We start from the raw sequence: 94,871 nt of genomic DNA on the forward strand, positions 1-94,871 counted from the left end.
AGCGCTTAAGGGCCCAGTGCGAAAAGCAAAAAAATTTTACGGTCGAGAACTCAAAATTTATTATTTGTCCTGTGCTCAATGAGTTTGAGATGGATGGGTCTTATGGATTTACGATGCCATTTTGTCGTGGCGAAGTAGCCCCCGAGTTTGTTGATAGAGCCAGCCCAAATAAAATACGTACTTTTATCCAGCAGTTAATTGCATTAGTGGAAAATTTTGTCGTCAACTCGGAGGTTCGGTCGGTTGATGCAAGTCAGATATTAAATAAAAGCCTCTCCGTGAAAGAGGCTGTGCAGCAAAATCCTCTTTCTCCTCAAGTATTAACCGATTTGATTGATGGCCATATCGAATCAATAAAAACTCAAAAAACTTTTGAGTTACCAATTGGTAAATGCCACGGCGATTTAACCCTGTCTAACATTATTTTTGATGATGCTAATGATCGTTACTTCTTAATTGACTTTTTGGATTCTTATTTGGAAAGTCCCATTCTAGATTTGGCGAAGATATCTCAAGAAACTCAATTGCTTTGGACTTCAAAATTAATGAGTCAGACGCATGATTCTACAAAATATAAGATTGCAATGGCCGCAATTGATGAAGAGGTTCAAAAGCACTTTTCAAAATACGAATGGTATAAAAATTATCAATCAATTTTTGAGTTTCAAAACTTGATTCGCGTTCTTCCATACGCTAGGGATCAGGACATTATTCAGGCGATAATAGATCGCCTTCGTGCTTTAATTAAGTCGTAATTATTCGGAGTATTTTGATGAAGCTAATTCTTCCTGTTGCCGGTTCTTCCACTCGATACCCTGGATTGCGCCCAAAGTGGTTATTAACCCACCCCAATGGAAACCTGATGTTTCATGAGGCAATATTGGGCTTGGACTTAGGCCAAACTAATGAAATTATTCTTGTGTGTCGCGAGGATCACTATGAGAAGTTTGAAGTTGAAGGGGTTGTTCGCCGTCAATTTGCAATATCTCCCATAAAAGTGCCTTATAGGATCATTCAGGTACCACCAACTCAGTCACAGCCTGAGACTGTATATGCAGGGATAAAAAAAGGACAGATAGCTGGACCAATTTACATTAAAGACTCAGATAACTACTTTACAGATGTAGTTAGACCTGGGAATAGAGTCGCATCAATTAATTTGAGCCAGCTTAGTTATGTAGACGCTGCCAATAAAAGTTATGTTGAATTGGATCCACAAGATCAAATTATCAATATCGTAGAAAAGCACGTAATCAGCAATACTTTTTGCGTTGGGGGCTACTCCTTTTTAGATTCCAAGCAATTTGCCCAGACATTTGAGGGTCTGGAAAATAACTCTAATCTTTATATTTCTCATATTATCTTCAAGCTATTGATGGACGGCGTCCCATTTGAAAATAGTAATGTTTCGGAATTTATAGATTGGGGTACCTTGAAAGAGTGGAATCGCTTTCGCAAGGAATATGCAACTCTGTTTATTGATATTGACGGCTGCATTGTAAAAAACTCCGGTCAATTTTTCAGTCCAACCTGGGGTGAAACTCAATCTATTCCCGAAAATGTCGAATATATCAATCGTTTATACGATAGTGGAAAAACACATATTGTGTTATCTACATCGCGATCACAGCTCTTTGCAGATGTAACACGTAAACAGCTTAATGGTATTGGCCTTCGATTTCATGACATTATTTTTAATTTGCCACATGCAAAACGAATCTTAATTAATGACTATAGCGGCTCTAATCCATATCCTTCGGCTATCGCAATCAATTTAGATCGAGATAGCCAAAAATTACCCCATCTTTTAGCATCGATATTTGAGTGAGCTAACCCATGAAGAAAATCGTAATTACGGGAGGCGCTGGATTTGTCGGCTCTCAATTGGGTCATGCGCTAGATAGGCTCGGTTATGAAGTGTTGTTAATCGATAATATGAGCCATGGTCACTTAGATAATTTAATTATTGATGGAAAGTCATTTGGTACATTTCTGTGTAAAGATATTCGTGACCAAGATTTAAATCAAACCCTCAAGGGTTGTGACGTTGTTGTTCATCTTGCTGGAATTTCTGCGTTACCAGTTTGCCAATCAAGACCCCAATATGCCATGGATGTAAACACATCTGGTACTGCAAACGTCCTTGAAGCCGCACGACTTGCTAATGTGAAAAAAGTTCTTTTTTCATCAACTTCTGCGGTATATGAAAATAACTTAACAAGCCCGTTCACGGAGACGGATATTGTTTGTCCTGATTTAATCTATTCCATGTCTAAATGGCAGGCTGAACAGATTTGTTCTGCCTATGAAAAAAATTATGACCTGAATATTGGAATCTGTCGCTTTTTTAATGTTTATGGACCGCATCAGGATTTTAAGCGTGCCTCGCCGCCATTTACGAGTTACTTGGCCAGAGAGTTGGCTGCTGATCGAGTCCCTACGTTATTTAATAAAACTAGTGTGAAGCGAGACTACATCCATGTTGATGATGTAATTTCTTTGCTCATTAAGATGATTGAATATAAGGATTCTATGCGCGCAAATATTTACAATATTTGTACTGGAAACGGATATTCTGTGCCTGAAATTTATGAAAAGTTCCTTCAGATTAGTGGAAAAAAGATTCAACCAAAATATGCAGACCCAGCAAAATTTTGGGAGAGCTATAAGACATTGACTGAATCACAATTCCCGCTGAATAAATCTCGAGTTGAGAAAGAAGTTTATAAAGAAAGTATCGGCTCGAATGCTAAAGCTAGCGCAGATTTTAGTTGGGCTCCGCAGATAGCTTTAACCGAAGGTCTGCGATCTGTCTATGAATATGCTTTATCAAATTTGGGTGCTCAATAAATGAAAATTGGGATAATTATTCAAGGGCCAATGACTACGTATGGTAATGGGCCTAATAATGCCCCAATGGGATTTGATGCAAGAAATTGCATTAATTCCAATATCAATAAATTTGCACCCCTAGTAGATAAAATTGTGATCAGTACATGGACGGGTAGCGGCTTATCTGCAAGCGAATTTGGCCATAGCGTGCGTATTCTTGAAAATACGCCAATCACAGATTGGGATTATGACAATCAAAGAAAGCAGTTTTATTCGACCAGTCAAGCAGTAGATTGGCTTTCCAAAAATACGAGCTGTACCCATGTAATCAAAATAAGGACTGATCAAGATTTTCCAGTAGAGCTCATTGATTGGGTTTATGAACTATATCAATCACAATCTGGAGTGATACCAGGTCAATCTGGACCAATTGTATTTTCAGAAGGCATTAAGCAAGAAAATTTTTATATCGGTGACTTCATTTTTATAGCTGCAATTGATGATATGAAAAATCTCTGCGATGCCGTATTGAATGCGGGTAAGCAGTTGCATCCAATTAATGCAAATGACTATGTTTTAAAGTTCATCAGTCGCGTTATTCCAACTTCAGGGATAGGTGGCGCCATAACCAATTCGATTGCTTTGGCAAAAAACCATCGCAATTTTCAAAATCTTTGGATTGATATCTTAAAAAATCATATTACTGTTTTACCAAAAGAAATTTATAAAAAAATTATATGGCGAGGTAGACCTATGCCGGAGGTATTACCATCTCTGGAGACCGCATTTTATTTTCATGGCGATATTCAAGCGGCCATTTGCAATGATCAGGTGTGGTCAGCAATAGTTAATTGTAGCGATCGTAGTTTAAAAAAAATGTTTCGCCTTTTTCGAAAGCAGTGGTCTCGCTATATTAAAACTTACTATCAATATTGCATTTTGCAGGCAAAAAAAGGATTGGTTAATAATTCGTGAAAATTATTGCTCATCGCGGTTTTTGGCGTAAGCCAGAAGAAAAAAATACGCTACTTGCTTTTGAGAAAGCTCTCCAAAATGGCTTTGGCATAGAGACAGATTTTAGGGATTGCAATGGTAGGTTAGTCATTAGTCACGACCCTGCATTATATGAAGCTGTGGATGCTAATGCTTTTTTTGATTTGTGTAACCAGTATCCAAAAACAGATCCGCACGCGATTAACGTTAAATCTGATGGCTTGCAAAATTTACTTGCCCCACACCTTACTTCATGGGATTCAGACCGCTATTTTATTTTTGATATGTCGGTGCCTGACTCGTTGGGGTATATGAGGAAAAATATGAATACGTTTACACGAGTCAGTGAATATGAGGCCTATCAAGATTTTGATGGAAAGGCGACTGGAGTTTGGCTAGATGGCTTCAATTCTGAGTGGTATGGGGTTGAAGAGATTCAGCGTTTCCTTGCACTAGGAAAATCAGTAGCAATTGTATCGCCAGAGCTGCACGGCAGGGATCATCAGTCGTGTTGGACAATGCTTAAATCCTTGTACACTAAAGACATGTCCTTAATGCTTTGTACAGACCTGCCATTAGAGGCGAAGAGATATTTTTCATGACCAAAATTAAGTGTATAGTTTTTGATATGGATGGCGTCTTAATCGACGCAAAAGATTGGCACTATGAGGCTTTAAATAAAGCCTTGGCTATCTTTGGGCTTGAGATTTCAAGATATGACCATTTGGTTACTTATGACGGATTGCCAACTAAGAAAAAATTAGAGATTCTTAGTTCACATTCACCATTGCCTAAACAATTACATAGCTTTATTAATGACTTGAAGCAAATTTTTACTATGGATATCACCATGTCAAAATGTGCGCCAACATTCTGTCATGAGTACGCAATTTCAAAGTTAAAGAGTGATGGATACCGTATGGCGGTTTGTTCAAATTCAATCCGCGACACCATTACCTCGATGTTGTCTAAGGCTGCTTTGATTAATTACTTTGATTTTTATTTATCAAATCAGGATGTCAGCAAATCCAAGCCTGATCCTGAAATCTATTTAAAGGCAATTGAACGCTTTGGGGTTCTTCCAAGCGAATGCCTAGTCTTAGAAGATAACGCAAATGGTATTCGTGCTGCCACTGATGCAGGAGCTCATGTAATGCAGATAGATCAAGTAACGGATGTGAATTACGCCAACATTATGAAATATATTCAAAAGATTGAGTCAGCATCATGATCAATGTACTCATTCCATTAAGTGGTGGCTCTAAGTTCTTCGATTCTGAAGAGTATTTTTATCCAAAGATGCTCATTGAGATCTTAGGTAGGCCTATGATTCAGCATGCCATTGAAAATCTTCAAGGCTTGGAAAAAGATTTGCAGTTTATTTTTGTCGTCAAAAAGAATGATTGCATGAAATTTCACCTTGATGATACCTTACGTCTTTTGACTGATGGAAAGTGCAAGATCATCGTTCTTGATCAGGAAACCAAAGGCGCTGCCTGTAGCGCGTTGATGGCTGTCGATGCTATTAATGATAGTAACCCGCTCGTAATAGCCAATTTTGATCAGGTGATTGATGGCAATCTTGCTGGGGTATTTGATGAACTCTCTGATTCAGATGGTGATGCAGGATGCCTGATTTTCAACACTACGCACCCAAGATGGTCATTTGTTCTGTTGGATGAAAATGACTATGTGCTTGAGACTGCTGAAAAGCGACCGCTCAGTAGAAATGCCATTGCAGGCTTTTATTACTTTAAACAAGGCAAGGACTTCGTTCAGGCTGCCCAGTCTATGATTTTGAAGTCTTGTTCTAATGCTGATGTGTTTTATGTTTCCCCAACCTTTAATGAATTGATTCTGAAGGGCAAGAAAATTAAAGCACTACGCATTTCAAATGATCAATATCATAGTTTTTACACTCCCCAGAAGATTGAAGAGTATGAGAAGGGTTTATGAAAAAGTACCAATTAAATCAGATGACTAAGGGGTGGTTTGTGGGGGATTTTTCCCCCACTATTTTTAAGACCCAGGCACTTGAGGTGGGTGTTAAGCAATACCAAAAGAATGACTATGAACAAACTCATCACCATAAGGTGGCTACTGAAATTACGGTTATTGTGACTGGGAAAGTACGTATGAATGGTGAGATTTATAGCGCTGGCGATATTATTGTTATTGAGCCTGGTGAGGCAACAGATTTTGAAGTTTTGGAGGATGTCACTACAGTCGTAGTGAAATATCCAGGCGCTCAAAATGATAAATATATGGGCGAGCCAAATTGAATATTGTGATTCCGATGGCGGGCTTGGGTTCCCGTTTTGCTAGCGCAGGATATAAGGCGCCAAAACCGTTAATCGATGTAGCTGGTAAGCCGATGATTGTGAGGGTGATGGAGAATCTCAAGCAGCCTGGTGCCAAATTTACCCTATTGGCCAAAAAAGAGCATATTGTAGGCAATCAAAATCTAGTTACGCAGATACAGTCGGACTTTAATGCGGTATTTGTGCCGATTGATAAGCTGACTGAAGGCACAGCGTGTACCGTTCTGTTCGCTAGATCATATCTTGCGCCCAATGAAGAGGTTGTGATCGCAAACTCGGATCAAATTATTGATGACTGCTTTACTCAGTTTTTGCTTGATGCTAAGACAAGAAACCTTGATGGCTCCATTTTGACATTTATTGATGCGGAATTAAATCCAAAATGGTCGTTTGCAAAAATAGATACCGCAGGGCTTGTTACTGAAGTTCAAGAAAAAAAAGCGATTTCAGAATTTGCAACTGTGGGTGTTTATTACTTCAAGCGTGCCGATGAGCTTCTTGATAGCATCATTCAAATGATTATTGAAAACGATCGGGTTAATAATGAGTTTTACACTTGCCCCGTCTATAACTATCTTATTCGCCAAGGAAAAAAAGTGGGTATCTTCAATATTGAGCACTCACAGATGCATGGCATTGGTACGCCTGAAGATCTCAATATCTATCTCAAGCTAATACAAAGCTAACATTATCTTATGGGCGCTGTTTCTTCGTTTCTAAAGCCTCTTAAGGAAAATATCAAATATCGATTAAGGTGGCGATATCTATGGAAAGATTGGTTCCTAGGAAGACATGCCTGCTTGGGATACGACGTTCTTAAGCATTTTGAAAACTTACCGACTGAGGTGAATTTTCAAAAGGGTCGTGCCGACCTATTAGTTAGGTATTTGGAAGAAAAAAAGCTTCTTCCGAAGGCTGGTGAGTTAGCTAAATTTATGGCCAGAAAAGATGTGCTCCCATTGATTAAGCAACTCGAATATTTTGATTGTCTTCCAAAGCACCCACCAAAATTTATTTTGATGGATTCATTTTCAGAGCTAACAGATCAATTATTTGAGCATAAATTTGAAGGCTGGCAGTTTGCATGCGGATTTAGCGATATTAATCATAGCGAAGATTTCGGATTTATATATAACGCTTGGGGATTGTTGTCCATAATAGATATACAAAAATCATATGAAGATTTATTTAAGCTCATCGAAATTAGATGGGGAAAAGTGCCTATATATTTTCTGCACTTTCCAATTGCATTAGAAAAGCGTGATATTTTTAGAGAGAGGTATTTTGCGATCATGTCTACTATTGACTCTTTATCGGCAAATTATTCACATATTCATTCAATAAAAATAGATGAATCTAGGGTTATATCACCCTCAAATGTATCGGATGCACTAAAAGATTTTCCTTATCATTATGACTATCAAACATATGCTGAATTTGCCAGATTAATGGACTTAAATCAATTTGCACTCAACCGAATCTAGAGCGACTGTTCAAAGGAAGAAATAATATGGGTTTGTACCAATTCATTCGAAAAAATACCCCAAAGGAATTAAGAAAAAAATTAGATGCTTTTACTTATAACTGGTCCCAAGAAAAGTGGACAGGAAAGAAGCTAATTTGTCCTTGCTGTAATAGTAGATTGAAAGGTTTTTTGAGGCTACAAGATGTTTGCGATGGAATTTTTTATACTCCAGTCACTCTTGATGGTGTGGAGTATCCGGTAACCTCTTACGAAACTTTTAATTGCGATCAATTTCTTTGTCCAGTATGCAGTTCAACAGATAGAGGGCGTCTATATACCCTTTTCATTAAGAAGAAGATTCCTAAGAACCTAACATCTAAGTTCAAAATAATCCATTTTGCACCTGATAATGGATTACGTGAGTTTCTGCAAAAACAGCCTAACATTGAATACGTATCGTCAGACTTTAATTTTGGAGGTGTAGACCTCCATCTTGATTTGCGTGATATGAATTCAATTTCAAGTGATAGTTTGGATTCTTTTATTTGCTCTCACATCCTTGAGCACATTGTTGAAGATGATCTAGCTATTAGTGAGCTATTTAGGGTTTTAAAACCAGGCTCTTGGGGCATTTTGATGGCCCCGATTATGCTTGGCTTATCTAAAACCCATGAGGACCCACAAATAAAATCTCAAGAAGATCGAATTAAGGCTTATGGCATGGAAGATCATGTACGCATGTATTCAAAGCCGGACTACATAGAAAAAATTTCTAAGCCTGGATTCATTGTTAGGCAGATTGGGAATGATTATTTTGATTTTCCATTAGGAGACTACGGTATTTCAGAAAAAAGTATCCTATATGTTGTGGAAAAACCAGCCTCTCTCTAGGAGATCATCTTGAAATATTGCTTGGAACTTAAATAAGATGAGTTTATTTTCAGCCGGAATGAATGAGACTCCCAGCATTAGTGTTTGTATCACGACTTACAATCATTCGCAATTTATTGAGCAAACCTTGGAAAGTGTTTTAAATCAGCAAGTCAATTTTCCGGTAGAAATTATCATCTCTGATGATTGCTCTAAGGATAGCACCAAGGAAATTCTTTCTCGGTATCAACTAAAGTATCCAGGATTGGTTAAAACTATTTTTAATGAAAAAAATATTGGAGCCACTAAAAATACAGTAAAAATTTTAAGTCAAGCTAGTGGCAAATACGTGGCATTGTTGGATGGGGACGATTATTGGAAAAAAAATCATAAACTTCAAAAGCAGTATGATTTTTTAGAGTCAAATGACGATTGTGTGATGTGTTTTCATGCCGTAGATATTCAAACTAAAGAAATGAAAATTATTGAACATTTTTTGCCTGTGCCAAAGTTTAGAAGAAACCGATCGGAGATGATGGATTTAATCAACTTTGATAGTTTCATGGCTACAAGTTCAATTGTATTTAGAAATCACATACTCACTTCTTTTCCCTCTGAATACTACGCCACAAGAGGTATTAATGATTGGCCATTAAACGTTTTGCTGACAGAGCATGGTGCAATTGGATATATTGATGAGTCTATGGGCGTATACAGACAAGCCTCAAGCATAAATGCTTTTACATTTAAACCTATTGAAAAGATCCTGAAGAATGCTATTGTTCTAAATAAGCAATTTAATCGTTATTTTTCTTTTCGATATCAGGAAATTTTTCGTAAAAAAATTTCTGGCTATTACATGGAGTTATCAAAAAGTTACCTACGTGTTGGCGATGTAAAAAAGTCGAGAAAATATTTGGAGTGCGCCAATCGCTACAGACTGCATCTAAAAAGAAGCATTAAGCTATACGGATATTACTTTCCACTAATTAGCATGAAAAATAGTATTAAAAATATTTTTAAACTTTAGTCGTAATATTGTGATTCTTACTTCCGAAAATGAAAGCAACCACAACCATAGACCTGGCCAACCGTGTCTTGCTGACTTGCCTGCGCAATGAATTGGCCGGCATCATTAATGTAGGCAAAATTGATTAGTTTGAGTTCTGAAAAATAAGATAATATTTGCTGGTAGATGTAGATTCGATGGGCGTTATATTGAATGATCGATTTATCCCCTAATGGCACAACAAATAATAAGTCCCCATTTTTGCTGAGCACTCGTTTTAATTCGGCGATTGCCTTAAGGTCGCCTTCGGGTTCGAGTGGATCGCCATAACGCTCTAAGCCTATATGCTCAATGACATGCATACATGACAGAGAATTTACTGTGCCATCTGGGAAGGGTAAATTCATTAGATCTGCCTTATCAGACTCTAAGCCAGAAAGATTGAGTTTGGCTGGCCTATAGTCGTAGAAGCGAATCGGAATAAAGGCAGAAACCAAAGAGATAAATCTTAAGCACGAAGAAATATCAATATGTAAATCAGGCCTGGTTTGTGCAAGTACTCTTGCTGCCCAAGCGGTATGAAATAAATAATGGGCATCAAATCCCGTGGTTGATGTTGCGTCATTTAAACAGGGATAGCGATCTTCCCAGTTCATAGAAAAACGACCATTTTCTAGCGCAACTTTCTTCGCATTAAAGTTTTTAGCAAACTTCACTTTTCTAAAGTATTTTTTTAGAAGACCCATTTTGTTCTATTTCTCATTGAAAGGTTAAAGGGTTGCATCAGGGTAATTAGTGCTCCAGATTCGTTCTTGCATTTTGAGTTCCGAAGCGATTTTGTATCTAGATAGCTTTCTTTTGAATTTGCCAACTAATCCGGTGGATTGGTAGCCGCATGGATAGACTTTGGCATTGCGTCTTTCCCAAATTTTTACTGTCCACCAGGGGTGCTCCCAGGCTTGGCCAATACTTCTAAATCCATTAAGCTTATCAAACCACAATATTCCTAGGTCACGATGATCAATTAAATAGAGATGGTTCTCCACCACAAATTTATGAGTTAAGACTGTATTGGCATAGCGCTCAAGTTCAGAGCGATATAGGGCATAGAGCTCTGCTTCGGCGCAATATAAATCCGGCAGTAGTGGTGAATCTTGAAAGTTTCTGGTGAGCTCTTGATCGGCTAATGACATATTCATCATCTGAGAGAAATTAAACCCTTCGTCCCCCCACAGCTTAATCATTTCATCGATATGCCCAAATGCAAATAAATCAGGAATCGTTGAAAAAGTATCTGGATCAATTGAGATGTTTCTAAATGCCGGCAGAACGATGCGAGACCTAGTATTGGGCGGAGGTTGAAAATTAGCCCACATCAATAATTGCTTGATTGAGATTGTGGTGGGGAGCATATCACTGCGCCACTTAAGCACATAGTCACACCCCGCTGCTTTTGCGGCTTGCAATCCTTTTGCGGTTGAAAGTCGCTGGTAGTTTCTGTGCGTAAAGCCGGGGACAGGAGGGAGAGAGTTTCTTATGACTTCAAAGTTGCCTAAGGGGCTAATTTTGTCATCATTCCAGGTTGAGAGCACGGTGTAGTCAAAGAGCTTCGGAAGCTCTTCAAGAACAAGATTGGTGCCTCTGCGAATATCGCCTTGAATGATGCAGCCAATTTTCATGCTTTTGCCATGTTTGTTAAAAGGAAATTACTCAAACTGAATATCAAAAATCTAGCATGTATTGCGGTTGATTAATGGGGTTAGTATGGCTAATAATGGAATAAGATTTGATTATTCCTAGACTATTTGATTATTCCTAGACTGTAAAATACTATCATGAATATTTTACTTACCGGCGGTACCGGTTATATTGCTAGCCACACTGCGGTTGTTCTAGCACAGGCTGGACATGAATTAACCCTATTCGATAATTTATCTAATAGCAGCCAATCAGTGATTGAAAATATTGAGACCATTATTGGTAAGTCATTATTGTTTGTGAAAGGTGATATCAGAGATACTAAGTTATTGATACGCATAATGTCTGAGAATCAAATTGATGTTGTAATCCATTTTGCTGGTTTGAAGTCAGTAGCTGATTCTATATCTAGGCCATTGTCTTATTACGCAAATAATGTACAAGGATCCATTAGTTTGCTTGAAGCTATGCAAACATGTGGTTTAAAAAAACTGATATTTAGTTCTAGCGCTACTGTATACGGTATGCCAAAATATTTGCCGTATGATGAACTTCATCCGCTTGAGCCAATCAATCCTTACGGAAAAACTAAATTGCAGATCGAAGATCTAATGCATGATCTTTCGAAATCTGATGAAGAGTGGACTATTATTTGCTTACGTTACTTCAATCCTGTAGGCGCGCATAAATCTGCTTTGATTGGCGAATGTCCTAATGGGGTGCCAAATAATTTAATGCCATATGTCTCAAGAGTGGCTAGCGGTGAGTTGCAAGAGTTGAGTATCTTCGGGGATGATTATGACACACTGGATGGTACTGGAGAGCGTGACTTTATCCATGTGATGGATTTGGCCGAGGGTCATATGGCGGCTGTAGACTTTCTAAGGAAGGAGATTGGTTGGCACGCCATAAATCTTGGTACTGGAAAAGCGCATAGTGTCATGGAGGTGGTAAAAGCATTAGAAAAAATAATCGGTAAGAAAATATCAGCAAAGATTGTTAAACGCCGACTAGGCGATATGCCGGTATATTATGCGAAGATTGAAAAGTCAAAATCTCTTCTTGGCTGGCAGGCGAAAAGAACGCTTGATGAGATGTGTGAGAGTGCATGGAATTATCAAATCGAGTCGAAAAGATAAGAAAAATGTTGTTTAAAGACTCAAATTTTAAGTTAGCACTTAAAAATCTTTTTTGCCCTAAAAGAAATAATCACATTATTTTGGAGCCACATATGGGTCTTGGTGATGCGCTGATTAATTTAGGCTTAATCAAAACTCTTGCGAGGAGGTATTCCCATTGCTCTTTTTATTATGCATGTCTGCCAATTTACTATCATTCAGTGGCATGGATGCTGCAAGACATCGATAATGTTTTTCCGCTGGTTGTATCCAGTGGGCGAGAAGCGCGCCAATATACGCAGTTTAAAAATGCACAGTATTTGTCTATTGGTGTGACTAATGTGGACATTAAAAAGTTTGACTTATCATTTTATGATCAACACCAAGTGCCATTTCACTATCGCTGGGAATTATCGGATACCCCCGCAGGGTCGCGCTCTGAAGACTTGTTAAGACAGCTAAACCCAAAAAACCAAAAATTTATATTGATATGCAGAAAAGATTCGAGTGGCCAGCTCCATAATTTAAATTTAGCTAGTACCTCTAATTTATTGACTATTGAGGTGACCCCAATCACAAATAATATTTTTGATTGGGTGCACTTGGTTTTGGGCGCCCTGGAAATCCATACCATTGACACCGCATTTATTCATTTTGTCGAAAATACCCTTCACGCGGATACAAGGCAAAAATTATTTTTTCATCGGATCCGTCAAAGCCCGACTGAATTTACTAGGCGATTACCTTGGCAAGAGATTAAATACTGAGCACAGTCGCTCTTGTTGATTCTTATTTCGGAAAGAAAAAACGTTTCATTTTGTAGCTGAGTTTTGCTTGTTTGGGTGATTTTTGCCTAGTGTGCTCTAAAATTTGTGGGTAATCAGAGTTGGAATACTCTGCTATACGACCGTTACCCCATTGCGATGGATCACGAAACCCCTGCAAGCCATATTTTTTGCAAAGCAGGCTAAATACCGATTGGTCGTGGCGGTGACAGGTAAAATCGGGGTAATTGGGTAGTCCACAAATATTATCCAAGTCAGTCAAAATATTGGGGTTAGTGCAGTAATGAAGATATTGTTCTATGAACTGAACACTAAATGCACTTTTTTGGATGACGATAAAAGAGGCTAGAAACTGCCGGGTATTTTCAAATCCTCTTTGATCAGCATTCATATAGACAAAGGCATCTCGCTTAGTCCATTGACTCTCAGCTAACTCTAGCTCAAATGGAATAATGTCTTGCCCAAAGATTCTTGGCAATGCTAGAAGGGGGGCGGCAGAATGAATAAAGTGTGAGGCAGAATCTGTGTACATCAATAGATCGCCATCAGCTATCTGTTTTAAGGCCTTCAAAATGAAGTAAGGCTTCCAAAGCCAACAGCCTGCGCCCCTTGCTTGCTCAAGAATCGTTTGATGATTTGATTTAAATTGAACATCAATCAGATTTAGATTGGAGCAAAATACTTCATCAAAGTTGCCAACTTGAATTGCAGTTTGGCGATTGAATTGCTGAGCCTTGAGAAAAGGAGGGGTCGCAAAATTGACTAATAGTTTCATGAAGTCAAGTGAGCGTTTGATAAGCAGTTAAATAGTTACTTTGGAAACCAAGGGTTGCTATTGAAAAGTCGGTCGAGTACTCGATTAAGGCTTCTCCACTTTTTTGCAAAACCACTAATGGGGTACCTATCGGGTCGATCATGCATAGTGGAGACCGTGCCGTTTGCTTTTATGGGGTAGGGCTTTAAGGCAATAATTTTTTGATGATGCTTCTTACTGTGCTCTAAAAAATGATCCAAGGGTTCGTAAATTTCATTAGACTGTTGAACTAGTTTTTTTGCAGCATGCGGTTTGATAATGTAGCCCGTTGCTCCTAGGGGATCTTCTTGATTGACTGCGATCTGGAAGTCTGGTTCAGAGATAATGGCAGTGTGGCGGGTATCTACAAGACCTTGTAATCTAGCGATATCCCAATCTAGATTTTGATGATTTAATGCTGATATTACTTGTTCAAAGTTGGGCGCAAGGCAAAAGTCATCTTCTAAAATTAAGGTTAGCCGGTCTTTTTCAATACATTGCACCCAAGCTTGGCGATGCGATAAGAAGCAGCCAATCTCCGAGGGGGTTAAAGGAAAGCCCAATAAGCGAGTGACCTTAGCTTCGCGGTATTCCGGAGGAGTGTTTTGAAGCTGAAGCCCATCAATACCCTCAAGGATATGCCAGTCTAGGTACGATAATTGACTGAGGGTTTCTACTGCGACAGAGCGTCTCGACTCAGAGCGCTTAAGTGAAATGAGAATTGTAAATAATGGAACCATATAGGCTATGCATAAGTTAACAACTACAATAATACACTGCCGTCGCAGTGAAATTATAACATCGTCGGTGTAATCAGATTTTTGCGTAGGCATATATTTACTGAGAACAACATTAGCTAGATAGGCGTTAATGAGATCAAAAACGATTCGAATTGCCGGTTTAGGGGTGCCTCATGACTATAGAACTAGCTTAGTGCCCTTGATAATTGAGCATTTAGGGTATCGGATTCAATGGGCTAGCGCATTGAGTGCAGATCTAGTGATCTATGGTTCTTTTTATGATGTTAATGCCCCGCGCTTGCGTTGGTTGCCAAGAGCTTGGAGGCAAAAGGCGGCTCGATGGGTTGATATGGTGGATCAGCAATTATCAAAGCGAAAAATTCCTCCAGTCACCTTGTTTCATACGGCAGAGAATTTAAGGCAAGATCAAATCAAGGCTGACTTTGCAATTTCACATGATTTAGATATTGATTCAGATAGACACTTTCGACTGCCGTATTGGATGGAGATGATCGATTGGTCTCATGAAGGTTTGGTAGGCAATCGCAATCCACGCTATGGAGAGTTGTTAAAGCTAGAGCGCTTGCAAGCTCCACTGGGAGGTCAATTTTTAAAGCGAGCACAAAAAGCCGTACTAATAACTTCTCACTTACAAGAGCCTAGGGCTACCTGTTTGTTGGCATTGCAAGAGTTAATGCCTGTTGATGGCATGGGACCATACTTTAATAAAGATATTAAGCATCATCACACTAGTAATTTTCTTAAGAAAGAGATCTTAAAAGAGTACGCATTTAATTTATGCCCGGAAAATGGAATGTATCCAGGATATGTCACGGAAAAAATTCCGGAGGCTTTTGCAGCAGGATGTCTACCTATTACTTTTGTGGATGAGTCGGTGAATAGAGACTTCAATCCCAAGGCTTTTATGAATTTAGCGCCAATGCTGGGGAATAATTTTGAGCAATTAGAAGGGCTCTTAAAATTAAAAGATCGTTTAGAGGATTATGCAAATCAGCCGCTGGTCATTGGTAGCCCAAATACTGTCGGACTTCAAAATTTTCTAGGCTTTATTGCTGCGAGTGCAACATGTTAAGAGTCTCAAGATGAATGACAGAATAATGAGCCCTCCCAACATTCCAGGGTGGATGGTTTGGGTGCAGTGCATTTGTTTTTCGGTGCTCTACGCGATTTGGGCGCTACCTGAAACTATTCTGATCCGCCATATCTGTTTAATTATAGGCGCCTTACTCAGTCTGTGGACTATTTATCAATATCGTCACAGTTTTTTTCAATGGCGAGCAATTCCAGTTTGGTTGATCGTTGCGCTTTTTGCTTGGGCCACATTCCATTTATTTTTTCTCGCAAACGATTTTGCTGCGCAGTATGCGGAGTATTCCAGTATTTGGAAGAGGTCTTTTTTATGCGGTGTTTTTGGTTTAGGCTTTGGATTATCTGCATTTGGGATCAGATTGAATTCCCATCAATCAAGAGCACTCTGGCCTTTAATTTACTGTGGATTAGTTTCACCGATTATTGTTTACTTACTGAAGTATTTTTTGACTAGATATGGCGCATCACTAGGGTGGAACATACCTGATTATTTGAAACTTTACTATAGCTCGGCTCCGTATTACATTCCAAAAACAGCTTATGTCTGTTTTTGTTTGCCGGCCTTGGCGATATCACTTGGAAATTTACTGCGTAATATCAAAAGTGAAGCGATTATCAATTTTGCTAACCTAATTTATTTGATAACAGTGATAGCAGTTCTTTATATTTTTTACAAAGAAAATATAAAGAACGGAATTGTGTATGGAGTATTGACGTTTGTTTTTTTCATATTTTTTTTGATTAGTAACGACTTTAAAAAGAGTTGGAAGAGAAGGCTGCCTGCTATTGGCGTTGCAATTTTGGTCGGTGGTATTTTTTTAAATCAGCATATTAAATTACGAACAAATGATTCGTGGCGGACCCTCTTAGCTGATGCGAGGGTTGCTCTCGATGTGCAAACCTATTCACATTGGAAGCATATCGGTACTGAGGGATACCCCAATAATGAGGGTGGTAGTACGGTTTCGTTTACCAACTATGATCGCATTGCTTGGGGCAAAGTAGGGCTAGGATTGATATATCAAAATCCTATGGGCTATGGATTGATTGAGGGATCTTTTGGCAAGCTTGCTAAAAAAAATTGGTCTGATTCTAAGCTTACGCAGAGTCATAGCGGTTGGATCGATTTCGCTCTTGGCATGGGCATAATTGGGGTTTTATTGCTATCCTTTGAATGGATTTTTTTAATTCTTAGTTTACGTAAGGGCGCCGTAAGCGATAATATCTACAATCCCTTTATGCTAATGGTTTGGTGGGCTCTGATTAGTTTATTTTTTGCCTGGATTACGACTGAACTATCTCAAAAAATTTATTTTGATAGCTTAATTCTTTGGTTGTCGATGGGTGCTGGGTGTCATATAAGGGTTAAAAGTCCTTGGGACTAAGGTAAAATTGATTATAATTTTTTGATTAACATTAATCAATACTATTATCATTTCATCATGTACCTCACAAATAAAAAATGTCTAAATTAAATCCAAGTTCTCACGTCGATACAGATGCTGTAAATCAGGGAGTTGTTAATGATGTTGGAGTGTTGTTAACAGCTTTTTTTGTTGGTGAGTGGAAGAAATTTGTAATCGCCCTAATATTGGGTATAGCACTGGGATTTGGGTATTGGTTGGTTCTTGGTTCCTATTCTGCAGTTTATGTACTAAATAATAATGGGGAAAGTAGAATCATAGATCCTGGATCTAGCAATAGCAATAGCATTAATATAGGGCTTGATTTAACTTCTTGGAAGACACTGCAAAAAGGACTACCTCTTTTGGCAAGTCAATTGGTGCAATTAGAAAAAGTGCCTACACCCATGATTGGGTTATACCAAAGCTTTTCTAGCAACCTTTGGTGGCAAAAGAATGTGACGCCAGTCTACGGAATTTCTAAGTCTGACACTAAAGAATTGACAAGCATTAGCAAGGAAATCGATTCTGCGATTGGAACCATAATAGGCTTTGAGATCACTATTGAATCATCTAGTAGAGAAAAGGCTGCTACTGATGTAGTGATTGCAGCCAACTTCTTTCGCACAGCCGGGGCATATTTGCAGATTAGAAGGCTGTTAAATGGTTATGCAGGAATTGTGATTGCTGAGTCTGAGGATATTAATAGAAAAATTACTGCCACAAAAATCGAAGTCAATTATAAAAAGCGGCGCCTAAAATTTCTTCAGGACTTATACAAGCTTTATCCCGTAAATTACAACTCAAATATTTCTGTTTTGGGAGCCGTGGGATCTGACGCTAAATATTTTGCGCTTCCATCGCAAATTACTGCAGTTAGTGCAGAGATTAATCGAGATGAAGAATTGCTTGATAGAATGAATGTGAGATTGGATCAATTAGCTCTAATCAGAAATTTCATTGATCAATCTCGCCCCCTTTTAGACGTTCAATTCGATGGGATTTTATTAGCCAGTGAACTGCTTTCTATCGAGTCAAAGTTACGTGACCAAGTAGAGGTAGGTAATCTTAATAAAAATTTGCAGTTAGATGAAATTCGATCGCAAATATTCCTGATTCAAGCTCGATTTACAAAAGGTATAGAAGGGGGTGCCAACCCAACAATTATGAAGGTGGGAAGGCTCAAGGCAATCATTACAGGCGTTGTTACCGTAACTTTCTTGCTCCTGTTATTTTTAATTTGCCAAAAGTTTTGGGTTAGCATTAAGAAAAGAGCGCTATAAGATCTTGAAATTAATCTTAAAGACCCATAATTTAGAGGATGTCATTTGTAAGGCGATATCCTGCCAGTTACATGAAAAATAATTCAATTTTTATGACACACACAGATCACTATTTTGCAGAAGTAGGCCAGATTGCATCTTCAATAGATTTTCGTGAAATTGAGCGCCTAGCGGTTGATTTGGCCGAGTTACGAGAACGTGAAGGTAGGTTATTTATATTGGGAGTCGGTGGAAGCGCGGCAAATTGCAGTCATGCAGTCAATGATTTTCGAAAACTTTGTGGTATCGAAGCCTATGCGCCTACAGATAATGTATCTGAATTAACTGCTCGCACTAATGATGAAGGTTGGGAGACTGTATTTGCTGCATGGTTACGCACTAGTAGGGCCAATGAAAAGGATGCGATTTTTGTGCTTTCGGTTGGCGGTGGGAGCCTTGAAAGAAATGTTAGCCCCAATCTTGTGCATGCAATTGATGAGGCTAGAAATCGTGGATTGAAAATTTTTGGGATTACGGGCCGTGATGGAGGTTACGCAAAGCAGGTGGGAAATACTGTAATTTTGATACCCACTGTAAATGCATCTCGAGTAACTCCCCATGCAGAGGCATTTCAGGCGGTTGTGTGGCATTGCTTGGTATCGCATCCAATGCTTCAGCAGGTCGCTACTAAATGGTGACTGAGATTATCTAGTATGAATGCCCGAGCTGTCTTTTTAGATCGTGATGGCGTTATTAATGCATCAATAGTTCGAGAGGGTAAGCCATACCCTCCCAATAGCCTGAATGATTTCACCTATCTTCCAGGCGCAGTTGAGGGGATCAAAAGATTACGTCAGGCAGGTTATTTGATCATTGTTGTTACCAACCAGCCGGACGTCGCAACGGGACTTCAGAAAAAGGCAACTGTAGAGCTGATGCATGCACAACTATATAAAGATAAGCTTTGTGACGATATTAAAGTTTGCTATCACATTGACAAAGATCTCTGTGATTGTAGAAAGCCTAAGCCTGGGATGTTGTTGCAGGCCGCTTTTGAATGGGGAATAGAGCTTACAACTAGTTTTATGGTGGGAGATCGCTGGCGCGATGTTGAGGCAGGTAACGCAGCAGGATGTTCATCATATTTCATAGATTATCAATACCAAGAGAGAGAGCCAACTGGGCCATTTAAGCGCGTACGGTCTTTGGAAGAGGCATCACAATGTATTCTTAATGAAAATTAATTAGTAGAGGAAATAATGAATCCACACATTTCTAACTTAAAAATTAAGCTTTTTGCTGATGGCGCTGATTTAAGTGGCATGAGGGAAATGTATGCGAATCCATTAATTAAAGGATTTACAACAAACCCAACTCTTATGCGCAAGGCTGGTATTCAAGATTATTATAAATTTGCGCGTGATGTTATTGAGATGATTCCGGACCGTCCAATTTCATTTGAAGTATTTGCGGATGATTTCAAAACGATGGAGAGTCAAGCTTTTGAAATTGCATCATGGGGTAAAAATGTAAATGTCAAAATTCCGGTGATGAATACAAAAAGAGAATTTACAGGACCGCTTATTGAGCGATTGTCTCAAGCGGGAGTGGCATTAAATATTACTGCTGTGATGACTTTAGATCAGGTAGAAAAGATTGTTGATTGTTTAGCATTAGATGCAAGAGCAATTATTTCGGTGTTTGCTGGACGAATTGCCGATACTGGCGTAGATCCATTGCCTATTATGGCAAAGTCAGTTGAGATTATGCATTCAAAACCTAATTCTGAATTAATTTGGGCAAGCCCGCGCGAGCTATTAAATATTTTTCAGGCCGATTCAATCGGGTGTCACATAATCACGGCAACCAATGACATTCTAAAAAAGCTAGCTCTTATTGATAAAGATTTGGAAGACTATTCTTTAGAAACAGTAGAAATGTTTCACAGGGATGCCTTAGCCGCAGGATATGCAATTGGTATAAATTAATTGTGATTTTTTAATACAGGGAGTTTTTTTGTGAAAAAAGTTTTAGTTTTCGGCGGAGCAGGATATTGCGGAAGTTTATTGGTGCCCCAGCTTTTAGCTGAAGGATGGGAGGTGAGTGTCTACGATAAAATGTGGTACGGTACCGACCAGTTCCCAAAAAATTCTAAGCTTCATTTAATACATGGAGACGTACGTGATCTTGAGAAGGTAAATCAAGCTTGTTTAGGTCACGATAGCGTTCTTCATCTTGCATGTATTTCTAATGATGCTAGTTTTGAGCTTGATGAGCAGCTTTCAACGTCAGTAAATTTGAACTCTTTTGAGCCTTTGGTGCTGGCAGCAAAAAAAGCAGGGGTAAAGCGTTTCGTATTTGCTTCATCGAGTTCCGTTTATGGTGTTTCGGATTCGCCGAATGTTACCGAGGATCATCCCTTAGTGCCATTAACCCTTTATAACAAATATAAGGGTCTGTGTGAGCCATTATTGTTGAAAAATACGGATAAAGATTTTGTTGGGGTGATATTTAGACCTGCTACCGTTTGTGGATATAGTCCTCGTCAGCGCCTGGATTTATCGGTTAATATCCTGACAAACCATGCGGTAAATAAAAATAAGATATTGGTTTTTGGTGGAGAGCAGTTGCGGCCTAATCTTCATATTCAAGACTATGCTGATTTATGCAAACTCTTATTGTCTGCTCCGGATGATAAGATCGCCAATCAAATTTTTAATGTTGGGTTTGACAACATGAGTATCATGGCCATTGCCAAGGCAGTAAAAAAGATTGTTGAGGAGGTCTTTCCAGAAAAAAAATCAATTCCTATAGAGGTGACCGAATCAAACGATCCTCGCTCTTACCATATTAATTCTGAAAAAATCAAATCTGTCCTAGGGTTTAAGCCAAAATATTCTGTTGAAGATGCGGTTCGCGATCTCTGTAATGCATTTCAAGAAGGTAAATTACCAAATAGTTTTGATGATGATTGTTACTATAACGTCCGCACTATGAAATCCATAGGTGCAAAATGAGCAATAAGCCTGTTGCATTGGTAACTGGCGGAGCTGGATTCATAGGTAGCCATATGGTTGATTTGCTAATCGAAAAAGGCTATTCGGTTCGGGTAATTGATAACTTAATTGGCGGACGTATGGATAATCTTGCCCACCATATGGATAATCCTGATTTCGCTGTTGAGGAGCGTGATATTCGTGAGTATGAATCAAATGATTCATTTTTCAATAACGTAAAGTATGTTTTTCACTTTGCCGGTATTGGTGATATTGTGCCTTCAATTGAAAATCCAATTGAATACATGTCAACAAACGTTCAGGGCACCGTTAGGATGCTTGAATGTGCTCGCTTCGCTGGGGTGGCTAAGTTTGTTTATGCATCCTCTTCATCTTGCTATGGTTTAGCTACGACCCCAACGTCCGAGGATCACAAAATAGACACACGATACCCATATGCACTTTCTAAGTACCAAGGAGAGCAAGCTGCATTTCATTGGCACCAGGTGTATCAGGTTCCAGTCAACGCCATTCGAATTTTTAATGCGTATGGTACGCGCTCTAGAACATCGGGGGCTTATGGGGCTGTTTTCGGTGTATTTTTAAAGCAAAAAATTGCAGGCAAACCCTATACAGTTGTTGGTGACGGATCCCAGATGCGAGATTTTCTTTACGTAACTGATGTTGCGAAGGCTTTTCTGGCGGCTGCTGAAACTAAATATGTCGGACGTTTTTATAATCTTGGTGCAGGTAAGCCACAGTCTGTAAATAGCTTAGTAGAACTACTTGGTGGCGAGGTTATTTTCATACCTAAAAGGCCTGGAGAGCCTGACTGTACATGGGCGAATATTGGACGGATCACTTCTGATCTTAAGTGGAAACCTGAGATTAGTTTTGAGGAAGGGGTTAAAACTATTTTGAGCAATATTGATTATTGGAAAAATGCGCCTCTGTGGGAGCCCAGCTCAATTGAGAAGGCAACTAAAACCTGGTTTAAATACTTAAATTAATAAAGAATCTCTAATGGATTTATCTAGCAAAAAACTTTTCTCTCACAAGATTAAAACTGCTCAAGAAATCTTAGACGTTATTGGGGCGAGGCCACGTAATCATAAGGTGATTATGTGCCATGGAACATTTGATGTCGTTCACCCAGGCCACATACGTCATATGCTTTACGCTAAAACAAAAGCAGACATATTGATTGCTAGCCTAACTGCAGATCAGCACATTACAAAAGGCGATATGCGTCCCTACGTGCCAGAAGATTTACGAGCTATAAATTTGGCAGCGCTGGAAATGGTGGACTATGTATTAATAGATCATGATCCAACACCGCTAAAGAATTTAGGAAAATTGAAGCCTGACTTTTTTGCTAAAGGTTATGAATATACTGCTGGGGCTATTAACCTAAAGACCCAAGGGGAAATAGACGTTCTTGATAGTTATGGTGGAGAGATGATTTTTACCCCTGGGGATATTGTCTACTCCTCATCGGCATTGATTGAGTTATCGCCACCATCAATTGCTATAGAGAAGTTAATGACGCTCATGGAGGGGGAGGGCATTACTTTTAAGGATTTACGTAATGCTCTAGCAGTCTTAAGGGATGTGAGTGTGCATGTGGTGGGTGATACGATTGTTGATAGCTACACCTACTGCAGCATGATTGGTGGAATGACCAAAACACCAACGATGAGCGTGCGCTATGAAAAAAAAGTTGATTACACGGGAGGGGCTGCGGTAGTGGCAAAGCATCTTTGTGCCGCTGGTGCTAACGTAACCTTTTCAACTGTACTAGGAAATGATGAGTATAAGAATTTTGTGCTAAATGATCTCGAAATTAGCGGTGTGAATTGCTTGCCAATTATTGATGAGACAAGACCTACTACAAATAAAAATGCCATTGTTGCTGAGACATACAGATTACTTAAAGTTGATACCCTAGACAATCGTTCAATTTCAGAGAAAATTACAGAAAGATTAAGAAAGCAAATAAATGATGTAGACGCGCAAGTGGTAGTTTTTAGTGATTTTCGACATGGAATATTTAACAGGGGAACAATTCCTACTTTATCAGCTGCTATTCCCAATGGAGCCTATAAAGTGGCTGACAGTCAAGTTGCTAGTCGCTGGGGAAATATTTTAGAATTTGAGGAATTTGATCTTATAACCCCCAATGAAAGAGAGGCGCGGTTTGCATTGGGTGATCAGGATTCAGTAGTGCGCCCACTGGCTGGAGAGTTGTATCGCAGAGCAAAATGCAAAACATTGATATTAAAGTGCGGAGCTCGTGGCATCATAGTTTATAGATCTTCCAAGTTAAGCTTTAGAGCTTTTTTTGTTGTGGAAAGTTTTGCTGATAGGGTGGTTGATCCGGTTGGCGCTGGCGATGCTCTGTTGGCTTACTCTACTTTAGCCATGGCGGTAACAAAGAATGAAGTTATATCATCGATATTGGGAAATATTGCCGCAGGCGTCGAATGTGAGCACGAAGGTAATTGGTTGGTTACGCCAGATCAAGTGTTAAAGAAGATCGATGCGATTGAGAAAATCGTGAACTATGGATTGCCCAGTTAGTCATGAAAGTATTAATAGTTGGCCTGGGTATTCAAGGTCGTAAGCGATTATCCGTAGCGGATAAAGATGTGGTTGCTACAGTAGATCCTCTTTCTTCCGATGCAACTTATCGCTATATAGAAGAAGTACCTCTAAATAGCTTTGATGCTGCTTTACTTTGCATTCCGGATGCTCCAAAAATTGAGATCATCACATATTTGTTAAAAAATTCTAAGCATGTCTTAGTGGAAAAGCCCTTATTCGCCGCACATACTTCCGAGCTTGAAAAGCTCAGGGATTTATCAGTATCTAACAAAGTAGCTTGTTATACAGCTTACAATCACCGCTTCGAGCCACATTTTGTTGGAATGAAGCAGTTAATTGATTCTGGCTCTTTGGGTAGAATTTATTCCGTAAAAATGTTTTATGGTAACGGTACGGCCAGGCTTGTACGCGATTCCGACTGGAGAGATCGTGGCGCCGGAGTTTTGCCTGATCTTGGCTCACATCTTTTAGATACTATGCTTTTTTGGCTTGGTAGTGGCACACGAAATTTTTCAATTCATTCATCAAATCGATTTGAAAATAGAGCGCCAGATCATGTTGTATTTGGATCGAACGGTACTCCTAATATTGATATGGAGGTAACATTATTATCCTGGAGAAACCATTTTTACACTGATATTTTTGCGGAAAATGGAACCGCTCATATTAGCTCACTTTGCAAGTGGGGCCCAAGTGAATTAATCATTCGCGAACGTCAACTACCTAGTGGTCGCCCCAATGAAAAAATTGTGACATTGGTTCAGTCAGACCCAACATGGGATCTTGAGTATGTTTATTTTAAAAATTTATGTGAAACGGGTAAAAATAATATAGGTAATGATATTTGGATCAATGAGGTGCTAACTAAATTAACCCCCTTGGCTATTTAAGTTAATAATTCGATACAGACTAAATCTGCAAATACCATGCTAATTGAAAATAATCCAGCTGATATGTATCTCGAGCGTGTCGTAGTTCTTGGCGCAAGCGGATTTATTGGTGGCGAGATAGTAAGTCAGCTTAATGAAAAAAAAATTCCTGTAGTGTCCATCGGTAAAAAAAATATTGATTTGCTTGATGATAATGCTAGCGATTTATTATTTGAATTATTAACTCCTAGCGATACTTTAATATTTACATCCGCATTGGCGCCTTGTAAAAATTTGATCATGCTACAAGATAATCTTAGGATGGTATCTGCAGTGTGTAAGGCCTTGCAAAAATGTTCGCTTGCTCACGTTATCTACATAAGTTCTGATGCTGTTTATAAGGATTCATCGACTCCGATTACTGAGACTTCATGTGCAGAACCTTCTTCACTTCATGGGGTAATGCACTTAGCTAGAGAAATTGCGCTTAAACAGCACTTTTCGGGACCTCTCACAGTTATTCGTCCTACTCTAGTCTATGGATTAAAAGATCCTCATAATGGCTATGGACCCAATAAGTTCAGGCGATTGGCTGCAAACGGCGAATCTATTACTTTGTTTGGTAATGGAGAAGAGCTTCGAGACCATGTTTATGTTGGCGATATTGCAGAATTAATTTGTCGAGCAGTATTTACGCGTATGGCGGGAACCTTCAACGCTGTTTCAGGCGATGCGGTTACTTTTCATCAATTAGCTCATTTTATAGCCGCCGAGCATTCCCTTGCGGCTCCAGTTATTTGTACTGAGCGTGTTGGTGATATGCCACATGGTGGCTATCGTATATTTGATAACAGTGCTGTGATTAAAGCATTTCCAGATTTTAAATTTAAGACTTGGCGTGAGGGAATGAGTCTTGTTAGTGGAAAATAATAATCAAACTATAAACCAGAAGAAGCTAATGGAACCTACAATAGCTTTTGTTGGCATGACTCATTTGGGATTAATTTCAGCGGTGGCGGCATCTGAGAAAGGTTTTCAGGTTCTATGTCTTGATCCTGACCAAAATTTAATTGATAGTCTCAAAAATACCGTCCCTTTCATATCCGAGCCTCAGTTGATTGAGTTGATGCATAAGAATCGAGAGCGTTTAACGTTTACCTCTGATTTCAAGATGCTACATAAATCTGCCGTTATTTATGTAGCTCCAGATGTATCCACGAATGATCAAGGTCAGAGTGATTTAAGTAATCTTAATAATTTATTAAATACTGTTCTCATTAGTAGTGCAAGGGATAATGTAATAGTAGTCCTATCACAGGTCCCACCTGGTTTCACTAGATCTAAGTTAACTAAAGATAGGTCAATTTTCTATCAGGTAGAAACTTTAATTTTTGGCCAAGCTATTAATCGGGCGTTATATCCCGAGCGGTACATTATTGGCTCTTTAAATCCCGCAGAAGAATTGCCAAAGCCTTACCGTCTTTTCTTGGAGTTGCATGATTGTCCTATTCTTGTCATGCGCTATGAGAGTGCTGAGTTGGCAAAAATATCAATAAATATGTGTTTAGTTTCTTCAGTTACTACTGCTAACACGTTAGCAGAATTATGCGAGGAAATTGGTGCTGATTGGTCAGAAATTGCACCTGCCTTAAGGTTAGATAAGCGAATAGGCCAATATGCTTATTTAAGCCCGGGTTTAGGTATTTCAGGCGGTAATTTAGAGAGAGATTTAGCGACTGTTGTTAATTATGCTGAACAATTTAGTACTGATTATGGCGTTATTAATGCTTGGATAAGTAACTCGAAAAGGCGTAAAAATTGGATTTGGAAAACTTTTCAAAAAGTCATTCATAAGAATGGGAATCCAAGCCTGATAGGAGTTCTGGGTTTAACTTACAAGGAAAATACACATTCTCTTAAAAATTCCCCTGCATTAGAATTTTTATCTCATGTCTCAAGTTGCAATATTGTCGCTTACGATCCAAAGGCCGCAATGGAGGCTACGCCAAATTATGTTAAACGCGCACAATCCATACATGAGGCTTTAAGTGGGGTTGAAATTTTAGTTGTTTCAACGGCTTGGCCTGAGTTTGGCGCTATAACCGTATCAATGCTTTTGCAGTATATGGCAGGTAGGGTTGTGATAGACCCTTATGGAATCTTTAATAAGAATCTATTGATTGAAAATGGGTTTACTTATCATACTTTAGGTGCTTCATTTTAATCTTTAGTTATATAATTTATTCATATAAATAATAAAAATACCATTAAATATCAAAATTTTATATGGCCAAACTAAATTTACTAAATTCAATACCTAAAAGTAGTCGAAATATTGAAGCGAGACTAACTGCCAAAACGGATGAGCATATTCGTATTTCACGACAATATGGAGAGTTATATTTTGATGGACCGAGAGAATATGGCTATGGTGGGTATTATTATGATGGGCGTTGGAAGAGTGTTGCTCAAAATTTGGTAGCTCATTTCGGACTAAGGCCTGGTGATAAGCTCCTTGATGTAGGATGCGCAAAAGGTTTTTTAGTAAAGGATTTACTAAGTTTAGGAATTGATGCTTACGGTTTAGATGTATCTAACTATGCTATAAATAATTGTGAAAAAGAAGTCATCGGACGATTGCATTTGGGTAGTGCCGAAGCTTTGCCTTTCCCAAGCAACAGTTTTAATGCCGTGATATCTATTAATACCTTACATAATTTACCTTATGAACTATGTTTAAAGGCAGTTTCTGAATTACAGCGGCTTGCACCAGGAAAAACATTTATACAGGTAGATTCCTACTACACACCTGAACAAAAAATAAATTTTGAAAAATGGGTCTTGACCGCAAAATACCATGATTATCCTGACGGGTGGGAACTTCTGTTTGCCAAGGCTGGCTATACTGGAGATTGGTTTTGGACCATCATTGAATAGGCAAGAGCTAGACTTTGGGCCAATCGCATTACATTTATTGCAACGGGGAGATTAATTATTAATTATAAAGTCAATTCGAAACAAAGAAGCAAAGAATACCGGGTTCGTATTCTTGAGATTTCACAAAAAGTACCCGCTCTTCATATTGCCGGAGCTTTTTCTTGCCTAGAAATAGTCGATGCTATTTATTTTAACTTTGTTCGAGGAGATGACTCATTTATTTTGTCTAAAGGTCATGGAGCAATAGCTCAATATGTTGTATTGGAGAAACTTGGAATTTTGAGATCTGACGATCTAGACAAATATTGTACAAATGAAGGCCTTCTTGGTTGCCATCCAGATAGGGGGAATCCTGGAATCATTGCTTCAACAGGATCATTGGGTCACGGAATCGGTTTAGCTGTTGGGATTGCCGCTGGAAAAAAAATTAAAAATAATGCTGGCAACGTATACGTAGTTCTTAGTGATGGCGAATTGCAAGAGGGCTCCACTTGGGAAAATCTTATGATGGCAGCTAATTTAAATCTCAATAACCTAATTATATTCGTTGACCATAATGGATTTCAATCTTTTGGTAAAACCGCTGATACGCATCCAAGTTTCTATCCAATAAATACAAAATTTGAATCTTTTGGTTGGGAGGTTGCGGAAACATATGGTCACGATCAACAAAAAATTTCCGACGCAGTTAAAAATAGGCAGCTAAAAAAGCCATTTGTATTAATTTGTAACACTACAAAAGGTAAGGGGGTTTCTTATATGGAAAATGCGCCGATATGGCATTACAGGTCACCTAATGCTGGTGAACTTGCACTAGCCTTGAAAGAGGTGATGGATGAGGAATAAGTTTGCAGATACGTTGTATGAGATTTCAAAAACCAACGAAAAGATTTGCGCATTAGTTGCAGATATAAGTCCAGCTGGTTCCATGGAAAATTTTAGAAATGATTACCCAGCGAGATTTATAAATACCGGTGTGGCAGAACAATCGATGATTGGTATTGCAGCTGGATTGGCGATTGAAGGTTTTCGTCCATTTTGCTATACGATCGCCACATTTGCACTATATAGACCATTTGAATTTATTAGGGTTGATCTTGCTTATCAAAACTTACCCGTTACAGTAATTGGAATGGGTGCTGGATTGATATATTCAACATTAGGCAGCACTCATCACACAATTGAGGACATTGCAATTGCAAGTTGCATACCCAATATGACGGTTTTAGCTCCATGCGATCCTGATGAGATGAGGTATGCAACACAATGGTGTGCTGAAGCTAGTACGGGTCCCACCTACATGAGGCTCGGAAAAGCGGGTGAACCAGTGCTCACTAGCAATGCTCCAGAATCCTTTGAAGTTGGGAAAGTAAGGTGTATAAAAAAAGGAAAGAAAGTTGCTATAGTTTCTTATGGGTCGATAATGTCTCTAGTAATGAATGCTGCTGATTCTTTACTGTCCAAGGGGTTGGAGGTGTCAGTTTATTCAATGCATACAATCAAGCCATTCGATGCCATCGGAGTCCTAAAGATTCTTAATAGTCATGAGCATGTGATAATCGTTGAGGAGCATGTGAAGGCGGGTGGTTTAGGAGTTCAAATAAAATCTTTAGCATATGATGCAAAGAAGAGTGTAATCATTTCACATTTTCATCTGAAGGATGAATTTATACATTCATACGGAACCTACGAACATCTATTAAGATTGCATGGTATTTCTGAGGAAGATATTGTTTCCAAGGTAGCCGGTTAAAATTACATTTCAAATTTCATGAATAAGTTAGCGTTTTACGGCGGTAGGGCAACTAGACAAAACCCAATGCCCATAAGAAAATCATTGGGTCCGCTAGAAAGGGCGCTCATAGATGAGTGTCTAAACTATTACCAAGACATTGGGCAAGATCCCTGCTACGAAGGGGAATATGAAAAAAGGTATAGTCGAGATTTTGTAAATTTCATGGGCGGTGATGGATATGCAGATGCTGTATCTTCTGGAACTGCTGCGCTCTATATAGCAATCTCTGCATTGCAATTGCCCAAGGGATCATGTGTACTGGTATCACCAATTACTGATCCTGGGACTATAAACGCCATCATTCTTAATGGCTTAATACCTAAGCTAATTGATAGTAGGCCCGGCTCATATAACTCATGCATTGAGCAGGTCGCTGCGAGATATGACGGTAAAGTTAAGGCAATAATTATTGTGCATTCAATCGGAGAGCCATCTGAAGTTGATAAGATAGTCGACTGGGCTAAATCAGTTAATGTTCCTGTCATAGAGGATTGCTCGCAGTCTCATGGTGCGCTTGTAAATGGTAGGCAAGTAGGAAGTTTTGGGGATATAGCAGCTTTCTCGACTATGTATAGAAAGGGCCACACAACAGGGCCTTGCGGTGGTATTGTCTATACTAAGAGACTAGATTTATATAATCTAGCATGTGCATATGCTGACAGAGGTAAACCTAGGTGGAGGGAAGACTTTAATGATCGCGATCCATCTGGATATCTATTCCCAGCATTAAACTTTCATTCAAATGAAATTGCATGTGCCATTGGAATTGCCTCGCTCAAAAGGTTAAATGAAGTTAATTTTATGCGCAGAGAGTTCATATACCAGTTGAGGGATCGTCTATCAAATTCTCAGATGTTTTCTTCATACAATATTGATGATAATTTTGCACCATTTATATTTCCAATTATATGTAGAAGTGAGAATAGCGAAAAAAAAATAAAAATTGCAAATTATGTACTTTGCGAAGGTATCCCTTTAAATCCACATTATAAATATTTTGTACAGGAATGGCCCTGGGTAAAAGACTATTTGAATGATGACTTTGAGCCAACGAATGCAAAAAAAATTAGAGATAGTTCATTCTGTATATATTTAAATGAAAACTATGGATTGAAAGAGGCTGATGATATTGCAAAAGCGCTATATAAGGTTGAACATCATTTAAAAAAAATGAATGAATAAAAAAGTCTACTTATTTAGTTACGAGGTACCCCACGTAAAAACCATAGATTTAGCTAAAAAACTGATTTTTAAGGGGTATTCTGTTACTGTAATGGGGTTCCCATTTAAAAGAAAATTCAAAAATAAAATAGAAACATTTGAGGAAAGGCCTCACCAGTTGCTTGAAGGAGATCTTTATTCAACTTGCAAGGAAATTGGAGCTGATCTCATTAAAATTTCTTCATGGGAAATGAACGATACGCTAAATTCATTGCCTAAAAATACTAATGATACGATTTACATTACATGTATATCAAAAATAATTCCTAAAGAAATTATTGATGGTCGAATAATACTGAATGCTCATCCCGGACTATTACCCGAAAATAGAGGGTTAGATGCTTTTAAGTGGAGCATTATCAAGGCTATGGGTGTTGGAGTAACAGTTCATGCAATCAATCATGAAATAGATGCAGGAATAATTCTTGCTAGAGTAAGAACACCTATTTTAGAGGGGGATACTTTATTTGATGTGGCTGCAAGAAATTATCAACTGGAAAATTTTATGTTGGAAAATTTTGAGTTGTATATAGATAATTTGCATTCCAAAACAAAAGTCGATGTAGACAAATACAGCCTAAGCAAAAATCTGATAGCTAATATAGATTTAGAGAATATCAACAACATATTTATTGATCAAAAGAAAAACTTAATAAAAATTAGTAAATTAAAAGTTATATCTTTGGTAGACTATGAGTTTGAAACTTTTTTTAATTAATTATGAATTTTAAAAATAAAAACTACCAATCAATATATGAAAGCCCAAGGCTTGAAATGGGGATGATAGCAGGATTTGATTATTTAAATGATCCTAAACACATGCTGTTTACCTTATCAAGGTATAAATTTATATCAAAAATGCTAACAGGTAAAAATGAAGTATTGGAGATTGGGTGTGGCGATGGTTTTTATTCGCCAATCATTGCTTCGGTTGTGGGTCATTTAGATGCTATTGATATAGATACTACCTTTATCGATAATGCAAAAAATAAAAATCCTTATAAAGAAAAAATAAATTTTTTGAATGCAAACATATTAAATGAAAAGCCAGTGAAAGAATATTCGGCTGTGTTTGCAGTAGATTTATTTGAGAAAATTGATCCTAAGAATGCTGACCAATTTATGAGTTACATAAATAGATCGTTAGCCGATTCCGGAGTATGTATACTTGGTATACCATCGCTGGAATCACAAAAATATGCATCTAAGCTAAGTAAGGATGGGCATATAAACTGTCTTAGTGGGGATAGTTTTAAGGAATTCTTGCTGGGGTATTATCAAAATGTATTTATGTTTTCAATGAATGATGAAGTAGTTCACACGGGATATTTCCCAATGGCCCATTATCTAATTGCAGTTTGTGTCACAAAAATAAACGGAGCTTGTAATGAAAGAATTTGAAAAGCATTTTAATTCTGATTTAAGGAATTTTAGGGAGCAAGAGGTTGCGATATTATCGGATTACATTGAGCAATATAAGGACGCTGCAAATTTTGATCCTGCAATGGCAATGTACAACTGGCCGAGGTATGTAAGGACTAATGAATTTACTAGAGTGCTCACATTTATTCATATATATAATTTGATTAAAGAAATACAGGGTTCAATATTGCAGATTGGTGTACTTGAGGGCAATACAATGTTTAGCTTTGCCCATCTTCAAGAAAATTATGAACCGAGAAATTACATTTCTAAAATCTATGGATTTGATACTTATGGTGTAGATGACTATAAAGACGTATCAGAACTGGATGGTGAGTATTTAAACTCAAGTATCAAAACTATTCCGAAGGTCTCATCTTTAAAAAATCTGGAGAGGTCTGTCGAATTGTTTAATAAAAGTCGATTGTTTAACCAGTTTAATACTATTGAGCTGATTAGTGGAAACGCTATTGAAACAGTTCCAAAATTTCTCAAGGATAATCCAGGTACGCCAGTAAGATTGCTCAACATGCAAATCAGTTTGTATGAAGTAGAAAAAATCGTATTAAAAGAAGTTTGGCCAAGAATGCCTAAGGGAGCGGTAGTTCATTTTGCAAGCCTTGGATATGAGGGTAGTCCGGGTGTAGGTAAGTTTGTGGATGATGTTTTGGGTATTGGTAATGTCAGAATTCAGAGATTCCCATTTGCAACAAAAGCAAGTTATATAGTCAAGGAATAGTAATTTTGAAGTTTGGGCTTGTTAGAGAGAGTATAGGCCATGTTATATTAAATCCTTGGCTGTACTTTAATATCGACAAGCCCATTTCAACTGTAATTCTGTTTTACAATCGAAAAAAATGTCATAGTGAACCAGCTCTGTTGACTATGGTTAATGAGCTGAAGAAAAAATATAAAATAATTCTAATTAATAGTAGGGTGTTATCTAGTATTTTTTATAGAATTTCTCACTCAAGATTTATGCCGCGTTTTTTATTGGATCGATATTTAGCCAATACCTATTCCATTCATCATAGTAATGAGTTTAAAGAATATGGTACTCGATATAGAATGTGGTATGAAAATTTCCCTGTACCAAATTGTGATGCCATTCCCCAGCATCAGGAAGCATTTGTGCAGTGGGCCCATGAAAACAATTTAAAAAAACCATATGTTTGTGTATTCTCAAGAGATAGCGAATATCATGGCGATAAAGTAGTTGATACTTATAGAAATTCTGATTTTAAGACACTTCTGCCGTCAATTGAATACTTAGTAGAAATGGGCTATCAAGTTGTTAGGGTAGGAAGAAATCACGTTGAAGATGAAATTGAATTGCCGGCTGGTTCATATATCGATTTTGATGACACTAATACAGAAGATAAGAGTATAGATTTGATGTTAATAAAAAATTGTGAGTTTTTATTAACATCAAATTCTGGAATAATTTGCGTTGGACTTATGTTTAACAAAAAAATTCTTATACATAATTGGTTCCCAATAGGAATAAAACCTCAATTTTCTCAGGGAATTTATATACTTAAAAAATATTGTGAAAATGGAAAAATTATTCCTTTTAAAAAAATACCCAAAGGAATGCTTTTGGAGGAGAATGGGGCTATATTGCGTTCCAATGGACTAGAGGTTGTTGATAATACCTCAGATGAGATTTTAGAATTAGTTTCATCGCAAGTAATTAGTGACCATTCTAATGCAATAGATATTAGAGCGCCCTTTATTGTATATGGAGGCTATTCAAAATTATCTAAAACTTGGTATGAAAATAATCAAAATATTTTTTGAATTATTATCCTAGGTTAATAATAGGCATATTATGAAAATTTTAAGTTATTCTATATTTGGTAGAGAGTTAATTTATCAAAAAGGATTGCTTGCTAATATTGAAATTGCAAAGAATTTACTGCCCGAATGGATTGTACGCGTCTATTGTGCAGACTACTTGCCAAAAGAATTTCAAGAAAAGCTTCGATCTTCTATTAATGTAGATTTGGTAATACTAAAAGAAGAATATCCATACCAAGGAATTCTATGGAGAATGCTCCCTATGATGGAAGGTCACGATGCAGTGATTATTAGAGATTGTGATACTAGAATATTTGCTCGAGATATTTCGCTAATTAACGATTGGATGACTAGCGGATTTAAGTATCATATTTGTAGAGATAATCCAGGCTCAAGACATGTAATTTTAGGGGGATTATGGGGCGCACGTAATGCTAATTTACAAATAACAAAATTATGGGATAGGTGGAGAAAGAAACAAGGCCTATCAAAATTTTTGTGGGACATAGGGTTCTTGAAAGAGCACATCTACCCTAGAATTCGGAATCAAGTCCTTATCTATACTGAACATGTAGTATATGAAGGCGAAAGAAATATTAGAAGAATTCCAGGAGAGCGCGGAATCTATAACAACAAATTAATTTGCTTGGGTATGTATGCGGAGGAGGACATATCCGATGAAGATGATGCATTAGGGCATGAATTTCATAACTCAAGAATCGGAATGAGTTACAACGACAGTAGAAAGTTACTAATTTCTGAGGATAATGGAGCAATTGATAATCGATTATTAGTTCTTGTTCCTAGATTTAAATATGTTAATAATATTATTAATAACATATTTATTTTTAACTATCTGCTTATTGGTGTTTTGGGGCGAGATAATGCAATCACTGCTTGGACTAAGGGTTTTATACTATACAGAATTTCATCAGCTTTAAGGATCTTTAAAATTAAATCTTCATTTAAATATCCTGATAATTTATTTTTATAAAACTCATGAAGACTTCGCTTTGGAAAATCCTTTTAGGGCTATGGAAATTTATTGATAAGAAATACAAAAAATATACTTTTATAGTTATATTCCTTATGGTGTTTACAGCCCTTGCAGAGGCAATTAGTGTCAGTTCTGTAATTCCATTTATGGCCTTAATAAGTCAGCCTGATAAAGTAATAAATAACTTAATGATCGCAGAGTTATTTTCTTTATTGAATTTAAATTTAAGTTTGGTGAATGTTGCTGCAGTTTTGACATTAATATTTGTGATGGCTGTTATTTTGGCTGCCGCACTAAGGCTGGTATTGTTATGGGCAGTGATAAGTCTTTCTTTTAGGGTTGGTTCAGGGCTGAGCCTAAAAATGTTTGAGAATGCATTATTTTTAGATTACGAGGAACATAAATTAGACAACTCTAGTAGGTTGATATCTGGAATTACAGCAAAAATCGATTGTGTAATAACTGGAGCATTTATGCCTTGTATGGCCTTAGTAAGCTCCACTGCAATATTAATTGCAATCCTTGGATCTCTGTTATATGTCAATCCAATATTGACATTATTTATTTTCACTTCAACAATTTCTCTTTATATTACGATCATATCTATTGTTAAGAATAAAACTCAAGATTGCAGTCTAGAAATTGCAAAAAACAGCACGAAGACATTAAAAATAATACAAGAGGGGCTTGGGGGTATTAGGGATGTACTAATGGGGGGATATCAGCGCTACTACATTTCTTCTTATAGAAGTGCGGATCTCTCTCTCAAGCAAGCTCAAGGTAGTAACAATTTTATTGGGCAAAGCCCGCGATATTTAATAGAGTCGATTGCCACAGTTGGCATTGCGATTGCAGTGTTTTTTGCCAACTCAAGAAGTAATAATTTATCTAATATACTTCCACTTCTTGGAGCAATTGCTTTTGCTATTCAGAAATTAATGCCTGTTTTTCAGCAAGGCTACCAAGCATACATAAATCTGCATGCCAACATAACATCATTGCAAGAGGCATTAATTTTATTAAATAGAAATACAAATCATCATAGAATTGAAAATTGCCTATCTTCAGTAAAATTTGAGGATGCGATCAAATTTATTAATTTATCTTTTCACTATAAAAATTCAGACCAGTTAATTCTTCATGACATAAATTTACGCATACCAATGGGTGCTAGAGTTGGCGTGATTGGTCCTTCCGGAAGCGGTAAAAGTACTTTTTTAGATTTATTAATGGGGTTACTGACCCCTACCGTCGGAGAAATAGTGGTAGGCAATAATGCACTAGACAAAAATAACACTATATCTTGGCAAAAAAATATCTCTCATGTTCCTCAGAGCGTTTTTTTAATAGATGGAACAATTGCTGAAAATATAGCACTCGGAATCCCTAAAGAGAAAATTGACTACACTCTTCTTTTGCATTCAATTGAATTGTCGAAATTAACAGACTTGGTAGCAAATTATGAAAAAGGTGTTGATCAAGTTATTGGTGAGGGCGGAGGTAGGTTGTCTGGTGGGCAGAGGCAAAGAATTGGAATTGCAAGGGCCCTGTATAAAAAATCTCAGCTCTTGATAATGGATGAAGCAACAAGCTCTCTAGACGTTCATACGGAAAATTTAATTATGGAATCAATATATGGGTTGAATAAGAATATAACTATATTTATAGCTTCTCATCGACTCTCCATTCTTTCAAATTGTGATTATATCTTAGAGGTTATCGACGGTAAGGTTACCTTAATGTTAAAGGAAAAATGGAGTCGTTCACTAACATAGTAACTTTAAATGCCCAATGATTGGTTCGAAATTTTTTCGCTACTAATAAGTTTAATATTTTCCATGAAATAAAAAATTGAAAAAAAATAAAATTATTTGTGTAGTTGGCACAAGACCAGAGGCGATTAAAATGGCGCCCATCATTCTTGGATTGAAAAGTTCTCCGTTTTTTGAGGTAATAGTAGTTGCAACTGCTCAGCATCGTGAGCTGCTTGATGGAGTTTTTCGAGATTTTGCAATTTTAGCTGACATAGATTTAAATCTAATGAGGCCAAATCAGGATTTGGTTGAATTAAATGCACATCTATTATTAGAGCTTAGTAAAGTTTTTGAATCAGTGCGGCCTGATGCGGTATTGGCTCAGGGGGATACTACTACGGTATTTGCAGCGTCACTTGTATGTTTCTATAAAAAAATACCATTCGGGCATGTTGAAGCGGGCTTACGAACTGGAAATTTTCTAAGCCCATTTCCGGAGGAAATGAACCGAGTATTTACATCTAAAATATCTAAATGGCATTTTGCGCCTACACAAAGTGCATGCAATAATTTAATTTCAGAAGGAGTATTGGCGCAAGATATTTTCATCGTAGGTAATTCAGTAATCGACTCCCTCTTAATTAAATCTCGAAATAAAATTGAGTTGGACTCAATTAATCTTGATCCAAATAAAAAATTAATTTTAGTTACTGTGCATCGTAGGGAGAATTTTGGAGAGCCATTAGTTTCTATCTGTAACGCAATAAATGAAATTGTTGGCAGTAATGATAATGTACAAGTACTAATTTCAGTTCACCCAAACCCAAATACAAAAAACACAATACAAACTTACTGTAGTAATTCACAAAGAATAATTCTATCTGACCCTTTGGAATATAGTCAGTTTGTGGGGGTAATGAATAGGGCTCACATTATCCTTAGTGACTCAGGTGGAATACAAGAGGAGGCGCCCGCCTTGGGTAAACCTCTTCTTGTATTGAGGAAAGAGACGGAGCGTCCTGAATCCTTAAAATCTGGAACAGTTAAGTTAATCGGAACCGAAAAAAATGCAATTGTGACGGAAGTGAGTAAATTATTGAATGATCAGGATTACTATCTGTCATTAGCAAAAAAATCTTACCCCTATGGCGATGGAAACACATCGAAAGCAATTGTTGATATTTTGATCAATTATTTTCAATAATTAATTTATTGGTGGTGTAATAAAACTAAGTTATATGATGTATCAACGAGGTAAAGTTTCCAAAAAGTGCTATCAAATAATTAATGACGTTGAGATTTTTCATCATAAAAAGTTTTACTTAATAGAAAATTAGCGGGGTCAATTATGCATTTAGACTCTAAACTTTCTTTTGATATTTCATCGAGAAATAATTTATGGGGAACTAGCAAGACTAGAATGTCACAACTATTTAAGGCTTCTTCGAAATTTATTAGGTTGCTTGTAGAGCATAATTCGTCAGGCAATTTTGATACAAAAGGCTCGGCGATACTAATTTTTCCAGCAAAAATATTGCAAAGCTCTTTTGCAATTAGTACGGCTGGACTTTCCCTTAGATCATCAACATCTGGTTTGTAGCTTAAGCCTAAAATGCAGATCGAAATTTCTTTATGAGGAGATTTGGCGGCGAATGAATCGATGGCAGTACGTATTTTAGATGATATCCATTTCGGCCTGAGATCATTGGTTTTCCGCGCCGCTTGAATTATTGGAGTTTGATCTGGAAAATCTTTGACAATAAACCAGGGATCAACAGCAATGCAGTGACCTCCAACTCCAATACCGGGTTGCAAAATATTTACGCGTGGATGTAAATTTGATATGTGAATTAATTCGTTTGCATTTATGCCGTATTCAGAGGCTACTATCGATAATTCATTGGCAAAACCTATATTTACATCTCTGTAAGCATTTTCAGCTAATTTGCATAATTCTGCAGTTTTTGAATCGGTAGATATGCATCGACCCCTTACGAATAATTTATATAGGCTAGTGGCAATCTCTGCAGAGGCGGGGGTTATGCCTCCAATTATCCGATCATTGAAAACTAGCTCTTGAAATATATTTCCTGGAATAACTCTCTCAGGACAGTATGCAATGAAAATATCAGAGGCTTCAGAATGGCTATGAGGTAATTTCAAATCTGGCCTTAATTTTTCCAATTGCTTGGATATGAGGTCAGAGGTACCAACTGGAGAAGTTGATTCGAGAATTACTAAATCGCCCTTTTTCAATACGGGGGCAATTGAATTACATGCGGCATATATAAAACTAATGTCAGGCGAGGGGATTGAACTGGGGTTGCTTGAATCATATACAAATGGCGTCGGCACGGCAATAATAAAAGCATCGGATGATTCTGGCTTACTTCTTGGCACCAACAATTGCTTAGAAATGGCATGCTCAATTAGGTTTTCAATACCATATTCTTGAATTGGGGGCAGGCCCAAGCTCAGAGTATTTAAAATCGATTGATTGGTGTCTACACCAATTACTTTGAGTCCATTTTTTGCAAACAAAAGACTTGTAGGTAATCCTATGTATCCCAGTCCGATAACGCAAATTTGATTAAAGTTCATAACTTAGATGCCTTAATATAGATTGGTAGATTTGAACCAGTTAATAGTTTTGGCTAATCCTGCCTCAAATGAATGAGAGGGGGTGTAAGAAAATAAATCCTCAGCCATTTTGCATGATGGCAATCTCTGATGGATGTGATCCCATTGTCTACGAGGTAAGAATACATGGGGGGATTGGTTACAGGTTAGTTCGTTTATTAAATTTGCAAGATTAATTATTGAAACCTCATTGGAGGAGCCAATATTTAAGGTCTTAGATATTGATGCATCAGTGGCCGCAGATAATAACGTTCCATTACATATATCGGTAACATAGGTAAAGCATCGTTTATCAGATCCATCGCCATAAATTGGCAAAGGCTGCTTATTAAGCGCGAGTGAAATGAAATTGGGGATAACATTACGATAAGCTCCAGAATGCTCTCCAGGCCCATATGAATTGAAATATCTAAGAATAGTTGTGGGCATCTTGCAGAAATTTTGATAATAGTTTACGTAATATTCTGCTGTTAGTTTTGAGATAGAGTACGGGGTGCTTAAATCGATCGGAGTAAATTCATCGATAATAACGGATGCTTGTCCATAAACACAAGATGACGAAGTGTAGATAAATCTGCGAAGATTTTCATTCTTTTTTAAAAGCTCTAGTAGTTTAATTGTGCCCCCTATGTTGGTATTCATATCATCAAAAGGGTGATCAACCGAATTCTGATTTGCAAAATTTGCAGCCAAATGGAATACATAGGCTGGATTTTCAGACAGTGCAATATCTAAAGCGTCAACATTATTAATATCACCTTCAATAAAAGTAAGATTATTGCTTTTCATATCTAAGTTATCTTTTGAGCCTGAAGACAAATTATCAATAACAGTAACGTTCGCATTGTTATCAAGCAAAATTTTCACAAGATTGGAGCCAATTGCACCAGCACCTCCAGTGACTAAAATTTTTTGATTTGAATAATTGTTATAATAAGAATTGAATTTAATCATAAATAAAGCCTATGAATTTTTATAAGAAAAATAAATATGTAAATAAGGTGCATAACGCAAGGTTAAATTATTTTACTGCAAAATTATGTGCCAAAAAAGTTAATACATTTTTTATTATTAGTTTATTAAGAAAAAAAAATATTAGCTTAACTATTTGTGATCCATTACTTTGGGTGGATTTATTGGCCGCATTGATAATTGGTTTGATGGGGAATTTAAAATCATTAATGGTCATTGCCTTTGAAATGTATCATATTGACACTAAAGCCCTTAGAAGTGAGAGGTTAATTTACAGAAAAATGTATAAGAATTCCTTTTTCTCTATTTTAAAATTTGAGATTATGGGTCTGATTAAGGTCTTAAACTTATCTATAAAATTAAAGGTATTAAATTTAATCTCAATAATTTCTAATTTAATTATTGTTGTTCACTCTGAGCATAGAAAAAGATATTTAGAAGGTAGAAGCATTGGAAAAAAATCAACACTCAAATTTTATCGACATTTTCCTATGTCAACTAATAGAAATATGGATTTGAGGTCTGAAAATTTTCTGTTGCTGGCGGGACGGATAAATAACTTAGTTGATTTTGAAAAGGTGATTAAATTTTCCGTTGCAAATCAAGTTGATATCTATGTAATTGGAAGCGGTGCTGAGGAGTTACATAATTCATCACTCATTCTTCCGCCTAACGTAAAGCTATTGGGCTCAATGCCTAATGAAGAGGTATTGGGTTATGCTGAAAGATGCTTGGCGGGAATTGTGCTGTATGAAAATACTAGCGTTAACCAGAGTTTTTCGGCCTCCACTAAGTTATTTGAATTCTTATATTACGGAAAGCCTATCATCTGCTCAATGAATCCTGGACTCATTGAGGAATTGAAGTCGGGTAATGCGTGCTTTTGTTCTGTGGATGATTTGATTGGTATTACATCCTCATATTTTTTGCAGGGATCCTTAAATAAAATTAATAATAATTTTACTTTTGAAGGCGAAATAATCAGATATCTTAGTGTTTCGTAATATTTTAATAAGTGAGAGTTAATGATTAAATTTGGTCTTGTTGGGTGCGGGCGAATTGCTAAAAGACACGCAGATTTACTGTGTTCCGGTGCAATAAGCGGGGCAACACTGGTCGCTGTATGCGATATTAAACTTGATCGTGCAGAGTCATTTGGATCCAAATATGATGTCAGCTATTTTACTGATATGCATCAAATGGCTAAGAAAGCTGCCATTGATATATTTGTAGTTTTGACAGAAAGTGGCAATCATGCCGATCATGTAATCGAGTTGGCCGGTTATGGTAAGCATATCATCGTTGAAAAGCCCATGGCTCTTACATTGCCTGATGCTGATTCAATGATAAAAGCATGCGACCAGGCTGGAATTAAGCTATTTGTTGTAAAACAAAATCGATTCAATTTGCCCGTAATTAAGTTAAGACAAGCTATTGAAAATAATCGATTTGGAAGATTGACAATGGGAACTGTCAGGGTTCGATGGTGCAGGGATCACAATTATTACAGTCAAGATCCATGGAGAGGAACTTGGAAATTGGATGGGGGTGTTTTATCTAATCAAGCTAGTCATCATATTGATTTACTCGAGTGGATGATGGGCCCAGTTAAGTCCGTGTTTGCAAAAGGAATAACTGCGTTAGCCAACATAGAGTCTGAAGATACTGCCGTAGTTGTTTTAAATTTTGAATCTGGCGCAATTGGAATAATTGAGGCAACAACTGCAACAAGGCCTAATAATTTGGAGGGGTCCATTTCTATTCTTGGTGAGCATGGAACAGTTGAAATTTCAGGGTTTGCAGTAAATAAAATGAGTGTATGGCAGTTTACAAATTCTGAACCTGATGATTTTGATGTGGCTGAGAGGTATTCCACAAATCCACCCGATGTGTATGGTTTTGGCCACAAATCTTATTTACAAAATATTGTTGATAGTCTAAACAATAAAAATCTCTTTGAGGTGGTTGATGGAATTCAGGGTAGAAAAAGTGTTGAGTTGATTAATGCAATTTATGAATCAATCATTACAAATAAAGAAGTTGTGCTTGGAAAGCAAAACTACAATAATAAGCTAGGGGTAAAAAGATGATCCTAACAAACTCCTTATTTTTTTTTAGAAAAAAGCCAGTAAATAAGAATAGTGGTATAAAAAATGTTAAATTTGGGAAAAACTTAGTCGTTATAAATCCAAGCAACTTGTATGACTGTAACTTAGGGGATAATGTTTTTGTTGGTCCATTTGTTGAAATTCAAAAAGATGTCACTATCGGTGATGGAACTAAAATTCAATCTCATGCCTTTATATGTGAAATGGTGACAATTGGTAAGAATTGTTTTATTTCTCATGGAGTAATGTTTGTTAATGACTTATTCGCAGACGGTGGTCCAGCAGGGGGTGATAGGCTAAAATGGAAGGCAACAATACTGGGGGATAGGGTATCAGTAGGAACAAATTCAACAATACTGCCTGTTAAGATTTGTAGTGATGTGGTAATTGGAGCGGGTTCAGTTGTTACTAAAGATATTCTCAATCCAGGAATATATCTTGGTAATCCAGCTAAATATATAAGAGCAGTTAATGACTAAAAAAATAATACCCTTTGTTGATTTGTATGGTCAGTATATTTCAATAAAAGAAGAGATTGATGCGGCAATTCAAAATGTAATAAATTCATCGGCATTTATTAGAGGGTCCTTTGTAGAAAATTTTGAAAATGAATTTTCGAAGCTCCTTGGAATTAAGCACACAATTTCTTGCGGAAATGGAACTGATTCACTATATATTGCCATGAGGGCACTTGGTGTTATTCCTGGAGATGAGGTTATAGTCCCTGCACATTCATGGATATCGACCTCTGAAACAGTGACTCAGGCGGGTGGTAAAGTAGTTTTCTGCGATACAAATGCAGATACGTTTACTATTAATACAAAACTAATTGAGGCCAAAATAAGTGCTAATACAGTTGGCATTATTCCAGTGCATTTATATGGGCAACCAGCTGATATGGATGAAATTATGGCGATTGCTAAAAAACATAACTTATGGGTCCTCGAGGATTGCGCACAAGCGCATTTAGCAACCTACAAGGGGCAAAAAGTAGGCTCTATTGGCGACGCTGGATCTTTTTCTTTTTACCCAGGAAAAAATCTTGGCGCAATGGGCGATGCGGGTGCAATTATTACTAATGATGATAATTTAGCAACCCGGATGGCAATGTATTGTCGCCACGGAGGTTTAACAAAAGGGGAGCATCAAATTGAAGGTATAAATAGTAGGATGGATGGATTACAGGCGGCAATCTTATCTGTTAAGTTGCCTCACTTAGAAGGTTGGAATAAAAAACGGATTGTAGTTGCCGATTACTATGAAAAATATTTAGTAAATAAACAATTGGCCTTGCCATTTACGAAAGATGGCAGAACACATGTATGGCATTTATATGTAGTAAAAAGCAAAACTAGAGATTCATTACTAAAAAAGTTAAGGCGCAATGGGGTGATGGCATCGATTAATTATCCAATTGCACTTCCATTTTTACCAGCCTACAGTTACTTAAACAGTACTAAAGAAGATTTTCTGGAAAGCTATAAAAATCAATTGGAAATAATTTCCTTGCCAATTTATCCAGAACTCCTTGAAGAGGACGTAATTTATATTGCATCGCTGGTAGACTAAGCATGTTCAACGTGACCTTGAGATTGCTATTAGGCTATTCATTTTTTGTGCACTTTTTAATAGCTTATTTTGAAACCCAAGCATTTTTTTTCCCTTATATATTAATACCGATAATTTCAATTTTAATTCTGTGTAAATCTGGAATTAATAAGGAAGATCAAACAATCTATGTATTATTTATTTTATACATAATTTCAATAATATACTCGGTTCATGACATTGATATCGATAATAAAGATTTTATAAATATCATAAATATTTTATTTATGATTCCAGTATTTATTTATAGTAAAAAATCAATAAATAATTATTTTATTTTTAATAAGTATTTAAAAATATTTATTTACTCAGGTATTATAATGTCCATATATTCTCTTAAGCAATTAATGTTTGGTTATGAAGAATTTGAAATAAATGCAATTGCTAAAATGGGAAGCACACTAAATGAATATTTAGAAATGGGCAGAATTAGAGTTACATCTTTAACATTTGACCCACTGCTTACTAGTTTTATGTTTAGTATTTGTATATTCCTGACTAGTTGTAAAATATTCATTGATTTCGAATTTAAAAATAAGATAAAAAAAATAAATTTCTTATTTATAATAATATTTTTTATTGCAATGAATGCAACACTAACAAGAGCTCCAATCTTAGGAGCTATTATTGGTTTTTTAATAATTTTAATTGCTAACTTAAAATTATTAAATATTAAAAAAATAATTTTTTTAATATTATTGAATATAACAATAATTTATATATTAATTTATTCCACATATGAATTTATAGCATTTGAAAGGAACTACTATACTGAGCAAATTTTTGATACGTTTTTTTCATTGTTTAAAATTTTCAACAGTAGCGATATAAGTCATGAAGATTATTTTTTAATAGGACAAAGTAGGGATCATAGAATTGTTGCGATTAAGTTAGCATTTGAATATATATTTGAGAGATTTATATATTATGATTATCCAAAAAATCAGATAAGTAACTTAGATTTTTCATTACAAGATATTGGTATTTTGAGCGTAGGAGTGAGATATGGGCTTATATCTTATTTGATTAATCAAGCTTTATATTTATATATCCTGAAAAAAAGTATCAATGGTATAATTAATTGTCATAATCTAAAAGAAAGGGGTGTTAGTTATATACTATTAGGGCTATGGATAATGATTATTGTGTCAGTTAACATATCAGATATCTCAACTGGTATAGTGTCAGGCCTTCTTATTTGGAGCATAGCTGCAATTATAATAAATAAAAATAAAATTTTTAATGGCATATAAAGTGTATAAAATAGCTTATTTCACAATTGAAGATATATCTAGCGGACTATTCAAGACTCAGGTACTCAATAAGTTAGCGGCAATCTCAAAAAAAAATAAGAATTACAGCATAGACCTAATATGTATTAATAGGCCTTGGAAATTACTATCGCACATAAATACTCTTTTTATGTGCAGGAATTTTATTAGACAAAATAATATTAATATAAATATTATATATATACCATTTATGCTTCCATTAAGGAATGCATTGAAAAGTTTAATATACACTAAATTTGTAAAATTTTATTTGTATATTTGGTTAGTAATATTGAGAATCAAGAGGTATAAGTTAATACATGTTCGTAGTTATTTACCAATGTTCTCGCTCTCAAATTTTAATCATAAAAATTTAATTTTTGACACAAGGAGTATATGGATAGATGAAAATATAAGTACTGGTGATCTCATAGAAGGATCAACAGTTCATAAATACCTATTGGGTGAAGAGCGTAAATGTTTGATTTCTGCTAATCAAATATGCGTAGTTTCTAAGCCGATGATTCAGCACTATGAAAATAAGGTAAAAAATTTAGCTATTAATTTAATACCTATATCATTTGATCAGGGATCATTTTCCTTTGACGTATTAAAAAGACAGTCTATTAGATCAAAATACCAACTTGAGAATAGTTATGTTTTCGTTTATTTGGGAAGTTTTGGTCAATCAGGTGTTAATACACAGTCGCTAATAAAGCTATTTAATTCTATTCTTAAAATTGATAACTCAAAATTATTATTATTAACAGCCGAGAATAATAAAACTGTATCTAACTTGCTGGGTAAGATAGAGGCAGATACTTCAAAGGTTATTTTAATAGAGCCAACATTCTCTGAAATAAGTGGATATCTTTCTGCTGCCGACATAGGCCTACATGCCCTGCCAAATCAAATTGATTCCGATAGCAGGCTTGGAACCAAGGTTATAGAATATTTAGCTTGCGGATTGCCAGTTATTGTCAATGAGAATGTAGGAGCGGCTTCTAGATTGCTATTAGAAAATAGACTTGGATCCGTTATTAATCTTGATTCAAATTTAACTCACTATCAAGAGGCGCTAAAAGAATTAATTGGCCTAAATCGAAGCGCGATTGAAGATTTTGCTGTTAAAAACTTTTCATCCACTAAAATCGCAGATGATTATTTAAGAATATATTTAAAAGCATTAAAAGGGTAGGGACGATATGAAAATTGGGGTTGTACCAAATAATGATGAATTTGATCATCCGGCAGACAGGAGGCGATATGTTCACTACTTAAATAAATCTGGCATTATCTTTGAAAAAGCTAATTTCAATAAGGATTATGATTTTTTATATGTGAGTATTTCAGGTAATTTAGCATTGTGGGCAAAGTATAAAGAACGATATCGAAATAGCAAAAATAAACCAAAAATAATTTTTGATTTATCTGATGATTTATTAAAAGATACTTGGCTTAAAAATTTTTTAAGGTCTATATTATATTTTTTTCAAGGAAAAAATCCAAGTTTTTTTTTATCTTATAAGCAAATAATAAAAAAAATGATAGAAGTTTCGGATCAAATAATTTGTGGTAGCGAAGAACAAAAAATTGACCTAAATAAACTTCATCAAAATGTAGTAGTTATGAGAGAAAGCGTTTCTCAGGAGATATTTTTTAAGAAGAGAAGTTATAAATTAGTAAGAAAAAATGAGATTCATGTATTTTGGGAGGGGCTATCACATGGTAATGCTGAATGTTTTAATCACCTAAAGCAGATTCTTCAGGGTTTATCAGGTGGCAAGGTCCATTTGCATGTAGTGACTGATCCATTGTATTGCAAAATATCAAGCAAACTTAATTGTACCCAGACATATTCACTCTTAACTGATATTTTTAAAAACACCGATATTTATTTTCATTTATACGACTGGAACCTCGTAACTTTCTCAGCAATATGTTCTGCTTGCGATATCGCAATAATACCAATTCCAAATGATCCTGTAATGATGTGTAAGCCTGAAAATAAGTTGCTTCTTTTATGGGAAATAGGAATACCGGTAGTGACTACAAAAACCCCATCCTATGAGAGAGTAATGAGGGGTGCAGATTTGAATTTCTTTGGTAGCAATATGAATGAAATGATACAAAAAACTAAAACATTAATTTCAAGTGAAAAAGTACGTCTTGCCTATATGAATAATGCTGCTAAATATTTAAATGACAATTGCTCCGATAATAAAATTAATAAATTGTGGAATGAAATATTTACAAAGGATAAAGTATGAAAGCAGTTATATTGGCCGGGGGATTGGGAACGCGTATTTCAGAAGAAACTCATCTTAGGCCAAAGCCAATGGTTGAAGTAGGTGGAAAGCCACTTCTATGGCACATAATGAAAATATACTCTTATTATGGAGTTACTGACTTTATAGTTTGTTGTGGATATAAGGGATACGTCATTAAGGAGTATTTTGCTAACTATGCGTTACATACTTCCGATGTTACATTTAATTTAAAAGACAATAGCCTTAAAGTTCATCATAGACAAACTGAACCTTGGTCAATAACTCTCGTAGATACTGGAGAATTAACTCAAACTGGTGGAAGATTGAAGAGGGTGAAACAATACTTAGATAATCAAGAGCCCTTTTGTATGACTTATGGGGATGGTTTATCCAATGTCAATATTGTTGAACTAATAAATTTTCACAAAGCACGCGGAAAGTTAGCAACAGTGTGTTCTGTGATGCCTCCAGGGAGATATGGAGCATTAGTTATTGATGGTGATACTGTTTTAGAGTTTAACGAAAAGCCAAAAGGGGACGGAGCAAGAATAAATGGAGGCTTCTTTGTTTTATCGCCAGAAATATTCAACTATATAGACGGAGATGAATCCGTATTTGAAGCCGAAGTTATCAATAAAATTGTTAAAGTAGGCGAACTAACCGCTTTTAAGCATAATGGATTTTGGCAATCTATGGATACACTCAGAGAAAAATTATTATTAGAAAAGTTGTGGCAGCATAGTCATTGCCCATGGAAATTATGGGAATGATTTCTCTATATAAATTTGCTTAAAAAATAGTGAGTAGTTATGCAAAAAATTTTTATTGAAAAACTTAATTTTTCTGGACTTTTTAGAATGGTGAGGAATCCTTTTAAAGATGACCGTGGAGAGTTTTCCAGGATATTTTGCACGAATGAATTATCAAAAGTTGGTTGGGATAAACCAATTGTTCAAATTAATAGAAGCACAAATTATTACAGGGGAACAGTAAGGGGGCTCCACTATCAGCAGCCACCATTTTCAGAAAAAAAAATAATAATGTGTGAATCAGGCAGAGTATGGGACGTTGTAGTTGATATCAGAGCGGGGTCTACTACTTTTCTGCAATATCATATTGAGGAACTGTCCGAAGATTCTGATAGCGCATTAATAGTACCCGAAGGTTTTGCCCATGGTTTTCAAGTTCTAGAAGATAATACAAAATTAATATACATACATTCAGAATTTTATGCGGAGTCATATCAAAAAGGCTTAAATGTAAAAGATCCCTCTTTATCTATTAGTTGGCCATTGGAAATTAAAAATCTTTCATCAAAAGACCGAGATATTGAAATGATCAACGCTAATTTCATGGGAGTTAACATTAATGAAATGTAGACATTGTGATTCAAGCAATCTTACTCAATTCTTAGACCTTGGTTTTTCTCCTCCTTCAAATTCGTATGTGCAAAAAAGTGGTTTATTTAACATGGAAGAATATTTTCCGTTAAGAGTGGTTGTTTGTAATGTTTGTTACCTTGTTCAGACGGAGGATTACGCAAAAAAAGAAAATATATTCAATGAACAGTACGCGTATTTTTCGAGTGTTTCTACATCATGGCTTAAGCATGCAGAAGTATTTAGCAATGACATAGTGAAACGATTAAAAATTAATGATAAATCTTTTGTGGTTGAAGTAGCATCAAACGATGGGTATTTACTTAAAAATTTTGTTGAAAAAAAAATTCCATGTTTAGGTATAGAGCCAACTAGTAGTACGGCTGCTATCTGTGAAAAGAAAGGCATTCCAGTTCTTAAGGAATTTTTTAGCGCAGAAGTTGCAGAGAAAATTGCTAGAGAAAGTAAAAGAGCTGATCTTATCGTTTGCAATAATGTTTATGCTCATGTACCAGATATAAATGATTTTACGAAAGGTCTGCAATTACTATTAGATTTAAATGGGACAGTAACAATAGAGTTTCCTCATGTTATGGAACTTTTGTTGAAGGTGCAATTTGATACTATTTATCATGAGCATTATTCTTATCTATCCCTATACACTGTTATGAAAATATTTAGTTTACATGGCCTTAAAATTTATGATGTTGAAAAAATTGATACCCACGGTGGTAGTTTAAGAATTTATGGAACTCATAATGATAACCAAATAATCAAAATTTCTGGTGCGGTTGATAGAATACTTAATGAAGAAAAAGCACATGGACTTCAGGAAATTGAAACATATGGTGGCTTCAAAAAGAAAGTTGAATCTATAAAACTTAATATATTAGAATTTCTTATAAATAATAAAAAATCTGGTAAGAAAACTGTTGCATACGGCGCGGCTGCTAAGGGCATGACCTTGTTGAATTATATTGGAATTGGTCCTGATTTAATTGATTGTATTTATGATCAGGCCCCAATGAAAATAGGGCGCTACACCCCTGGAGGGCACATTCCAATCGTGAGCCCAAGCAATTTAGAGAATGATCAGCCTGATGTGATTATTATATTTCCGTGGAACATTGCAAATGAGTTAGAACTCTTTATAGCAAAATTACTAAAGAAGGAGGCGGTCTGTGTAACCTTCAAGGATGTGATTAATCAAAAAATACTTTATCCAGCCAATAAAAAGCACTCAGTAAATTAAAAATTGAATAATTTTCTAGTCATATGAGTAAAGAGACTGTATGCATCATTGGTGCATTGGGTTATTTAGGGGGGCACATATCAGATAAACTGCTTAGTCACGGTAAGGAGATTGCTTTATGCTACAGAAGTAGAGGTAATGCAGAAGAGAGCTCTATTTTGCAAGGCGCTAAATTTACGCATGAAGGTGACTTAAATAATAGTGAATATCTAGACGAAATAATCCATTCCGGATATGAGAATTTCATTTATTTGGCATCAAGTAATCATTTTTTATGTGAAGAATCATTAACTTTAGCGATCGAAAATAATGTCCTACCACTTGCATATTTAGTAAATGCAATATCTAAAAATAAAAAGAGTTACAATTTAATCTATCTTTCTACTGCACAAGTGTATGGAAGTCAGTTGGAAGTTTCTTCTATAGATGAAAACACATCAGTTGAATTGCGAAATAATTATGCGCTAACTCATTTTATGTGCGAGACAATACTCGGAAGATATAGCAATATTATCAATTCAGTGTTTATTAGGCTGACAAATACCTATGGATACCCAAAATATCCTAATAACTCAGGCTCATGGTTTGTCGTTAATGACCTTTGTAGACAAGCCATCTTTGATGAAAAAATACAACTACTTTCTGATGGCTCTCCCATTCGTGATTTTATTCACGTCGAGGATGCTGCAAATATGATAGTTTGCTTACTCAATCAAAAACTAAATAAAACTATTTCTTATAACTTGGCAAGCGGAATAAGTTTACGGATTTCAGAAGTTGCATTTTTAATTTCAGAAATAATTTATAAGCAATTTGGAAAGAAAATTTTGATTTATAAAAATAATGGAGAAATTTTACATAAATCAGAATACCCAAAAATTATAAATACTTTTGACTCTATTCATAGAGATATTATTCCTACTGAAACTAGAGTTGAATTTAATTCTGGCATTGAGAAATTACTTAATCAATTTAATTTTGAAAAAAATCAAAAAGGAATTATTTATCCATAAAGTATTCATAGCATTCGTGGACAGATAGACTTTTAAATTTATTTTTTTAAAATTAATTAATAAAAATTCTTATTGATTAGGGCATAATTATTATGGATATATTATTTTAGGCGCATCTAAATCAAATAATTGAAGTTTTTATGTGGAGTATATTTACATGCATGTGAGAATGTGAATTAAAAATATACCCGGTATTTTTTAAACTGCTGTGTTTGATAAACTCCGAATACAATATAAATTTTCATATTAGTTTGCTCATAATACCTTGGGAGATATGTAGAAAATGCATGAATTTTGGTTGGGCAAGAAAGTTTTTATTACGGGCCATACCGGATTTAAAGGATCGTGGTTAAGTTTATGGTTACAGAATCTAGGCGCAGAGATAACTGGGTTCGCCTTAGCTAGCCCAACGAATCCGTCTTTATTTAATTTAGCTAAAGTTGAATCGGGAATGGCCTCCATTGTTGGAGACGTTCGTGACCTTGGGTCACTAAAAAGAGAGTTAATCTGCTCGAACGCAGACATAGTTTTTCATATGGCAGCTCAGCCATTAGTACGAGAATCATACAACAATCCTGTTGAGACTTACTCTACCAATGTAATGGGGACTGTAAATTTATTTGAAGCTATTAGATCCTGTTCATCTGTTGCTGCAGTAATAAATATAACAACAGATAAATGCTACGAGAATCGAGAGTGGATATGGGGTTACCGGGAGGATGATACTTTAGGTGGGCATGATCCCTACAGTAACAGCAAGGCATGCTCTGAGTTAATCACATCTGCCTTTAGGAAATCATTTTTCAATTCCAGTGGAATAGACGGTCAAAAAGTTGCCGTTGCTAGTGCAAGAGCGGGAAATGTAATAGGTGGAGGAGACTGGTCAAAGGATAGGCTAATTCCTGACATTATTCGCGCTCTTGTATCTGGAGAGAGGGTAACAATTAGAAATCCAAGTTCAATAAGACCGTGGCAGCATGTACTCGATTCATTGAGCGGATACTTAATACTAGCCCAGAGATTATACGAATTTGGCGATGCATATGCAGAAGCATGGAATTTTGGCCCATCTCCTGAGGATGCGAAAAATGTGGCTTGGGTTGCTGAGAGGTTGGTTAATATTTGGGGTGGCGGCTCTATTTTGAATGCCAATAATATAGTTCAGCAACATGAAGCTAGCTATCTTAAACTTGATACAACAAAATCTCAAAATAGACTCAATTGGAGAGCGCAATTATCGCTAGAAGAAGCATTGTCATTAGTCGTCGATTGGAGCAAAAAATTACACGAAGAAGATGTTAGAAAAACTACCATTAATCAAATTAACCAATACCAATCACTATTAAACATGTGACAAAATATAAATCTTTTATTCGTTGAAAATGCCTTATTTATAGCAATGACTGGGATAAATTATAGGCCCGATCTGGATGGAATGCGCGGAATGGCGGTGAGTGCAGTTGTCATCTTTCATGCATTCCAAAATTTATTACCAAGTGGTTTTGTTGGCGTAGATATATTTTTTGTAATATTTGACTATTTAATTTCAACTATTACTTTCATCAAGCTTGATCAAGATATTTTTAGCTTTAAAGATTTCTATGTGAGGCGAATTAAGGGGATTTTCCCTGCGCTCATTGTTGTTTTGGTTACATGTTTTATTTTTGGATGGTTTGCTTTATTGGCTGATGAGTATAAACAATTAGGGAGGCATATTTTTGGAGGAACTAGTTTTATTTCTAATATGCTTCTATGGGGAGAATCAGGTTATTTTGATGCCGATGTGATGGTAATACTCCCACCCCTTAACCTGACTTAAAAGTAGAATTTCTAAGTTGTTTGATTTAAAGGAAATTCTATGAAAACCTCCCGTTTTACTGATAGCCAAATCATGGGCATCCTCAAACAAGCCGAGGCTGGCATGCCAGCCCCAGAGCTATGCCGTGAACACGGCATTAGCATTGCTAGCTTTTACAAGTGGCGCGCCAAGTATGGCGGTATGGATGCCTCACTAATGTCTCGCGTTAAAGAACTTGAAGCTGAGAACGCTCGCTTAAAGAAGATGTATGCGGAGGTTCAGCTCCAAGCTGATGTCCTTAAAGAAGTCTTACAAAAAAAGTAACTCGGCCATCTCGTAGGCGCGAGATGGCCAGCCAACAAGTTCACAGTGGCCGAATGAGTATCCGTTTAGCTTGCGATACCTTTGTCATTAGTCAGACTTGCTATCGCTATCACCCGAAGCTATCGACCGACAATGCCCTCATTGCCGATTGACTGGTACGCCTCACCCAAAATCAACGGAACTGGGGTTTTGGGCTTTGCTTCTTGTACTTACGTAACGTCAAAGGCTTTACCTGGAACCATAAGCGGGTCTATCGCATCTACCGGGAGTTAGAACTGAACCTCCGGATCAAGCCCCATAAACGCTTGGTGCGCGAGAAGCCTGTGCCATTGGCAGTGCCTGAAGGTATCAATGACACCTGGTCCATTGATTTTATGCATGACCAGTTGCACGATGGCAGATCCATCCGCCTATTTAATGTGATTGATGATTTTAATCGGGAGGCTTTGGCCATTGATATTGATTTTTCTATGCCAGCAGCCAGAGTGGTTCGCTCACTCGATCAAGTGATTGAGTGGCGTGGCAAGCCTTTAAAAATACGTTGCGATAATGGGCCGGAACTCATCAGTAGCGTGCTTGTGCAATGGACTGCGAAACACCAAATAGAGATAACTTATATCCAACCAGGTAAGCCACAACAAAATGCATATATTGAAAGATACAACCGCACCGTGCGTTACGATTGGCTTAATCAATACCTCTTTGAGTCAATTGATGAAGTTCAAGACTTTGCTACCGATTGGATGTGGACATACAATCATGAAAGGCCAAACATGGGCTTGGGTGGAATTACACCAAAGCAAAAACTAGCGCTTGCAGTACCAGCTTCTACTTTTAGCTTAAGTTAAAGATGGGGGTATTACCCTGTGGGCAGTGGGTTTATAGGAAAGATGGAGTGAGCCATAGAATTGATAGGAAGCGGGATATCTTGAAGCAGTTCGAGTGGGATAGTACGCAAAACATAGATTTAGGGTGTAAATTTAAGTATGCAACTTATGGGGATCATTACTGTAAAATAAAGAATATTAGTCTTCCGCCGGATGTTGCGCTAATAGGGAATTCACATGCGAATCAATTCTACCCTGGTTTAAGCGAATTTCTACTAAAGAAAAATATGAATTTATTAAATATTGGGGCTGGCGGTTGTCCACCAATATTTGGATTTGATTTAATTAATGATAAGCGCTCAACGGGTCCATTTGAATGCTACAAAACAAATAATATATACAGTCAAATATTAAAAAGTTCAACAATAAAAACAGTTTATATATCATTCCATCATTCTATATATTTCAGCAATAACTTTGAATTTAAGGATATTTGGGAAAGTAAAAAACTGGAAAAAAATAACTATAACGATTTTCTCTGGGGTTTTCTGAGGACAATTAGAATGCTAGAGAAACATGGAAAGAAAGTCATTTTAATCTATGACACACCAACACTTGGACTGAAGCAAGATATTCGAAGCTGCTTTAGCTTGCGACCTATATCTTATAACTATAGTTGCAATCTTTCTAGGTCAGAATACGGTACAGACTTTGAAAAATACGACATGTTGCTTCAGATAGTCAAGGAAAAAACCTCAATTAAAATTTTCAGTACAAGAAAGTATTATGATGATAGTTTTCCAGTTGATAAATTAGGAGTTCCTACCTACCGTGTCAATGATCACTTATCGATTGCAGGGAGCATGATCTTTTCCGAGCACTACTAGATTTTGTATTTCTAAAAACTATTCATAATAAAATATGACTATCAACTAAATTCATGATAATAAAATTTCTTAGCCATGCATCAATAATTATTTATCTGGATGATTTAAGGATTTTATGTGACCCTTGGTTTGCTGGTGATGTTTTTAATGATGGCTGGTCTCTAAACCCATCATCAGCAATGCTTACCGATGATGAATTACGAGGGATAACACATTTATACATTTCCCATGAGCATCCAGACCATATGCATTTTCCAACACTAATAGGATTTAGCGAGGAATTTAAGAAAAAGGTCTGTGTAATTTATCAAAAGAATAATTCAAATAAAGTTGTAAACGCATTAAAAAAGATTGGGTATTGCAAGTTTCTGCTTACTAAGCATATGGAGCGTATAAATCTCTCAAAAAAAGTTTTTGCATACGTTTATCAGCATAGACATTTAGATAGTGCTTTAATAATTGATAATGATGGTCAAGTGATTATTAATCTCAATGATGCTGAATTGTCGGGAACCGAGTGTCAAAAACTGAAAAAGCAATTTAATAATATTGCCGTCTTGTTAACTCAATTTGCTATTGCGGGATCTGAAGGTATTCCGGAAAAAGATAAAATTCAGGCAGAAAACGTATTTGTCAAAATGCTAGACCAAGCTATTGCATTTCAGCCTAAATTGATCATACCGTTCGCAAGTTATGTTTCTTTTTCCAAAGAGGATAATTCTCAGGTAAATAAATTTGTTAAAAATTGCTTTGAGGCAAAATCATTTTTAAAAGGCTCTGGTTTTATCCCTTGGTTACTTTTTCCAGGCTCTACTATTAATCTCAATGAAATGCCGAGGCATGATGATGAGGATTTATATGCAATTCATTACAAGTCTAATGAGTTAACTTCAAAAATTGTAAGCGAAAAAATAGAGAGCATAGATCTCGAGAAAACAATTCAAAACCGAATTATATTGTGGCATAGTAGTTATCCAAGATTCTTCTTTAGAGGAATAGGAGCTTTCATTTTCTATGTCGTAGATATTAATAAAATAATTAATGTTGATTTTTATAAAAATAAAATAGCTTGTGAGGACTATTATCCCGGCCTAACTTATAACATGCAAATCAATTCTCAGCCCTTTTATTTTGCATTTAAATATGATTTTGGTATTCAGACGCTGGGTGTTTCAGGTCGGTATCAAATTAAACCAGAAGATAATTCTTACAACAAATGGAAATATATTAGAATCATATCGTCACTTTACAATCCTGATATTTACCTGCATAAAACTGTAAAAGATAATCTTAAAATCATGGCTTGGGCATTTGATCGAAGGAAAAATATCGTAGAAAATGTAATGCAGCAGTTTAAGCGGTTTTATAAATAAGGTTCTATGAATATTTCTTACCAAATTTGCAATAAGACCATCATGGACACCACCGATCCATCCATTAAGTTCGACCAAAATGGTATTTCAGACCATTATCATGATTTTGTTAACCAGGTTCTTCCTCGGTGGCAATTCGGTGCGTATGGACACGTAGAATTTGAGAGAAATATTGAAGCCATTAGGAAGGAAGGCGAAGGAAAAGAATTTGATTGCTTGCTGGGGTTGAGTGGCGGTATGGATAGCTCCTATATGCTTCATTATGTAGTGAAAAAATTAGGGCTACGTCCGCTTGTATTTCATGTAGATTGCGGATGGAATTCAGAGCTTGCTGTTCATAATATAAATGTATTAGTTGAAAAGCTAAATGTTGATTTATATACCCATGTTATTAATTGGGATGAAATGAAAGATTTTCAGCTTGCTCTGTTTAAATCTGGTGTCCCAAATCTAGATATACCTCAGGATCATGCAAATCTAACAACCTTGTATCACTTTGCAAATAAATATCGTATTAAGTATATATTGAATGGCGGAAATATCTCAACCGAATGTGTTCAGTATCCGATGTCATGGTTCTATTATGGAACTGATATGCGATTCATCAATGACATACGTAAAAAATTCTGCTCAAATTTTTTGGAAACTTATCCATTTAGCTCTGTTCTCTTTCACAGACTATATTTGAGGTACCTTAGGGGGGTTAAGTTATTTAAACCATTAAATTATATTTCTTATGTAAAGTCCGAGGCGGCAGCGGAGCTTGAAAAAGAATATGGATGGAGAAGTTACCCTCAGAAACACTTTGAATCTCGGTTTACAAAGTTTTATGAGGGTTATTGGCTGCCAACTAGATTTGGTTACGATGTTAGAAAGGTTCAATTTTCAAGTCTAATTTTGACAAATCAAATGACTAGAGATGATGCATTAGAAAGGTTGAAATCTCCATCTTATGATTTGGAAAAAATTGATGAAGAATTTAAATATATCGCAACAAAATTGGGTATTAGTGTAGATGAACTTACTAAATATTTGCATATGAAAAAATATTATTATTGGGACTATAAAAATTCAGAAAAACTATTCAAGTTGGGTGCCTTATTTTTAAACTTAATTGGCGTGGAAAAAACAAAAAAGAGAAATAAATGATAGGCATCATCAGTTATGGGTCTGGAAATATTAAAGCCATTTTAAATGTATACGAATCTCTAAAGATTTCAGCGAAAGTTGTTACTTCAAAAAATGAACTAGAAGGGTGTTCTGGTTTTATTTTGCCTGGCGTAGGATCGTTTGATTATGCAATGTTTAAATTCAATGAGTCTGGATTAATTGGCCCACTTAGCGATCTCATTTTGGAAGAAAAGATGCCCGTGCTTGGCATATGCGTAGGAATGCAAATGCTTGCTGATAAAAGTGAGGAGGGGTCTTTGCCGGGCTTGGGCTGGATAAGCGGCTCTGTTAAAAGAATTAAGGGGCGTGAAGGTGTAAGGCTGCCGCATATGGGTTGGAATGAGGTTAAACTGGCGCGTAGAAATTTACTAATGGACGGAATTTCAGATTTAGAAAGATTTTATTTTTTACACTCATATTATTTTGATCCTGTGGATAAGTCTCAAGGAATATTGGAGGTATGCCATGGGGAGAAATTTTTTTGTGGAGTTAATAAAAATGAAGTTTATGGCGTGCAATTTCATCCAGAGAAAAGTCATGATCAAGGTATTCAGTTGTTAAATAATTTTTCAAAATTGACTGATGTTAAGGCCTAGATTAATACCTTGCTTGCTCCTAGCAAATAATGGCCTTGTTAAGACTATTAATTTTTCCAATAGAAAATATGTTGGTGATCCGTTAAACGCTGTAAAAATTTTCAATGAGAAAAATGTAGATGAGTTGATAGTTCTAGATATTGATGCAACCGCACATAATCAAGAACCAAGATATGACCTAATTGAGTCACTGGCATCGGTATGTAGAATGCCATTATGTTATGGAGGCGGCATAAATAATACAGATCAAGCACTTAAAATTCTTGATCTTGGTGTGGAGAAAATTGCTCTTAGCTCAGCAGCTTTTGCTATGCCTCAATTGATTTCAGATGTTGCAAAAAAAGTGGGTAGTCAAAGTGTATCAATAGTGATTGATGTTGAGGTTAATCATGAAAAAAACACTTACAAGATTACAACAACTAACAATACGGTAAGTATTGAAGTGGGTTTAACTGATGCCTTACAGCGTATAGAATCTATGGGTGCTGGGGAGATAGTCATCAATTCAGTTGATCGGGATGGTGCTATGCAAGGTTTTGATTTAAATCTCATAGAAATGGCTCTGAATACAGTTAGTCTACCAATTACGATCATAGGGGGTGCTGGTTCCCCAGAGCATTTTTTACAAGTAGTTAAAAAGTTTGGAGTGATTGGTCTCGGTGCAGGAAGCTACTTTATCTTTAAAGGTAAATATCGTGCTGTCTTAATTAATTATCCTTCTGCAGCAGATAAAGAAAAACTATTTTTTGGTGCCTAAATAAGTTATGGATAAAGAATATGAGGATTTGATGGGTAATTTGCGTTTTATACTTTGCAAAAAATATGTTTAAAAATAAATGTTTACTTATTACAGGTGGAACAGGCTCTTTTGGAAATGCCGTCCTTTCCCGCATTCTAGGTACCGATATTGGTGAGATTCGCATTTTCAGTCGAGATGAAAAAAAACAAGACGATATGCGCAAAAGCTATAGTAATCCAAAACTTAAATTCTATATTGGAGATGTGCGTGATAGGAGAAGTTTGTCCGAATCTATGCGTGGAGTGGATTATGTATTTCATGCTGCCGCTCTGAAACAGGTGCCATCTTGTGAATTTTATCCAATGCAAGCTTTTCAAACCAATGTGTTGGGAACTGATAATGTTCTTGATGCTGCAATTGCAGCTAAAGTATCTCGCGTTGTGTGCTTAAGTACAGATAAGGCTGTATATCCCATTAACGCGATGGGTATAAGCAAGGCCATGATGGAAAAAGTTATGGTAGCTGCTAGTCGTAACCTTGGTGGAATTAATACTATTATTTGCGGAACTCGATACGGCAATGTTATGGCTTCGCGAGGATCTGTGATTCCCTTATTTTTACAACAACTGCAATCTGGATATCCCATAACCGTCACAGATCCAGAAATGACTAGATTTATGATGACCCTAGATGATGCTGTAGATCTTGTTTTGTACGCATTTAAGAGTGGTGAAAATGGTGATATCTTTGTGCAGAAATCTCCAGCCTCAACTGTGAAGGTTCTAGTTCAAGCAATATTAGAGTTGACAAATAAGTTAGAGCATCCAGTCTCAGTTATTGGCACTCGTCATGGTGAAAAGCTCTACGAAGTTTTGCTAGGCCGTGAGGAGATCTCGCGTGCTCATGATCTGGGTAAATATTTCAGAATACCTTCTGACGCGCGCGATTTAAATTACTCTAAATTTGTAGATCAGGGTGAGAAAAATAATACTTTGTGCACACATGGCGAAGACTATAGCTCTCACAATACATATCGATTAGACGTCAATGAAATGAAGGAGCTCTTACTTAAGCTTGAATTGATGCAACATCAATTATCAGGTGACTGTTCAATGTCTAAGCCAAAATAAAATGAAAGTTTTAATTACCGGCTCAAATGGATTTATTGGAGGTAACTTGCAACTCCATTTGGCTGAGCGCAAAAATATCGAGATAAGGTCCTTTTCTAGGGAGCAAAATATTGATTCTCTAACAGAAATGGTTCGAGACATAGACATAATCTTTCATTTGGCTGGCGTAAATCGCCCAGTTAATATAGATGAGTTTAAATTAGGTAATGTTGATTTAACGTTGGCGATTTGTAGTGCAATTACTCTCGAAATAGCGCGTACCGGCAAAAAACCTAAATTAATTTATACCTCCTCAATTCAAGCTAGTGCAGATAATGAGTATGGGATAAGCAAGCGCCTTGCTGAGGAAGCGGTCTTTGAACTTAATATAAAAACAGGTGTCGATATCTATGTTTATAGATTGCCTAATGTGTTTGGTAAATGGGCAAAGCCAAATTACAACTCTGTAGTGGCAACTTTTTGCCACAATATTTCCCGTGGGTTGCCAATTCGAGTAGATGATTCAGAAGCGATAATGCATCTACTTTATGTAGAAGATTTGATCCAGAATTTTTTGTATTTGATGGACGGCGTTGAGGTTACAAAAAATCTAGATGGCTTTGTTGTTCCTGAGCCCATTTACCAGGTTAAGGTTGGTGAAATTGCAAAGTTGATAAAGGCATTTAAAAAAAGTCAAGTTGATTTGCTTACTGATTGTGTGGGCAGTGGATTAATACGTGCGCTGTATTCAACGTATGTAAGTTATTTACCAGTTGAATCTTTTTCTTATTCTCTGCCTCGCTATTCAGATACAAGGGGTATCTTTGTAGAAGTTCTTAAGACTTCAAATTGTGGACAATTTTCATACTTCACTGCAGGCCCAGGTATTACTCGTGGTGGGCATTACCACCATACAAAAACTGAAAAATTTTTAATTATTAAAGGACGAGCTTGTTTTAAATTTAAAAACATGCATTCTAATCAATATTATGAATTAGTTGTATCTGATGAGGAGTCTAGGGTTGTGGAAACAATACCTGGCTGGGCACATGATATTACTAATATTGGTAACGATGAATTAATCGTAATGCTTTGGGCAAATGAAATATTTGACAGATCTCAACCGGATACATTTTCTTATTCTATTGAACATTGACTATGAAAAAATTAAAAGTTTTGACAACAGTTGGTACGCGCCCTGAAATAATAAGATTATCAAGGGTATTGTCTAGGTTAGACAATTATTGCGATCACGTTTTAGTTCATACGGGGCAAAATTATGATTTCGAGCTCAATAAAATTTTTTTTAACGATCTGGGTATTCGTGAGCCTAATTTTTATCTAAACATTACTCAAAACGTCAGTGGACCATCTCAGGCAATTGGTAATTTACTTATCGAAATTGATAAGGTGCTTGAAGAGGTTGAGCCCGATGCCATGCTAGTTTTGGGGGATACAAATAGCGCATTATCAGTTATCGCTGCAAAAAAAAGAAAAATTCCAATCTTTCATATGGAGGCAGGTAATCGCTGTTTTGATCAAAGAGTTCCAGAAGAAATTAATCGACGGATTGTTGATCACACAGCTGATGTTAATTTAACCTACAGCACGATTGCTCGCGAATATTTGTTACGAGAGGGGATTCAGCCTGATTTAGTAATCAAAACAGGTAGTCCAATGCGCGAAGTATTAATGCACTATTTACCTAAAATTCAAATGTCGAATGTTCTGGAGCGACTTAATTTAAAAAAGAATGGATATTTTTTGGTGAGTACGCATCGTGAAGAAAATATCGAATCTCAGAAATGTTTTTCTAAGCTTGTAGTCTTATTAAATATGTTGGCAGAGGATTATGGAATTCCAGTTATTGTATCTACTCACCCCAGGACAAAAAATAAAGTTGATAAAACCGGAACAATATTTCACCCTAATGTGCAATTAATTAAGCCATTAAGTTTTAGTGACTATAACAAGCTGCAGATTCATGCTCGCGTTGTATTATCTGACAGTGGCACTATAAGCGAGGAATCATCAATATTAGATTTTCCTGCATTAAATTTGCGTCAAGCTCATGAGCGTCCAGAGGCAATGGAAGAGGCTGTTGTGATGATGGTTGGTCTTGAAGCTGACCGAGTGAATCAGGGATTGACCATTTTAAACAATCAGCCTAGAAGAGATCAAGGTGACGATAGTGAAGTTATAAAAATAGTTTCCGACTATGACTCTATGAATGTGTCAGCAAAGGTCCTGCGAATAATACATAGCTATACTGATTATGTTAATAGAGTAATATGGAAAAAATATTAAGTCGATTTATTCATGCGGATACTTGTAGTCTCACAATACTTTTGGCCTGAAAATTTTCGAATCAATGATTTGGTTTCAGAGCTAATAGAGCGTGGTCATGATGTTTCAATATTAACCGGTCTACCAAATTATCCTGAAGGCAAAGTTTTTCAGTCATACATTGAAAATCCAAAATTTTATTCTGCTTATAACGGCGCTCAAGTTATTCGCGTACCTATGGTGAGCCGGGGAAATAATAAAATTAAGTTGGCATTAAATTACTTTACTTTTGCCATCAGCGCCTCAATTTTTGGGGCTTGGAGACTGCGGGGAAGGCGTTATGATGCAATATTTACTTACGAGCCATCCCCAATTACAGTTGGATTGCCGGCAGTTTTATTGAGGGCATTAAAAAATGTTCCTTTAGTCTTTTGGGTTTTAGATTTGTGGCCTGAGACGTTAGAGGCGATCGGAGTGGTCAGGCACAAAGTAATTTTATTTTTTATTAGAAAATTAGTTTCATTTATTTATAAAAGATGTGATGTTATTCTTGCTCAGTCTAAAAGCTTCATTCCGCAAATTAGAAAATATGCTGGCGATAATACTTGCATAGAATATTTCCCTAGCTGGGCTGAAAAATTCCAGCAACCAGTCAATCGATTTTCTATAGAGAACTTAGGGATAAAAGCCAAGAAATTTAATATTATTTTTACCGGAAACATTGGTGAGGCACAGGATTTTCCGTCCATTCTAGCTGCTGCTGAGATTTTAAGAGATCGATCTGAGGTGCGCTGGTTAATTATAGGAAGTGGTCGGATGTATGGCTGGTTAGTTGATCAGATTAAATCTCGAAATCTAGAGGGATGTATTTTTTTATTTGGTCAGCATCCATTGGAGGCCATGCCTTTATTTTTCGATCAGGCTGATGCATTGCTTGTTTCTTTAAAAGACGAGCCCATTTTTGCATTAACTATTCCTGCTAAATTACAGTCTTATTTATCAGCAGGAAAGCCGATATTGGGAATGCTTAATGGTGAGGGCGCAAAAGTTATTATTGACTCAGGCTCGGGGCTTTCTATATCTTCTGGTGATGCGCTTGGATTGGCAAATTCTGTACTAAAGCTCCTTAGTATGACAAGTGAAGAACGTGCCGAAATGGGGCAAAAGGGCATAGAATTTAGTATTAAAGAGTTTAATAAAGAGAAGCTAATCACAGCACTAGAAGTTCTCTTAAAAAGGCCAAAAGTCAAACTTGATTGGTAAAGTTCAGAGAGAGGAGGGGTTCTATTAATCTCATTACTGGGGCAACAGGATTTATTGGTAAAAGCCTACTAAATTATTTAATTGAGAGCGGCATTCATACAGTTGCTGCTGTTAGAGTTAAGCCAAATAATTGGTCAATAAAGTGTCCATTATTTGAGGTTGGTGAAATTGGTCCAGAGACTAATTGGTCGGATGTATTAATTGGTATTGATTCTGTTATTCATACAGCTGCGCGAGTTCACGTCATGAATGATATGTCAATTAATCCTCTATTAGATTTTCGAAGAGTTAATGTTGAAGGTACTCTCAATCTGGCTAGGCAAGCGGCTAAGGCGGGGGTTAAGAAATTTATTTTTTTAAGTTCAATTAAAGTTAATGGAGAATCAACCCAAAAAGGAAAGCCATTTACAGATTCTGATAAGCCATGTCCAGAAGACCCTTATGGTATTTCAAAGTATGAGGCAGAAGAGGGGCTTCGACTTATTGCGAGAAATACGGCAATGAAAGTTACTATTATTCGACCGGTTTTGGTCTACGGTCCCGGTGTAAAGGGCAATTTCTTGTCACTAATTCAATTGCAAAAGATGGGCTTTCCGCTACCGCTTGGAGCAATTCGGAATTCTCGCAGCTTTATATCTCTGGATAATCTCATCAACTTTATCGAATTGTGTTTAATTCATCCGGCGGCAGGAAACCAAACATTTTTAGTTGGCGACGGTGAGGATATTTCGCTAACTGAGTTACTGCAACTTACAGCATCAGTTATGAATATTAAATCTAGATTAATTCCAGTTCCAATGGGTCTTATTGGTTTGGGAGCAAGATTTTTAGGCAGGGAGGATCTAGCAAAACGGCTGTGTAGCAACCTGCAGATAGATATCACTAGGACTAAAGAATTATTGGGTTGGACTCCGCCTCTATCTGTTAAGGATGGTTTGAAGCGAGCCTGCTTTAATAAGGCAGAGTAAAAATGAAAAGATCTTTTGATATTTTTATCGGCTTTCTAGCATTATCTGCGCTATCTATTCCCATGCTAATTATTGCCTTGCTTGTTAAGATAAGTTCAAGGGGCCCAGTATTGCATTGGTCTGACCGAGTGGGCTACAAAAACTGTATATTTAAAATGCCTAAATTTCGCACAATGAAGGTCAATACACCCCAAATGGCTACGCACTTGCTTGGATCTCCGCAAGAGTATTTAACGCCTTTAGGATCATTTCTGCGTAAGTGTAGTGTTGATGAATTACCGCAGTTATGGAGTATTCTGGTTGGCCATATGAGTTTTGTAGGGCCGCGACCGGCATTATTTAGTCAAGAGGATTTGATTGCTCTCCGGACTGATTTTGGAATTGATAAATTAGTTCCAGGGTTAACTGGCTGGGCTCAGGTAAACGGTCGTGATAATCTTAGTATTGAGGAGAAGGTTCGCTACGAATTAGAATATTTAAAAATGCAGTCTTTTTGGTTTGATTTAAAAATTCTCACCTTAACTTTCTTTAGAGTGACAAAGCAGACGGGCATAATCCACTAGGTTTCATTGCTGTTTTTTATGTTTTATTGTTACATTCAGGTTATTTTCTTGGATTATTGTTGACAATATAAATGCTTCTTTTCTTTATGTAAATTATAATTATTATTGTGATAACTGGCGCTATTAAAAATTCCATCTTAGCTCTTCCGCGATTTGCTAAACGTGGGATTGCTATTATTTTTGACTCAGCCCTTTGCGCTTTAACGGTTTGGATTGCGTATGGATTGCGATTGGATGACTGGGGACCCCCCTATGGCAATCAATGGATACCGTTTTTTATATCTATCTTACTGGCCTTACCTCTTTTTATTTCATTTGGACTATATCGTGCTATCTTCCGCTATGTTGGCTCTGTAGCAATTTCATCAATTGCAAAAGTTTTTATTGGCTACACAGTTTTATTTTTCGGGATATTTTCGCTAATTGGTATAAACGAAGTTCCTCGGTCTATTGGTGTAATTCAGCCGATACTACTCTTTATTGGAGTGGGTTGCAGCCGATATTTTGTTAAAAATTGGCTTGGACCAAGAGTTCGCCATTCTTCAATCATTGATGGGGTGCGCCATAACGCCATTATTTATGGCGCAGGATTAGTAGGTCGCGAGCTTGTCGCTGCTCTATCTATTAACATGGGTATGGCTATTAGAGGCTTTATTGATGATGATCCTAATTTGCAAGGAAATACTATCAATGGGTTAACGGTATTTTCTAGTAATGATTTACAAGGATTAATAGATAGGCTGAAAATTACTGATGTACTCCTTGCCATTCCATCAATAAGTCAAGATCGTAGAAATGAGATTATTGCTGCTTTAAGTAAATGCGGTATCCGCGTTCGCACAGTGCCCAGTCCATATGACATTGCCGTAGGAAAAGTCAAGGTCAATGACTTATTTGATTTGGACATGAATGATTTATTAGGGCGAAAGATTGTTCCTCCAAATATTGAATTATTAGAGAAAAATATTCGAAATCAATGCATATTAGTGACTGGTGCTGGAGGATCTATTGGTAGTGAACTTTGTAGACAAATCATGAAGTTTTCGCCACAATCTTTAATATTGATTGATATTAGTGAATATTCTCTGTATTTAATTTATGAGGAGTTAAAAAAACTAGTTGATGTATTGAAAAATCAAGACACTAATATTTTCTTAGGTGAAAACTGCTTGACCACTCCTTCGCCTGATACTTGCACTATAGTGCCTTATCTTGGTTCAGTGCGTGACGCTGGATTAATGTCAAAAATTATTTCTACCCATAAACCTGATTCCGTTTTTCATGCTGCGGCATATAAACATGTCCCTCTAGTTGAGCGAAATATTGTTGAAGGGATCAGAAATAATGTTTTAGGTACCCTAGTTTGTGCAAGGGCAAGTATTGAGGCTGGTGTTTCACACTTCACTTTGGTGAGTACTGATAAGGCAGTACGACCTACCAATGTTATGGGGGCTAGTAAACGTATTGCTGAATTAGTTCTACAGAGCTTTGCCCAGTCATCTAGTAATGAGGGTCATCAAACCAATTTTTCTATGGTTCGCTTTGGAAATGTATTGGGTTCATCAGGTTCGGTAGCCCCCCTATTCTCTGAGCAAATTCAGGCAGGTGGCCCCATTACACTTACCCATCCAGAGGTTACTCGTTACTTTATGACTATTCCGGAGGCGTCACAGTTAGTCATCCAAGCTAGCGCAATGGCCACAGGAGGAGACGTTTTTGTTCTGAATATGGGTGAGCCTGTGCGAATTTATGATTTGGCTGTCCGGATGATCTTTTTATCTGGTTTGATGGTAAAAGATGAAGCTAATCCTCGGGGGGATATTGAAATTAAAATTACGGGTATGCGACCAGGTGAAAAACTTTATGAAGAGCTTCTGATTGGAGATAATCCGCAGCCGACTACACACCCAAAAATTATGAAAGCACATGAAGAATTCATATCTTGGGATGACTTAGAGAAAGAGCTGGAGAAATTAGATTTTGCTATGCAAAAAGATGATCATGGATTAATTCACGAAGTTTTGAAAAGATTAGTTCCCGGTTATTTACCAGAAATTAATTAGACATAATTGTTTGCTGTATTGTTATTTTCGCTCTTTTAACTTTGCTCAATTTCCATATAAACCAATTACGTTATCGCCAGCCTCACGCACTGTTGCAAGCTTAAATCCCGAAAATGATTTGGAGAGGCATTTGGCAAACGATATTGCCGATGATGCTTGGCGCGTACGACGTCATGATGATCAAATTTATGCGCAGCGTCAAAAAATTTATGATCGACTCACGCCGCAAATGGTTGCGCAGGTGGCAAATGTTCCCGAAGAGTTTCATACCAATTTGCCAGACTGGCTAACGGACATGACCCATACCATTAAAGCCAGTACTGCTGCGTATTCACAAAAAGTGTGTAATGAATATATTGATTGTCAGAAAAACTTTGCCTCCATTCCGAATTTAGCGGCAGTTTATAGTAAGTATCCCCAATTATTTTATTGCGCCGATGTGATGGCTAGAGACCTTGGGCATCCAGGAGTGTGTAATGACATCTCCAAAACATTGGCAGCGGTTTGGCAAAGTAATACAGAGCCACTTTGGAAGCTACTTAAGAAGGTCTACCACAAGGCATATTTCATCTCACAATGGAAATCGATTCGCCAGGCGGCCTTGCCGTGGGTCGAATCTTGGTACTTTATTCAGGAATCTGAGAGCTCCAGATTAGAGCATCTTAAAAGCTTGGGCATTAAAGCCAGAGCTGATTTTCGAAAGCAGTTGGCTGCCTATGAGCGTCTAAAGAAAAGCCGGGTAGTCTTTTCACCTGCATTGACAAAATTGGCTGGCGTGGATGCAAGCGCAAAGTAGGAAGCCCGCATCTAGCGATCCTCCAAAGTGCAAGTTGGCTAATTTTCAATGGACTTAAAAATGAAAAAACAAAAACTCAAAATATGGTGTTGCCATATAGGTTTACGAGTTTTTGGTGGGACAAATCGATACATAATTTAACTTCAATGTATGCAGAAAGAAGTTAAATTTGCTCTTTTACAATTTAAATATTGATCTTCGTAAGATTGCCCTAGTGATCAAGAGTATCGCTAGGGGTTTTGGCTGCCCTGCGATCTGGGGTAGCAGGGACAGGGACTAAGCCTAAGGAACTAAGTCTAAGGAACTAAGCTTAAGAATAAATACTCAAAGAAGATGATGAGGTGTACCACACCCTGTAGTAGGGTAGTTCTGCCTATCGCCAGTGTCAGGGCTCCAATAAAGAAGGTTAAGTACATTAGCGTCATATTCAGATTACTAATTCCAAGACTTAGCGGTAAGTTAAAGTAGATTGCGATTGCTGTAATCGTTGGGATGGATAACCCAATACTGGCTAGCGCTGAACCAAGTGCCAAGTTCAGGCTGCTTTGCAAGCGATTAGCTCTAGCTGCCCTCACGGCTGCAAAAGCCTCCGGTAAAAGTACCAACATCGCAATTGCAATGCCTACGATAGTCTTAGGCGCCCCAGCTGCATTGACCCCCGCTTCAATGGCTGGGCTCAGTAATTCTGCAAGTCCTACAACAACAATGAGTGAGGCGATTAGCAGGACTACGCTAATGCCAGTCTTGAGATTGCTAGGCTTAGGCGCATGAAAGTTGATATCAGTTTTCTTTTCTTCTGTTTTGGGTAGGTAGTAGTCACGATGACTTACGGTTTGGAAGAAAAGAAATGCAGCGTAGAGGGCAAATGAGGCAATACCAGCAAAAGCGAGTTGGCTCTTGGTAAAGTCTGGACCTGGTGTGCTTGTCGTCACAATCGGCATGACCAAAATAAAGGTCGCAAGAGCAGTTAACACTGCTAGCGCAGAATTCGTGCCCTCATTACGAAAAGACATTTCATGATGATGAAGACCGCCCATAAAAATACATAAACCAATCACACCATTGATCACGATCATCACGGTAGCAAACACGGCATCACGGGCAATAAATTGTGAGCCATCATGACCTGAGAGCATCATCGAGATAATCAGAGAAACCTCAATAATGGTGACGCTGATCGCTAGAATCAGCGCACCATAAGGTTCACCAGTTTTATGAGCGATCACCTCTGCATGGTGGACTGCTGAAAGTACCCCGCCAATGAGCATGATGCCCATAACTGCGATGAACCAAGTTTGACTGGCTAGGGTGTGAAGAAGTTCCATGAATGGTCCCTGTGGGTACGCTTTAATGAATTTGGGGTTAAGCTTATATAAGCGAATTAATTGATGATGTGAGTTTGTATTGGAGTTTATAGGTATTTATGAAGGCAATCATTCTTTTTGGCCATGGCGCAAGAGATCCCCGTTGGCGTGAGCCCTTTGACCGACTTGCTACTTTATGGAGTGCGCAGCATGCAGGAACTCCGGTTGAGCTGGCCTTCTTAGAGATGATGCAACCCTCTCTAGATGAGGCAGTGGCCGCATTAAGCGCCCAGGGGGCAACTCAGATTACTGTGGTGCCCGTGTTTTTCGGTCAGGGCGGTCACCTGCGCAATGACTTTCCGGTATTGCTGGATTCCTGTCGGGAAAAATTCCCCCAAATCACTTTAAGCACGACGCCTGCTGTTGGCGAAGACTTGGCTGTCTTGCAGGCCATCATCGATTTTGGCGTTAGAGCACTTTGAGTCTTCGGATTCAGATTGTGTATCTTTAGTTCTCAAAGCTTCGCCCACCATAATTAAGGCTGGTGAGCTACTATCAAACCAAGCATCTGCTTTGCCATTGGCTAACTCTGCAAGAGTGCTAGACCAAAGACGTTCACGAGGTGTACTCACGGCTTCTAAAATTTGCACAGGCGTATCTTGCTTGTGAGTACCACCATTATTTGTGTGAGTAATTAATTGTTGTGCAATCTGAGCGGCATCTTTGCGCCCCATGTAATAGACAAGAGTGTCAGCGCTTGGATTGGAAATAGGTTGCCCAGCAGTCAGGTTCTTTGCGCCTTGCGCTAATGTTACAAAAGCAACGCTTCTACTGATTCCGCGTAAAGTCAGTGATTGTTGGATGCTTGCTGCGCCTGCAAGCGCTGCAGTAATGCCCGGTACTACTTGTACTTCAATGCCCGCATCTTTAAGTGCTTGGATTTCTTCATCGGCACGACCAAAGAGCATCGGGTCACCACCTTTAAGGCGAATCACCGTTTGGCATTTCTGGGCAGCATCGACTAAACGCTTATTAATAAATTGCTGTGCAGAAGAGAGCTTTCCACAACGTTTACCTACTGGAACAAGTTCTGCCTGCGGGCAAAGGGATAGCATTTCAGGCTCTACCAAAGCATCATGAAATACGATTTCTGCTTTTTCAAGCAGTTTTGCACCGCGCACGGTAATGAGATCGGCAGCGCCAGGGCCGGCGCCCACTAAATATACTTTACCGAGGGATGGAAGATTGCTTTTCATGCTCGACTCAAGCTTCCAGTAAAGAGCGTTTGCCACGCCAACTGTTTTGCGTAGTGACGGTAAATAAATCAAATTGCTTTAGAGCGATGTCCGTCTTTTGATCAGGACGTAGTGCAAAGCTATCAAAACCAACACGAGCACCTTGTAGGAGCTGATCAATGAGCACATCACCAATCGCACGAATCTCGCCAGTCCACTGGAAGCGATCGCGCAGAAGTGCTGCAGTACTAAAGCTTCTACCATCCCTAAAGATGGGAAAGTAGGCCGCAACTACTGGCCATAGGCTTTTACCTTGCTCAATTAGGTCAGCATGCTTCAGAATGTCTTCATCGGCAGTAAACCATACGCCAATGTGACCAGCTTTTGCTTTTGCTTGCACATCTGCTTTATGGTGATACGAATTGATCTGACTACGCCACCAAGTAAATGGCACCAAGATATTCTTTTTGCCGTGCTCTAAATCTGGGAGTCTTGAATTCGCGCCCTCATCTTCGTTTTTGTTGAGATTGCCACTCCAGATGAGCCATTCGTTAGGCGCTAGCTTAGGATTGCCACCTTTTGGGAAATGCAAAATTTGCTCATGTGCAGCAATGGTTTGTGGATTGGCGCTCATGATGTAGCTCCTGCAGATTGCGCTTTTTCTTTTTTCTTGGTGCTTTCGTCTTTATTTTTATATGCAGCCTCTTTGAAAGGTGTCACGCCGATTCTGCGATAGGCATCGATAAAGGACTCACCTTCACTGCGGTTATTGACGTAAGTATTAATGACATTAGTAATAACATCCGGAATCTCATCGGCATAGAAAGAAGGACCAATAACCTTGCCAATAGCGGCATCATTACCTTGCTCACCACCTAAGGTAATTTGGTACCACTCTTCACCATCTTTATCGACACCCAAAACACCAATATTGCCAACGTGATGATGGCCGCAAGAGTTAATGCAGCCAGAGATATTTAGGCTGATATCTCCAAGGTCAAATAAGTAGTCTAAATCATCAAAGCGCTCCTGAATCGCTTTAGCAATCGGCAGTGATTTGGCATTGGCTAAAGAGCAGAAGTCACCGCCTGGGCAGGCGATGATATCGGTAAGTAAGCCAATATTTGGTAATGCTACTTTTTGCTTTTTTGCTTCTTGCCAAAGTTCGTATAGCTTGGATTGCTCAACATCAGCCAATACTAAGTTTTGTTCATGGGTTGCTCGCAATTCACCAAAACTATACTGATCCGATAAATCGGCAATTGCCAACATCTGCGCAGTAGTGGCATCACCAGGCGCTACGGAGCCATGTGGTTTGAGTGACAAAATCACGCTGGCATAACCAGGAATTTGATGTGGCTTAACGTTACGCTCTAACCATCTTGCAAATGCTGCTCTATTTGCTTCACTAGCGGTATTGATCACTTGCTCATCAGAGAGTTTTGGCAAAGCTTTATAAGCAGTCTTAGTAAAGTGTTTGGCAACCCGATCCCATTCTTCTTTGGTGAAGTTGTCATCACCATTTTTAATGTGTGCCCATTCGCCTTCAACTTGACGAGCAAACTCTTCTGGACCCAAAGCTTTTACTAGGATCTTGATGCGAGCCTTATAGAGGTTGTCTCTACGCCCAAAGCGGTTATACACACGTAGTAAGGCTGTGAGGTAGCTAGGTAGTATCTGCCATGGCAAATCTGTTTTGATCAGTGAGCCTAAAATTGGTGTGCGACCCATACCGCCACCTGCATAGATATCTGCAGTCAGTTCACCATGATTGATGCCCGGACTTTTCTTGAGTTCAATACCAACATCATGGCAAAGCAAAATGGTGCGATCTTCTTTTGCGCCATTAATGGCAAACTTAAATTTACGTGGCAAGTGCGCAAACTCAGGATGCAGGGTTGACCACTGACGGAGTAATTCACATACAGGTCGTGGATCAACATATTCATCACCAGCGACACCAGCAAATGCATCGCTCGTAATATTACGAATACAGTTGCCAGAAGTTTGAATGGCGTGCATCTCTACTTTAGCAAGCTCAGCCAAAATATCGGGAGTATCTTCTAGTGTGACCCAGTTGAACTGAATATTTTGACGGGTCGTGAAGTGACCGTAACCGCGGTCGTACTTTTGCGCAATGAGCGCCAAGGTGCGCAATTGTTTGGAATTAAATAGACCATAAGGAATGGCAACCCGCAGCATGTAGGCATGACGCTGGTGATAGAGACCATTTTGCAGTCTTAGGGAGCGAAATTCTTCTTCCGCAAGACTGCCATCAAGACGCCTAGCCACCTGGTCTCTAAATTGTGCAACCCGTTGATCTACAAGGGTTTGGTCAATGTGGTCATATTTATACATAGCCCACGATTGTCAGGGTTATTCTATATTCAGCCAAATACTTAAAAATTGATCTTATATAACTTAGAGATATATAAGCTGGAAATAGACCCCGATCCCTAAAAGTCTGCTTCAATAGGCCTAAATCTTAAAAAAGAGGGCGTAAGCTACGCCCCAAAACATCAAAAACGGAGATAGCATGAAAAAATTCCAAGAAATTGGCTTGGCCGCCGCCTTCAGCTTCGGCTTAATGACGACTGGCGCAGGTTTTGCCGCAGATACCTCAAAAGCACCTTTGCCTCTTAGTAGCACTCCTGGCCAAGGATTTACCCAGGAAGGTCTCAAACGAATTGATGCGTTCTTTGCTGATCAAATTGCTGCTAACAATATGCCCGGTGCCGTATTGGCGGTTGCCAAGAATGGCAAGTTAGTCATTTTTAAACCTTATGGATATTTGGATAAAGCCAACAACAAACCTATGACAACGGATGCCATCTTTAATTTGGCATCGATGACTAAAGTGATGGCTGCTGTAGGCGGACTCACTTTTTATGAAGAAGGGAAGTTGCCGCTCAATGCGCCGATTTCTAATTGGCTTCCGCAATTTAAAGACATGAAAGTAGGCAAGATTGATGCTGATGGCAATCTCACTACCGTACCAGCAAAAAATCCCATTACCGTTCAAGATCTCATGCGCCATACCAATGGTCTCACTTATGGCGGTCGTGGCGCAACACCGGTCCATAAGTTTTATCCAGCAGGTTCAGCGCCCGCAGCCGTTCAATATAACGCGCAAGAATTTATTGATAAGTTAGCCAGTGCACCATTGCTCTATGAGCCAGGCGCTGCATGGGATTATGGTTTTGGCTTGGACGTGCTCGGCATCATTGAGGAAAAGATTGCCGGTAAACCTTTGGGCGCAGTCATGCAGGAGCGCATTTGGAATAAAGTCGGAATGCCAAATACTACTTTTGACTTGGCTGAAAAAGATCGTGCTCGCTTAGCTCAACCCTTGCCGATTGACCCGCTTACTGGTAAGCCACAAAAGGTTGATATTCATACGCAGAAAGTGAAGTTTGATTGCGGTGGCTCTTGTGCCTATTCTACTGCTGGCGACTACATTCGCTTTGGTCAAATGCTGCTTAATGGTGGCAGTCTTGAAGGTAAGAAAGTATTAGGTCCGCAGACAGTGGCATTTATGATATCAAATCACTTAAATAAAGATATCAAAAATAATGTCGGCGGTACTGAGCCAGGTCGCGTAGGTTATGGCTTCGGTTTGGGTGTAGCAGTTCGCACTGATAGAGGCTTGTCTGCAATCAACGGCAATATTGGTGACTTCACCTGGAACGGCGCATATGGGACCATCTTTTGGGCAGACCCTAAAGAACAAATGGTGGTGGTCATGATGGGTGTAGCGCCAGGCGAAATACGTAAGGTACATCGTGAGCAATTAAATGCTGTGATTTATGGCGCTCTAGAAAAGTAATTCCATCAACTAACTAAAAGATATTTAGTTAAAAAGCCCCGACTAGTGATGAACTAAGCGGGGCTTTTAATTTGGGGTTTCAGATATATTAGTTTTACAACCCATGTTCCCGATAGTGCCTGTATAGATTAGCAATTGACGCAAATCCCAAAGTCACAATCAGTACTGAAAATAGGTATTCAGTGGTGAGGTAGTTAAAGACCTTGAGTTGGATGAGGATTGCGGCTGCCATAAAAACACCAATCGATCCAAAGGCTACTAGTTTGAAATTGGGTATAAATGTACCCAAGGTGATTGCAACAAATACTAAATAGAGTTCTGAAACCAATTGGTCTGCAGTAACAAAAATAGAATTGGTTAATTCTGGGTCGGTAAATTTTCCCAAGACAGCAATAGTCAAAATACTAGCCAAGATCGCAAAGTTCAACTTTGCTTTGGATAGAATGGCTTTCAGTTGATCGTGCATATTGCTCAGGCTAATGGAGCACCATTGCCATTAAAGACCAGGCTAATGCCAAGCCATAAGAGAATGAAGGCAACAAGTACGGTGAAGCCAATTTTCTTGAGGAAATATTCCAGACTATCCATATAAGCTTCATCATTACGACCAAACCATTGATCAAAGCGCTTCCAAACTAGGCGACCTACCAATAGGGGTAACAACATCGCAACAATGCCTAAGATGACGGTAAGAGTGGTATCCATATAAAACTTCTTTCTACTGTATTTACTCTGTTTTGCTGGCTTATTTACAAATTGATTGCCGGAAAGTCATACAGGATACAGGGGTTATCGACCAGGATCGATTTTCTTAAGCTTGGGTCTGTAACCCAATCGCTAAATAGGTCGCAAAGGTCTGCATCATGCGGCATTTGCTTTTTGACCATTACATGGGGCCAATCGCTACCCCAGATCAGTCGCTTGGGATTTGCGTCTATCACTGCATCATTAAAAGGGCGCATATCGGCATAAGGAAGATTACCATCGCAAATGCGGTAAGGGCCTGTCATTTTGACCCAAGCCTGTTGGTTTTTGAGTAACTCTAATAAGCCCTGAAATCCTGGATCCTGGATTCCATGTTTTGTGTGGCTATATCCAAAGTGACCAAACACTAAATCTACTGGAAAGTTTTCAAAGACCTGAGCTAAGTCTGGATATTCATTCACATGCATGAGGAGTTCAAGATGCCAGCCAAAGGGCTTGATACGTTCTGCCAAAGCTTTCAGGTTTTGTATTAGTAAGCCAGCAGACTTATCAGCCACATCTACAAGATTGCAGCGAATGCCGCGCACACCGGATGTATGCAATTGCTCCAATTCGTTATCGCTCAATGCATTTGGATTGGCGGGGATAACAGCTACGCCACGAAACTTTTTGGGTTGTGCTTTGAGTGCCGCAAGCATCGCTTTGTTATCAGTGCCATATACACTTGGTTGGACTAGAACTGCGCGGTCTACACCAAGCATCTGCAGTAAAGAATTGTAGTTCTCTAAGCTAGCATCAGGCGGTGTGTATATGCGCTCTTGCGCATACGGAAATTGAGCCGCAGGACCACAGACGTGAGCATGACAATCAACTGCCCCAGCCGGAAACGCAATCTTCGGCGATCGTATTTCCGGGTCAGGGGCTTGGCACAGAGGTGCTGAAGGATGATTAGTCAATTGCTTTTCTACTGCGTTGCTTTATTGCGGTTCAATGTTCGCATCTTTGGCAATCTTTTGATACTTCGCCATTTCTTCGCGAACAAATTTGCCAAATTCAGTTGGGCTCATCGGTGTTGCTTTAATGCCTTTAGCTTCATAAGCTGTTTTGACTTCAGGATCTTGCATCGATTGATTGATGTCGGTATTCATCTTTTTAACTACTGCAGCTGGAGTGCCCGCAGGTGCCCAAACACCAAACCAAAGACCAATTTCAAAATTGGGATAACCCTGTTCTGCAATGCTGGTAATTTCAGGAACTGCCACATTACGAGTTTTGCTAGTGACTCCTAATGCGCGTACCTTGCCGCCTTTGAGTTGTCCAATCACAGTATCAAGCGGCGCCATATAAAAAGTAGTGCGGCCTGACATGGTGTCAGAAATCGCTTCAGGTGATCCTTTATAGGGAACGTGAATCAGTTTGATGCCCATCATTTGATTGAAGTACTCACCCGCCAAGTGAGTAGAGCTGCCAACACCTGCTGAAGCAAAGGTAATCTCACCCGGTTTGGATTTTGCAGCGATCACTAAATCCCGAATCGTTTGATAAGGACCATCTGCGGCAGTGATCATGACGTAAGGGGTTTGCCCAAGAATGGCCACATCAATCAAGCTCTTGAGTGGGTCATAAGGTAATTTTTTATAGATAGCTGGGTTGGCTGCATAGGATGCTGATTGAACGAGTAGGGAGTAACCATCTGGATCGGCATTGACAACAACACCTGTCCCGATCAATCCGCCAGCACCAGGGCGGTTTTCAATAATGACGGGTTGCTTCCAACTTTCCGTCAGGCTTTTAGCAACCAGTCGTCCAGCAATGTCAGCCCCAGAGCCAGTGGTTAAGGGAACGATCATCTTGACAGTGCGATTGGGGTAGCTTTGGGCATTGGCTATGGCTGCTGATACGGAAAGGCTCAGTATCAGAGTGAGTTTGCCAAGCATGCGAGTGCGCTTGCCCTGAATGAATGATGTCAACATCGTGTCTCCTATGACTTTTATAGCGTCGTTTTTATAGTGGCGTCTAAATACCTTCTAGGGTATTTCATTGGATAATCTAACACGGTCTCAAAAATAGATAAATAGAGGCCGGTAGACCCAAAAAGGCGGAGACAGATGACCCAATTGCAAGACACCAAAACCGTTAACGTCAATGGCGTTGATATTGCCTATCGATTTGATGGTCCCCAAGATGGCCGAGTACTGTTAGTGGCCAATAGTTTGATGGCCAACGGCAGTATGTGGGATTGGAATGTGCCTGCTCTTGCTGACCGTTACCGCGTGCTGCGTTACGACAAAAGAGGGCATGGCAAGTCTGGAGTTGCGCCTGGCCCATACAGCATTGCGCAGTTAGCAGATGATGCCGCTGGTTTGTTGGATGCACTGAAAATTGAGAAGGTGCATTTCATGGGCTTGTCGATTGGCGGGATGATTGGACAGCAACTAGGCGCGCGTTATCCTGAGCGCATTCTTTCACTTTCACTTTGTAATACCGCCAGTGAAATGCCACCCCGCAGTTTGTGGGAAGACCGCTTTCATACTGCCCGCTCACAAGGTCTTGCCGGTTTAGTAGATGGCACCATTAGCCGTTGGTTTACTGCACCCTTTATTGGTCGCGCTCCACAAGATATCGAAAAAGTGCGCCAGATGATTTTGGCAACCAATGTGGATGGTTATATCGGTTGCGGAAGTGCGGTACGCGATATGGCCCAAAGTACGATGTTGCTCAAGATCAAGGCGCCAACCCTAGTTCTATCCGGTCGCCATGATCCTGCTTGTACCGTAGATCAAGGTATTGTGCTTAATCGCCTGATTAATGGATCGCAGATGGTTATTATTGAAGACGCAGCCCATTTATCGAACATTGAGCAGCCTGCTCGATTTAATCAAGTGGTGCGAGAGTTTATTGATTCGGTAGATAACCATCTTTAAGTTTTGAAGATGCATTTCTTATTTTGCAGTGATCACTAAAAGGTTCCTCATGACCGACTTATCAGTAGAACAAATGAAAGTACTCCGTGCCAATGTATTGGGCGCGGCAGCAAAAGTTCCGGGGGCACTCATTGGTCTAGGCATTTTGTTCCTCATTCTCGGCATGATTGGCATTGCCGGTCAAACCCTCTTCTCTCTGGTTTCAGTCAATGTGCTGGGTATCTTCTTGTTTGCAGGCGGTATTCTTCAGGGTGCTCATGCATTTAAATCTGCTGGCTGGAAAAGTGTTGGCGTGCAGCTGATTTTTGCTATTTTGTATATTGGTGCAGCAATTTACGTATGGGCATTTCCGATTCCTGCCCTTGAAGCGATTACCTTGTGGTTAGCTGCAATCTTTTTTATTACTGGTTTATTGCGTTTAGTTTCTGCGTTTCAGCATCGTCATTTTGCTGAGTGGTTCTGGCTTGCCTTATCTGCAGCTATTTCTATTTTGATGGGCATACTCATCATGAATAGCTTCCCATCATCAAGCTTATGGTTACCTGGCCTATTAATCGCTATTGAATTGCTATTGCAAGGCTGGACATTATTGTTCTTGGGCTTTGCTGCCAAATCATTAACGAAGTAATAAGCACTGAATCATTCGAGATAAAAGGTAGCTGTCATGGCAATGAAAAAAACAGACCTGTACAAGAGCTTAGCTTTGACTACTGCTCAGCGTATGAAGAATGCTGCCAAGACTCCCAAGCCTGGGGTTGCTGAGGCGTATGCTAAAACCAAAAAGGAGTTAGCGGAGGCAAACCCGATTCTGGCTTCTTTGATGGGTAAGAGTAAGCCAAAGAAAAAATAAATCAAAAGAAAAATGCCAGTAGTACGCCCTTAATAATAGTTATGTGTAAGCAACTGCAATCTAGCGCGAATGTTCTAGCTCTCTTATTGGTTTTGCAATCTGGGCAATCTTGGGCGCAAATAGCACCACCCCCAAATTACGATCAAAAGCTCAACGACATAGTGGTTAATGCCACTCGTTCAGGAACACCCCTAGATGAAATGTCACTCAATACGACGATTCTGACGAGAGAAGTATTGGAATCCTCTCCTGATCAAACTATTGATCAAATACTCAAGAATGTACCAGGCGTATTCTTAAATGATGTGCCTTACTACCAAAAAGATCCTACCGGCCAGAGCATTAACGTGCGCGGCTTAGGCTATGGCCGCACTCTAGTATTGATTGATGGCTTACCAGCAAATGATGCCTTCTATGGAACAGTACAGTGGAACTTGGTGCCGATGTCTTCGATTGAGTCGGTGGAGTTTGTGCGTGGCGGTGTATCGAGTTTGTATGGCAACTACGGTATGGGTGGTGTGATCAATATCAACACCAAAACACCCAAAAATAGTTCCCAAGAAGTTTCTGCCAGTATTGGCTCATTTGCGACAGGTAACGTAGCCGCCTCAAAAGACCTGGTCGTGTCAGATGCAATGCAAATACGCTTTTCTGCAGATTACTTTTCTAGCGAAGGCTTTCAGAACTACGCTACGATTTCTCCAGGTTCACCGAGTAATATCAAAAATGGCATGGGAACGGATGCCGTTAAGAATTCCAACGTTCGTCTACAAAATTACTTCAAACCCTCTGCTAATACCAACGCTTTCTTAAGAATGGGTTACAGCACGATGGCTGATTTAAGCAACAACTACGCTATCGCGCCCAATTTAATTCAGACAGCTGATGTGGCGGGCGGTTCCACTACAAATCTAGATGTAGATAAAAAAGTGCAGGTTAATGTTTATTATCAAAATACGAATTTTTATAAACAAACTGCCAATAATCTGACTGCTTCACCTTATAAGGCTTATATCAATGCCAATTACACCGATCCTTACTCCACTCTTGGCGCATCAGCGCAATACACACATGATTTGAAGGCTGCTGGCATTGATCAATATATTGTTGGTGTTGATACCAGAAATATTTCTGCATCGAACTTAACAAATAATCTTGGTACGACTGGCGCGGTAAGCTCAGTAAGCTACGCGCAGGGACAGCAAAGCTTTTATGGACTTCTTGGTCAAGTTAAATCTCGGGCTAGCGCAATTCCACTAGAAACCACCTTAGGTGCGCGGGTTGATGTATGGAATAGTCAAACACCTACTTCATATAACGCTGGCGCCAATGGTTCAAGTCCTACCTATCAAGGCATTCCAAATCAGAGCAAAACGCAGTTGAGTCCAACTCTAGGTCTGCTATATAAAGTCTCCCAAAATTGGGACTTGCGAAGTGCTGCCTATCAGGCTTTTCATGCGCCGAGTATGAACAATACTTTGCGTAGTTATGGAAACTCTGTCAGTGGATATTCTCTGGCTAATCCGAATTTAACGCCCGAGACAATGACGGGTTATGAAGTGGGGACAGATTACCGCTGGAAAAATGGTTTTGCGCAGCTTACTGCTTTTAATAATTACATTCAGAATGCGATCGCCAGCTACAAAATTACTACTGCAAATTGGGCTTATGCAAATAGTCTGTGTAGTGCCGCTGGTCTTTCAGGATGCTCTGCTACTAGTACAAGCTCAGGCTATACCAATGTCAGCTACTACACCAATCAACAAAATCTATTGAGTCGCGGTCTTGAGTTGCAATACCATCACGATCTCAATCCGAATTGGGCTGTAGATGGTGGCTACTCCTACACCCGAACTGTATTAACGTGGACTGCCACGACTGACGCGATTAATTCACAGGTGGGCGGTGTGCCGATGAATATGGCAAATGCAGCCATTACTTATTACCCTGTGCCGCAGGCAAGTCTGACAACCACCGTGCGTTATGTTGGCAACTCCTGGATGGCAACAGGTACTTTACCCGTCCCGGCTTATGCAATTGTGGGTCTCAAGGCTAATTACCAAGTCACTCCCCAAGCCTCCATTTTTGCTTCGGTGGTGAACTTACTGAATCGACAATATGTCACCTTCAATATTGCGTCGCAGGCCTCTTCCTACCAGGCTGGCATGCCTCAGGCGATTAGCGTAGGCGCACGAATTACCTTCTAAACCCTGGCAATATAGGGCATTACCCTAGGAAATGGGTGCAGCTCCTTGGGTAAAAGAGTGCTTAAATAGGCGCTGAAGTCAAAATACTTACTAAAAAATGGGAGATTTAAATGCAAGTTCTTAAGAAGCCGGCGATGAATAAGCTCATCCCATTAGCCGTAGCTTTATTGGCAAGCTCAGTCATCGGTTTGCAGGGTTGCTCAACTAGCAATACTCCTGTAGCCGAGGCTCCCAAGCCGGCTCCTGCACCAGCATGGAAACAAGGTATGGGCGCAGATATGTCAACTTCCAAGTTGGCTCCTTTGGCTGGCAAGATGACTGCTACCCCAGCAAATGAAATTCCCCTCAATACTTTGAAATTACCCCCTGGTTTTAAGATTGAAGTCTATGCAAGCGGTATTCCGGGTGCACGTGAAATGGCAATGGGTGACAACGGAAAGATTTATATCGGTACCCGTGGTATTGGTCGCATTTATGAAGTGAGTAACAATGGTAAAGAGCGTAGTAGCCGAATTGTGGTTGATAAGTTAGTACAACCTTCTGGCGTTGCGTATAAAAATGGCTCACTCTATGTCATGGCAATTGATAAAGTCTTGCGCTACGACGGTATTAGCAAAAATCCTACTGTGGCACCAGTGGATATGACCTCTAAGTTCAATTTGCCACCAGAGCAACACCACAACTGGAAGTATTTAGCCTTTGGACCAGATGGTAAATTGTATGTACCTTTTGGTGCGCCTTGCAATATTTGCGAACTGCCAACACCTGAGTATGCGCAGATTCGTCGCTATAACCCTGATGGCTCTGGTATGGAAGTCTTAGCTACTGGTGTCAGAAATACGCAAGGCTTTGATTGGCACCCCGTTACCAAACAACTCTGGTTTACAAACCATGGGCGTGATTGGATGGGAGACGACAAGCCGAACGACACTTTGAATATCCTGACCAGTAAAGGTGAAAACTTTGGCTTCCCTTATTGCCATGAAGGCAATATGCCAGACGATAAAGTCATTAAGCCAAATGCTTGTGAGGGCGTAACCAAGCCAGTCGCACTATTAGGTGCTCACGCTGCAGCGATGGGCATTACCTTCTACACCGGGAATATGTTCCCGGCTGAATATAAAAATGTGGCATTTATCGCACGCAAGGGCTCTTGGAATCGTAACGTCAAATCAGGCTATGACGTTGTGACTGTCAAGGCAGATGCAAACGGTAAGAATGCCAAGATCACACCTTTCATTACCGGCTTTATGAATTCTGCTGATCAGTCTTTCTGGGGTCGTCCTACATTCTTCCTGCAGATGCCTGATGGTTCTATGCTCTTGACTGATGAACAATTGGGTGCAATCTACAGAATTACTTATAAGAAATAAGTATCGGCCTATAAAGTAGTGGCTTTAATGAGATTGGTAAAAATAGCGGCGTTTCTCTCGGGGGTTTATCTCTCGATAGTTGCGCCGCTTTCTTATGCCCAGAACATGAGTGCCAAACTAGCAGTTTGCGGAGCTTGTCACGGTGCCGATGGAAATTCCACCATGGCAGGCACTCCTTCTCTAGCAGGGCAGCCTAAGGTATTTCTAGAAAATAATCTCATCATGATTCGCGAGGGGATTCGGGATATTCCTGTGATGAAGGGTCAATTAGATGGTTTGAGTGACCCTCAAATTATTGCTCTTGCAAAGTTTTATTCTGCTCAAACACTAAAACCTGCTCCAGGCCAGCGTGACGACGTGCTCTATGAAAGAGGACAGCTGGTTTCAAAACAGGCTCTTTGCGGAACATGTCACTTGCCAGACTATGTGGGTCGCGAACAAATGCCTAGGCTAGCGGGACAGCGTGAAGATTACTTATTGCATACCATGCGCCAATTCCGCAATAATCAAGCTACAGGGCGCGATACCATCATGGCCGCATCCTTGTATGGTATGAATGATGATGATCTTAGGGCTATCGCGCAGTACTTATCCCAACTAAAATAAGATTTTCACAAGTACACCAAAAGATTTGACTTAAAGCTACTTAAGCGAATACTTGATGTGTCGCCTTCCAGAGTAGATCACCTCATTGCAAACCAAAAACCATTTTTTATTAATTGATTTTCTCAAGGTCTTTGCGGCCCTCTTAATCATCCTTCATCATTTGTCGAGCTACGGACAGATCGCAGAGGATGTACGTACAGTGTTGCCAGGACTAATGACTTGGTTGTTTGAATACGGACGCTATGCAGTACAGATCTTTTTGGTCATGGGCGGATACTTGGCTGCCCAATCCCTGACGCGCACCAGTAACTTAAAAAATCTCCAAACTGTTTTAAGGATTATTTTTAATCGCTATCTGCGCTTGTTTGCACCGTACGTTGTTGCGCTGATCATCACCATAGCTTGTGCGTGGGTGGCGCGTTTTTGGGTACAAGATGAATTCGTGGGTGAATCAGAAACGCTGAGTCAGTTTTTAGCGCATCTATTTTTTCTGCAGGGCATCTTAGGGCTTGATTCTATTTCTGCTGGCGTTTGGTATGTGGCGATTGATTGGCAGTTATACGCAATTCTGGCAATCATATTGGGAATGTTTCCTACCTTTCGTTCAGTAGTGTGGTTTTTGGCTGTACTGTGTGTTCTATCGCTGCTGTACTTCAATAGAAATGCTGACTACGAAAATTATTTCATCTACTTCATTGGTTCTTACGGCTTAGGCGTCTTGGCTCAACTTTGTAAAAATTATCCTGATCGATTAATCAATCGCTTTGCTAGAGTAGTGATGGGGGCTATTGGCGTTGCAATCATAGTTGCCAGTTTTCAAGAGTTTTGGCTACGAAATATTCTGGCTTATTTAGTAGCTTTAGTTTTGATCCTCTGGGGGGATTGGGCCTATATTGACCAATGGCGAGATCAAAAACATTTGCGTCCGCATAAATTAGTGAATGCCATTTTATGGAGTAGCAGAAGATCGTATTGCGCCTTCTTAATACACTTCGCTTTTATCTTGCTGGCTAATACGCTCTACATCGGTTGGGGCATGAGCCGGCAACATGATGGAGTCATGGCGATAGTTCTGATGTGCTTCTCTTTAGTAGCAAGTTGGCAAGCTGCGAATTATCTCTACCGATGGGTAGAGGTGCCTGCGCGGAGAATTAAATTCTAAAGCCCCATTTCTTTTAAGACACGAAAGATTTCTCGATAAGCCTTAGGCGGCTTATTTTGCTCTTTCTCTCTACGCGCATTACGAATGAGGGTACGCATATTCTGAATATCCATATCGGGATATTGCTCAATCATTTTGGTAAAAGTTTCATCATGGGCGATAAGCCGATCACGATATCCCTCTAAGAAATGAAGCTTTGTAGTCTCTGCTTTACTGACGCCCTGAATGGCATCTAAACGTTTTTGAATCGCTTCAAGTTCTTCTTCATCCAGAAAGCGCATGAGCTTGCCTAGATACTGCTTATGGCGACGAATCGCTTCAAAACTCTTAATCTTGTTAGTTTCTGCAATCGCTGTTTTGATGGCTTCATCCAGGGGGATGGTTTTGAGGGCATCGCTACTCAAAGCAGCTAATACCTCTGCCAATTTCTGGCGTTCAGTCATTTGGCGCTTTAACTCGGACTTGCTTGGGCCTTCATCTTCCTCAGCAAGCTTGGGAGTGCGATTTTTCTCATTAATGTGCATCTAAGTATTTTAGACGGGTATTTGATCCGAATTATTCTTTGCTGATCTTTTGTTTGAAAAGTCGCAGACTATCACTAGAAAACAACTGACTGCGGCCAATGACGGTTGATGGCTGTAATCTACCAGCCTGGACATATCTACGCAAAGTGGGAAGCGAAATTTCTAAAAATTCTGCAGCCTCTTCTGCCGAAAAGGTAGCATTTCTCAGATGTCCAAATACTTGTTCGTGAGTGTAATCGGCCTCCTTAAAGGCATTTATTGCAATTAAAGAGAAAAATTTAATACGTTCTTTTGCTGACATTTTTTGCACTTGAGCAAATAGATCCTCAGCAGTCATCGTTGGAGTCATTCATTGACCTCGCTTTCTTTATTCAAGTGTCTTTGAGTTGTCATTTGAGACGAATTGATCGTTTTAGTTGATTGTAGAAATTTTCATGAGGTCCAATTTGACAGAACTCAATCCAGGTTATGAAATTTCCATCTGCAAAATGGTTAAATTGATATGCCATTAAATATTCCTGTCTATTAAAGCGAAACTTATAAACAAATATTCCCTGTAGGTCACCAAGTTTTTGCTGACCTATCCTGGGGTTGTTACAAACTTCAATAACCTTATCTTCTATCGCTAACTGCAAAGGCTTTGAAGCCCTTTTGACAAATTGAGCAAAGGCTCTTTTATAGCAAGTTCTCATGATCTAATAATAGATCGTAATTGATTCTATAACAAATCAACAAAAATGCCAAGAAATCCCTGATTTTTTTATTGGTCAATAATAGAAGCAACTATGTTTTAAGCAGCGGATACATGACTCAAGCAAACACTTACGACTACATCATTATTGGGGCAGGCAGTGCCGGTTGTATGTTGGCTAAGCGTTTAACTGAGAACCCACAAAAGAAGGTTTTATTAATAGAGGCCGGTAAGAGTGATCGCTATATCTGGATTCATATTCCAGTGGGCTATCTTTACTGTATTGATAATCCAAAAACAGATTGGCGCTTTAAGACGGTTGCCGATAAAGGTCTCAATGGCCGATCCTTGTTATATCCCCGCGGTCGTGTACTTGGTGGATGTTCATCGATTAACGGCATGATCTACATGCGCGGTCAAGCGGGTGACTATGAGTCTTGGGTGCAGGCCACAGGTGATGAAGCTTGGTCTTGGGAGAATGCACTCAAGCGCTATAAAGCATTTGAGGATTACCACAGTGACGCCAATCAATGGCACGGCAAAGGTGGCGAGTGGACCGTATCGAAGCAACGCTTGCGTTGGCCCATCATGGACCGATTTAAAGATGCGGCAATAGAGGCTGGCATTCCAGCATCAGATGACTTTAATCGTGGCGATAACTTTGGCGTAGGCTACTTTGATGTGAGCCAGCGTAAGGGTTGGAGGCTCAATACATCAAAAGCTTTTTTAAAAGATGCTGTCAAGCGCAGTAATTTGACGGTGCTCACCGAAGCCATGGTAACCAAACTCAAGATCGATCCATTGACTAAACAATGTTACGGGGTTGAGTACCGCTGGAACGGTGTGGTCACTGAATCATTGATCAATCCAGGCGGCGAAGTGATTTTGAGTGCTGGCTCTATTGGTAGCGTGCAAATTTTAGAACGTTCTGGTATTGGCGCTGCAGCGCATTTAAATCAGCTGGGTATCCCGGTGATTGCAGACTTACCGGGGGTTGGTGAAAATCTGCAAGATCATTTGCAATTGCGGATGATTTATAAAGTGGATGGCATCAAAACTCTCAACACCCAAGCAAATTCATTATTTGGCAAGATGATGATTGGACTGGAGTATCTCTTGAAGCGCTCGGGGCCAATGTCGATGGCGCCTTCTCAGCTGGGGGCATTTGCTTATAGCTCTTCAGCTCAAAAGAGTGCTAACGTGGAATATCACGTGCAACCTTTGTCGCTTGAACGTTTTGGTGAAGACTTGCATTCCTTCAATGCGTTCACTGCCAGTGTATGTAACTTGCGTCCCACTTCACGAGGTAGCGTACACATCACCTCTGTTGATCCTGAAGCGCCTCCAGCAATTCAACCGAACTACTTATCTACTGAAGAAGATCGTAAGGTGGCAGTTGAGTCATTGCGTTTAACTCGCAAGATTGTGGAAAGCAATGCGCTCAAACCTTTTACGCCAGAAGAATATAAGCCGGGTATTCAATATCAAAGTGACGAAGAGTTGGTGAAAGCAGCAGGAGATATTGGTACGACGATTTTTCATCCAGTGGGTACTTGTAAGATGGGGCGGCCTGATGATCCGATGGCCGTTCTAGACTCACAATTACGAGTAAGGGGAATTCATCATTTGAGGGTAGTTGATGCTTCTGCCATGCCGACCATTACTTCGGGTAATACGGCTGCACCAACCATGATGATTGCAGAGCATGTAGCAGAATTGCTGACGCGTGAGTAATTCATTGAAGCCATCTCTTAATTACCAATTACCTGTCAGCCATTTGTTGTTGGCATTAGCCATTGTGGCCGTATGGGGCACCAACTTTGTAGTGATCAAAATTTCTTTAGAGAGTTTTCCGCCTTTTTTGTTTGCCGCCTTGCGTTTTGTATTTGCCTTTTTACCAGCAGTGTTCTTCTTGCCTAGACCAAAGGTCTCATGGGTCAATCTCTGTGTTTATGGTCTTGCGGTAGGGGTCGGGCAGTTCGGGATTTTATATTTTGCGATTGATGGCAATATTTCACCTGGCCTGGCTTCTTTGGTCGTCCAGACACAGGTATTTTTCACGATTGGTTTTGCGATGCTGTTTGCTAAAGAACAGTTAAAACTCTATCAGGCGGTTGCAGTAGCCATTGCTATGACCGGTTTAGGAATTATTGCGGTCCATACAGATGCTACTACCACCTTTCTGGGTTTAGCCTTAGTGGTATTTGCAGGTTTTTCTTGGGGTGTAGCCAATACTGCTAGTCGTCGTGCCGGTGCTATCAACATGCTTTCTTATGTAGTGTGGGCTAGTGCTTTTGCAATTCCACCTTTGCTGCTGATCTCCTGGATTTTTGAAGGGGGTTGGGACTCGATGTATGTCTCACTCACTTCAGCGCCAACAGGTGCCTGGCTTGGTGTTCTGTGGCAGTCTTGGGGAAACACGCTCTTTGGCTATGGCGCTTGGGCCTGGCTACTCTCCAAACATCCTGCAGCAGCAGTGGCACCTGCACCCTTATTGGTGCCCATTTTTGGTATGGGCTCTGCAGCATTTTTCTTGAGTGAGCCTTTGCCCCTATGGAAAATTTTGGCAGCAGGTATTGTCATCTTGGGCTTGATGGTCAATTTGTTTTGGCCCTACTGGAAAACTCAAAGATGATTAGAAGTCTGAAGCGAACTAGAAGCCTTCACGGTTTATTACTGCACGACCTCACACATCAATACAAATCATAGGAAATGCAGACCTTTCAGCGTGAGGCTGACTGCTACACCAAAAACCATGACTGCAAAGACTTGCTGCAACTTCGGTCCACTGAGCTTTTTACTGATTGCTAGACCAATGAGTAGGCCACCGAGCGCGCCGATAGAAAAGGGTGCAGCCACAATAAAATTAAAGCTACCCGTTGCCGCAGAAAAGATGACGCTACCACCAGAAATCAGAGCTTGTACGCCTAATGAAGTAACGATGATCGATTGCGCTGATAAATTGGTATAGCGTTTTAAGGCTGGAATGATGATGAAGCCACCGCCCACTCCAAGCAGTCCCGATAAGAGACCTGCCAAGCCGCCGGTAAGGGCAAGTGCCTTAGCGCAGGGAACATTCCAAGACAACTTTCCAGCTGATGGATTCATTAAACAAGGGGGTGGCTGCCTTGGAGGTTCTGGGATACCTAAAGCAGTATTGCGAGCTTGTCTATATTGGCTATACGCGGAGTAAAAGAGCGCGCTGCTAAAAATAAGTAGTAGCGGACCATTTGGGATGCGGCTTGCCAACCAAAATCCAGCAGGAGCCAATATCACTCCAAAGATAGCCATGAAGATGGCGGCTTTATAGCGTAGAAGATTATTTTTTAGCCCCAGTAAAGCGCCCACGCTGGCAGCAAGGGCAATTGCCGAGAGGGATATGGGGCTGGCATCTACCATATTCAGATGAAGGGCAAATACTAATAGTGGGACAGAGAGAATGCCGCCACCCGCGCCAGTCAGCCCCATGAGAACTCCCACAATAATTCCGAGGGCTGGGCTGATGAGCAATGAGTTATCCATTGCTATGGATTTTATAGGGCGAATCAATCTAGAAGTAAGGTGTTTATGTTGCTAACTCCTCGCTTGCTTGTTCAGGCCCATGGGAATGTGTATTAAGAAAACGGCAAAAAACAGAAGACCAAGCCCCCAATGAGTACTCACTACCGTTTCCCGAATGGCTTCTGGGCCGTAATACAGAAGTGAGCCAGTAATCATTAATGCACTTAAGAAGCTCAGTTGGCCTAAGCCGCTCCACCATTTTCTTTTAGACTTCAAGCCGGCTTTGAGATGGAATGGTAGAACAGACCCTAGCGCAAGGATTGTCAGCATAGCCGCTACCCCATGAATCACTAAAATATTGTGTGATCCCAAAATGGATCGCTGAATCTGAAATTCGTGACCTATTAAGTAAATGCCGCCGCTTAAAGAGCAACTGGAGATCCCAAGTATCACAAACCATTTCTGCCATTCTGGCATTTTTCCTAAACGACTCATATGGCAATCCGAATGGCTTGTGCTGAGAATTTAGCAAAGCAAGGATGATTGGCTTGTTTTGATAAAGCGAGTACCTTAGTGAGGGCATCGGCATAAACGCATTCTTTTGCGAGGATGGAATAGGAGTCTGAAGATTGAATATAAATATCAGATTCTTCTGTTGCTAGGGGATTGATGAGATGACTTTCATGCCCGTCTCTTTTTGCAAAATACAGACTGCTAGTAGCTAGCGCAGCGTTTTGCAGAGAGCCGATTTGAAGCAGCTCTGAAAGATTTTTTGGATTGCGAATCTGAACGGGTTTAGGGGCATCTCCAAATACTCTCAAGTCACCGCCTGCATTGACGATGCCAGAGCGAATCCCTTCGGAGATCAAAATCTTGACTGCCATATCAACTGCAAAGCCTTTGGCAATGCCACCAAGATCTAAACATACGGGACGAGAGGAGGTGATGAGCTCAGGCGTCAAAAAACAGATGTCTTCAATGCCACCAAGATTGTGATTGGTGAAGTCAATATGACGGGGTAAAAGACCAGCCGCAACCAAGCGATGCCCAATACCGCAGTTAAATAGACCACGTGAGTGACGATGTACCTGTTTTGCAATGCTTAGTACTTGTGAGGTCCAGGGATGAATATCTACCGCCCGGAGATGGGCATAACGATTGAGGTAATTGAGTTCGCTATCGGGCTGATGAAAGCCCATTAAGCCCTGAATCTTTTCGATGGCGGCAAAGGCATGATCTACAGCAGCCTCATTGGTATCTTGATCAATAGTAATTTCGACAAAGGTTCCTAAAAGCGGTTTGCAGCGAGTCTTCATGACATCATTGGGTGCTTATTGAGATTTGACTGGCATGTTCTTGAGGGTCAAGTCATAGAGCACGGTGATCCGTTTCACCCCATCGGTGAGGTGCTTGCAAGAAAGGGTTGCGCCCCCAATATTTTGAATATCTTGATTGAGTTTGATGGGGTCGTTGATAGTTTTACCAACAAATTGTTTGCGCCACTGTGCCTCAGCTACTTCGTAGCCATAAGATTCCACATACTCTAAGACTTCAATGCCCAAAACACTACCCTTTGCATTTAAGGCGACGGCGTAGGTAATCATTTCATGCTTACCTACGACCTCATCAATCACAAACCATCCGCCATCAGATGACCTCCATATACGATCACCTTGAAAGGGATGGCGGATGCTAGAAGCCGCCCGCATCTTTTCTTGTAAATCATCAGTAATGATGATGGGTGATTTACTGAGTACCTTATTGGGGAAAAGTATTTGCTGGGCTTGTTCGCTAGAGATGTAAATCTTTGCTTGCGCAAAGATTGGTGCAACTAGTATGGATAGCCCTACTACAGCATATGGATTTGGTTTCCAATTCATGATCTTATTTTTTATTAGTTCAGCGGAAAGCCAACTTTGAGAATGTATTCATTGACTGAGTGGCTATCCCACACGCGGGCATTGGAGCATTCTGCCTCGCCGCCACCCATGCAGGTTCCGCCTGCTAATTGATAGCGCCATGCACCTGTAACCCACCAGTCTTTTGCGGCATAGTGCAAATTCGGGCCAACAAAGGTTGCGCGCTGCACTTGATTACGTAAATTAAGTTCTGAGTAGTCATTGTGAAAGCGTGCTTCAACGCCAGCTGACCACTTCGGGGCAAATCGATAGCTAGCACCAACCAAGATATCTAACATTGACTCAGGAACGTTGCCATTTTCAATAAACTTCAAGCGCTCGTTGGCAACAACGACGTTACTAGCCAAAATTAAGCGGTCGTCAATGAAGTTCGATTGCAGTAATAACCTAGCTTCGATCTCATCTTTATTTCTTCCCCAGGTGGGCTCTAAATAAAGACCAACACCAACGGGTGAAGTCACTGGATTTGTAATGCGGTAAATAGCCTCTAAAGAGCCGCCTTCGATACCACTCTTTCTATATGCAGTCGATGGGTCATGTGAAGAAGGGACTCCATAACCTCCGGTACAAGTAGGCGCATCGCCGCACGCTTCTGGATTGGTGTAGTTTTGATTGGCATTCGTGTAGTACGAATTGATATAGCCAGCAACTTGTAAGTCGTTGGTCAGGCCGTACTCAAGTTCTGTTCTAGCAGTCCATGCATCGTAAGTGCCTGAGGCTTGCGTTTGGTTGAGTTGTAGTCGCTGCTCAAATTCCCACTTACCTTTAGGCTGAAGGTCTAGGGTATAGATCCAGCCAAAGGCTCCTTCACCAGCATGGGCTAATGAGAGGTGCAAAGTAGCGGCGAGGACGAGGCTAAAGGCAATCAGTTTTTGAATGGTCAGTTTCATAGTTTTCTGAGAGAGGGTTGATAAAAGTAAATGAGAATGGTTCTCAATATAACATCAAATGAGAATGATTCTCAAATAAGAAAAGCCTATCTTTAAATAAATGATGAAATTTGTGGGGGAATTTACTTTCCCTTGTAAGATTTCTTTTCAATGGATGCACAAGCACTAGAAAAACTCGTACTCATGAAGATGCCCTTTGGTAAGCATGCAGGGCGTGCACTAGCAGACTTGCCAGGAAACTATTTGGCTTGGTTTGCGCGCGAGGGATTTCCTAAAGGGGAATTAGGTGAGTTACTAGAGCTAATGCATACACTGGATCACAACGGATTACGTGGACTGCTAGCTCCTATTCAGCGTACGCATGGCTTGCAAGCCAAATCAAAACTACTTTGAGTGAACGATCGCAGTAACCCGATGACGTTCGTAGCTCACGTTGGGTGAGTCTGGCGGACTGCTTTGTGTGAGCTGAGTTCTTAATGATGTTTTTAAGTCGATTTGTCTGGCAATGCTGTTCGCTAACTCAGCATTGCGATCATATTGAATCTGAACGCTGGCTACTTTTCCATCTTGAATACGGGCAATCAGGGCGTTGACCTTATCAGCTGAATACTCATCGAAAAAGATTGGATACCATCCTCCCATCAAATCCTGATGAGGCTTGGCAGTTGGGGGTTTGACGGTTGGCGCGATTGCTTGCTTGGTCTGGGAAGCTCCTACTTTGATAGGTAATTGAAAATCAATTCCTATTTTGCTCACCAATTCAGCATAAGAAATAGGCGGGGACATTTGGGCTTCATTACTGTTCTCGATCCAGTAAGCCCAAGCCTCATTTTTATCAGGGTCATAAACTAACTTAAATAAATGACTCGGAATGGTGACATGGCTTCTGCCTATGCTGCCTTGATTTCCAGTGGAGCCGGTAAAGACATAAATATCTCCAGTAGCTCTTTTGGCATAGAGTCTAGTTGGTTCCTCAACATTTTTAGCCCAAATACCTTGGTTGTTCTGTCTGGCTTGCGGCATCATGTTTGCCAATGAGAATGACTGAGCCATCGCTCTTTCATTGCTCATATCTCCAGCGGGGGCATTGTGACCGCGATCGTAACCACTGCCGCGGTAGTCTGAGAGCAAAGCCCGCTCCACAAAAGGAAGTCTGGCCTCTTCATAAAACTGGTTGCTTCTGCGGGGGTGTGGGGCTAACAGTTGGTCGCGATGAAGTTTTTCTACCGTATAAATCGGCTTTTTATCCTGAGGTGAGTAGAAAACTGCAAAGCTATCAAAGCAAAGATCTCGTCCTATTTGGGTGGTAATTGGAACCTGTTGGGTCGGAAAGAGGTTCTTGCATTCATCGAAAAGGGCAAAAGCCCTCAAAGGACTCAGCAAAAAAAACAATAAAACTAGGGGCGCGAGGAGCTTGCGGGAGAATTTCATCATCTGTAAGTGTAGGGGCTGGGCGATCCTATTTAGATACATTCTGACTTGAGTTAGCTTTTGAGCTAGTCAGAAATTGATCCTTGCTGGACTCAGTTTGGGAACTCAAGAACTCAAAGTCTTGAAAAAACTGTCTTGCAGTATTAGTCAGTCTGATACTACCGGTAGAAATTTTGAGCGACTGAAATACTAGATGTATGGTTTTTGCAGGTAATTTTTCATTCCGAATAGTAAAAAAGTCTAGATTTAGGTAATTTTTTATAAAATGAAATTAGTGCTTCTTAACTTCCATAAGTCATTGATTTAAATAGACTTAATATGATTTATTTGGTGCATATACGGGAACTCCCGTAATTCAAGACCTAAAAGTTATTGAAATAGCTTTCCTTATTCTTGACTTGATATAAGAACCTTTTTAGGATGACCCATGTTTTTTAAATATTGCGTTGCAGCAAAATTCTTTATAAAGTTTTGAGCTGCTCGCGACAAGGTGAATGAAGAAATATTTATCCAAAAATTTGATTGAGATACTCGATAGGCAACCAGCCTTTTTGAGTGCTAAGGCGCTGCTAGCCCAGGCGATGGCTCCAGTCTATCGAGTCGTTAACGGTCTATTGGCTCTGAGCGTCTTCATGGTAGTAGGTCTTTGGCTATCAGGTAATGGGACGAATGCAGGTGCCTTTGATCTCGCCCGTATCTTGGTGCCAGATGAGGCGCGCCATATCGTGTGGAGCAATGGCTTTAGCATGCTCGATCAATATAAGAGTGCTAATGAGAGCTCTGCTTCCGTTGCCTCTGAAACAAATATTGCGAGAGTCATTTACCCAAAATCAATCCCTGGCGGCTCTAGCTTTCCAAGCGCCAAACAACAAACCATTGCTTTGTTAGCGCCCTCTGTCGCGAAGATTCAAGTGAAGTCGATCTCTCATTTGGCTGATCGCATTCCAACATCCAAGATCGACCCTCAAGCCTTGGATAGCAATTTGATGGGTTCGATTCAGAATCAGCGTGCAGTTGCAGATTTCTTTGAAAAGAAATACAGCCTCGATCGCGCGAAGATTGAAGAATATGTTTCTAATACGATCTTGATTGCCAAGGAAGTGAACATTGATCCCGTATTGTTATTGGCGGTGATCTCTATAGAGTCCAACTTTAATCCTAATATCAAGAGTCATGCAGGCGCAGAAGGATTGATGCAGGTAATGACTTCAGTGCACCGTGAGAAATATGCCTTGTTTGGTGGCACGCAAGAAGCGGTCAAGCCAGAGGTCAATATTCGTGTTGGCGCTTATATCTTGAAGTACCTCATTGCCACCGCAGGTTCTTTGCGTAATGGTCTGAAGTTCTATGTTGGCGCGGCTAATATTGAAGATGATGGTGGCTATACAGATAAAGTGATGGCAGAACGTAATCGCTTGATTAGCTTATGCCAAACCCGCTCGATAAATCGCTTAAGCTTGAATGGTAAAGACGTACGCTCTTAATTTAAGAGTTGTACGAAGCTGAATAATTAAAAAAGCCACCCTCTGAACTGACCCCCAGTAGTTGGACAGTTTAGTTAGGTTAGCACAAGGGATTGAGTTCGGTATTGCACCGGGCTCAATCCCTTTAGTTTTTGCTTGATTCGATCATGGTTGTAGTAGTGGATATATTC

Annotated in this window: 100 protein-coding genes and 1 pseudogene (1 of these 101 running past the window's edge); 77 read left to right on the forward strand and 24 right to left on the reverse strand. The window is 39.0% G+C overall.

Going from position 1 to position 94,871, the window contains the following annotated elements; all coding sequences use genetic code 11:
* The 12 genes in view from ICN21_RS05880 to ICN21_RS05935 are tightly spaced (at most 37 nt apart) and all read left to right on the forward strand, a layout consistent with a single transcriptional unit that may run on beyond the window.
* Positions 1-755 carry the 3' portion of a phosphotransferase gene (locus ICN21_RS05880; protein WP_216177471.1) on the forward strand. The gene continues 118 nt to the left of window position 1, outside the view, so the window shows 755 of its 873 coding nt (coding positions 119-873); the start codon falls outside the window, past its left edge; its stop codon occupies positions 753-755.
* A 17-nt stretch (positions 756-772) separates the two neighbouring features.
* Positions 773-1,828 (forward strand): hypothetical protein, encoded by a 1,056-nt coding sequence (locus ICN21_RS05885; protein WP_216177473.1) that lies wholly within the window; start codon positions 773-775, stop codon positions 1,826-1,828.
* A gap of 8 nt (positions 1,829-1,836) precedes the next feature.
* On the forward strand, positions 1,837-2,850 hold the full coding sequence (locus ICN21_RS05890) for an NAD(P)-dependent oxidoreductase (protein ID WP_216177475.1): 1,014 nt from the start codon (positions 1,837-1,839) through the stop codon (positions 2,848-2,850).
* Entirely contained in the window at positions 2,851-3,807 is a 957-nt protein-coding gene (locus ICN21_RS05895) for a hypothetical protein (protein WP_216177477.1), read from the forward strand. It abuts the gene before it with no gap.
* A complete protein-coding gene (locus tag ICN21_RS05900) occupies positions 3,804-4,427 on the forward strand; it encodes a hypothetical protein (protein ID WP_216177486.1) in 624 nt (207 codons plus the stop codon). Before ICN21_RS05895 ends, ICN21_RS05900 begins: the two co-directional genes overlap by 4 nt.
* A complete protein-coding gene (locus ICN21_RS05905) occupies positions 4,424-5,056 on the forward strand; it encodes an HAD family phosphatase (RefSeq protein ID WP_216177488.1) in 633 nt (210 codons plus the stop codon). Before ICN21_RS05900 ends, ICN21_RS05905 begins: the two co-directional genes overlap by 4 nt.
* On the forward strand, positions 5,053-5,781 hold the full coding sequence (locus ICN21_RS05910) for a glycosyltransferase family 2 protein (protein WP_216177490.1): 729 nt from the start codon (positions 5,053-5,055) through the stop codon (positions 5,779-5,781). The genes ICN21_RS05905 and ICN21_RS05910 overlap by 4 nt, the downstream gene beginning before the upstream one ends.
* Complete coding sequence (locus ICN21_RS05915; protein ID WP_216177491.1) at positions 5,778-6,107, forward strand: hypothetical protein; 330 nt, start codon at positions 5,778-5,780, stop codon at positions 6,105-6,107. The genes ICN21_RS05910 and ICN21_RS05915 overlap by 4 nt, the downstream gene beginning before the upstream one ends.
* A 5-nt stretch (positions 6,108-6,112) precedes the next feature.
* Positions 6,113-6,832: a glycosyltransferase family 2 protein gene (locus ICN21_RS05920; RefSeq protein ID WP_370624064.1), complete on the forward strand. Its 720-nt coding sequence runs from the start codon at positions 6,113-6,115 to the stop codon at positions 6,830-6,832.
* Between the two features lie 9 nt (positions 6,833-6,841).
* Positions 6,842-7,630, forward strand: coding sequence for a hypothetical protein (locus ICN21_RS05925; RefSeq protein ID WP_216177495.1), 789 nt, complete (start codon positions 6,842-6,844; stop codon positions 7,628-7,630).
* A gap of 26 nt (positions 7,631-7,656) precedes the next feature.
* The gene (locus ICN21_RS05930; protein WP_216177497.1) at positions 7,657-8,502 is read left to right on the forward strand and encodes a methyltransferase domain-containing protein; all 846 of its coding nucleotides are present in this window, start codon (positions 7,657-7,659) and stop codon (positions 8,500-8,502) included.
* Between the two features lie 37 nt (positions 8,503-8,539).
* On the forward strand, positions 8,540-9,511 hold the full coding sequence (locus tag ICN21_RS05935) for a glycosyltransferase (RefSeq protein WP_216177499.1): 972 nt from the start codon (positions 8,540-8,542) through the stop codon (positions 9,509-9,511).
* 17 nt (positions 9,512-9,528) lie between these two features.
* On the opposite strand, the gene ICN21_RS05940 is transcribed toward ICN21_RS05935, so the two are convergent.
* A complete protein-coding gene (locus tag ICN21_RS05940) occupies positions 9,529-10,236 on the reverse strand; it encodes a DUF268 domain-containing protein (protein WP_216177500.1) in 708 nt (235 codons plus the stop codon).
* Positions 10,237-10,260: 24 nt separating this feature from the next.
* Complete coding sequence (locus ICN21_RS05945) at positions 10,261-11,169, reverse strand: WavE lipopolysaccharide synthesis family protein (protein ID WP_216177503.1); 909 nt, start codon at positions 11,167-11,169, stop codon at positions 10,261-10,263.
* 156 nt (positions 11,170-11,325) lie between these two features.
* On the opposite strand from ICN21_RS05945, the gene galE reads away from it, so the two are divergent.
* Both galE and ICN21_RS05955 read left to right on the forward strand, forming a co-directional pair.
* Positions 11,326-12,327 carry a UDP-glucose 4-epimerase GalE gene (gene galE / locus ICN21_RS05950; protein ID WP_216177505.1) on the forward strand — a complete coding sequence of 334 codons (1,002 nt, stop codon included), beginning with the start codon at positions 11,326-11,328 and terminating at the stop codon, positions 12,325-12,327.
* Positions 12,297-13,073 (forward strand): hypothetical protein, encoded by a 777-nt coding sequence (locus tag ICN21_RS05955; protein ID WP_216177507.1) that lies wholly within the window; start codon positions 12,297-12,299, stop codon positions 13,071-13,073. The genes galE and ICN21_RS05955 overlap by 31 nt, the downstream gene beginning before the upstream one ends.
* A gap of 22 nt (positions 13,074-13,095) precedes the next feature.
* Here the strand turns inward: ICN21_RS05955 and ICN21_RS05960 are convergent, their stop codons facing one another.
* On the reverse strand, positions 13,096-13,866 hold the full coding sequence (locus tag ICN21_RS05960; protein ID WP_216177508.1) for a hypothetical protein: 771 nt from the start codon (positions 13,864-13,866) through the stop codon (positions 13,096-13,098).
* Positions 13,867-13,901: 35 nt separating this feature from the next.
* Positions 13,902-14,624, reverse strand: a complete 723-nt coding sequence (locus ICN21_RS05965) for a glycosyltransferase family 25 protein (protein ID WP_216177509.1) — start codon at positions 14,622-14,624, stop codon at positions 13,902-13,904.
* Between the two features lie 130 nt (positions 14,625-14,754).
* On the opposite strand from ICN21_RS05965, the gene ICN21_RS05970 reads away from it, so the two are divergent.
* The 23 genes from ICN21_RS05970 to wecB (ICN21_RS06080) all read left to right on the forward strand — a co-directional run bounded on the left by ICN21_RS05970 (position 14,755) and on the right by wecB (ICN21_RS06080) (position 37,998).
* The gene (locus tag ICN21_RS05970; protein ID WP_216177511.1) at positions 14,755-15,717 is read left to right on the forward strand and encodes a glycosyltransferase family 10 domain-containing protein; all 963 of its coding nucleotides are present in this window, start codon (positions 14,755-14,757) and stop codon (positions 15,715-15,717) included.
* A gap of 10 nt (positions 15,718-15,727) precedes the next feature.
* Positions 15,728-17,119 carry an O-antigen ligase family protein gene (locus tag ICN21_RS05975; RefSeq protein ID WP_216177513.1) on the forward strand — a complete coding sequence of 464 codons (1,392 nt, stop codon included), beginning with the start codon at positions 15,728-15,730 and terminating at the stop codon, positions 17,117-17,119.
* Positions 17,120-17,196: 77 nt separating this feature from the next.
* Positions 17,197-18,420, forward strand: coding sequence for a hypothetical protein (locus tag ICN21_RS05980; RefSeq protein ID WP_216177515.1), 1,224 nt, complete (start codon positions 17,197-17,199; stop codon positions 18,418-18,420).
* 92 nt (positions 18,421-18,512) lie between these two features.
* Positions 18,513-19,097: an SIS domain-containing protein gene (locus ICN21_RS05985; protein WP_216177518.1), complete on the forward strand. Its 585-nt coding sequence runs from the start codon at positions 18,513-18,515 to the stop codon at positions 19,095-19,097.
* Between the two features lie 15 nt (positions 19,098-19,112).
* Positions 19,113-19,643: an HAD-IIIA family hydrolase gene (locus ICN21_RS05990; RefSeq protein WP_216177520.1), complete on the forward strand. Its 531-nt coding sequence runs from the start codon at positions 19,113-19,115 to the stop codon at positions 19,641-19,643.
* Positions 19,644-19,658: 15 nt separating this feature from the next.
* Positions 19,659-20,387 carry a transaldolase gene (locus ICN21_RS05995; RefSeq protein ID WP_216177522.1) on the forward strand — a complete coding sequence of 243 codons (729 nt, stop codon included), beginning with the start codon at positions 19,659-19,661 and terminating at the stop codon, positions 20,385-20,387.
* A 30-nt stretch (positions 20,388-20,417) separates the two neighbouring features.
* Entirely contained in the window at positions 20,418-21,416 is a 999-nt protein-coding gene (locus ICN21_RS06000; protein WP_216177524.1) for an SDR family oxidoreductase, read from the forward strand.
* A complete protein-coding gene (locus ICN21_RS06005) occupies positions 21,413-22,405 on the forward strand; it encodes an NAD-dependent epimerase/dehydratase family protein (protein WP_216177526.1) in 993 nt (330 codons plus the stop codon). The genes ICN21_RS06000 and ICN21_RS06005 overlap by 4 nt, the downstream gene beginning before the upstream one ends.
* A 13-nt stretch (positions 22,406-22,418) precedes the next feature.
* Positions 22,419-23,975 (forward strand): PfkB family carbohydrate kinase, encoded by a 1,557-nt coding sequence (locus ICN21_RS06010; protein WP_216177528.1) that lies wholly within the window; start codon positions 22,419-22,421, stop codon positions 23,973-23,975.
* Between the two features lie 2 nt (positions 23,976-23,977).
* Positions 23,978-24,889: a Gfo/Idh/MocA family protein gene (locus ICN21_RS06015; RefSeq protein WP_216177530.1), complete on the forward strand. Its 912-nt coding sequence runs from the start codon at positions 23,978-23,980 to the stop codon at positions 24,887-24,889.
* A 36-nt stretch (positions 24,890-24,925) separates the two neighbouring features.
* On the forward strand, positions 24,926-25,798 hold the full coding sequence (locus ICN21_RS06020) for an NAD(P)-dependent oxidoreductase (protein ID WP_216177532.1): 873 nt from the start codon (positions 24,926-24,928) through the stop codon (positions 25,796-25,798).
* Complete coding sequence (locus tag ICN21_RS06025) at positions 25,788-27,092, forward strand: nucleotide sugar dehydrogenase (protein ID WP_216177534.1); 1,305 nt, start codon at positions 25,788-25,790, stop codon at positions 27,090-27,092. The genes ICN21_RS06020 and ICN21_RS06025 overlap by 11 nt, the downstream gene beginning before the upstream one ends.
* A gap of 62 nt (positions 27,093-27,154) precedes the next feature.
* Positions 27,155-27,805 (forward strand): class I SAM-dependent methyltransferase, encoded by a 651-nt coding sequence (locus tag ICN21_RS06030; protein WP_216177536.1) that lies wholly within the window; start codon positions 27,155-27,157, stop codon positions 27,803-27,805.
* A gap of 57 nt (positions 27,806-27,862) precedes the next feature.
* Positions 27,863-28,651 (forward strand): transketolase, encoded by a 789-nt coding sequence (locus tag ICN21_RS06035; protein ID WP_370624065.1) that lies wholly within the window; start codon positions 27,863-27,865, stop codon positions 28,649-28,651.
* A complete protein-coding gene (locus tag ICN21_RS06040) occupies positions 28,641-29,558 on the forward strand; it encodes a transketolase family protein (RefSeq protein ID WP_216177540.1) in 918 nt (305 codons plus the stop codon). Before ICN21_RS06035 ends, ICN21_RS06040 begins: the two co-directional genes overlap by 11 nt.
* A gap of 18 nt (positions 29,559-29,576) precedes the next feature.
* Entirely contained in the window at positions 29,577-30,782 is a 1,206-nt protein-coding gene (locus ICN21_RS06045) for a DegT/DnrJ/EryC1/StrS family aminotransferase (RefSeq protein ID WP_216177542.1), read from the forward strand.
* Positions 30,775-31,539, forward strand: coding sequence for a formyltransferase family protein (locus ICN21_RS06050; protein ID WP_216177544.1), 765 nt, complete (start codon positions 30,775-30,777; stop codon positions 31,537-31,539). The genes ICN21_RS06045 and ICN21_RS06050 overlap by 8 nt, the downstream gene beginning before the upstream one ends.
* A 2-nt stretch (positions 31,540-31,541) precedes the next feature.
* Positions 31,542-32,222, forward strand: coding sequence for a class I SAM-dependent methyltransferase (locus tag ICN21_RS06055; RefSeq protein ID WP_216177546.1), 681 nt, complete (start codon positions 31,542-31,544; stop codon positions 32,220-32,222).
* Positions 32,209-32,982: a hypothetical protein gene (locus ICN21_RS06060; protein ID WP_216177548.1), complete on the forward strand. Its 774-nt coding sequence runs from the start codon at positions 32,209-32,211 to the stop codon at positions 32,980-32,982. The genes ICN21_RS06055 and ICN21_RS06060 overlap by 14 nt, the downstream gene beginning before the upstream one ends.
* 5 nt (positions 32,983-32,987) lie before the next feature.
* On the forward strand, positions 32,988-34,043 hold the full coding sequence (locus tag ICN21_RS06065; protein ID WP_216177550.1) for a TIGR04372 family glycosyltransferase: 1,056 nt from the start codon (positions 32,988-32,990) through the stop codon (positions 34,041-34,043).
* A 31-nt stretch (positions 34,044-34,074) separates the two neighbouring features.
* Positions 34,075-35,037, forward strand: coding sequence for a hypothetical protein (locus ICN21_RS06070; protein WP_216177552.1), 963 nt, complete (start codon positions 34,075-34,077; stop codon positions 35,035-35,037).
* Between the two features lie 5 nt (positions 35,038-35,042).
* Positions 35,043-36,815, forward strand: coding sequence for an ABC transporter ATP-binding protein (locus ICN21_RS06075; RefSeq protein WP_216177554.1), 1,773 nt, complete (start codon positions 35,043-35,045; stop codon positions 36,813-36,815).
* Between the two features lie 76 nt (positions 36,816-36,891).
* Positions 36,892-37,998 carry a non-hydrolyzing UDP-N-acetylglucosamine 2-epimerase gene (gene wecB, locus ICN21_RS06080; RefSeq protein WP_216177555.1) on the forward strand — a complete coding sequence of 369 codons (1,107 nt, stop codon included), beginning with the start codon at positions 36,892-36,894 and terminating at the stop codon, positions 37,996-37,998.
* Positions 37,999-38,078: 80 nt separating this feature from the next.
* Here the strand turns inward: wecB (ICN21_RS06080) and wecC are convergent, their stop codons facing one another.
* Positions 38,079-39,395, reverse strand: a complete 1,317-nt coding sequence (gene wecC / locus ICN21_RS06085) for a UDP-N-acetyl-D-mannosamine dehydrogenase (protein WP_216177556.1) — start codon at positions 39,393-39,395, stop codon at positions 38,079-38,081.
* Positions 39,396-39,407: 12 nt separating this feature from the next.
* Positions 39,408-40,388, reverse strand: a complete 981-nt coding sequence (locus ICN21_RS06090) for an NAD-dependent epimerase/dehydratase family protein (protein WP_216177558.1) — start codon at positions 40,386-40,388, stop codon at positions 39,408-39,410.
* A gap of 11 nt (positions 40,389-40,399) precedes the next feature.
* Here ICN21_RS06090 and ICN21_RS06095 point away from each other — a divergent pair, with 11 nt between their 5' ends.
* The 27 genes and pseudogenes from ICN21_RS06095 to ICN21_RS06225 all read left to right on the forward strand — a co-directional run bounded on the left by ICN21_RS06095 (position 40,400) and on the right by ICN21_RS06225 (position 68,069).
* On the forward strand, positions 40,400-41,410 hold the full coding sequence (locus tag ICN21_RS06095; protein ID WP_216177560.1) for a hypothetical protein: 1,011 nt from the start codon (positions 40,400-40,402) through the stop codon (positions 41,408-41,410).
* 21 nt (positions 41,411-41,431) lie between these two features.
* On the forward strand, positions 41,432-42,496 hold the full coding sequence (locus ICN21_RS06100) for a Gfo/Idh/MocA family protein (protein ID WP_216177561.1): 1,065 nt from the start codon (positions 41,432-41,434) through the stop codon (positions 42,494-42,496).
* Positions 42,493-42,993, forward strand: a complete 501-nt coding sequence (locus ICN21_RS06105; RefSeq protein WP_216177564.1) for an acyltransferase — start codon at positions 42,493-42,495, stop codon at positions 42,991-42,993. Before ICN21_RS06100 ends, ICN21_RS06105 begins: the two co-directional genes overlap by 4 nt.
* A complete protein-coding gene (locus ICN21_RS06110) occupies positions 42,986-44,083 on the forward strand; it encodes a DegT/DnrJ/EryC1/StrS aminotransferase family protein (RefSeq protein WP_216177566.1) in 1,098 nt (365 codons plus the stop codon). Before ICN21_RS06105 ends, ICN21_RS06110 begins: the two co-directional genes overlap by 8 nt.
* A gap of 2 nt (positions 44,084-44,085) precedes the next feature.
* Positions 44,086-45,375 (forward strand): hypothetical protein, encoded by a 1,290-nt coding sequence (locus tag ICN21_RS06115; RefSeq protein ID WP_216177568.1) that lies wholly within the window; start codon positions 44,086-44,088, stop codon positions 45,373-45,375.
* Positions 45,365-46,591, forward strand: a complete 1,227-nt coding sequence (locus ICN21_RS06120; protein WP_216177570.1) for a glycosyltransferase — start codon at positions 45,365-45,367, stop codon at positions 46,589-46,591. Before ICN21_RS06115 ends, ICN21_RS06120 begins: the two co-directional genes overlap by 11 nt.
* Positions 46,592-46,598: 7 nt before the next feature.
* Positions 46,599-47,663, forward strand: a complete 1,065-nt coding sequence (locus tag ICN21_RS06125) for a hypothetical protein (protein WP_216177572.1) — start codon at positions 46,599-46,601, stop codon at positions 47,661-47,663.
* Positions 47,660-48,433: a glucose-1-phosphate cytidylyltransferase gene (rfbF, locus tag ICN21_RS06130; RefSeq protein ID WP_216177574.1), complete on the forward strand. Its 774-nt coding sequence runs from the start codon at positions 47,660-47,662 to the stop codon at positions 48,431-48,433. The genes ICN21_RS06125 and rfbF overlap by 4 nt, the downstream gene beginning before the upstream one ends.
* A gap of 39 nt (positions 48,434-48,472) precedes the next feature.
* Complete coding sequence (locus ICN21_RS06135; RefSeq protein WP_216177576.1) at positions 48,473-49,042, forward strand: dTDP-4-dehydrorhamnose 3,5-epimerase family protein; 570 nt, start codon at positions 48,473-48,475, stop codon at positions 49,040-49,042.
* Complete coding sequence (locus ICN21_RS06140; protein WP_216177578.1) at positions 49,032-50,294, forward strand: class I SAM-dependent methyltransferase; 1,263 nt, start codon at positions 49,032-49,034, stop codon at positions 50,292-50,294. The genes ICN21_RS06135 and ICN21_RS06140 overlap by 11 nt, the downstream gene beginning before the upstream one ends.
* Positions 50,295-50,317: 23 nt before the next feature.
* On the forward strand, positions 50,318-51,307 hold the full coding sequence (locus tag ICN21_RS06145) for an SDR family oxidoreductase (RefSeq protein WP_216177579.1): 990 nt from the start codon (positions 50,318-50,320) through the stop codon (positions 51,305-51,307).
* A 283-nt stretch (positions 51,308-51,590) separates the two neighbouring features.
* A complete protein-coding gene (rfbG, locus tag ICN21_RS06150; protein WP_216177581.1) occupies positions 51,591-52,661 on the forward strand; it encodes a CDP-glucose 4,6-dehydratase in 1,071 nt (356 codons plus the stop codon).
* Between the two features lie 81 nt (positions 52,662-52,742).
* Positions 52,743-53,126 (forward strand): acyltransferase family protein, encoded by a 384-nt coding sequence (locus ICN21_RS06155; RefSeq protein ID WP_370624058.1) that lies wholly within the window; start codon positions 52,743-52,745, stop codon positions 53,124-53,126.
* Positions 53,127-53,165: 39 nt separating this feature from the next.
* Positions 53,166-54,277 (forward strand): annotated as a pseudogene (locus ICN21_RS06160) (IS3 family transposase).
* A 47-nt stretch (positions 54,278-54,324) separates the two neighbouring features.
* The gene (locus ICN21_RS06165) at positions 54,325-55,143 is read left to right on the forward strand and encodes an SGNH hydrolase domain-containing protein (protein WP_216177585.1); all 819 of its coding nucleotides are present in this window, start codon (positions 54,325-54,327) and stop codon (positions 55,141-55,143) included.
* A gap of 53 nt (positions 55,144-55,196) precedes the next feature.
* Entirely contained in the window at positions 55,197-56,516 is a 1,320-nt protein-coding gene (locus ICN21_RS06170) for an MBL fold metallo-hydrolase (protein ID WP_216177587.1), read from the forward strand.
* A gap of 6 nt (positions 56,517-56,522) precedes the next feature.
* Positions 56,523-57,665 (forward strand): N-acetyl sugar amidotransferase, encoded by a 1,143-nt coding sequence (locus ICN21_RS06175; protein WP_255534227.1) that lies wholly within the window; start codon positions 56,523-56,525, stop codon positions 57,663-57,665.
* The gene (gene hisH / locus ICN21_RS06180; protein WP_216177591.1) at positions 57,662-58,282 is read left to right on the forward strand and encodes an imidazole glycerol phosphate synthase subunit HisH; all 621 of its coding nucleotides are present in this window, start codon (positions 57,662-57,664) and stop codon (positions 58,280-58,282) included. Before ICN21_RS06175 ends, hisH begins: the two co-directional genes overlap by 4 nt.
* Entirely contained in the window at positions 58,269-59,039 is a 771-nt protein-coding gene (locus tag ICN21_RS06185) for an AglZ/HisF2 family acetamidino modification protein (RefSeq protein ID WP_216177593.1), read from the forward strand. Before hisH ends, ICN21_RS06185 begins: the two co-directional genes overlap by 14 nt.
* A gap of 65 nt (positions 59,040-59,104) precedes the next feature.
* Entirely contained in the window at positions 59,105-60,151 is a 1,047-nt protein-coding gene (locus tag ICN21_RS06190) for a polysaccharide biosynthesis protein (RefSeq protein WP_216177595.1), read from the forward strand.
* Position 60,152: 1 nt separating this feature from the next.
* Positions 60,153-61,286 (forward strand): NAD-dependent epimerase/dehydratase family protein, encoded by a 1,134-nt coding sequence (locus ICN21_RS06195; protein WP_216177597.1) that lies wholly within the window; start codon positions 60,153-60,155, stop codon positions 61,284-61,286.
* 2 nt (positions 61,287-61,288) lie between these two features.
* Positions 61,289-62,437, forward strand: coding sequence for a non-hydrolyzing UDP-N-acetylglucosamine 2-epimerase (wecB, locus tag ICN21_RS06200; protein ID WP_216177599.1), 1,149 nt, complete (start codon positions 61,289-61,291; stop codon positions 62,435-62,437).
* A 69-nt stretch (positions 62,438-62,506) separates the two neighbouring features.
* On the forward strand, positions 62,507-63,679 hold the full coding sequence (locus ICN21_RS06205; RefSeq protein ID WP_255534228.1) for a glycosyltransferase family 4 protein: 1,173 nt from the start codon (positions 62,507-62,509) through the stop codon (positions 63,677-63,679).
* Complete coding sequence (locus tag ICN21_RS06210; RefSeq protein WP_216861656.1) at positions 63,673-64,647, forward strand: SDR family oxidoreductase; 975 nt, start codon at positions 63,673-63,675, stop codon at positions 64,645-64,647. Before ICN21_RS06205 ends, ICN21_RS06210 begins: the two co-directional genes overlap by 7 nt.
* Before the next feature lie 2 nt (positions 64,648-64,649).
* Complete coding sequence (locus tag ICN21_RS06215) at positions 64,650-65,210, forward strand: sugar transferase (RefSeq protein ID WP_216177603.1); 561 nt, start codon at positions 64,650-64,652, stop codon at positions 65,208-65,210.
* 107 nt (positions 65,211-65,317) lie between these two features.
* Entirely contained in the window at positions 65,318-67,273 is a 1,956-nt protein-coding gene (locus tag ICN21_RS11155; RefSeq protein ID WP_370624059.1) for a polysaccharide biosynthesis protein, read from the forward strand.
* 130 nt (positions 67,274-67,403) lie between these two features.
* Entirely contained in the window at positions 67,404-68,069 is a 666-nt protein-coding gene (locus ICN21_RS06225; RefSeq protein ID WP_216177605.1) for a hypothetical protein, read from the forward strand.
* Between the two features lie 296 nt (positions 68,070-68,365).
* Here the strand turns inward: ICN21_RS06225 and ICN21_RS06230 are convergent, their stop codons facing one another.
* Positions 68,366-69,394 (reverse strand): calcium:proton antiporter, encoded by a 1,029-nt coding sequence (locus tag ICN21_RS06230; RefSeq protein WP_216177606.1) that lies wholly within the window; start codon positions 69,392-69,394, stop codon positions 68,366-68,368.
* A 98-nt stretch (positions 69,395-69,492) separates the two neighbouring features.
* Between ICN21_RS06230 and ICN21_RS06235 the strand changes: the two genes are divergently transcribed.
* On the forward strand, positions 69,493-69,855 hold the full coding sequence (locus ICN21_RS06235; protein ID WP_215367098.1) for a sirohydrochlorin chelatase: 363 nt from the start codon (positions 69,493-69,495) through the stop codon (positions 69,853-69,855).
* Here ICN21_RS06235 and cobA read toward each other — a convergent pair.
* Genes cobA through ICN21_RS06250 form a run of 3 tightly spaced genes read right to left on the reverse strand, consistent with a single transcriptional unit; the run spans position 69,778 to position 72,966 of the window.
* A complete protein-coding gene (gene cobA, locus ICN21_RS06240) occupies positions 69,778-70,629 on the reverse strand; it encodes a uroporphyrinogen-III C-methyltransferase (RefSeq protein WP_216177608.1) in 852 nt (283 codons plus the stop codon). The two genes, ICN21_RS06235 and cobA, sit on opposite strands and share 78 nt — an antisense overlap.
* Before the next feature lie 7 nt (positions 70,630-70,636).
* Entirely contained in the window at positions 70,637-71,242 is a 606-nt protein-coding gene (locus tag ICN21_RS06245; protein ID WP_216177610.1) for a DUF934 domain-containing protein, read from the reverse strand.
* Positions 71,239-72,966: a nitrite/sulfite reductase gene (locus ICN21_RS06250; RefSeq protein ID WP_216177612.1), complete on the reverse strand. Its 1,728-nt coding sequence runs from the start codon at positions 72,964-72,966 to the stop codon at positions 71,239-71,241. Before ICN21_RS06250 ends, ICN21_RS06245 begins: the two co-directional genes overlap by 4 nt.
* 178 nt (positions 72,967-73,144) lie before the next feature.
* Here ICN21_RS06250 and ICN21_RS06255 point away from each other — a divergent pair, with 178 nt between their 5' ends.
* Positions 73,145-74,434: a serine hydrolase gene (locus tag ICN21_RS06255; RefSeq protein ID WP_216177614.1), complete on the forward strand. Its 1,290-nt coding sequence runs from the start codon at positions 73,145-73,147 to the stop codon at positions 74,432-74,434.
* A gap of 94 nt (positions 74,435-74,528) precedes the next feature.
* Here the strand turns inward: ICN21_RS06255 and ICN21_RS06260 are convergent, their stop codons facing one another.
* Genes ICN21_RS06260 through ICN21_RS06275 form a run of 4 tightly spaced genes read right to left on the reverse strand, consistent with a single transcriptional unit; the run spans position 74,529 to position 77,112 of the window.
* Positions 74,529-74,900, reverse strand: a complete 372-nt coding sequence (locus ICN21_RS06260; RefSeq protein ID WP_216177615.1) for a hypothetical protein — start codon at positions 74,898-74,900, stop codon at positions 74,529-74,531.
* Positions 74,901-74,905: 5 nt separating this feature from the next.
* Positions 74,906-75,139, reverse strand: a complete 234-nt coding sequence (locus ICN21_RS06265; RefSeq protein WP_216177616.1) for a hypothetical protein — start codon at positions 75,137-75,139, stop codon at positions 74,906-74,908.
* A gap of 44 nt (positions 75,140-75,183) precedes the next feature.
* Positions 75,184-76,095, reverse strand: a complete 912-nt coding sequence (locus ICN21_RS06270; protein ID WP_216177617.1) for an amidohydrolase — start codon at positions 76,093-76,095, stop codon at positions 75,184-75,186.
* A 21-nt stretch (positions 76,096-76,116) separates the two neighbouring features.
* On the reverse strand, positions 76,117-77,112 hold the full coding sequence (locus tag ICN21_RS06275) for a tripartite tricarboxylate transporter substrate binding protein (protein WP_216177618.1): 996 nt from the start codon (positions 77,110-77,112) through the stop codon (positions 76,117-76,119).
* Between the two features lie 135 nt (positions 77,113-77,247).
* On the opposite strand from ICN21_RS06275, the gene pcaD reads away from it, so the two are divergent.
* From pcaD to ICN21_RS06310, 7 genes are all read left to right on the forward strand, one after another.
* A complete protein-coding gene (gene pcaD / locus ICN21_RS06280; RefSeq protein ID WP_216177619.1) occupies positions 77,248-78,063 on the forward strand; it encodes a 3-oxoadipate enol-lactonase in 816 nt (271 codons plus the stop codon).
* A 49-nt stretch (positions 78,064-78,112) separates the two neighbouring features.
* Positions 78,113-78,691: an HdeD family acid-resistance protein gene (locus tag ICN21_RS06285; RefSeq protein ID WP_216177620.1), complete on the forward strand. Its 579-nt coding sequence runs from the start codon at positions 78,113-78,115 to the stop codon at positions 78,689-78,691.
* Positions 78,692-78,727: 36 nt separating this feature from the next.
* Entirely contained in the window at positions 78,728-78,913 is a 186-nt protein-coding gene (locus ICN21_RS06290) for a hypothetical protein (protein ID WP_216177621.1), read from the forward strand.
* 41 nt (positions 78,914-78,954) lie between these two features.
* Positions 78,955-81,120 carry a TonB-dependent receptor gene (locus ICN21_RS06295; protein ID WP_216177623.1) on the forward strand — a complete coding sequence of 722 codons (2,166 nt, stop codon included), beginning with the start codon at positions 78,955-78,957 and terminating at the stop codon, positions 81,118-81,120.
* 110 nt (positions 81,121-81,230) lie between these two features.
* On the forward strand, positions 81,231-82,493 hold the full coding sequence (locus ICN21_RS06300) for a sorbosone dehydrogenase family protein (RefSeq protein ID WP_255534230.1): 1,263 nt from the start codon (positions 81,231-81,233) through the stop codon (positions 82,491-82,493).
* Between the two features lie 27 nt (positions 82,494-82,520).
* On the forward strand, positions 82,521-83,099 hold the full coding sequence (locus tag ICN21_RS06305) for a cytochrome c (protein WP_216177624.1): 579 nt from the start codon (positions 82,521-82,523) through the stop codon (positions 83,097-83,099).
* 85 nt (positions 83,100-83,184) lie between these two features.
* Positions 83,185-84,261: an acyltransferase gene (locus ICN21_RS06310; protein WP_216177625.1), complete on the forward strand. Its 1,077-nt coding sequence runs from the start codon at positions 83,185-83,187 to the stop codon at positions 84,259-84,261.
* On the opposite strand, the gene yjgA is transcribed toward ICN21_RS06310, so the two are convergent.
* The 3 genes from yjgA to ICN21_RS06325 are packed head-to-tail and all read right to left on the reverse strand — an operon-like array spanning position 84,258 to position 85,477.
* Entirely contained in the window at positions 84,258-84,785 is a 528-nt protein-coding gene (gene yjgA / locus ICN21_RS06315) for a ribosome biogenesis factor YjgA (protein ID WP_216177626.1), read from the reverse strand. The two genes, ICN21_RS06310 and yjgA, sit on opposite strands and share 4 nt — an antisense overlap.
* A gap of 31 nt (positions 84,786-84,816) precedes the next feature.
* The gene (locus ICN21_RS06320; protein ID WP_216177627.1) at positions 84,817-85,134 is read right to left on the reverse strand and encodes a helix-turn-helix domain-containing protein; all 318 of its coding nucleotides are present in this window, start codon (positions 85,132-85,134) and stop codon (positions 84,817-84,819) included.
* A gap of 40 nt (positions 85,135-85,174) precedes the next feature.
* A complete protein-coding gene (locus tag ICN21_RS06325) occupies positions 85,175-85,477 on the reverse strand; it encodes a type II toxin-antitoxin system RelE/ParE family toxin (RefSeq protein ID WP_216177628.1) in 303 nt (100 codons plus the stop codon).
* Positions 85,478-85,590: 113 nt separating this feature from the next.
* On the opposite strand from ICN21_RS06325, the gene ICN21_RS06330 reads away from it, so the two are divergent.
* Entirely contained in the window at positions 85,591-87,210 is a 1,620-nt protein-coding gene (locus ICN21_RS06330) for a GMC family oxidoreductase (protein ID WP_216177629.1), read from the forward strand.
* Complete coding sequence (locus tag ICN21_RS06335) at positions 87,203-88,111, forward strand: EamA family transporter (protein ID WP_370624060.1); 909 nt, start codon at positions 87,203-87,205, stop codon at positions 88,109-88,111. Before ICN21_RS06330 ends, ICN21_RS06335 begins: the two co-directional genes overlap by 8 nt.
* A gap of 68 nt (positions 88,112-88,179) precedes the next feature.
* Here ICN21_RS06335 and ICN21_RS06340 read toward each other — a convergent pair whose 3' ends face one another.
* The 5 genes from ICN21_RS06340 to ICN21_RS06360 are packed head-to-tail and all read right to left on the reverse strand — an operon-like array spanning position 88,180 to position 91,786.
* Positions 88,180-88,998 carry a sulfite exporter TauE/SafE family protein gene (locus ICN21_RS06340; RefSeq protein ID WP_216177630.1) on the reverse strand — a complete coding sequence of 273 codons (819 nt, stop codon included), beginning with the start codon at positions 88,996-88,998 and terminating at the stop codon, positions 88,180-88,182.
* A gap of 51 nt (positions 88,999-89,049) precedes the next feature.
* Positions 89,050-89,472 (reverse strand): hypothetical protein, encoded by a 423-nt coding sequence (locus ICN21_RS06345; RefSeq protein ID WP_216177632.1) that lies wholly within the window; start codon positions 89,470-89,472, stop codon positions 89,050-89,052.
* Positions 89,469-90,293 carry an FAD:protein FMN transferase gene (locus tag ICN21_RS06350; RefSeq protein ID WP_216177634.1) on the reverse strand — a complete coding sequence of 275 codons (825 nt, stop codon included), beginning with the start codon at positions 90,291-90,293 and terminating at the stop codon, positions 89,469-89,471. Before ICN21_RS06350 ends, ICN21_RS06345 begins: the two co-directional genes overlap by 4 nt.
* A 15-nt stretch (positions 90,294-90,308) precedes the next feature.
* Positions 90,309-90,857, reverse strand: a complete 549-nt coding sequence (locus ICN21_RS06355) for an FMN-binding protein (RefSeq protein ID WP_216177636.1) — start codon at positions 90,855-90,857, stop codon at positions 90,309-90,311.
* 14 nt (positions 90,858-90,871) lie between these two features.
* Positions 90,872-91,786, reverse strand: coding sequence for a DUF6662 family protein (locus tag ICN21_RS06360; RefSeq protein WP_216177638.1), 915 nt, complete (start codon positions 91,784-91,786; stop codon positions 90,872-90,874).
* 150 nt (positions 91,787-91,936) lie between these two features.
* Between ICN21_RS06360 and ICN21_RS06365 the strand changes: the two genes are divergently transcribed.
* Positions 91,937-92,179 carry a DUF3820 family protein gene (locus ICN21_RS06365; RefSeq protein ID WP_216177640.1) on the forward strand — a complete coding sequence of 81 codons (243 nt, stop codon included), beginning with the start codon at positions 91,937-91,939 and terminating at the stop codon, positions 92,177-92,179.
* On the opposite strand, the gene ICN21_RS06370 is transcribed toward ICN21_RS06365, so the two are convergent.
* A complete protein-coding gene (locus tag ICN21_RS06370) occupies positions 92,171-93,220 on the reverse strand; it encodes a DNA/RNA non-specific endonuclease (protein WP_255534232.1) in 1,050 nt (349 codons plus the stop codon). The two genes, ICN21_RS06365 and ICN21_RS06370, sit on opposite strands and share 9 nt — an antisense overlap.
* A 491-nt stretch (positions 93,221-93,711) precedes the next feature.
* On the opposite strand from ICN21_RS06370, the gene ICN21_RS06375 reads away from it, so the two are divergent.
* On the forward strand, positions 93,712-94,701 hold the full coding sequence (locus tag ICN21_RS06375; protein WP_216177642.1) for a transglycosylase SLT domain-containing protein: 990 nt from the start codon (positions 93,712-93,714) through the stop codon (positions 94,699-94,701).
* 74 nt (positions 94,702-94,775) lie between these two features.
* Here ICN21_RS06375 and ICN21_RS06380 read toward each other — a convergent pair.
* On the reverse strand, positions 94,776-94,871 hold a 96-nt coding region (locus tag ICN21_RS06380; RefSeq protein ID WP_216123889.1), incomplete at its 5' end, for an IS3 family transposase.

It is taken from the genome of Polynucleobacter sp. AP-Feld-500C-C5 (genome assembly GCF_018882265.1).
Taxonomy (GTDB): Bacteria; Pseudomonadota; Gammaproteobacteria; order Burkholderiales; family Burkholderiaceae; genus Polynucleobacter.

What these genes read in the sequence shown, in the direction of transcription:
- ICN21_RS06190 (WP_216177595.1), top strand. Translation starts at nt 59,105, where the DNA reads ATGTTTAAAAATAAATGTTTACTTATTACAGGTGGAACAGGCTCTTTT.
- ICN21_RS06060 (WP_216177548.1), top strand. Translation starts at nt 32,209, where the DNA reads ATGAAAGAATTTGAAAAGCATTTTAATTCTGATTTAAGGAATTTTAGG.
- ICN21_RS06145 (WP_216177579.1), top strand. Translation starts at nt 50,318, where the DNA reads ATGAGTAAAGAGACTGTATGCATCATTGGTGCATTGGGTTATTTAGGG.
- rfbG (WP_216177581.1), top strand. Translation starts at nt 51,591, where the DNA reads ATGCATGAATTTTGGTTGGGCAAGAAAGTTTTTATTACGGGCCATACC.
- ICN21_RS05945 (WP_216177503.1), bottom strand. Translation starts at nt 11,169, where the DNA reads ATGAAAATTGGCTGCATCATTCAAGGCGATATTCGCAGAGGCACCAAT.
- ICN21_RS05970 (WP_216177511.1), top strand. Translation starts at nt 14,755, where the DNA reads ATGAGATCAAAAACGATTCGAATTGCCGGTTTAGGGGTGCCTCATGAC.
- ICN21_RS06345 (WP_216177632.1), bottom strand. Translation starts at nt 89,472, where the DNA reads ATGAGTCGTTTAGGAAAAATGCCAGAATGGCAGAAATGGTTTGTGATA.
- ICN21_RS06140 (WP_216177578.1), top strand. Translation starts at nt 49,032, where the DNA reads ATGAAATGTAGACATTGTGATTCAAGCAATCTTACTCAATTCTTAGAC.
- ICN21_RS05935 (WP_216177499.1), top strand. Translation starts at nt 8,540, where the DNA reads ATGAGTTTATTTTCAGCCGGAATGAATGAGACTCCCAGCATTAGTGTT.
- galE (WP_216177505.1), top strand. Translation starts at nt 11,326, where the DNA reads ATGAATATTTTACTTACCGGCGGTACCGGTTATATTGCTAGCCACACT.
- ICN21_RS05890 (WP_216177475.1), top strand. Translation starts at nt 1,837, where the DNA reads ATGAAGAAAATCGTAATTACGGGAGGCGCTGGATTTGTCGGCTCTCAA.
- ICN21_RS06095 (WP_216177560.1), top strand. Translation starts at nt 40,400, where the DNA reads ATGAATTTTTATAAGAAAAATAAATATGTAAATAAGGTGCATAACGCA.
- ICN21_RS06120 (WP_216177570.1), top strand. Translation starts at nt 45,365, where the DNA reads ATGGCATATAAAGTGTATAAAATAGCTTATTTCACAATTGAAGATATA.
- ICN21_RS05955 (WP_216177507.1), top strand. Translation starts at nt 12,297, where the DNA reads ATGGAATTATCAAATCGAGTCGAAAAGATAAGAAAAATGTTGTTTAAA.
- ICN21_RS06265 (WP_216177616.1), bottom strand. Translation starts at nt 75,139, where the DNA reads ATGGATACCACTCTTACCGTCATCTTAGGCATTGTTGCGATGTTGTTA.
- ICN21_RS06305 (WP_216177624.1), top strand. Translation starts at nt 82,521, where the DNA reads ATGAGATTGGTAAAAATAGCGGCGTTTCTCTCGGGGGTTTATCTCTCG.
- ICN21_RS06070 (WP_216177552.1), top strand. Translation starts at nt 34,075, where the DNA reads ATGAAAATTTTAAGTTATTCTATATTTGGTAGAGAGTTAATTTATCAA.
- wecC (WP_216177556.1), bottom strand. Translation starts at nt 39,395, where the DNA reads ATGAACTTTAATCAAATTTGCGTTATCGGACTGGGATACATAGGATTA.
- ICN21_RS06125 (WP_216177572.1), top strand. Translation starts at nt 46,599, where the DNA reads ATGAAAATTGGGGTTGTACCAAATAATGATGAATTTGATCATCCGGCA.
- ICN21_RS05980 (WP_216177515.1), top strand. Translation starts at nt 17,197, where the DNA reads ATGTCTAAATTAAATCCAAGTTCTCACGTCGATACAGATGCTGTAAAT.
- ICN21_RS06115 (WP_216177568.1), top strand. Translation starts at nt 44,086, where the DNA reads ATGTTCAACGTGACCTTGAGATTGCTATTAGGCTATTCATTTTTTGTG.
- ICN21_RS05910 (WP_216177490.1), top strand. Translation starts at nt 5,053, where the DNA reads ATGATCAATGTACTCATTCCATTAAGTGGTGGCTCTAAGTTCTTCGAT.
- rfbF (WP_216177574.1), top strand. Translation starts at nt 47,660, where the DNA reads ATGAAAGCAGTTATATTGGCCGGGGGATTGGGAACGCGTATTTCAGAA.
- ICN21_RS06215 (WP_216177603.1), top strand. Translation starts at nt 64,650, where the DNA reads ATGAAAAGATCTTTTGATATTTTTATCGGCTTTCTAGCATTATCTGCG.
- ICN21_RS06320 (WP_216177627.1), bottom strand. Translation starts at nt 85,134, where the DNA reads ATGACTCCAACGATGACTGCTGAGGATCTATTTGCTCAAGTGCAAAAA.
- ICN21_RS06330 (WP_216177629.1), top strand. Translation starts at nt 85,591, where the DNA reads ATGACTCAAGCAAACACTTACGACTACATCATTATTGGGGCAGGCAGT.
- ICN21_RS06235 (WP_215367098.1), top strand. Translation starts at nt 69,493, where the DNA reads ATGAAGGCAATCATTCTTTTTGGCCATGGCGCAAGAGATCCCCGTTGG.
- ICN21_RS06355 (WP_216177636.1), bottom strand. Translation starts at nt 90,857, where the DNA reads ATGAATTGGAAACCAAATCCATATGCTGTAGTAGGGCTATCCATACTA.
- ICN21_RS05905 (WP_216177488.1), top strand. Translation starts at nt 4,424, where the DNA reads ATGACCAAAATTAAGTGTATAGTTTTTGATATGGATGGCGTCTTAATC.
- ICN21_RS06300 (WP_255534230.1), top strand. Translation starts at nt 81,231, where the DNA reads ATGCAAGTTCTTAAGAAGCCGGCGATGAATAAGCTCATCCCATTAGCC.
- ICN21_RS06360 (WP_216177638.1), bottom strand. Translation starts at nt 91,786, where the DNA reads ATGAAACTGACCATTCAAAAACTGATTGCCTTTAGCCTCGTCCTCGCC.
- ICN21_RS06030 (WP_216177536.1), top strand. Translation starts at nt 27,155, where the DNA reads ATGGCCAAACTAAATTTACTAAATTCAATACCTAAAAGTAGTCGAAAT.
- ICN21_RS06255 (WP_216177614.1), top strand. Translation starts at nt 73,145, where the DNA reads ATGAAAAAATTCCAAGAAATTGGCTTGGCCGCCGCCTTCAGCTTCGGC.
- ICN21_RS06010 (WP_216177528.1), top strand. Translation starts at nt 22,419, where the DNA reads ATGGATTTATCTAGCAAAAAACTTTTCTCTCACAAGATTAAAACTGCT.
- ICN21_RS06045 (WP_216177542.1), top strand. Translation starts at nt 29,577, where the DNA reads ATGAATAAGTTAGCGTTTTACGGCGGTAGGGCAACTAGACAAAACCCA.
- ICN21_RS06285 (WP_216177620.1), top strand. Translation starts at nt 78,113, where the DNA reads ATGACCGACTTATCAGTAGAACAAATGAAAGTACTCCGTGCCAATGTA.
- ICN21_RS05960 (WP_216177508.1), bottom strand. Translation starts at nt 13,866, where the DNA reads ATGAAACTATTAGTCAATTTTGCGACCCCTCCTTTTCTCAAGGCTCAG.
- ICN21_RS05915 (WP_216177491.1), top strand. Translation starts at nt 5,778, where the DNA reads ATGAAAAAGTACCAATTAAATCAGATGACTAAGGGGTGGTTTGTGGGG.
- ICN21_RS06020 (WP_216177532.1), top strand. Translation starts at nt 24,926, where the DNA reads ATGCTAATTGAAAATAATCCAGCTGATATGTATCTCGAGCGTGTCGTA.
- ICN21_RS05930 (WP_216177497.1), top strand. Translation starts at nt 7,657, where the DNA reads ATGGGTTTGTACCAATTCATTCGAAAAAATACCCCAAAGGAATTAAGA.
- yjgA (WP_216177626.1), bottom strand. Translation starts at nt 84,785, where the DNA reads ATGCACATTAATGAGAAAAATCGCACTCCCAAGCTTGCTGAGGAAGAT.
- ICN21_RS05925 (WP_216177495.1), top strand. Translation starts at nt 6,842, where the DNA reads ATGGGCGCTGTTTCTTCGTTTCTAAAGCCTCTTAAGGAAAATATCAAA.
- ICN21_RS06230 (WP_216177606.1), bottom strand. Translation starts at nt 69,394, where the DNA reads ATGGAACTTCTTCACACCCTAGCCAGTCAAACTTGGTTCATCGCAGTT.
- ICN21_RS06375 (WP_216177642.1), top strand. Translation starts at nt 93,712, where the DNA reads ATGAAGAAATATTTATCCAAAAATTTGATTGAGATACTCGATAGGCAA.
- ICN21_RS06245 (WP_216177610.1), bottom strand. Translation starts at nt 71,242, where the DNA reads ATGAGCGCCAATCCACAAACCATTGCTGCACATGAGCAAATTTTGCAT.
- ICN21_RS06075 (WP_216177554.1), top strand. Translation starts at nt 35,043, where the DNA reads ATGAAGACTTCGCTTTGGAAAATCCTTTTAGGGCTATGGAAATTTATT.
- ICN21_RS06295 (WP_216177623.1), top strand. Translation starts at nt 78,955, where the DNA reads ATGTGTAAGCAACTGCAATCTAGCGCGAATGTTCTAGCTCTCTTATTG.
- ICN21_RS06195 (WP_216177597.1), top strand. Translation starts at nt 60,153, where the DNA reads ATGAAAGTTTTAATTACCGGCTCAAATGGATTTATTGGAGGTAACTTG.
- ICN21_RS06370 (WP_255534232.1), bottom strand. Translation starts at nt 93,220, where the DNA reads ATGATGAAATTCTCCCGCAAGCTCCTCGCGCCCCTAGTTTTATTGTTT.
- ICN21_RS05990 (WP_216177520.1), top strand. Translation starts at nt 19,113, where the DNA reads ATGAATGCCCGAGCTGTCTTTTTAGATCGTGATGGCGTTATTAATGCA.
- ICN21_RS06325 (WP_216177628.1), bottom strand. Translation starts at nt 85,477, where the DNA reads ATGAGAACTTGCTATAAAAGAGCCTTTGCTCAATTTGTCAAAAGGGCT.
- ICN21_RS06155 (WP_370624058.1), top strand. Translation starts at nt 52,743, where the DNA reads ATGCGCGGAATGGCGGTGAGTGCAGTTGTCATCTTTCATGCATTCCAA.
- cobA (WP_216177608.1), bottom strand. Translation starts at nt 70,629, where the DNA reads ATGAAAAGCAATCTTCCATCCCTCGGTAAAGTATATTTAGTGGGCGCC.
- ICN21_RS05940 (WP_216177500.1), bottom strand. Translation starts at nt 10,236, where the DNA reads ATGGGTCTTCTAAAAAAATACTTTAGAAAAGTGAAGTTTGCTAAAAAC.
- ICN21_RS06015 (WP_216177530.1), top strand. Translation starts at nt 23,978, where the DNA reads ATGAAAGTATTAATAGTTGGCCTGGGTATTCAAGGTCGTAAGCGATTA.
- ICN21_RS06170 (WP_216177587.1), top strand. Translation starts at nt 55,197, where the DNA reads ATGATAATAAAATTTCTTAGCCATGCATCAATAATTATTTATCTGGAT.
- ICN21_RS06100 (WP_216177561.1), top strand. Translation starts at nt 41,432, where the DNA reads ATGATTAAATTTGGTCTTGTTGGGTGCGGGCGAATTGCTAAAAGACAC.
- ICN21_RS06290 (WP_216177621.1), top strand. Translation starts at nt 78,728, where the DNA reads ATGGCAATGAAAAAAACAGACCTGTACAAGAGCTTAGCTTTGACTACT.
- ICN21_RS06250 (WP_216177612.1), bottom strand. Translation starts at nt 72,966, where the DNA reads ATGTATAAATATGACCACATTGACCAAACCCTTGTAGATCAACGGGTT.
- ICN21_RS06185 (WP_216177593.1), top strand. Translation starts at nt 58,269, where the DNA reads ATGTTAAGGCCTAGATTAATACCTTGCTTGCTCCTAGCAAATAATGGC.
- ICN21_RS05885 (WP_216177473.1), top strand. Translation starts at nt 773, where the DNA reads ATGAAGCTAATTCTTCCTGTTGCCGGTTCTTCCACTCGATACCCTGGA.
- ICN21_RS06040 (WP_216177540.1), top strand. Translation starts at nt 28,641, where the DNA reads ATGAGGAATAAGTTTGCAGATACGTTGTATGAGATTTCAAAAACCAAC.
- ICN21_RS06110 (WP_216177566.1), top strand. Translation starts at nt 42,986, where the DNA reads ATGACTAAAAAAATAATACCCTTTGTTGATTTGTATGGTCAGTATATT.
- ICN21_RS06055 (WP_216177546.1), top strand. Translation starts at nt 31,542, where the DNA reads ATGAATTTTAAAAATAAAAACTACCAATCAATATATGAAAGCCCAAGG.
- ICN21_RS06090 (WP_216177558.1), bottom strand. Translation starts at nt 40,388, where the DNA reads ATGATTAAATTCAATTCTTATTATAACAATTATTCAAATCAAAAAATT.
- ICN21_RS06135 (WP_216177576.1), top strand. Translation starts at nt 48,473, where the DNA reads ATGCAAAAAATTTTTATTGAAAAACTTAATTTTTCTGGACTTTTTAGA.
- ICN21_RS05995 (WP_216177522.1), top strand. Translation starts at nt 19,659, where the DNA reads ATGAATCCACACATTTCTAACTTAAAAATTAAGCTTTTTGCTGATGGC.
- ICN21_RS06050 (WP_216177544.1), top strand. Translation starts at nt 30,775, where the DNA reads ATGAATAAAAAAGTCTACTTATTTAGTTACGAGGTACCCCACGTAAAA.
- ICN21_RS06260 (WP_216177615.1), bottom strand. Translation starts at nt 74,900, where the DNA reads ATGCACGATCAACTGAAAGCCATTCTATCCAAAGCAAAGTTGAACTTT.
- pcaD (WP_216177619.1), top strand. Translation starts at nt 77,248, where the DNA reads ATGACCCAATTGCAAGACACCAAAACCGTTAACGTCAATGGCGTTGAT.
- ICN21_RS06350 (WP_216177634.1), bottom strand. Translation starts at nt 90,293, where the DNA reads ATGAAGACTCGCTGCAAACCGCTTTTAGGAACCTTTGTCGAAATTACT.
- ICN21_RS06340 (WP_216177630.1), bottom strand. Translation starts at nt 88,998, where the DNA reads ATGGATAACTCATTGCTCATCAGCCCAGCCCTCGGAATTATTGTGGGA.
- ICN21_RS06105 (WP_216177564.1), top strand. Translation starts at nt 42,493, where the DNA reads ATGATCCTAACAAACTCCTTATTTTTTTTTAGAAAAAAGCCAGTAAAT.
- ICN21_RS05975 (WP_216177513.1), top strand. Translation starts at nt 15,728, where the DNA reads ATGAATGACAGAATAATGAGCCCTCCCAACATTCCAGGGTGGATGGTT.
- wecB (WP_216177599.1), top strand. Translation starts at nt 61,289, where the DNA reads ATGAAAAAATTAAAAGTTTTGACAACAGTTGGTACGCGCCCTGAAATA.
- ICN21_RS06365 (WP_216177640.1), top strand. Translation starts at nt 91,937, where the DNA reads ATGGATGCACAAGCACTAGAAAAACTCGTACTCATGAAGATGCCCTTT.
- ICN21_RS06275 (WP_216177618.1), bottom strand. Translation starts at nt 77,112, where the DNA reads ATGTTGACATCATTCATTCAGGGCAAGCGCACTCGCATGCTTGGCAAA.
- ICN21_RS05895 (WP_216177477.1), top strand. Translation starts at nt 2,851, where the DNA reads ATGAAAATTGGGATAATTATTCAAGGGCCAATGACTACGTATGGTAAT.
- ICN21_RS05965 (WP_216177509.1), bottom strand. Translation starts at nt 14,624, where the DNA reads ATGGTTCCATTATTTACAATTCTCATTTCACTTAAGCGCTCTGAGTCG.
- ICN21_RS05985 (WP_216177518.1), top strand. Translation starts at nt 18,513, where the DNA reads ATGACACACACAGATCACTATTTTGCAGAAGTAGGCCAGATTGCATCT.
- hisH (WP_216177591.1), top strand. Translation starts at nt 57,662, where the DNA reads ATGATAGGCATCATCAGTTATGGGTCTGGAAATATTAAAGCCATTTTA.
- ICN21_RS06005 (WP_216177526.1), top strand. Translation starts at nt 21,413, where the DNA reads ATGAGCAATAAGCCTGTTGCATTGGTAACTGGCGGAGCTGGATTCATA.
- ICN21_RS06175 (WP_255534227.1), top strand. Translation starts at nt 56,523, where the DNA reads ATGAATATTTCTTACCAAATTTGCAATAAGACCATCATGGACACCACC.